The 113,854-nt window shown below is 59.1% G+C and carries 102 protein-coding genes and 1 pseudogene (1 of these 103 cut by a window edge); 61 read left to right on the top strand and 42 right to left on the bottom strand.

The window, feature by feature from the left end; all coding sequences use genetic code 11:
* The 3 genes in view from addB to trxA are tightly spaced (at most 36 nt apart) and all read left to right on the top strand, a layout consistent with a single transcriptional unit that may run on beyond the window.
* Positions 1-2,497, top strand: partial view of a double-strand break repair protein AddB gene (gene addB, locus K3759_RS00515; protein ID WP_259983600.1) — the 3' portion only. It extends 461 nt beyond the left edge of the window; 2,497 of the gene's 2,958 nt are visible here — the last part of the coding sequence; its start codon lies beyond the left edge, outside the window; its stop codon occupies positions 2,495-2,497.
* On the top strand, positions 2,494-5,865 hold the full coding sequence (gene addA / locus K3759_RS00510; RefSeq protein WP_259983598.1) for a double-strand break repair helicase AddA: 3,372 nt from the start codon (positions 2,494-2,496) through the stop codon (positions 5,863-5,865). The genes addB and addA overlap by 4 nt, the downstream gene beginning before the upstream one ends.
* Before the next feature lie 36 nt (positions 5,866-5,901).
* Complete coding sequence (gene trxA, locus K3759_RS00505) at positions 5,902-6,222, top strand: thioredoxin (protein ID WP_259983597.1); 321 nt, start codon at positions 5,902-5,904, stop codon at positions 6,220-6,222.
* Positions 6,223-6,287: 65 nt separating this feature from the next.
* On the opposite strand, the gene K3759_RS00500 is transcribed toward trxA, so the two are convergent.
* Positions 6,288-7,190, bottom strand: coding sequence for a hypothetical protein (locus K3759_RS00500; RefSeq protein ID WP_259983596.1), 903 nt, complete (start codon positions 7,188-7,190; stop codon positions 6,288-6,290).
* Positions 7,191-7,290: 100 nt separating this feature from the next.
* Here K3759_RS00500 and hslV point away from each other — a divergent pair, with 100 nt between their 5' ends.
* Genes hslV through K3759_RS00485 form a run of 3 tightly spaced genes read left to right on the top strand, consistent with a single transcriptional unit; the run spans position 7,291 to position 10,411 of the window.
* Positions 7,291-7,851 (top strand): ATP-dependent protease subunit HslV, encoded by a 561-nt coding sequence (gene hslV / locus K3759_RS00495; RefSeq protein ID WP_259983594.1) that lies wholly within the window; start codon positions 7,291-7,293, stop codon positions 7,849-7,851.
* Positions 7,848-9,155 carry an ATP-dependent protease ATPase subunit HslU gene (gene hslU / locus K3759_RS00490; protein ID WP_259983592.1) on the top strand — a complete coding sequence of 436 codons (1,308 nt, stop codon included), beginning with the start codon at positions 7,848-7,850 and terminating at the stop codon, positions 9,153-9,155. The genes hslV and hslU overlap by 4 nt, the downstream gene beginning before the upstream one ends.
* Before the next feature lie 38 nt (positions 9,156-9,193).
* Positions 9,194-10,411, top strand: coding sequence for a nitrate/nitrite transporter (locus K3759_RS00485; RefSeq protein ID WP_259983591.1), 1,218 nt, complete (start codon positions 9,194-9,196; stop codon positions 10,409-10,411).
* Here K3759_RS00485 and K3759_RS00480 read toward each other — a convergent pair.
* From K3759_RS00480 to K3759_RS00470, 3 genes are all read right to left on the bottom strand, one after another.
* The gene (locus K3759_RS00480) at positions 10,408-10,992 is read right to left on the bottom strand and encodes a Smr/MutS family protein (RefSeq protein WP_259983589.1); all 585 of its coding nucleotides are present in this window, start codon (positions 10,990-10,992) and stop codon (positions 10,408-10,410) included. The genes K3759_RS00485 and K3759_RS00480 overlap by 4 nt on opposite strands.
* Entirely contained in the window at positions 10,989-11,942 is a 954-nt protein-coding gene (locus K3759_RS00475) for a murein transglycosylase A (RefSeq protein ID WP_259985682.1), read from the bottom strand. Before K3759_RS00475 ends, K3759_RS00480 begins: the two co-directional genes overlap by 4 nt.
* A gap of 80 nt (positions 11,943-12,022) precedes the next feature.
* On the bottom strand, positions 12,023-12,682 hold the full coding sequence (locus tag K3759_RS00470; RefSeq protein ID WP_259983588.1) for a Tim44/TimA family putative adaptor protein: 660 nt from the start codon (positions 12,680-12,682) through the stop codon (positions 12,023-12,025).
* A 104-nt stretch (positions 12,683-12,786) separates the two neighbouring features.
* Between K3759_RS00470 and K3759_RS00465 the strand changes: the two genes are divergently transcribed.
* Entirely contained in the window at positions 12,787-13,287 is a 501-nt protein-coding gene (locus K3759_RS00465) for an FxsA family protein (protein WP_259983586.1), read from the top strand.
* A gap of 65 nt (positions 13,288-13,352) precedes the next feature.
* Positions 13,353-13,835 (top strand): protein-export chaperone SecB, encoded by a 483-nt coding sequence (secB, locus tag K3759_RS00460; RefSeq protein WP_259983584.1) that lies wholly within the window; start codon positions 13,353-13,355, stop codon positions 13,833-13,835.
* A gap of 3 nt (positions 13,836-13,838) precedes the next feature.
* On the opposite strand, the gene dnaQ is transcribed toward secB, so the two are convergent.
* From dnaQ to K3759_RS00440, 4 genes are read right to left on the bottom strand one after another with little or no spacing between them, the layout of a single operon-like run.
* Positions 13,839-14,528 (bottom strand): DNA polymerase III subunit epsilon, encoded by a 690-nt coding sequence (dnaQ, locus tag K3759_RS00455; protein ID WP_259983583.1) that lies wholly within the window; start codon positions 14,526-14,528, stop codon positions 13,839-13,841.
* Entirely contained in the window at positions 14,521-15,114 is a 594-nt protein-coding gene (coaE, locus tag K3759_RS00450) for a dephospho-CoA kinase (RefSeq protein WP_259985681.1), read from the bottom strand. The genes dnaQ and coaE overlap by 8 nt, the downstream gene beginning before the upstream one ends.
* A complete protein-coding gene (locus tag K3759_RS00445; RefSeq protein WP_259983582.1) occupies positions 15,111-15,944 on the bottom strand; it encodes a shikimate dehydrogenase in 834 nt (277 codons plus the stop codon). Before K3759_RS00445 ends, coaE begins: the two co-directional genes overlap by 4 nt.
* Positions 15,941-16,540, bottom strand: coding sequence for a nucleoside triphosphate pyrophosphatase (locus K3759_RS00440; RefSeq protein ID WP_259983580.1), 600 nt, complete (start codon positions 16,538-16,540; stop codon positions 15,941-15,943). The genes K3759_RS00445 and K3759_RS00440 overlap by 4 nt, the downstream gene beginning before the upstream one ends.
* Positions 16,541-16,946: 406 nt before the next feature.
* On the opposite strand from K3759_RS00440, the gene K3759_RS00435 reads away from it, so the two are divergent.
* The 7 genes from K3759_RS00435 (at position 16,947) to K3759_RS00405 (ending at position 24,291) form a co-directional block, all read left to right on the top strand.
* Positions 16,947-17,396 (top strand): CopD family protein, encoded by a 450-nt coding sequence (locus tag K3759_RS00435; RefSeq protein WP_259983578.1) that lies wholly within the window; start codon positions 16,947-16,949, stop codon positions 17,394-17,396.
* Positions 17,397-17,520: 124 nt separating this feature from the next.
* Positions 17,521-18,792: a transcription termination factor Rho gene (gene rho / locus K3759_RS00430; protein WP_093927598.1), complete on the top strand. Its 1,272-nt coding sequence runs from the start codon at positions 17,521-17,523 to the stop codon at positions 18,790-18,792.
* 32 nt (positions 18,793-18,824) lie between these two features.
* The gene (mnmE, locus tag K3759_RS00425) at positions 18,825-20,111 is read left to right on the top strand and encodes a tRNA uridine-5-carboxymethylaminomethyl(34) synthesis GTPase MnmE (RefSeq protein WP_259983576.1); all 1,287 of its coding nucleotides are present in this window, start codon (positions 18,825-18,827) and stop codon (positions 20,109-20,111) included.
* A 13-nt stretch (positions 20,112-20,124) separates the two neighbouring features.
* A complete protein-coding gene (gene mnmG / locus K3759_RS00420; protein WP_259983574.1) occupies positions 20,125-21,987 on the top strand; it encodes a tRNA uridine-5-carboxymethylaminomethyl(34) synthesis enzyme MnmG in 1,863 nt (620 codons plus the stop codon).
* On the top strand, positions 21,984-22,589 hold the full coding sequence (rsmG, locus tag K3759_RS00415; RefSeq protein WP_259983572.1) for a 16S rRNA (guanine(527)-N(7))-methyltransferase RsmG: 606 nt from the start codon (positions 21,984-21,986) through the stop codon (positions 22,587-22,589). Before mnmG ends, rsmG begins: the two co-directional genes overlap by 4 nt.
* Entirely contained in the window at positions 22,582-23,379 is a 798-nt protein-coding gene (locus tag K3759_RS00410; RefSeq protein ID WP_259983570.1) for a ParA family protein, read from the top strand. Before rsmG ends, K3759_RS00410 begins: the two co-directional genes overlap by 8 nt.
* Before the next feature lie 12 nt (positions 23,380-23,391).
* On the top strand, positions 23,392-24,291 hold the full coding sequence (locus K3759_RS00405) for a ParB/RepB/Spo0J family partition protein (protein ID WP_259983568.1): 900 nt from the start codon (positions 23,392-23,394) through the stop codon (positions 24,289-24,291).
* Here K3759_RS00405 and hemW read toward each other — a convergent pair.
* Genes hemW through rph form a run of 3 tightly spaced genes read right to left on the bottom strand, consistent with a single transcriptional unit; the run spans position 24,288 to position 26,756 of the window.
* On the bottom strand, positions 24,288-25,442 hold the full coding sequence (hemW, locus tag K3759_RS00400; RefSeq protein ID WP_259983566.1) for a radical SAM family heme chaperone HemW: 1,155 nt from the start codon (positions 25,440-25,442) through the stop codon (positions 24,288-24,290). The two genes, K3759_RS00405 and hemW, sit on opposite strands and share 4 nt — an antisense overlap.
* The gene (gene rdgB / locus K3759_RS00395) at positions 25,435-26,046 is read right to left on the bottom strand and encodes an RdgB/HAM1 family non-canonical purine NTP pyrophosphatase (RefSeq protein WP_259983565.1); all 612 of its coding nucleotides are present in this window, start codon (positions 26,044-26,046) and stop codon (positions 25,435-25,437) included. The genes hemW and rdgB overlap by 8 nt, the downstream gene beginning before the upstream one ends.
* A complete protein-coding gene (gene rph, locus K3759_RS00390; RefSeq protein WP_259983563.1) occupies positions 26,043-26,756 on the bottom strand; it encodes a ribonuclease PH in 714 nt (237 codons plus the stop codon). The genes rdgB and rph overlap by 4 nt, the downstream gene beginning before the upstream one ends.
* Before the next feature lie 110 nt (positions 26,757-26,866).
* On the opposite strand from rph, the gene hrcA reads away from it, so the two are divergent.
* Positions 26,867-27,931, top strand: coding sequence for a heat-inducible transcriptional repressor HrcA (gene hrcA, locus K3759_RS00385; protein ID WP_243261832.1), 1,065 nt, complete (start codon positions 26,867-26,869; stop codon positions 27,929-27,931).
* A gap of 9 nt (positions 27,932-27,940) precedes the next feature.
* Complete coding sequence (locus K3759_RS00380) at positions 27,941-28,504, top strand: nucleotide exchange factor GrpE (RefSeq protein WP_259983561.1); 564 nt, start codon at positions 27,941-27,943, stop codon at positions 28,502-28,504.
* A 30-nt stretch (positions 28,505-28,534) separates the two neighbouring features.
* On the opposite strand, the gene mutS is transcribed toward K3759_RS00380, so the two are convergent.
* Positions 28,535-31,156 (bottom strand): DNA mismatch repair protein MutS, encoded by a 2,622-nt coding sequence (gene mutS, locus K3759_RS00375; RefSeq protein WP_259985680.1) that lies wholly within the window; start codon positions 31,154-31,156, stop codon positions 28,535-28,537.
* A gap of 193 nt (positions 31,157-31,349) precedes the next feature.
* On the opposite strand from mutS, the gene K3759_RS00370 reads away from it, so the two are divergent.
* Positions 31,350-33,608, top strand: coding sequence for an NADP-dependent malic enzyme (locus K3759_RS00370; RefSeq protein ID WP_259983558.1), 2,259 nt, complete (start codon positions 31,350-31,352; stop codon positions 33,606-33,608).
* The gene (locus K3759_RS00365; RefSeq protein WP_259983556.1) at positions 33,608-34,483 is read left to right on the top strand and encodes a ribokinase; all 876 of its coding nucleotides are present in this window, start codon (positions 33,608-33,610) and stop codon (positions 34,481-34,483) included. Before K3759_RS00370 ends, K3759_RS00365 begins: the two co-directional genes overlap by 1 nt.
* Positions 34,484-34,499: 16 nt before the next feature.
* Here the strand turns inward: K3759_RS00365 and msrA are convergent, their stop codons facing one another.
* Positions 34,500-35,165: a peptide-methionine (S)-S-oxide reductase MsrA gene (gene msrA / locus K3759_RS00360; RefSeq protein ID WP_259983554.1), complete on the bottom strand. Its 666-nt coding sequence runs from the start codon at positions 35,163-35,165 to the stop codon at positions 34,500-34,502.
* A gap of 155 nt (positions 35,166-35,320) precedes the next feature.
* Here msrA and K3759_RS00355 point away from each other — a divergent pair, with 155 nt between their 5' ends.
* Together K3759_RS00355 and K3759_RS00350 are read left to right on the top strand one after the other, a co-directional pair.
* Positions 35,321-36,019, top strand: coding sequence for a sulfotransferase (locus K3759_RS00355; RefSeq protein ID WP_259983553.1), 699 nt, complete (start codon positions 35,321-35,323; stop codon positions 36,017-36,019).
* Positions 36,020-36,085: 66 nt separating this feature from the next.
* A complete protein-coding gene (locus tag K3759_RS00350) occupies positions 36,086-36,499 on the top strand; it encodes a hypothetical protein (RefSeq protein WP_259983551.1) in 414 nt (137 codons plus the stop codon).
* A 148-nt stretch (positions 36,500-36,647) separates the two neighbouring features.
* Here the strand turns inward: K3759_RS00350 and K3759_RS00345 are convergent, their stop codons facing one another.
* Positions 36,648-37,874 (bottom strand): argininosuccinate synthase, encoded by a 1,227-nt coding sequence (locus K3759_RS00345; RefSeq protein ID WP_259983549.1) that lies wholly within the window; start codon positions 37,872-37,874, stop codon positions 36,648-36,650.
* A gap of 123 nt (positions 37,875-37,997) precedes the next feature.
* On the opposite strand from K3759_RS00345, the gene ilvA reads away from it, so the two are divergent.
* Positions 37,998-39,230, top strand: coding sequence for a threonine ammonia-lyase IlvA (gene ilvA / locus K3759_RS00340; RefSeq protein ID WP_259983547.1), 1,233 nt, complete (start codon positions 37,998-38,000; stop codon positions 39,228-39,230).
* A 162-nt stretch (positions 39,231-39,392) separates the two neighbouring features.
* Entirely contained in the window at positions 39,393-40,661 is a 1,269-nt protein-coding gene (locus tag K3759_RS00335; protein WP_259983545.1) for a PP2C family protein-serine/threonine phosphatase, read from the top strand.
* Here the strand turns inward: K3759_RS00335 and K3759_RS00330 are convergent.
* The gene (locus tag K3759_RS00330; protein ID WP_259983544.1) at positions 40,658-41,095 is read right to left on the bottom strand and encodes an NUDIX hydrolase; all 438 of its coding nucleotides are present in this window, start codon (positions 41,093-41,095) and stop codon (positions 40,658-40,660) included. The genes K3759_RS00335 and K3759_RS00330 overlap by 4 nt on opposite strands.
* 76 nt (positions 41,096-41,171) lie before the next feature.
* Between K3759_RS00330 and K3759_RS00325 the strand changes: the two genes are divergently transcribed.
* The 7 genes from K3759_RS00325 (at position 41,172) to K3759_RS00295 (ending at position 49,608) form a co-directional block, all read left to right on the top strand.
* Positions 41,172-42,146 carry an Hsp33 family molecular chaperone HslO gene (locus K3759_RS00325; RefSeq protein WP_259983543.1) on the top strand — a complete coding sequence of 325 codons (975 nt, stop codon included), beginning with the start codon at positions 41,172-41,174 and terminating at the stop codon, positions 42,144-42,146.
* 1 nt (position 42,147) lies between these two features.
* On the top strand, positions 42,148-42,744 hold the full coding sequence (locus K3759_RS00320; protein ID WP_259983541.1) for a CoA pyrophosphatase: 597 nt from the start codon (positions 42,148-42,150) through the stop codon (positions 42,742-42,744).
* Complete coding sequence (locus tag K3759_RS00315; RefSeq protein ID WP_259983539.1) at positions 42,720-43,901, top strand: CCA tRNA nucleotidyltransferase; 1,182 nt, start codon at positions 42,720-42,722, stop codon at positions 43,899-43,901. Before K3759_RS00320 ends, K3759_RS00315 begins: the two co-directional genes overlap by 25 nt.
* A 166-nt stretch (positions 43,902-44,067) precedes the next feature.
* Positions 44,068-45,906 carry an ABC transporter ATP-binding protein gene (locus K3759_RS00310; protein WP_259983538.1) on the top strand — a complete coding sequence of 613 codons (1,839 nt, stop codon included), beginning with the start codon at positions 44,068-44,070 and terminating at the stop codon, positions 45,904-45,906.
* A complete protein-coding gene (locus K3759_RS00305; protein ID WP_259983537.1) occupies positions 45,903-47,735 on the top strand; it encodes an ABC transporter ATP-binding protein in 1,833 nt (610 codons plus the stop codon). The genes K3759_RS00310 and K3759_RS00305 overlap by 4 nt, the downstream gene beginning before the upstream one ends.
* 37 nt (positions 47,736-47,772) lie before the next feature.
* Positions 47,773-48,996: a class I SAM-dependent RNA methyltransferase gene (locus K3759_RS00300; RefSeq protein ID WP_259983534.1), complete on the top strand. Its 1,224-nt coding sequence runs from the start codon at positions 47,773-47,775 to the stop codon at positions 48,994-48,996.
* 114 nt (positions 48,997-49,110) lie between these two features.
* On the top strand, positions 49,111-49,608 hold the full coding sequence (locus K3759_RS00295; protein WP_259983532.1) for a murein L,D-transpeptidase family protein: 498 nt from the start codon (positions 49,111-49,113) through the stop codon (positions 49,606-49,608).
* 67 nt (positions 49,609-49,675) lie between these two features.
* Here K3759_RS00295 and K3759_RS00290 read toward each other — a convergent pair whose 3' ends face one another.
* A complete protein-coding gene (locus K3759_RS00290; RefSeq protein WP_259983530.1) occupies positions 49,676-50,173 on the bottom strand; it encodes a CAP domain-containing protein in 498 nt (165 codons plus the stop codon).
* 167 nt (positions 50,174-50,340) lie between these two features.
* Here K3759_RS00290 and K3759_RS00285 point away from each other — a divergent pair, with 167 nt between their 5' ends.
* Positions 50,341-50,952, top strand: coding sequence for a L,D-transpeptidase (locus K3759_RS00285; protein WP_259983529.1), 612 nt, complete (start codon positions 50,341-50,343; stop codon positions 50,950-50,952).
* A gap of 141 nt (positions 50,953-51,093) precedes the next feature.
* Positions 51,094-51,276, top strand: a complete 183-nt coding sequence (locus tag K3759_RS00280; RefSeq protein ID WP_067261136.1) for a hypothetical protein — start codon at positions 51,094-51,096, stop codon at positions 51,274-51,276.
* A 104-nt stretch (positions 51,277-51,380) separates the two neighbouring features.
* Here the strand turns inward: K3759_RS00280 and hemH are convergent, their stop codons facing one another.
* Together hemH and K3759_RS00270 are read right to left on the bottom strand one after the other, a co-directional pair.
* Positions 51,381-52,439: a ferrochelatase gene (hemH, locus tag K3759_RS00275; protein WP_259983527.1), complete on the bottom strand. Its 1,059-nt coding sequence runs from the start codon at positions 52,437-52,439 to the stop codon at positions 51,381-51,383.
* Positions 52,440-52,492: 53 nt separating this feature from the next.
* Complete coding sequence (locus K3759_RS00270) at positions 52,493-53,359, bottom strand: SAM-dependent methyltransferase (protein ID WP_259983525.1); 867 nt, start codon at positions 53,357-53,359, stop codon at positions 52,493-52,495.
* Here K3759_RS00270 and K3759_RS00265 point away from each other — a divergent pair.
* Genes K3759_RS00265 through K3759_RS00250 form a run of 4 tightly spaced genes read left to right on the top strand, consistent with a single transcriptional unit; the run spans position 53,326 to position 55,634 of the window.
* Entirely contained in the window at positions 53,326-54,057 is a 732-nt protein-coding gene (locus K3759_RS00265; protein WP_259983523.1) for a ComF family protein, read from the top strand. The two genes, K3759_RS00270 and K3759_RS00265, sit on opposite strands and share 34 nt — an antisense overlap.
* 37 nt (positions 54,058-54,094) lie before the next feature.
* Positions 54,095-54,355, top strand: coding sequence for a glutaredoxin 3 (gene grxC / locus K3759_RS00260; protein ID WP_067627897.1), 261 nt, complete (start codon positions 54,095-54,097; stop codon positions 54,353-54,355).
* A complete protein-coding gene (locus K3759_RS00255; RefSeq protein WP_259983521.1) occupies positions 54,352-55,182 on the top strand; it encodes a carbon-nitrogen hydrolase family protein in 831 nt (276 codons plus the stop codon). Before grxC ends, K3759_RS00255 begins: the two co-directional genes overlap by 4 nt.
* Before the next feature lie 11 nt (positions 55,183-55,193).
* Complete coding sequence (locus tag K3759_RS00250) at positions 55,194-55,634, top strand: MarR family winged helix-turn-helix transcriptional regulator (protein WP_067627893.1); 441 nt, start codon at positions 55,194-55,196, stop codon at positions 55,632-55,634.
* Here K3759_RS00250 and ubiG read toward each other — a convergent pair.
* Positions 55,609-56,367 carry a bifunctional 2-polyprenyl-6-hydroxyphenol methylase/3-demethylubiquinol 3-O-methyltransferase UbiG gene (ubiG, locus tag K3759_RS00245; protein WP_259983519.1) on the bottom strand — a complete coding sequence of 253 codons (759 nt, stop codon included), beginning with the start codon at positions 56,365-56,367 and terminating at the stop codon, positions 55,609-55,611. The genes K3759_RS00250 and ubiG overlap by 26 nt on opposite strands.
* 48 nt (positions 56,368-56,415) lie before the next feature.
* Here ubiG and pip point away from each other — a divergent pair, with 48 nt between their 5' ends.
* From pip to infB, 6 genes are all read left to right on the top strand, one after another.
* The gene (gene pip, locus K3759_RS00240) at positions 56,416-57,387 is read left to right on the top strand and encodes a prolyl aminopeptidase (protein WP_259983517.1); all 972 of its coding nucleotides are present in this window, start codon (positions 56,416-56,418) and stop codon (positions 57,385-57,387) included.
* Positions 57,384-58,247, top strand: coding sequence for an ABC transporter substrate-binding protein (locus K3759_RS00235; protein WP_259983515.1), 864 nt, complete (start codon positions 57,384-57,386; stop codon positions 58,245-58,247). Before pip ends, K3759_RS00235 begins: the two co-directional genes overlap by 4 nt.
* Before the next feature lie 152 nt (positions 58,248-58,399).
* A complete protein-coding gene (rimP, locus tag K3759_RS00230) occupies positions 58,400-58,978 on the top strand; it encodes a ribosome maturation factor RimP (RefSeq protein WP_243261793.1) in 579 nt (192 codons plus the stop codon).
* On the top strand, positions 58,978-60,606 hold the full coding sequence (nusA, locus tag K3759_RS00225) for a transcription termination factor NusA (RefSeq protein WP_259983513.1): 1,629 nt from the start codon (positions 58,978-58,980) through the stop codon (positions 60,604-60,606). Before rimP ends, nusA begins: the two co-directional genes overlap by 1 nt.
* A 21-nt stretch (positions 60,607-60,627) precedes the next feature.
* Complete coding sequence (locus K3759_RS00220) at positions 60,628-61,248, top strand: RNA-binding protein (protein WP_259983512.1); 621 nt, start codon at positions 60,628-60,630, stop codon at positions 61,246-61,248.
* A gap of 9 nt (positions 61,249-61,257) precedes the next feature.
* Complete coding sequence (gene infB, locus K3759_RS00215; protein WP_259983510.1) at positions 61,258-63,726, top strand: translation initiation factor IF-2; 2,469 nt, start codon at positions 61,258-61,260, stop codon at positions 63,724-63,726.
* 9 nt (positions 63,727-63,735) lie between these two features.
* Here infB and K3759_RS00210 read toward each other — a convergent pair whose 3' ends face one another.
* The 5 genes from K3759_RS00210 to K3759_RS00190 all read right to left on the bottom strand — a co-directional run bounded on the left by K3759_RS00210 (position 63,736) and on the right by K3759_RS00190 (position 68,258).
* A complete protein-coding gene (locus K3759_RS00210; protein ID WP_259983509.1) occupies positions 63,736-64,542 on the bottom strand; it encodes a metallophosphoesterase in 807 nt (268 codons plus the stop codon).
* Positions 64,539-65,456, bottom strand: a complete 918-nt coding sequence (locus tag K3759_RS00205) for a diacylglycerol kinase family protein (protein ID WP_259983508.1) — start codon at positions 65,454-65,456, stop codon at positions 64,539-64,541. Before K3759_RS00205 ends, K3759_RS00210 begins: the two co-directional genes overlap by 4 nt.
* A gap of 320 nt (positions 65,457-65,776) precedes the next feature.
* A complete protein-coding gene (gene mutT, locus K3759_RS00200) occupies positions 65,777-66,175 on the bottom strand; it encodes an 8-oxo-dGTP diphosphatase MutT (RefSeq protein ID WP_259983506.1) in 399 nt (132 codons plus the stop codon).
* A 4-nt stretch (positions 66,176-66,179) separates the two neighbouring features.
* Positions 66,180-67,406: a bifunctional glutamate N-acetyltransferase/amino-acid acetyltransferase ArgJ gene (gene argJ / locus K3759_RS00195; RefSeq protein WP_259983505.1), complete on the bottom strand. Its 1,227-nt coding sequence runs from the start codon at positions 67,404-67,406 to the stop codon at positions 66,180-66,182.
* A gap of 3 nt (positions 67,407-67,409) precedes the next feature.
* Positions 67,410-68,258 (bottom strand): peptidylprolyl isomerase, encoded by an 849-nt coding sequence (locus tag K3759_RS00190; RefSeq protein ID WP_259983504.1) that lies wholly within the window; start codon positions 68,256-68,258, stop codon positions 67,410-67,412.
* Positions 68,259-68,431: 173 nt separating this feature from the next.
* On the opposite strand from K3759_RS00190, the gene secA reads away from it, so the two are divergent.
* From secA to K3759_RS00175, 3 genes are all read left to right on the top strand, one after another.
* Entirely contained in the window at positions 68,432-71,134 is a 2,703-nt protein-coding gene (secA, locus tag K3759_RS00185) for a preprotein translocase subunit SecA (RefSeq protein ID WP_259983503.1), read from the top strand.
* A gap of 101 nt (positions 71,135-71,235) precedes the next feature.
* Positions 71,236-72,207, top strand: coding sequence for a hypothetical protein (locus K3759_RS00180; protein WP_259983502.1), 972 nt, complete (start codon positions 71,236-71,238; stop codon positions 72,205-72,207).
* A 19-nt stretch (positions 72,208-72,226) separates the two neighbouring features.
* Positions 72,227-73,786: a phosphate ABC transporter substrate-binding/OmpA family protein gene (locus tag K3759_RS00175; RefSeq protein WP_259983500.1), complete on the top strand. Its 1,560-nt coding sequence runs from the start codon at positions 72,227-72,229 to the stop codon at positions 73,784-73,786.
* Between the two features lie 50 nt (positions 73,787-73,836).
* Here the strand turns inward: K3759_RS00175 and radC are convergent, their stop codons facing one another.
* From radC to dnaK, 3 genes are all read right to left on the bottom strand, one after another.
* Positions 73,837-74,559: a RadC family protein gene (gene radC / locus K3759_RS00170; protein ID WP_409202496.1), complete on the bottom strand. Its 723-nt coding sequence runs from the start codon at positions 74,557-74,559 to the stop codon at positions 73,837-73,839.
* Between the two features lie 115 nt (positions 74,560-74,674).
* Complete coding sequence (gene dnaJ, locus K3759_RS00165) at positions 74,675-75,826, bottom strand: molecular chaperone DnaJ (protein WP_259983498.1); 1,152 nt, start codon at positions 75,824-75,826, stop codon at positions 74,675-74,677.
* An 80-nt stretch (positions 75,827-75,906) separates the two neighbouring features.
* Positions 75,907-77,829, bottom strand: a complete 1,923-nt coding sequence (gene dnaK, locus K3759_RS00160; protein WP_259983496.1) for a molecular chaperone DnaK — start codon at positions 77,827-77,829, stop codon at positions 75,907-75,909.
* A gap of 206 nt (positions 77,830-78,035) precedes the next feature.
* Here dnaK and K3759_RS00155 point away from each other — a divergent pair, with 206 nt between their 5' ends.
* Complete coding sequence (locus K3759_RS00155; protein WP_259983495.1) at positions 78,036-78,638, top strand: alpha-ketoglutarate-dependent dioxygenase AlkB; 603 nt, start codon at positions 78,036-78,038, stop codon at positions 78,636-78,638.
* Positions 78,639-78,689: 51 nt separating this feature from the next.
* Here K3759_RS00155 and K3759_RS00150 read toward each other — a convergent pair whose 3' ends face one another.
* Entirely contained in the window at positions 78,690-79,298 is a 609-nt protein-coding gene (locus tag K3759_RS00150; RefSeq protein ID WP_259983494.1) for a COG3650 family protein, read from the bottom strand.
* Positions 79,295-80,119, bottom strand: a complete 825-nt coding sequence (locus tag K3759_RS00145) for an ABC transporter permease (protein WP_259983492.1) — start codon at positions 80,117-80,119, stop codon at positions 79,295-79,297. Before K3759_RS00145 ends, K3759_RS00150 begins: the two co-directional genes overlap by 4 nt.
* A 116-nt stretch (positions 80,120-80,235) precedes the next feature.
* Between K3759_RS00145 and cysQ the strand changes: the two genes are divergently transcribed.
* The 11 genes from cysQ to K3759_RS00090 all read left to right on the top strand — a co-directional run bounded on the left by cysQ (position 80,236) and on the right by K3759_RS00090 (position 93,521).
* A complete protein-coding gene (cysQ, locus tag K3759_RS00140) occupies positions 80,236-81,033 on the top strand; it encodes a 3'(2'),5'-bisphosphate nucleotidase CysQ (protein WP_259983490.1) in 798 nt (265 codons plus the stop codon).
* Positions 81,033-81,833: a 3-deoxy-manno-octulosonate cytidylyltransferase gene (locus K3759_RS00135; RefSeq protein ID WP_259983489.1), complete on the top strand. Its 801-nt coding sequence runs from the start codon at positions 81,033-81,035 to the stop codon at positions 81,831-81,833. Before cysQ ends, K3759_RS00135 begins: the two co-directional genes overlap by 1 nt.
* Positions 81,830-83,101 (top strand): glycosyltransferase family 2 protein, encoded by a 1,272-nt coding sequence (locus K3759_RS00130; protein ID WP_259983487.1) that lies wholly within the window; start codon positions 81,830-81,832, stop codon positions 83,099-83,101. Before K3759_RS00135 ends, K3759_RS00130 begins: the two co-directional genes overlap by 4 nt.
* Positions 83,102-83,168: 67 nt before the next feature.
* A complete protein-coding gene (galU, locus tag K3759_RS00125; protein WP_259983485.1) occupies positions 83,169-84,062 on the top strand; it encodes a UTP--glucose-1-phosphate uridylyltransferase GalU in 894 nt (297 codons plus the stop codon).
* Between the two features lie 17 nt (positions 84,063-84,079).
* Positions 84,080-85,063 carry a UDP-glucose 4-epimerase GalE gene (gene galE / locus K3759_RS00120; RefSeq protein WP_259983483.1) on the top strand — a complete coding sequence of 328 codons (984 nt, stop codon included), beginning with the start codon at positions 84,080-84,082 and terminating at the stop codon, positions 85,061-85,063.
* Entirely contained in the window at positions 85,056-86,252 is a 1,197-nt protein-coding gene (locus K3759_RS00115; protein ID WP_259983481.1) for a glycosyltransferase family 1 protein, read from the top strand. The genes galE and K3759_RS00115 overlap by 8 nt, the downstream gene beginning before the upstream one ends.
* Positions 86,253-86,320: 68 nt before the next feature.
* Entirely contained in the window at positions 86,321-87,307 is a 987-nt protein-coding gene (locus tag K3759_RS00110) for a glycosyltransferase family 2 protein (RefSeq protein WP_259983479.1), read from the top strand.
* Positions 87,304-89,001 (top strand): beta-1,6-N-acetylglucosaminyltransferase, encoded by a 1,698-nt coding sequence (locus K3759_RS00105; RefSeq protein WP_259983478.1) that lies wholly within the window; start codon positions 87,304-87,306, stop codon positions 88,999-89,001. Before K3759_RS00110 ends, K3759_RS00105 begins: the two co-directional genes overlap by 4 nt.
* Positions 89,002-89,005: 4 nt before the next feature.
* Positions 89,006-90,433 (top strand): sulfotransferase domain-containing protein, encoded by a 1,428-nt coding sequence (locus K3759_RS00100; RefSeq protein WP_259983476.1) that lies wholly within the window; start codon positions 89,006-89,008, stop codon positions 90,431-90,433.
* Between the two features lie 82 nt (positions 90,434-90,515).
* Positions 90,516-91,172: a YitT family protein gene (locus K3759_RS00095; RefSeq protein WP_259983474.1), complete on the top strand. Its 657-nt coding sequence runs from the start codon at positions 90,516-90,518 to the stop codon at positions 91,170-91,172.
* A gap of 150 nt (positions 91,173-91,322) precedes the next feature.
* Entirely contained in the window at positions 91,323-93,521 is a 2,199-nt protein-coding gene (locus K3759_RS00090) for an NADP-dependent isocitrate dehydrogenase (RefSeq protein ID WP_259983473.1), read from the top strand.
* A 366-nt stretch (positions 93,522-93,887) separates the two neighbouring features.
* Here the strand turns inward: K3759_RS00090 and K3759_RS00085 are convergent, their stop codons facing one another.
* The 4 genes from K3759_RS00085 to K3759_RS00070 are packed head-to-tail and all read right to left on the bottom strand — an operon-like array spanning position 93,888 to position 99,299.
* A complete protein-coding gene (locus tag K3759_RS00085) occupies positions 93,888-95,669 on the bottom strand; it encodes a TniQ family protein (protein ID WP_259983471.1) in 1,782 nt (593 codons plus the stop codon).
* Positions 95,666-96,652 carry a TniB family NTP-binding protein gene (locus K3759_RS00080; RefSeq protein WP_259983469.1) on the bottom strand — a complete coding sequence of 329 codons (987 nt, stop codon included), beginning with the start codon at positions 96,650-96,652 and terminating at the stop codon, positions 95,666-95,668. The genes K3759_RS00085 and K3759_RS00080 overlap by 4 nt, the downstream gene beginning before the upstream one ends.
* A complete protein-coding gene (locus K3759_RS00075) occupies positions 96,649-98,592 on the bottom strand; it encodes a Mu transposase C-terminal domain-containing protein (protein WP_259983466.1) in 1,944 nt (647 codons plus the stop codon). The genes K3759_RS00080 and K3759_RS00075 overlap by 4 nt, the downstream gene beginning before the upstream one ends.
* Positions 98,589-99,299, bottom strand: a complete 711-nt coding sequence (locus K3759_RS00070) for a hypothetical protein (protein ID WP_259983464.1) — start codon at positions 99,297-99,299, stop codon at positions 98,589-98,591. The genes K3759_RS00075 and K3759_RS00070 overlap by 4 nt, the downstream gene beginning before the upstream one ends.
* 454 nt (positions 99,300-99,753) lie before the next feature.
* Between K3759_RS00070 and K3759_RS00065 the strand changes: the two genes are divergently transcribed.
* The 4 genes from K3759_RS00065 to K3759_RS00050 all read left to right on the top strand — a co-directional run bounded on the left by K3759_RS00065 (position 99,754) and on the right by K3759_RS00050 (position 102,484).
* Positions 99,754-100,161, top strand: a complete 408-nt coding sequence (locus tag K3759_RS00065) for a helix-turn-helix domain-containing protein (RefSeq protein ID WP_259983463.1) — start codon at positions 99,754-99,756, stop codon at positions 100,159-100,161.
* Between the two features lie 304 nt (positions 100,162-100,465).
* Entirely contained in the window at positions 100,466-101,320 is an 855-nt protein-coding gene (locus K3759_RS00060; RefSeq protein ID WP_311199012.1) for a ParA family protein, read from the top strand.
* A gap of 1 nt (position 101,321) precedes the next feature.
* A complete protein-coding gene (locus tag K3759_RS00055; protein WP_259983462.1) occupies positions 101,322-101,798 on the top strand; it encodes a hypothetical protein in 477 nt (158 codons plus the stop codon).
* Positions 101,795-102,484 (top strand): hypothetical protein, encoded by a 690-nt coding sequence (locus K3759_RS00050; RefSeq protein ID WP_259983461.1) that lies wholly within the window; start codon positions 101,795-101,797, stop codon positions 102,482-102,484. Before K3759_RS00055 ends, K3759_RS00050 begins: the two co-directional genes overlap by 4 nt.
* A gap of 379 nt (positions 102,485-102,863) precedes the next feature.
* Here the strand turns inward: K3759_RS00050 and K3759_RS00045 are convergent, their stop codons facing one another.
* The 9 genes and pseudogenes from K3759_RS00045 to dnaA all read right to left on the bottom strand — a co-directional run bounded on the left by K3759_RS00045 (position 102,864) and on the right by dnaA (position 113,854).
* Positions 102,864-104,624 (bottom strand): ABC-three component system protein, encoded by a 1,761-nt coding sequence (locus K3759_RS00045; protein WP_259983460.1) that lies wholly within the window; start codon positions 104,622-104,624, stop codon positions 102,864-102,866.
* A complete protein-coding gene (locus K3759_RS00040; RefSeq protein WP_259983459.1) occupies positions 104,621-104,866 on the bottom strand; it encodes an ABC-three component system middle component 6 in 246 nt (81 codons plus the stop codon). Before K3759_RS00040 ends, K3759_RS00045 begins: the two co-directional genes overlap by 4 nt.
* On the bottom strand, positions 104,863-105,774 hold the full coding sequence (locus tag K3759_RS00035) for an ABC-three component system protein (RefSeq protein ID WP_259983458.1): 912 nt from the start codon (positions 105,772-105,774) through the stop codon (positions 104,863-104,865). Before K3759_RS00035 ends, K3759_RS00040 begins: the two co-directional genes overlap by 4 nt.
* 409 nt (positions 105,775-106,183) lie before the next feature.
* Positions 106,184-106,573, bottom strand: a pseudogene (locus tag K3759_RS00030) (transposase); the annotation flags it as partial.
* Between the two features lie 369 nt (positions 106,574-106,942).
* The gene (gene gyrB / locus K3759_RS00025) at positions 106,943-109,357 is read right to left on the bottom strand and encodes a DNA topoisomerase (ATP-hydrolyzing) subunit B (RefSeq protein ID WP_259983457.1); all 2,415 of its coding nucleotides are present in this window, start codon (positions 109,355-109,357) and stop codon (positions 106,943-106,945) included.
* 79 nt (positions 109,358-109,436) lie between these two features.
* Entirely contained in the window at positions 109,437-110,057 is a 621-nt protein-coding gene (locus tag K3759_RS00020; RefSeq protein WP_259983456.1) for a LysE family translocator, read from the bottom strand.
* Entirely contained in the window at positions 110,054-111,151 is a 1,098-nt protein-coding gene (recF, locus tag K3759_RS00015) for a DNA replication/repair protein RecF (protein WP_259983455.1), read from the bottom strand. The genes K3759_RS00020 and recF overlap by 4 nt, the downstream gene beginning before the upstream one ends.
* 58 nt (positions 111,152-111,209) lie before the next feature.
* Positions 111,210-112,328, bottom strand: coding sequence for a DNA polymerase III subunit beta (gene dnaN / locus K3759_RS00010; protein WP_259983454.1), 1,119 nt, complete (start codon positions 112,326-112,328; stop codon positions 111,210-111,212).
* 164 nt (positions 112,329-112,492) lie between these two features.
* On the bottom strand, positions 112,493-113,854 hold the full coding sequence (dnaA, locus tag K3759_RS00005; protein ID WP_259983453.1) for a chromosomal replication initiator protein DnaA: 1,362 nt from the start codon (positions 113,852-113,854) through the stop codon (positions 112,493-112,495).

Raw genomic sequence — 113,854 nt, 5'->3', positions numbered from 1 at the left:
GGAGCGCGCGCAGCGGTTCCTTGCCATCGCCCATGATTATCTAGGCCAGACCACAACCCGCCCGGATGCCGAGGCGCGGCGGCGGCAACTGGTTGCCCGGATCATCGCCCGTTGGCAGGACGCGCCGCCGCAGCATCCGGTCATCCTCGCTGGCTCCACCGGGTCGCGCGGGACCACCGCGCTGCTGATGGAGGCCGTGGCCCGCCTGACCCAAGGCGCGGTTATCCTGCCGGGTTTTGATTTCGAGATGCCGACCGCCGTTTGGAATGAACTGGATCAAGCGCTTTTGGCCGAGGATCACCCGCAATACCGTTTCCGCAAGCTGATGAATATGCTTGGCGTTTCACGGGGGGCGATTGAGCCTTGGTGCGAGATGCCCGCCGTTTCTGATGCACGCAACAAGCTCCTGTCGCTGTCGCTCCGGCCTGCGCCGGTCACCCATGCTTGGCTGAACGAGGGGCCAAAGCTGGAAGACCTGCATGGTGCCACGGCCGACATCACCCTGATCGAAGCGCCCACGCCGCGGGTCGAGGCATTGGCCATCGCCCTGCGTCTGCGCCAGGCTGCCGAAGACGGGGTGAAAGCCGCGTTGATCACGCCTGACCGGATGCTCACCCGGCAGGTCACGGCGGCGCTGGACCGCTGGAACATCCTGCCCGACGACAGCGCCGGGATGCCGCTGCAACTCTCCCCGCCGGGGCGGTTCTTGCGCCATGTGGCGGCGCTGTTTGTCCGAAAACTCGATGCCGAAGCGCTGCTGACCCTGTTAAAACACCCGCTGACCCACAGCGGCGCGGGGCGGAACTTTCACCAGCTTTACACCCAGCGGCTCGAGGCCGAGATCCGCCGTCACGGGCTGCCCTATCCCGATGCCGAAGGGTTGACCGAAATCGCGGAACGCGCGGCAAAGCGGATGGAAGACCCCAGCGGCTTCCGCGATTGGGTTGCTTGGCTGGGCGAGACCTTTCCCGGCCATGACGCCCCCGGAGAGCGGCCCCTGCCAGATTGCGTCGCCACCCATTTAGCGCTGGCCGAAAGGATCGCTGCCGGTCAACCCGCTGACCCCGATCATCTGCTTTGGCAACATGGCGCAGGCATTGCGGCGGAAGCTGTGATGGCGAACCTTACCGAACATGCCGTGCATGGCGGCGCGATGAATGCCGCCGATTATGCCGATCTGCTCGGCGCGCTCTTGTCCCAAGAGGAGGTGCGTGAGGCCGATACCCCGCATCCCGACATCATGATCTGGGGCACGATGGAGGCGCGGGTACAGGGGGCCGATCTGGTCATCCTCGGCGGACTGAACGAAGGCACCTGGCCCGAAGCGCCGCCGCCCGATCCTTGGCTTAACCGTCAGATGCGCGAGAAGGCCGGGCTGCTGCTGCCCGAACGGCGCATCGGCCTGTCGGCGCATGATTATCAACAGGCCATCGCCAGCCCCGAGGTTTGGATCACCCGCGCGATCCGCTCGGATGAGGCTGAAATGGTGCCTTCGCGCTGGTTGAACCGCTTGGGCAACCTGCTGGGCGGCTTGGGCGAAACTGGCGGACCAGAGGCGTGGAAGGCGATGCAACAACGGGGCAACCGCTGGCTGGATCAAGTGCGCGCCTTGGAGGCAGTGGAGCGTACGCACCCCGCGCCGCGCCCCTCGCCCCGCCCGCCCCGTGTCGCGCGGCCCCGCAAGCTATCGGTGACCGAGATCAAGACACTGATCCGCGACCCCTATGCCGTCTACGCCAAACACAGCCTGAAATTGCGGCCGATCAATCCCCTCGTGCAATCACCGGATGCGCCGGTGCGCGGCATCGTTTTGCACCGCATTATGGAGGATTTCGTGAAGCTGGTGGCCCGCGACCCTGCGCGGCTGAACCGTGACACCTTGATGCAAGTCGCCGCCGAGGTGTTGGAGGAGGAAGCCCCTTGGCCCGCCGCCCGCGCCATGTGGCTGGCGCGGATCGACCGGATCGCCGATTGGTTCATCGCCCGTGAAAGCCAGCGGGCGGGTTTTTCCAGCCCCGTGGCCTTTGAGCAAGGCGCGCGCGGCAGCTATACCTTTGCTGACCTCGGCTTTACCCTCAGCGGGTTTGCGGATCGGATCGACCAGACCGATGATGGCGATGTGCTGATCTATGACTACAAGACCGGAACCCCGCCGGGCAAAAAGGAACAGCGCCTTTTTGACAAGCAACTCTTGATTGAAGCAGCGATGGTCGAGCGTGGCGGCTTTCCTGAGGTGGGCGTGGCCCATGTGGCCCATGCTGCCTTTATCGGGTTGGGATCGAAACCCGTCGAAGTACCCGCGCCGCTTGAAGAGGAGAACCCTCAGGAAGTGCTGGCTGGCCTTCACGCGCTGCTCTCACGTTACCTTGATGAGGGGCAAGGCTTCACGGCGCGGCGCATGGTGCAGACCGATGCCTTTGCCGGAAACTTTGACCAACTCGCCCGTTTCGGCGAATGGGACGGCACCAGCCCCGCCAAACCGGAGGATCTGGAATGATGCGCGATTTTGACGATGCCACCCGCGCCCAGATCGAAGCGGCGCGGCCCGATGCCTCCACTTGGCTGACCGCGAATGCGGGCTCTGGCAAGACCCGCGTGCTGACCGACCGCGTGGCGCGGCTGTTGCTGGATGATGTCGAACCGCAACATATTCTTTGCCTGACCTACACCAAGGCTGCCGCCTCTGAGATGCAGAACCGTCTGTTCAAACGCTTGGGCGAATGGGCGATGCTGAAGGACAAGGCACTGCGCGATGCCTTGGCCGATCTTGGCGTGCAGGGCGAATTAGCGCCTGAGCAATTGCGCAATGCCCGCACCCTTTTCGCCCGCGCGATTGAGACACCGGGCGGGCTGAAAATCCAAACCATCCACTCCTTCTGCGCCGCCCTTCTGCGCCGCTTCCCGCTGGAGGCGCAGGTCAGCCCGCAATTCACCGAGATCGAAGACCGCGCCGCCGATCTGCTGCGCGCCGAGATCGTTGATGAGATGGCCGAAGGCGAAGATGCCCCTCTCGTGGCCGACATCGCGCGGCACTACACAGGCGAGGATTTCGCGAGCCTGACCCGTAGCATCGTCGGCCAGCGCGACGCTTTTACCGAAGCGCGGTCATGGGCCGATATCCTAGCGCTTTTTGACCAACCCGAAAATCTGACCGAAGACAGCATCGCCGGTTCCGTCTTCCTCGGCAGCGAAGCGGCGATGATGGCCGAGATCATTCCCCATCTGCTCGCCAAAGGCGGCAATGACGGCAAAGCGGGGGCGGCCCTGCAAGAGATTGACCGCTATGACCTCTCCGCCCTGCCCCAGTTGGAAAATATCCTTCTGACCGGCAGCGGTGCCAAAGCACCTTTTACCGCCAAGATCGGCAGCTTTCCGACCAAGCCGACGCAGAAGGTCATCGCCGAGCAGATGCCGCAGCTTGAGCAGTTGATGCAGCGCGTTGAAGATGCCCGCGAAGCGCGGCTGGCCCTGAAAGCGGCGCGCAAGTCCTATGTGCTGCACCGGTTCGCGGCCCGTTTCCTTGACCGTTACGCGAATGAAAAGCAAAAGCGCGGCTGGCTCGACTTTGACGATTTGATCCTCAAAGCCCGCGCTTTGTTGACCGACAACGCGGTGGCGGCATGGGTGCTGTTCCGCATCGACGGCGGCATCGACCATATCCTCGTCGACGAAGCGCAAGACACCTCGCCGCGCCAGTGGGACGTGATCGAACGGCTGACGGATGAGTTCTACTCAGGCGCCGGGGCGCGTAGCGAGGTGGACCGCACACTGTTTGTCGTGGGTGATAAGAAACAGTCGATCTACTCTTTCCAAGGGGCGGACCCCGAAGAGCTGGACCGCAAAGGCACGACATTCGAGCAGAAGATCGGTGAAGCGGGACAGTTTTTCCAACGCCGCAGCCTCGCCTATTCTTTCCGGTCCTCTTCGGCGATCTTGCAGGCAGTCGATGGGGTTTTCGATCCGGAGATCCAAACCGGGTTCACCAATGACGGGCATCTGGCCTTTAAGGACCGCCTGCCCGGCCGCGTCGATCTTTGGCCCTTTATCGAAAAGGCTGGCCCCGATGAGGAGGGCGATTGGACCGACCCCGTGGACCGCCGCAGCGCGCGGCATCACACGGTGCAACTGGCCGAACGCATCGCGCGGCGGATCAAGGAGCTAACCACCGAAGCGCATTACCTGCCCGACGACAGCAAGGGCGGCTTGGCGCGGCGGCGTATCCAACCGGGGGATTTCCTGATCCTCGTGCAGCGCCGCTCGGCTTTGTTTTCCGAAATTATTCGCGCCTGCAAAGCGGCGGAACTGCCTATCGCAGGGGCGGATCGGCTGAAGGTCGGAGCCGAGCTCGCGGTGCGCGATCTGGCGGCGATCCTGTCCTTCCTTGCCACGCCTGATGACGACTTATCGCTCGCAACCGCGTTGAAATCACCACTGTTCGGCTGGTCAGAACAACAGCTTTTTACCCTCGCCCACTACCGCAAGGAGGATCACCTCTGGCAGGCGCTGCGCGGCCAGACCGAGACCCACGCCGCCACCCTCGCCGTACTGCGGGACCTGCGCGGGCAGGTTGATTACCTGCGCCCTTACGACCTGATCGAACGCATTCTCACCCGCCACGATGGCCGCCGCAAACTGTTGGCGCGGCTGGGACCAGAAGCCGAGGATGGGATCAATGCGATGCTAAGCCAAGCGCTCTCTTACGAGCGCGGCACGGTGCCCAGCCTGACCGGGTTCCTACAATGGATGCAGACCGATGATCTGGAAATCAAACGCCAGATCGACAGTGCTTCGAACCAGATCCGCGTGATGACGGTGCATGGGGCGAAAGGGCTGGAAGCGCCGATCGTGATCCTGCCCGACACCGGGCGGCGCGATGTGACGATCAAGGATGAGATCATCACGGTGAACGGCACGCCCGTATGGAAAGCCTCTGCCGATGATATGCCGCAGTCCATGCGCGCGCGGCTGGACGAGATGAAAGAGGCCGCGTTGCAAGAGCGGCTTCGCCTGTTCTATGTCGCCATGACGCGGGCCGAAAAATGGCTGATCGTAGCGGCGGCGGGGGAATTGTCGAAAGATGAATCCTCTTGGTATCAGATTACTGCTGCCGCTTTGGCCCGGCTGCACGCCGAACCTTTGGGCGATGATGGTACTCTGCGCTATCAACAGGGCGATTGGGATGCGCTCGACATCATTGAGACGCCTGAGAAAATTGTCACAACGCCTGCGTTAGACCCTATATTCGCCGGCTCAGCCCCCTCTCCTCATGGGGAGGATAAAACGCTCTCCCCCTCTGATCTTGGCGGTGCCAAGGCGCTGGCGGGCGAGGCGGGCTTTGATATGGATACCGCGCTAAGCTATGGTACTTTAGTCCATGAATTGCTGGAGCACCTCCCGCTTATGACACCGGAAGCGCGGCAGGTATTCTTGGACCGTTTGGCCCGAAATCTCCCCACCGAAATGATCGCACGCGCGCAGGACGAAGCGGAAGCGGTGTTGCGCACCCCTGCCCTCGCCCCGCTGTTTGCCGACACGACGCTTGCCGAAGTGCCAGTAACCGGAAGCCTCGGAGAACAGCGTCTACACGGCACGATCGACCGTTTGGTGATCGCCGAAGATCACATCCTTGCCGTCGATTTCAAAACCAACCGCGTGGTTCCCGGCACGGCTGAGGCTTGCCCGGACGGTCTGTTGCGTCAGATGGGAGCCTATGCCCATATGTTGCGTCAGATTTACCCTGATCGGCAGATTGAGACGGCCATTCTGTGGACGGCAACCCCCGCGCTTATGGTGTTACCCAACGATATCGTGACAAATGCGCTGCGTGCCCTGCCATATCTTGACGCCACTGCCATGCGTTCATAGGTTCAGGCCTTAACCCATTCCTGTCAGGAGAGCATCATGGCAACCGTCGCAGTCACCGACGACACTTTCGACGCCGAAGTCAAAAATTCGGACATTCCGGTTCTGGTCGATTTCTGGGCCGAATGGTGCGGCCCGTGCAAACAGATTGGCCCTTCGCTCGAAGAGCTGTCGGATGAATTGAACGGTCGCGTGAAGATCGTCAAAGTCAACGTCGACGAAAACCCGAACTCGCCCGCTCAGGTCGGCGTGCGTGGTATTCCGGCGCTGTTCATCTTTAAAGACGGGCAGGTCGTATCGAACCTTGCTGGCGCGCGCCCAAAGGCCGCTCTGCAAAGCTGGATCGAAGAATCGATCTAATTTCAGTATTTTGCTGAATTACAGTTACGAAAACGGGCGCCTTTCGGGGCGCCCTTTTCATTGGGTCAGACCGGCCATCCGAAGCGTCGGAACCGGGCGGCGATTTTCCCATTGGCCTCTGAGCGGCCCGCGTTGATGCAGTTCTCTTGCCAAAACCACCATAGATAGGCCGCGAAATCCGGCGTAGCCTCTTGAGCAGCGGCAAAGCTGTAGCTGAGATCTGCCAGATCTGCCCTGACACCAATATGATGGAAGTCGATTTTTCCAAAGAACAGGGCCGGTTTACCAAAGAAATACCCTGAAAATGCGGCGGCTGAATTCTGGGTCACGACAAATGCGCACCCCCGCAAATGCCGCTCCATATTACCCAATGTAAGGGTTAAACGCGGGTGCCGCGCTGCAAGGTTTTCCAGCGCCGATAACTCCTTTGAACTATAGGCCTCTTTTGGGTGCAAGGCCGCCACAACAGCGCCCGGGCAGTGCACTAGCGTATGCTCTAACATCGCTAAGGGGCTGCACGATTGGAACGACCGCCGCTGTAACAGGCGGCCCTGTAGCGGCACATAGATCGGTCCATCCCGGCGAGCTTGTTGTGGAGCTTCGCCAAACAGGCGGTTTTGCCAGAATTTGTAAAACCGACTTGCTGCCTCGGGGTCAATATTCGCCGGATCAAACTTGGATTGAGCCACATCGTAAAGCCAACGCTCTTGTCGCGCTTCAATCTGCCAGAACGGGTAGTAATAGCAGCGGCGAAACACCAAACCGTGCGCGGTTGGGGCAGGGGCCATATGGGTCAGTGATAGGCCATTTGGGTCACCTAAAGGGTCGTCAATATTGCGGTATGTGACCCTAAGTTGGGCATTCTCCAGTACATGCGCCACTTTACCAATGAAGTTATGTGCACCAGCTTCTGCGCTCTCCCGCAGTGGGGGTTCCAGATAGATGTCAACGTGGGCGCGATCCTGCATAGCGCAGAGGTTAGCCCGCAGCCCATCCGCTCACAAGCGGCGCTGCCCTTGTCCTGCCTTGCCACGGGGGCCATATAGACGCCAAGCGACAGGAGGCCCCATGGCACAGAAAGACGATTTTCCCGGATGGCACGGGACCACGATCATTGGCGTCAAAAAAGGCGGCGAAGTGGTGATTGCCGGTGACGGACAGGTCAGCCTTGGCCAGACCGTGATCAAAGGCACCGCGCGCAAAGTGCGCAGGCTCAGCCCCGGCGGCTATGACGTAGTGGCGGGGTTTGCGGGCTCTACTGCTGATGCGTTTACACTGCTGGAGCGGCTGGAGGCCAAGCTGGAAGCGACACCGGGTCAACTGGCCCGTGCGAGCGTCGAGCTGGCCAAGGATTGGCGCACCGACAAATACCTGCAAAAGCTTGAAGCGATGTTGATTGTGACCGATGGCAAAGATCTGCTGGTCATCACCGGTGCGGGCGATGTGCTGGAGCCGGAGCACGAAGTCGCCGCGATTGGGTCGGGCGGGAACTACGCCCTCGCTGCGGCCCGTGGCATGATGGAAAGCGACCGCGACGCCGAAACCATCGCCCGTGATGCCATGGCGATTGCCGCCGACATCTGCGTCTATACCAACGGCAACCTGACCGTGGAGAAAATCACCGCATGACTGACCTGACCCCCCGCGAGATCGTATCCGAACTGGACCGCTACATCATCGGCCAGAACGACGCCAAACGCGCCGTGGCCGTGGCCCTGCGCAACCGTTGGCGGCGCAAGCAACTTGCCGATGATCTGCGTGACGAAGTCTACCCCAAAAACATCCTGATGATCGGCCCCACGGGTGTCGGTAAAACCGAGATCAGCCGCCGCTTGGCGAAACTCGCCCGCGCGCCCTTTATCAAGATAGAAGCGACAAAGTTCACCGAAGTCGGCTATGTCGGGCGGGATGTTGAGCAAATCATCCGCGATCTGCTGGATAGCTCTATTGCCATGACCCGCGATTTCATGCGCGAAGATGTGAAAACCAAGGCCGAAAAAGCCGCCGAAGAGCGTGTGATCGACGCCATTGCCGGCACCGACGCACGTGACGGTACGCGTGAGATGTTTCGCAAGAAACTGCGCAGCGGTGAGCTTGACGACACAATGATTGAGCTTGAGGTCGCTGACACCTCCAGCCCCTTCCCGATGATGGACATTCCCGGCCAGCCGGGCGGTGGCGCGGGGATGATGAATCTCGGTGATCTTTTTGGCAAAGCCATGGGCGGACGTACCACAAAGAAACGTTTGGCCGTTGCCGACAGCTATGAGGTGCTGGTGGGCGAAGAGGCCGACAAACTCCTCGACGATGAGGCTGTAAACCGCGCCGCGATTGAAGCGGTGGAACAGAACGGCATCGTTTTCCTTGATGAGATCGACAAGGTCTGCGCCCGATCGGATGCGCGGGGCGGAGATGTTTCACGTGAAGGTGTGCAACGTGACCTGCTTCCGTTGATCGAAGGAACCATCGTTTCCACGAAATATGGCCCGGTGAAAACCGACCATATCCTCTTTATTGCCTCCGGCGCCTTCCACATTGCCAAACCGTCGGATCTGCTGCCCGAACTTCAGGGTCGTCTGCCGATCCGCGTGGAACTGCGGGCGCTGACGGAAGAGGATTTCGTCCGCATCCTGACCGAAACCGACAATGCGCTGACCCGTCAGTATACTGCGCTGATGGGGACAGAAGACCTGACCGTGTCCTTTACCGAAGAAGGCATCGCGGCGCTGGCCAAGATCGCGGCGGATGTGAACACTTCGGTCGAGAATATCGGCGCGCGGCGGCTCTATACCGTGATGGAGCGGGTGTTCGAGGAGGTCTCTTTCGACGCGCCCGATTGGTCGGGCCGAGAGATCACCGTCGATGCTGACTTTGTCGAGAAGAACTTGGGCGAATTGACCCGTTCGACCGATCTAAGCCGCTACGTTCTTTAGGGCTTTTCTTTCCTCCATGCCCCGGCGATGAAAGGGGCATGGAGTATCTTCGCTTTTTGCAGCGCAATTGGTTGTTTCTGCTGGCCGGTTTCCTGCTGACCTTCACCTCGTCCTATGGGCAAACCTACTTTATCTCGCTCTTCGCTGGGGCGATAAAAGGCGACTTTGGCCTGAGCGATGGGCAATGGGGCGGCATCTATACCGTCGGCACGGCGCTCTCGGCGATCACCATGGTCTGGGCCGGGGTGCTGACGGATCGCTTTCGTGTGCGTGTGCTGGCTTTTGGCGTGATGGTGGCGCTCGCCGGAGCCTGCCTGGCGATGGCCGCGGTGCCGAATTGGATCGCGCTAATCTTTGTTATCTACGCATTGCGGCTAACCGGGCAGGGCATGATGTCTCAGCTTGGTCAGGTCGCCATGGTCCGCTGGTTTGAAGCATCGCGCGGCAAGGCGCTCTCGCTGTCGTCGATGGGGTTCGCCGCTGGTCAGGCGTTCTTGCCGGTGATGTTCGTGGCCCTGTTCGCCAGCTTTCATTGGCGCAGCCTTTGGGTGCTGGCCGCTGTGCTGGTGCTGCTGACGATCCCGGTGATCCTGATGCTGCTGCGGCAAGAGCGCACCCCGCAAAGCATGGCGGATCAGGCGCAACGTGCGGGCATGAAAGGACGGCATTGGACGCGAGCAGAGATGTTCCGCTCGGGCTTGTTCTGGATGATCATCCCGCTGGCTATCGGCCCCGCTGCATGGGGCACCGCGCTGTTTTTCCAGCAGGTGCATCTGACCCAAGTGAAGGGCTGGGCCTTGGTCGAATTCGTGGCCTTGATGCCGGTCTACACCCTCTCGGCGGTGGCCTCGACCTTCCTGTCGGGCTGGGCGATTGACCGCTTCGGCGTCAGCCGCGTGGTGCCTGTGATGATGCTGCCCTTTGCCCTGTCATTCGTGGTGCTGGCCTATGCCGATACGCTGTGGATGGCGGGGATCGGTTTGGTGATTTTCGGCATGGGGCAGGGCATGCAATCCACCGCCCCGGCGGCCTTTTGGGCCGAGTATTTCGGCACCCGCCATGTGGGGTCGATTAAAGCAGTCGCCGCGGCGCTGATGGTCTTTGGCTCGGCCATCGGGCCGGGGGTGACGGGTCTGTTCATCGACTTGGGCGTCGATTTCCCGGAGCAGATGTTGCCGATCGCAGTTTACTATCTGGTGGCGGCTGGTTTGGCCGCATGGGCGATCAGACGCTACAAACCCCTGCTGCGCGCCTAACGGTTGCGCCGGAGATAGACGTAATAGGCACCGCCGCCGCCGTGGCTGACATGAGCTTGCGCAATCTGAAGCACAAGGCTGCTGAGCGGTGGCATCGACAGCCATTGCGGCACCTGATGGCGCAGCACGCCGTCGCGCACCGGGATCGGCCCGCCTTCGTCACGGCGCTTGCCCTTGCCGGTGATGACCAGGACCAGCCGCTTACCCCGCGCATGGGCGTCCATGATGAAGCCATTCAGCGCCGGATGCGCGCGGTCGAGCGTCATGCCGTGAAGATCAATCCGGCCTTCGGGGCGCAGCTTGCCCCGTTTAAGCTTGCCAAATGCCTTGTGATCCATCTGTACCGGAGCGGTCTTCATCTGCTCTGACAATGTCGGGCGCAGATCATTGCTGCGCTTCTTCATATTCGGGTGGGGCTTGTTGTCTTGCAGCGCGATCTTCGCCCGTCTGATCTGGGGTGGGGCAGGGGCAGGCGCGTCGATCTCGGGCGTAAAAAGCTTGCTCGGCTCAAGCTTATCGGTCCGTTCCGTCACCCGTCGCCAAAGCGCGAGGTCGTCTTCGTTTAAGCGCCGACGTTTCATATCGCGCTCTCCGGTAGAAAAGCATAGGCGCGCTGGATCGGCATCAGAACCATCATCCGCCCCGGATCTCGCAGGCGGCCCGCTGCACGGCCTGCCTTGTCTCCGGTGCCAAAGAAAACATCAGCCCGCTGCGCCCCCTTGATGGCCGAGCCGGTATCCTGAGCCACCATCAAGCGCCGCATGGGTTTCTTGCCGTCTTTCTCGATCCAAACTGGCGCACCGAGCGGCACATGGGACGGGTCCACCGCAATGCTGCGCAGTGTGGTGATAGAACGGTTCATCGCCCCGAGCGGCCCTTTGTCGGCAGGCACGCGACTGACTTCCCGGAAAAAGACGTAAGAGGGATTGTGGTAAAGCAGTTCGCGGCCATCTTCAGGGTTTTGACGCACCCAATTCTTGATGACATCGGCGCTCACTTGATGCGCCTCGTACACTCCGCGCCGCACCAATTCGACCCCGATAGAGCGGTAATCATGGCCATTGGCCCCACGGTAACCCACGCGCAGGTAGCTGCCATCGGGAAGGCGAATGCGGCCAGAGCCTTGAATTTGCAGGAAGAACAGTTCGACCGGATCATCGACCCAAGCAATCTCAAGCCCCCGGTCGCGCATCACGTCGCCGTCCAAAATCTCGCGCCGCGTGAGCCAGGGCCGGATCTCCTCCGCCTCAGGGGGCATGGCATAGATCGGGTATTGGAACCTGGCCGAGGGGTAGAGGTCACCGTCCAACTCAGGCTCGAAATATCCGGTGAACAGCCCGTCTTGGCCGTCTTCCATCAGCACCGGGCGAAAGAACAGCTCGAAAAACTGGCGCGGGTCGGGGCCGTCTTTGGCTAGTTTGCACAGGGCGCGCCAGTCGATGTCTTTCATGTCGCCGCAGGTGCTGGTGAAAACCTCAAAAGCGGCGGCGTGGTCATCTTCGGCCCAGCCGTCAAGCTGGTCGAAATCCATCACCGTATAATGCACTTCTGCTAAGGCCGGCGTGTTCACCGACACACCGCCCAACAGCGCAAGTGCGCCGAGGGCACGCGCTACCCGTCTGTAGAAACCAGCAGCCAATTCGGATCATCCGAGCCCATGACACGGGCGAAGACCCATGTATCTTTTTGGCGTTTGATTTCATTGAGGCTGCCTTCGACGATCTCCCCTTCACGGTTGCGCACCGCCGAGGTCAATTCGCCTACAAAGCGGATGGTAAGTTCCGCCTCTCTCGTGGCTTCGTCCATCTTGGCATCGATCAGTTCCAGTTCACGCACACCAATGAAATTGGCCTCAATCGTCAGGCCTTGATCTTCGCGGGCGGCGACACCGTCAACAAAGCTTTCATAGACATCATCGGCCAAGAAAGGCTGAATTTCCGCAAGATCGCCACGCTCATAGCCCATGACGATCATCTCATAGGCGCCACGCGCCCCTTGCAAGAAATCGCTGACGCCAAAAGAAGGCTCAACACGTTTCATTTCGGCAAGCGCTTTGCCGGAGGGGCTGTCTTCGGGGACATGGTCGGTAATATCGAGATCCGGTCCACCTTCGATCACCTCAAACGCGGGGCCACTGCGGGCGCTTGGCGTTTGATCGCTTACGGGGGGCTTCTCAAAACCTTCGCGCGTGCCGAGCACGTTTTTCAGGCGCAGGATCAGGAATACGGCGATACCGGCAAGCACCAGAAGCTGTATCAGGGGAGAATTCATCGAAACCTCATTCAGGGGTGGCATGGAAACATGCGAGTTAAGCTCTTATGTAGGTGTTCGACCGGGGCAAGTCCACTCTGCCCCCAGCGAAAGGACCCCGCCACATGTGGCTATTGATCGCATTTATCGCCGTGCCTCTGATAGAGATCACGCTTTTCATCCAAGTCGGTGGCGCTATCGGCCTTGGCTGGACACTGGCCGTAGTGGTGTTCACTGCGATTTTGGGCACATGGCTGGTGCGCTCTCAAGGGGCGCTGGCGCTTGGCCAATTGCGCAGTTCCTTCAATGACCTGCGCGACCCGACGGAACCTTTGGTGCATGGCGCGATGATCCTATTTTCCGGCGCGCTGCTGCTGACACCAGGGTTTTTCACCGACGCGGTTGGCTTTGCTTTCCTGATCCCGCGCTTTCGGCAGGCGGCCTATCGCGCAATACGGGACCGTGTGAACGTTCAAAGTTTTGGCACGCCCGGCGGCGGCATGGGTCCGGGCCCCGGCCCACAGGGCAGGCGTAACCCGAGTGGCGACGTGATTGATGGCGATTTTCATGAGATCCCCGAACAGCCGCGTCAGACCAAGGGCCCCTCAGGCTGGACTAAGGATTGAGCGGCCCTTGCCGACCTGCTAAGTCCGGATGGATTTAGAAAATTAACTACAACAGGACACAGAAAATGGCAGAAAACGAGACAGCGCAACCGAAACAGCCGCAGATGCGCGTGCTGGGCCAGTTTATCCGCGACATGTCGTTTGAGAACATCATGGCGCAAAAGGGTGCACCGGCGGATGTGCAGCCCGATGTGCAGGTTCAGGTTAATCTCGACGCAAAGAAACGCGCGGGAGACAGCCAGTATGAGACCGCGATTAAGCTGAACATCACTTCCAAGGCGAAAGACGGCGACGCGACGCTTTTCGTGCTGGAGATCGACTATGTCGGCATCTTCCAAGTCGAAAACGTGCCGGAAGAACAGATGCACCCTTATCTGCTGATCGAATGCCCGCGCATGATCTTCCCGTTCCTGCGCCGCATCGTCAGCGACGTGACCCGCGACGGTGGCTTCCCGCCGTTGAACCTCGAAAACATCGACTTCCTGTCTCTGTACCGCAACGAAGTTGCCCGTCGTCAGGCCGAAAACCCGCCGAAAGCCGACGCCTAAGCGTCAGCCAAGCTGTTTCCACAGCGCGTCGTCGCCCAGCTTGCCGATAAATTCGGCATGGGCGGCGGCTTCGGCCTCTGTCAGACGCGAGGGCAGGGGATTGGGCCGCGGTTTCGGGGTCCAGCGCGTGTCAGGCTCACCGGATTTCCGTTCGGGCGCCGATGACAGCGCAAAGTCGGGCTGCCGCCCCCCGATCAATTCGAGATAGACTTCGGCCAGAATCTCACTGTCGAGCAACGCGCCGTGCAGTGTCCGCGAGGTATTGTCGATCCCAAAGCGACGGCAGAGCGCGTCGAGCGAGGCAGGCGATCCGGGGAAGCGTTTGCGCGCGATTTCGAGCGTATCAAGTGCTTGCTCCCATGGAATCTGCGGCAAGCCCATCCAGCGAAGCTCAGCATTCAGGAATTTTATGTCGAAGGCGGCGTTGTGGATAATCAGCTTGGACGTGCCGATAAAGTCGAGAAACTGCCGCCCAATCTGTGCGAACTTGGGCTTATCGCGCAGAAAATCGTCCCCCAACCCGTGCACCTGAAAGGCCTCCTCGGGCATGGAGCGTTCGGGGTTGATATATTGATGATAGGTCTCGCCCGTGGCCATATGGTTCATCAGCTCGACCGCCCCGATCTCAACGATACGGTCGCCGCTTTCGGGGTCAAAGCCGGTGGTTTCGGTATCGAGCACGATTTCACGCATGGCGCAGCTTTTCCCTAATGTCTTGGACTACATCCCGCACCTGCGCGCGGGCATGGTCAGGCGTGTCGGTCACTATCACATAGTCGGACCGGGCGCACTTCTCTTTGGCGGGCATCTGCTTGGCGCGGATGGCGTCGAATTGCGCTTCGGTCATGGTGCCACGGGCGAGCACGCGGTCGCGTTGGACGGCGTCGGGGATCGCTACGCAGACCACCGCGTCCATCGCGCCGTCGTCGCCAGTCTCAAACAGCAGCGGAATGTCGAGCACGGCGATGTCATTGGTTGCACTGGCAAGGAACGCGGCGCGATCTTGCGCGACAAGCGGATGGACGATGGCCTCAATCCGGGGCAGGGCGGTGGGATCGGCGGCGATGATCTCTTTTAGCGCAGCGCGAGAGACCGCGCCATCTTCCATCGCCGTCGGAAACGCCGCCTGCATCGGCGCGACCGCCGCGCCATCGGCGGCATAGAGCCGGTGTACCGCTGCATCGGCATCCCAGACGGCGCAGCCCTCTTCAGCAAACATCTTTGCCGTGGTCGACTTTCCCATGCCAATCGACCCGGTCAGCCCGAGCAGAAACATCAGCGCAGCACCGCCGTCCGCGTGGCGCGGTTGACCTCTGGCCGCTGGCCGAACCAACGCTCAAACGCGGGGACCGCCTGATGCAGCAACATGCCAAGCCCGTCGACCGTGACGCAGCCCATTTCCTTAGCAGTCTCAAGCAGATGCGTGCGCAGCGGCGCATAAACAAGGTCGGTCACAACTGTGCCCGGGCGCAGACCATCCAGCGGTACACGCAAGGCACCCTTGCCGATCATGCCAAGAGATGTGGTGTTCACCACCAAGGCGGCATGGTCAATCATATTGCCCGCCTGCACCCAATCGATGACCTTCACCCTGCTGCCGAAATCGCGCTGCAACTGCTCTGCCCGCACGCGGGTGCGGTTGGACAGGCAGATCTCAGGCACGCCCGCATCCAAAAGGGACGACACCACAGCCCGCGCTGCACCGCCGGCACCCAAGATCGCGGCTGGTCCAGATTTGGGATCCCAATCGGGCGCTCCGGCTTTCAGGTTTTCGATGAACCCGTAACCATCCGTATTGTCGGCGTGGATTTTCCCGTCTGCGCGGAAGATCAATGTATTCGCCGCCCCGATCAATGTGGCGCGGTCGGTTATGAGATCCGCGATCTTCATCACCGCTTCTTTATGGGGGATCGTGAGATTGACCCCCACAAAACCCATCTTGGGCAGCGTTCTGAGCACCTCCGCAAGGTCGCCCGGTGCCACATCGAGCGGGACATAGTGCCCCGCAATGCCGTAGGTCTCTAGCCAATGGCGGTGCAGTTGCGGGGATTTGGAATGCGCGATGGGCGATCCGATCACACCGGCAAGGGGGATTTTGGACAGGCTCATGTCGTGAGGTCTCCGCGCAGCGTCAGGTAATTCAGCAGTTCAAGAAATGGCATACCGAGGACGTGAAAGTAATCCCCCTCGATTTGGCTGAACAGCCGCACGCCTTCTTCTTCCAGCTTATAACAGCCCACGGCGTGGCGGATGCTGTCCCAGTTCCGATCAACGTAATCGGCGATATAGGTGTCGCTCGCCTCGCGCATCCGCAGCCGAACTTGGCCGACATGCCGCCAGAGCGGTTTCGCGTCTTCATAAAGAACGGCAGCAGAGAGCAGCGAATGACGATCCCCGCGCAGCCGCTGCAATTGTGCGATGGCCTCCTCCCGGTTGGCCGGTTTGTGCAACATCTCTCCGCGATGCTCCAAAACCTGATCACATCCCAGAACCAGTGCGCCGGGGTGCTTCTCACTCACCTTTCGCGCCTTCATTTCAGCTAATGTATCGGCAATATCGCGCGGTTTGGCCGCTTCGCCTTTAAGGGCGGCGGTGATCATCTCTTCGTCGATCCGCGCCGGGATCACCTCATGCGGGATCTGCGCCTGTGCCATGAGTTTCGCACGTATCTCCGAGCCGGAGGCGAGGATGAATTTTTGCGGCATGTGGATAACCCTGTGATGATCTGGCGCAAATCTTGAGGATTTGTTCTGCGAGATAAACGTTGACAGCACAAGTCCGCAGATCTCGCCCCGAGTCGTGGTTTTTGTCGCCGATTCCCACCCCGAGGGATAGGGATAAGCCGCTTGTGCGTATAACCACTCCAGTTCACTGGTTATCCCCGGTTCGATACATTTTGTCCCCCGGAAAATACGCTGGCAAGTCATTGATGACTTTCGATTTTCGAGAATCGAAGAGATTTTTTCCACAGGGGTCCGTTACGTTTGTTCACCTGTTGATAAGCGGCGGTATAAATCATTAATCCACAGGAATCCGTTTCCCTACAATCAACTACATCTTTTCTCTTTTCTTATTTATTAAGAAAGAAGCACACACACCGGAGCTTTCCCCATGTTTGATTTTCTCAGTCTGGCTTATCCATGGATCAAAGCGCTCCATATCGTGTCCGTCATCAGTTGGATGGCCGCGCTGTTCTATCTGCCCCGCCTCTTTGTGCATCATGTCGAACAGGCGGGCGCGACTGGGCAGATGCATGCGACTTTCTCGATGATGGAGTACAAGCTCGCTCAGTTCATCATGCGGCCCGCGATGATGGCGACCTGGGTCTTCGGTCTCGCCCTCGTTCTAACGCCCGGAATCGTGGACTGGACGATGATCTGGCCTTGGACCAAGGGTGCCAGCGTCATTGCCATGACGGTTTTTCATATTTGGCTAACGAAACAGGTTAGATCCGTCGAAAAGGGGCAGAGCACGGTCACAGGCCGTCAGTTCCGACTTTTGAACGAGGTGCCGACGCTTTTGATGATTGTGATCGTCTTCTCCGTCGTGGTGAAATTCTAGGCCGATTGACTCAAGCGATCCCGTTGCCTATATCTGCGCCACTGTCCCGTCCGGGGCGGTTTCTGCTTGCCACATTCAAATGATCGACCAGCCCGCATTCTGCTGCGGCTGAACAGGATGCCCCATGACAACCGAAACGCTGAACCTCGCTGATCTCAAGGCGCAGACGCCGAAGAACCTGCTCGCCATGGCCGAAGAGCTGGAAATCGAAAATGCCTCGACCATGCGCAAAGGCGAGATGATGTTCCAAATTCTCCGCGAACGCGCGGATGAGGGTTGGGAGATCTCAGGTGACGGGGTGCTGGAGGTCCTGCAAGACGGATTCGGCTTCCTGCGCTCGCCTGAAGCGAACTACCTGCCGGGCCCCGATGACATCTACGTCTCGCCCGACATGATCCGAAAGTGGTCGCTGCGCACCGGGGATACCATCGAAGGGTTGATCAAGGCGCCTGACGATACAGAACGCTATTTCGCGCTGACCGAAGTGACCAAGATCAACTTCGAGGCACCTGAGAAGGCCCGCCATAAGGTTGCTTTTGAAAACCTGACGCCGCTCTACCCTGACGAGCGCCTGACGATGGAGGTCGACGACCCCACGATCAAGGACCGTTCAGCGCGGATCATCGACCTCGTGTCGCCAATCGGTAAGGGTCAACGTTCGCTGATCGTCGCCCCGCCGCGCACCGGTAAAACCGTGCTGCTGCAAAACATCGCCAACAGCATCGAAAAGAACCACCCAGAATGCTATCTCATTGTTCTGCTGATCGATGAACGCCCCGAAGAGGTGACGGACATGCAGCGTTCGGTGAAGGGTGAGGTCGTCTCCTCCACCTTCGACGAGCCGGCGACGCGTCACGTGGCTGTTTCTGAGATGGTGATCGAGAAGGCGAAGCGTCTCGTCGAACACAAGCGCGACGTGGTGATCCTGCTCGATTCGATCACCCGTCTGGGCCGCGCCTTCAACACCGTGGTCCCGTCCTCGGGCAAGGTTTTGACCGGTGGTGTCGACGCCAACGCTCTACAGCGCCCCAAGCGATTCTTCGGTGCGGCGCGGAACATCGAAGAGGGCGGCTCGCTCACCATCATCGCCACCGCGCTGATCGACACCGGCAGCCGTATGGACGAAGTGATTTTCGAAGAGTTTAAAGGCACCGGCAACTCCGAGATCGTGCTGGACCGCAAGATCGCCGACAAGCGCGTCTTCCCGGCGATCGACATCCTCAAATCTGGCACCCGGAAAGAGGACCTGCTGGTCGACAAGGTGGACCTACAGAAAACCTTTGTCCTGCGCCGCATCCTCAATCCGATGGGTACCACCGATGCCATTGAGTTCCTGCTCGGCAAACTCAAGCAAACCAAGTCGAATTCTGACTTCTTCGACTCCATGAACACCTGAGTTATTTATTAATAACAATAGGTTAGTGAATTATGGATACGATATTCGCCCAAGCGTCAGCGCCGGGCCGTGCCGGGGTTGCGGTGATCCGCATCTCCGGGCCACGCGCCTTCGCAATCGCGCAGGAGATCTCTGGTAAACGCCCTGAGGGGCGCGACAGTGTGCTACGTAAGCTGCGGGGCATTGACGGAGAGGTCATAGATCAGGCTCTGGTGTTGAGCTTTCCAGGGCCGAATTCCTTCACCGGCGAAGATGTTATCGAACTTCAATTGCACGGGTCTATCGCCGTCGTCCGCGCGATACTTTCACTGCTTTCGACATTTACAGACACCCGAATGGCCGAAGCCGGGGAATTTACCCGTCGTGCGTTGGAAAACGAAAAGCTCGACCTTGCGCAGGTCGAAGGGCTGGCGGATCTCATTGAGGCGGAAACTGAGGCTCAGCGCAAACAGGCGCTCCGCGTGCTTTCCGGGCACCTCGGTGCCCGCGTGGAAGAGTGGCGTAAAGATCTGATCCGTGCCGCTGCCTTGCTGGAAGCGACCATCGACTTCGCGGACGAAGAGGTTCCGGTTGATGTCACCCCAGAGGTCGACGCGCTTCTTACAAAGGTCAGTGCTGAATTAATGGCAGAGGCCCGCGGCACCCATGTCGCCGAACGCGTGCGATCCGGGTTCGAGGTTGCGATCATTGGTGCGCCAAACGCTGGGAAGTCTACACTGTTAAATGCCTTGGCAGGCAGGGACGCTGCGATCACCTCCGAATTTGCAGGTACGACCCGAGATGTTATTGAAGTAAGGATGGACCTCGGCGGTATTCCCGTCACACTTTTGGACACGGCGGGTCTCAGGGACAGCGGGGACCAGATCGAAACCATCGGTATAGAACGCGCCATTGAACGCGCCAAAGCGGCTGACCTTAGGGTTTTTCTCGCCGCACCGGATGAATTACTGATGCTCACACCGGAGTCGGAGGACATCGTTCTGCTTCCGAAGGCGGATCTCATTTCAGTCACAGAGAATGGGATTTCCGGAAAAACCGGGCAGGGCGTTTCTGAACTCATTGCCCGGATACAGGCAACTCTTTCAGATCGCAGTACAAATATTGGCCTTGCGACCCATGAGCGGCATCGTGTCGCTTTGGAGCAAGCCGTCTCGTGTTTGGCTGAAGTTGATGTTATTCTGAGTCGCGGTCCGGATAGCTACGATCTGGCAGCGGAAGAACTTCGTTTTGCAATTCGGGCGTTGGAATCCCTCGTAGGCCGCATAGATGTTGAAAACCTGCTGGATGAAATCTTCTCCAGCTTTTGCGTTGGTAAATGATGGAGTGTTTCACGTGAAACATTTTGATGTGATCGTGATTGGCGGTGGCCACGCTGGGGCCGAGGCGGCTCACGCGTCTGCTCGGATCGGCGCGCGCACGGCTCTCGTGACCATGAGCCGCGATGGTATCGGTGTGATGTCCTGTAATCCGGCCATCGGGGGGCTCGGAAAAGGGCACCTCGTTCGCGAGATCGACGCAATGGATGGCGTGATGGGTCGCGTCGCTGATAAGGCCGGTATCCAGTTCCGCCTTTTGAACCGACGGAAGGGCCCTGCGGTACAGGGTCCCCGCGCGCAGGCCGACCGAAAAATCTACCGCAGGGAAATGCTGGAGGAGATCGAGGCTCAAGAGAACCTTGAGATCATTGAGGGTGAAGTGGTTGACTTCGTTATGGTGGACGAGGCGGTTGCAGGGGTTCTGCTCGCCGATGGAGATACCGTGTCCGCCGCTTCGGTCGTTTTGACAACCGGCACCTTCTTACGTGGCGTGATACACATCGGTGACAAATCGCACGAAGGCGGTCGCATGGGCGACAGAGCATCGGTGAAATTAGCAGAGCGAATTGATTCTTTCAATCTTCCGATGGGCCGGCTTAAGACGGGTACACCCCCACGGTTGGATGGTCGGACCATCAACTGGGAGCTCTTGGAAGAGCAGCCGGGGGATGATGAACCTGTTCTGTTCTCCTTCCTGTCGAAATCGATTTCAGCGCCTCAAGTCGCCTGCGGGATCACCCATACAAACGCAGAAACCCATCAAATCATCCGTGATAACCTTGAGCGCTCTGCCATGTACGGCGGTCATATTGATGGTGTAGGACCTCGATATTGTCCGTCAATCGAAGATAAAGTTGTGCGCTTTGCCGATAAGGACTCGCATCAGGTTTTTCTGGAGCCTGAGGGGGCCGATGATTATACGATCTATCCTAACGGAATTTCGACCTCACTTCCTGCGGAGGTGCAGGAGGCCTATGTGCGGAGCATGGTCGGTTTAGAGAATGCCGTTATTCTTCAACCTGGCTACGCGATCGAGTATGACTACGTTGACCCGCGGGCGCTGTCTTCGACGTTGTCGGTTCGAACCATTCCAGGCCTGTACTTCGCCGGTCAGATTAACGGTACAACTGGATACGAGGAGGCCGCGGCACAGGGTCTCGTAGCCGGGCTAAACGCTGCCCTTTCCGCGCAGGGTAAAGCGAATGTCACCTTCGGGCGCTCTGATAGCTATATCGGGGTAATGATCGACGACCTTACGACGAGGGGGGTTACCGAACCCTATCGCATGTTCACCTCTCGGGCCGAATTCCGACTGTCGCTCCGCGCGGACAACGCTGACCAGCGTCTGACACCATTGGCTATTAAACTAGGCTGCGCATCTCGCAGTCGCGAAGATACCTTTGTGCAGAAGCAGGCGTCGTTGGATTCCGTCAAAGAACTTCTCACATCCAAGGAATATACCCCGAAGGAGCTTTCCTCCGTGGGCATCGCTGTTAATCAGGATGGATCTAAGCGGAACGGCATCCAAGTTCTAGCGTTTCCGGATGTCAAGTTTGAAGACCTGCTTCTACTTGACGAGCGCTTGGCCAGTACGCCTGCCGAGGTACGGCGGCAGGTTGAGCGTGATGCTCTCTACGCAACATACATCGCGCGACAGCAGAAAGAAATCGATCTGCTAAAGAAAGACGAGGACCTTCGGATACCTTTAGACTTCGATTTTACCTCACTTTCGGGCCTTTCAAATGAGTTGAAGACTAAAATATTCGCAGCCAGACCTGAAACAATGGCGCAGGCGGCTAGAATTGATGGAATGACTCCGGCCGCATTAACTTTGATCCTCGCCAGATTGAAGCGTGGGTCTGGGAAAAGATCCGCATGAACTCATTCGACGCAGAGAATGTTTCACGTGAAACATTTGAAAAGCTGAAGTGCTTCGCAGAACTGGTTGGTAAATGGAATCCCAAGATTAATTTGGTTTCCAAAGCTAGCGTGGACCAAATTTGGGAACGTCACATCCTCGATTCCGTACAGGTATTCCAACTTGCCACCGGAGGAGGCCACTGGGTTGATCTCGGCAGTGGCGGCGGGTTTCCAGGTATCGTAATTGGAATACTTAATCAGGAAAAGCAGAAATTTCGGGTAACATTAGTGGAAAGCGATCAACGCAAATGCGCATTCTTACGCACCGCGGTGCGCGAGTTGGCTTTGAGCACCGACGTATTAAATGAACGAATAGAGAAACTAGATAGCCAGCAGGCCGACGTTCTCTCGGCGCGGGCCTTAAGTGATCTTAACCAGCTTCTCGACTTTAGTAGTATGCATTTGAAACCCTATGGTACAGCGCTCTTTCCGAAGGGCCAGAATTGGCGCCAGGAAGACCAAGCCGCTCGGGAGCAATGGTCTTACCAATGCGAGGCGGTTATAAGTAAGACTAACCCCGCCGCAGCTATTCTGAAGATTAAGGATATTACACGTGTCTGACCTTTCTCGTCCGGCTGGACCGAAGATTATCGCTATTGCAAACCAAAAGGGCGGCGTGGGCAAGACCACAACAACGATCAACCTTGCTGCAGCTCTAGCTGAAGCGGGTAAACGGATCCTTGTCGTCGATCTAGACCCCCAAGGAAACGCGTCAACGGGTCTTGGGATCGAAGTTGAGGACCGGGAGTTCACAACCTATGACCTTTTGTTAGACGATATTGAGCCCCAAGATGTCATTCAACAAACCGAAACCAAAGGTTTGTTAATTGTCCCCGCGACCGTTGATCTAAGCTCCGCAGATATTGAACTCTTCTCAAACGAGAAGAGAAGCTTTCTCTTGCATGATGCGCTGCGGCAAACCCAAATGGATCAGTTTGAGCTCGACTATATCCTCATCGACTGCCCGCCTTCACTCAACCTACTTACGGTGAACGCGATGATCGCGGCGCATTCTATTCTTGTGCCGCTTCAGAGCGAATTTTTCGCTCTAGAAGGGCTGTCTCAGCTGATGCTGACAATCCGAGAGGTCCGGCAGAGTGGGAATAAAGACCTGAGGATAGAAGGCGTTTTGCTGACGATGTATGACAAGCGTAACAATCTGTCGCAACAGGTAGAGAATGATGCACGTGCAAATCTCGGGGAATTGGTTTTCCAGACGGTTATTCCGAGGAATGTCCGGGTGAGTGAGGCGCCGAGCTTCGCTATGCCTGTCTTAAGTTACGATCCAACGTCGAAAGGGGCAGTGGCTTACCGGGATTTGGCGGCTGAGCTTACGAGAAACAATGGTTAATAAGGTGGCAGTATGGCAGAGAAACAAGAGCGCAAACGGGGTCTTGGCCGGGGGCTTTCGGCGCTGATGGCTGATGTAGCAGAGACAGAGAGTGTGGCCGCCAAAGGGGCCGCGGCGGCGGAGCAATTCGTTCCGATCGAGCGGATTAAGCCGAATCCAGACCAGCCGCGGAAGCGTTTTGAACAGGAAAACCTTGACGATCTTGCGGCTTCGATCCGCGAGAAGGGGGTTATTCAGCCCCTGATCGTCCGGGCGATGAATGACGGGAACTTTGAAATTGTGGCGGGTGAGCGGCGCTGGCGCGCGTCGCAGATCGCCAAGGTGCACAGCCTCCCGGTTATCGTGCGTGAGTTTACCGATGTTGAAGTGCTCGAAGTCGCGATCATTGAGAACATCCAGCGCGCCGATCTCAACTCAGTCGAGGAAGCCGCCGGGTATCGGCAGCTGATGGATAAGTTCGGCCACACGCAAGAGAAGATGGCTGAAGCGCTTGGCAAAAGTCGGAGCCATATTGCAAACCTCTTGCGCCTTTTGAACCTACCTGAGCCAGTTCAGGAGATGGTGCGTCAGAATGAGTTGAGCGCAGGCCATGCGCGGGCGTTGATCCCTGCGAGAGACCCGATGAAACTGGCACAGCAAATCATCAAGGGTGGACTTTCCGTGCGAGCGACTGAGGCTTTGGTCAAGAGAGATCAGGCTGGAGAGCGCGGTAATATGGTAAATAAAGAGCGTCTCTCGCAGCGCTCAGAGAAGGATGCTGATACTCAGGCACTTGAGGGCGATCTATCGGCGAACCTTGGATTGAAGGTAGTTTTGGACCATAAACCCGGGCAAGAAGCAGGTAAGGTGACGCTACATTACACCTCCCTCGATCAGTTGGATGAGATCTGCCGCTTGCTTGGTGGGTCCTAAGGTAGAAGCGTTTCGATCACAGCGTTTAATACGATAACGCCCTGATCTGAAACGATTAATCTGCTGCCTTCGCGTGTCGCCATGCCGATATCCTGCAGATGATTGACAGCACCTTCGTCAATCTCATGCCCGGCAATGGCGGCGTAGCGGGCCAGATCAACGCCTTCTTTGAGGCGCAGGCCCATAAGAAGAAACTCCGTCGCCTGTTCGCTTCGGCTAATGGCCATGCGGGGCTTCTCTGCTTCGCCTTTGGCAACACCGTCAAGCCAACGCTGTGGATTGCTATAGGCGACGGTGGCCAGTTTTTGCCCCTCTAGCGTCAACCGACCATGTGCACCGGGGCCAATGCCAATGTAATCGCCATAGCGCCAATAGATCAGGTTGTGGCGAGATTGGGCACCATCGCGGGCGTGGTTTGACACCTCATAGGCGGGCATGCCCATGTCATTGCAAATGTCTTGTGTTAGCGTGAACATATCCGCGCCGAGGTCTTCGTCTGGTAAGCCGCGAAGTTTACCCAAGGCATAACGGTCCCCGAAGGCTGTGCCTTGCTCAATGGTAAGTTGATAGAGTGATATATGGTCTATCGCGAGGGACAGAGCCTGTTTTAGCTCGGCTTCCCATTGCGCAGCGGTCTGGTTTTGCCGCCCATAGATAAGGTCGAAACTAACCCTCTCGAAGGTATTGCGGGCGATATCAAAGGCCGTCATCGCCTCTTGGGCGGAGTGGAGGCGACCTAAGCGTTTGAGATCCGGATCGTTCAGCGCCTGAATTCCCATAGAGACACGTGAAACGCCAGCCTGACGATAGGCGGCGAAACGACCCGCTTCGACCGAACCGGGGTTGGCCTCTAGCGTGATTTCCAGATCATTCGCGGTGGGCCAGTGGCGACGGATGGCGGCGATGATGTCGGCCACGACATCGGGGTCCATCAAACTGGGCGTACCGCCGCCAAAAAAGACCGCGTTGAGGACGCGGCCCGGTGTTTCATCCGCAGCCCGTTGAAGTTCGGAAAGATAGGCATCACGCCAAGCTGCTTGGTCAATCTGGCGACTGACATGGCTGTTAAAATCGCAATAGGGGCACTTTGCCTCGCAAAATGGCCAGTGGATATAGAGGCCAAAGCCGCCCTGTTGCCAATCTTCAGCCAAAACAACCCGCAATCAACTTTGCAAAAGCATCGGCACGGTGGCTGATGCCGTTTTTCTGTTCTGAGTCCATCTCGGCGAATGTGATTTCATGTCCGTCAGGTTGGAACATCGGGTCATAGCCATGACCTTGTTCGCCACGCATGGGCCAAACCAAAGTGCCGTTGACCTTACCCGCAAAAACTTCGTCATGGCCATCGGGCCATGCCAGCACAAGCGTTGCGCAAAAGCGGGCGCGGCGCGGGTGGGGGGCGTTCTTTTCTTCGAGCAGGTTCCGCGTTTTGGTCATGGCCATGATGAAATCACGGCCATTCTCAGTCTCGGCCCAATCGGCGGTATATACGCCGGGGGCGTTGTCGAGCGCCTCGACCTCAATCCCGGAATCGTCGGCCAAGGCAGGCAAGCCCGTAGCCTTCGCGGCAGAGTGGGCTTTGATCCGTGCGTTGCCGACAAAGGTCGTTTCCGTTTCTTCCGGTTCGGGCAGGGACATCTCTGCCGCGCCGATGACCTCCACCCCATAAGGCGCGAAAAGCTGGCGCATTTCCTCCAGCTTGCCTGCGTTATGCGTGGCAATCAGAATGCGTTTTTCGGTAAACTGGCGCGTCATGCGGTGACCGATTTTTGGATCGTAGCCAGTTCGCCAACGCCTTTTTCGGCGAGATCCATCAGTTGGTTCATCTGGTCGCGGGTGTAGGTAGAGCCTTCGGCGCTCATTTGTACTTCGATCAGCTTGCCGGAGCCTGTCATGATAAAGTTGCCGTCGACGCCTGCTTCAGAATCCTCGGGGTAGTCAAGATCAAGAACCGGCTGGCCTGCGTAGATACCGCAGCTAACCGCGGCGACCGGGTCTACCAGTGGATCAGAGATCACATCGCCTGCTTTCATCAATTTATTCACGGCTAGGCGCAGGGCAATCCAACCACCGGTGATCGACGCGCAGCGGGTGCCGCCGTCGGCTTGCAATACGTCACAATCGACGGTGATCTGACGCTCGCCCAAGGCAGAGCGGTCCACACCGGCGCGCAAAGCGCGGCCAATCAGGCGCTGGATTTCGACCGTGCGGCCCCCTTGCTTGCCGGAGGCCGCCTCACGACGCATCCGCGTGTTGGTGGCACGGGGCAGCATGCCGTACTCTGCAGTGACCCAACCCAGACCGGAGCCTTTGATAAAGGGCGGCACACGGTCCTCGATGGTTGCGGTGCAGAGCACATGGGTATCGCCCATTTTGATCAGGGCCGACCCTTCCGCATGTTTGGTGAAACCTGTCTCGATCGAGACGGCGCGCATTTCATCGAGTTTCCGGCCAGAGGGACGCATGACATATCCTTTTTGATGTTGCCCGGGGATACCGCCCCACGAGGCTTTGATGCAACCCCGATTGACGTTTGCCCAGCTTGTACCTTTATTGGGTAAGAGAGCGAGCACCGATGAAAAACACGCCAGAATTGCTGAAAGACATGAATGACCGATCCCGCGAAGTGTTTCGCCGGGTGGTCGAAGGCTATCTGGAAAGCGGCGACCCGGTGGGATCGCGCACGCTGACCCGCGACTTTAGCGAAAAGGTCTCTGCCGCGACGATCCGGAATGTGATGCAGGATCTCGAATATCTGGGACTGTTGGATAGCCCGCATGTCTCTGCCGGGCGGATACCGACGCAGCTGGGTTTGCGGATGTTTGTCGATGGCATGATCGAGATCGGCGATCCGACAGAGTTGGACCGCGAGAAGATTGACGCCACGTTGGGGAACAACTCCTCCGATGTGGGCGGGCTGCTGGACCGGATTGGCTCGGCCTTGTCTGGTGTGACCCATGGGGCTTCGCTTGTGCTGACGCCCAAGCATGAGGCGCCGATCAAACATATTGAGTTTGTCTCTCTGTCGCCCGATAGGGCATTGGTCGTGCTGGTTTTCTCTGACGGTCACGTGGAAAACCGGTTGTTTACCCCGCCACCGGGCCAAACCCCAAGTTCGATGCGCGAAGCTGCGAATTTCCTGAACGCTTTTGTTGAGGGAAAAACGATCAGTGAACTGCATCAAAGCATCAAGCAAGAGATCGCCAAACGGCGTCAGGAGATCGACGTGCTGGCGCAGCAGTTGGTCGAAAGCGGCGCTGTGCTTTGGCAGGGCGAGGGGGAGCATGCAGAGCGTCTGATCGTGCGCGGGCGGTCAAATTTGCTGAACAAGGAAGGCGAAGCCGAAGACCTTGAACGTATCCGCAGCCTCTTTGATGACCTTGAGCGCAAGCGGGACATCGCCGAATTCCTTGAACTGGCCGAGGATGGGGACGGTGTGCGCATTTTTATCGGCTCCGAAAACAAACTTTTCTCACTTTCGGGTTCCTCTCTGGTCGTTTCCCCTTATATGAACGCTGATCGTAAGGTGATCGGCGCCGTGGGTGTCATTGGCCCGACACGCTTAAATTATGGACGTATCGTGCCGATTGTGAATTACACGGCACAACTGGTGGGAAAGCTGATTTCCGACCGGAACTAGAGGTGGAACATGGCAGAGCCGAAAGAAAACGACTTTTTGGACGAGATCGACAGCGCCGAAGCTGAAGAATACGCCGAAGACATGGCCGAGATTGACGAAGAAGCCCTCGCGGTGGAGGAGTTGCGCGCCGAGCGTGACCAGTACCGCGACCGTTTCATGCGCGCATTAGCCGATGCCGAGAACGCGCGCAAACGCTCGGATAAAGACCGCCGTGAGGCTGAGAACTATGGCGGCTCCAAGCTCGCCCGGGACATGCTGCCGGTTTACGACAACATGAAACGCGCCTTGGATACCACAACCGACGAACAGCGCGAGGCTTTTGGCCCCTTGCTTGAGGGTATCCAGTTGACGATGCGCGAACTGCTCAGCGTCTTCAAAAAGCACGGCATCGAAGTGATCGCACCTGAGGTGGGTGACAAATTTGATCCCAAGCACCACGAAGCGATGTTCGAAGCCCCGGTGCCGGGCACCGTTGCGGGCGAGATCATTCAGGTCGCCGCCGAAGGTTTCATGCTGCACGACCGTTTGCTGCGTCCCGCGCAGGTCGGGGTGTCTTCGACCCCCGCGAGCTAAGTGCCAATCAGATATCTTTGAAAGAGGCGGTCAGGATTTGGCCGCCTCTTTTAGTTTGTAGATCAGTTCAAGCGCTTCACGAGGGGAGATTTCATCAGGGATGATCTCTTTCAGCTTTTCCTCGACCGCCGAGGTTTTTGCAGGCTTTGGCTGTGGGGTCGGGCTGACAGCGAAAAGCGGTAGATCGTCGATCAGGGTCTTTTGCGTCGCGCCGCCCTCGCGTTCGCCTTTTTCCAAGGCTTCCAGAACCACGCGGGCGCGGGCGATTACCGATGCGGGCAAGCCCGCCAGTTGCGCGACCTGCACCCCGTAAGACCGATCCGCCGCCCCTTTGCGCACCTCGTGGAGGAAGACGACCTCGCCCTCCCATTCCTTAACCGCCACCGTGGCGTTATCGACGCCGGGCAGCTTGCCTGCCAGCGCCGTCATTTCGTGGTAATGGGTGGCAAAAAGCGCGCGAGCGCGGTTCACGTCATGCAGATGTTCCAGCGTGGCCCATGCAATTGACAAGCCGTCATAGGTGGCTGTGCCGCGCCCAATCTCATCAAGGATCACCAGCGCGCGGTCGTCGGCCTGGTTCAAGATCGCCGCGGTTTCGACCATTTCAACCATAAAGGTCGAGCGGCCCCGCGCCAGATCGTCCGAAGCGCCGACGCGGCTGAAAAGCTGGCTTACGATGCCGATATGGGCCGAGCTTGCGGGCACAAAGCTGCCCATCTGCGCCATCAGCGCGATAAGTGCATTCTGTCGCAGGAAGGTCGATTTACCTGCCATGTTAGGGCCGGTCAGAAGCCAGATGTTCGCCGCCTCGCCATCAGCGCTAAGGTCGCAGTCATTGGCGATGAAAGGCTCGCCGGATTGTTGCGCTAATGCGCGTTCCACGACCGGATGCCGCCCGCCTTCGATCTCGAAGGCGCGGCTCATGTCGACGCGAGGGCGGGCCCAGTTTTCGCTGCGGGCAAGATCGGCCAAGCCTGCGGCCAGATCTACCTCGGCCAGACCGGCGGAGGCTTGGCCAATCTCTGCCGCATGGTCCAAAATCGCACTCCGTAAGTTCTCGTAGAGACGTTTCTCGATCTCCTGCGCATGATTGCCGGCGTTGAGGATTTTGGTCTCCAACTCAGACAGTTCGACGGTGGTAAAGCGCACCTGGTTCGCCGTTGTCTGACGGTGGATGAATGTTTCCGACAGGGGCGGCGAAAGCATCCTTTCCGCATGGGTGGCGGTGCATTCGATGAAATAGCCCAGGACGTTGTTATGCTTGATCTTCAGCGACGAAATCCCCGTGTCAGAGACGAATTGCTGCTGCATGCCCGCGATCACGCCGCGCCCTTCGTGTCGCAGTTCTCGCGCGGCGTCGAGGTCAGCGTCATAGCCGGGTGCGATAAAGCCGCCGTCGCGTACCATCAGGGGTGGTTCGGCAACCAAGGCGTGATCCAACAGGTCAATGAGGTCGCCATGACCCTGTAGCCCTTCGGCGGCCTCACTTAGTAATTCCGGCAGATCCTGTTGGGTTAGGGTCTGATGCAAGGCCTCCGCTTCGATCAACCCGTTGCGGATTGCGGCAAGGTCGCGCGGGCCGCCCCGGTCCAACGACAGGCGCGAGAGCGCCCGGTCGAGATCTGGCACATTGCGCAGCCGTTGCCGGATGTCCTGTGCCATGCGGGCATTGTCATAGGCAAAGCTCACCGCATCGGCGCGGGCGGTGACCACATCGACCACCCGAGAGGGGCTTGAGATCCGCCGCTCCAACAGCCGCGCGCCCCCGGCCGTCGCGGTATTGTCCATGATCGACAGCAATGACCCGGCGCGACCGCCGTTAAGCGAATGTGTCAATTCCAGATTGCGTCGGGTCGCCGCATCGATCTGAACGGTACGGGCTTCGGCCTCTTTCTGTGGGGGGCGCAGAAGGGGTAGATTGCCACGTTGTGTAATAGTGAGGTATTCTATTACCGCTCCCATCGCGGAGACCTCGGCGCGGGTGAAGGTGCCGAATGCTTCCAATGTCGCGATATCGAAAAGGTCACAGACCCGCTTTTCCGCACTGGTGCTGTCAAAGGCTGAGCGGGCCAAGCCGGTCAGCGCGATCCCGAAATCAGAGACGACCTCGTGCAATTCGCTCTCTTTCGCTTCGGATACGATCAACTCAGACGGCGACAGCCGCGCGAGTTCTGGCCCAAGACGCACCTGCGCCAGTGGCATCACGTGAAACGCACCGGTAGAGATATCGACCCAGGCCATCGCGCAAGCATCCCGCACCTCGGCAAAGGCGGCGAGGTAGTTATGGCGGCGCGCTTCCAACAGGCTCTCTTCGGTCAGCGTACCGGGTGTGACCAGCCGCACCACATCGCGTTTCACGACCGATTTATAACCGCGCTTCTTGGCCTCCGCCGGGCTTTCCATCTGTTCGCAGACAGCCACCCGAAACCCTTTGCGGATCAGGGTCAGCAGATAGCCCTCGGCAGCATGGACCGGCACGCCGCACATGGCGATGTCTTTGCCCTGATGCTTGCCGCGTTTGGTCAGCGCAATGTCGAGCGCTTCGGCGGCGGCAACGGCATCGTCAAAGAACATCTCATAAAAGTCGCCCATGCGGTAGAACAGCAGCGCATCCGCGTGGTCCGCTTTAAGCTCGAGATATTGCGCCATCATTGGCGTTACTTTTTCTGTCTGCACGGCTGCCCCCTGTTGCAGCGCGGACCCTACAAAACCCCCCGGCGCAGCGAAAGGGGGGTGCAGCGCCTTGGGCGGTCTTTATCGAGCGATTTGGCCTGACGTGGGGCACGCGTTGTGCTGAACTCTGATCGTGGCTAAGAAGTTCTTAAAGCAGAAAAAGGGTAATGTCGTGACGAGAAAGAACCGTATCACCTCTGAAGAGGCGCTTGCCTTTCACCTCGAACCGACGCCCGGCAAGTTCGAGATCTCGGCCACCGTGCCAATGACCACCCAGCGGGACCTCAGCCTTGCCTATTCCCCCGGTGTGGCAGTCCCCTGTGAGGCGATCGCGGCGAACCCCGAAACGGCTTATGACTATACCAACAAGGGCAATCTGGTCGCCGTGATCTCCAACGGGACGGCGGTGCTGGGGCTGGGGAACTTGGGCGCACTGGCCTCCAAGCCGGTGATGGAGGGCAAGGCGGTGCTGTTCAAACGCTTTGCCGATGTGAACTCTATCGATATTGAGCTTGATACCGAAGACACCGAAGCCTTTATCAATGCCTGCAAATTGATGGGTCCGACCTTTGGCGGGATCAACCTCGAGGATATCAAGGCGCCTGAGTGTTTCATCATTGAGCAGCGGCTCAAGGAAGAGATGGATATTCCCGTCTTTCATGACGATCAACACGGCACGGCGGTGATCTGCGCAGCGGGTCTGATCAACGCGCTGCACCTGTCGGGCAAAAAGATCGAGGACGTGCGGATCGTGCTGAATGGCGCGGGTGCTGCTGGGATCGCCTGTCTGGAACTGCTTAAGGCCATGGGCGCGAAACACGACAACTGCATCATGTGCGACACCAAGGGCGTGATCTATCAAGGCCGTTCCGAGGGTATGAACCAGTGGAAATCGGCCCACGCTGCCAATACCGAGCTGCGCAGCCTCGCAGAGGCGATGAAGGGTGCGGATGTCTTCCTTGGCGTTTCGGTCAAGGGGGCTGTGACGCCGGACATGGTGGCCTCTATGGCCGATAACCCGGTGATCTTTGCCATGGCGAACCCCGACCCCGAGATCACGCCCGAAGAGGCGCATGAGGTTCGGATGGATGCCATCGTCGCCACTGGGCGTTCGGACTACCCGAACCAAGTCAACAACGTGCTGGGCTTCCCCTATCTCTTCCGCGGGGCGCTGGATATTCACGCCCGCGCCATCAACGACGAGATGAAGATCGCCTGTGCGCACGCCTTGGCCCAATTGGCACGTGAGGATGTGCCGGACGAGGTTGCACTGGCCTATGGCAAGACCCTGACCTTCGGTCGCGATTACATCATCCCGACGCCTTTCGACCCGCGCTTGATCCACCGGATCCCACCTGCCGTGGCAAAAGCGGGAATGGACACCGGGGCCGCGCGCCGTCCGATCATCGACATGGACGCCTATGAATTGGGTCTGAAATCGCGGATGGACCCGACTGCCAGCATTCTGCGCGGCATCAATGCGCGGGCTCGGGCGAACCAAGCACGGATGATCTTCGCCGAAGGCGATGATCCAAAGGTGCTGCGCGCGGCGGTCATGTACCAGCGCGCCGGACTGGGGAAAGCCTTGGTCGTGGGGCGCGAGGACGACGTGCGCGCCAAGCTGGAAGCCAGCGGCATGGAAGATGCAGTGCGCGAGTTGGAGGTGGTGAACGCTGCCAATACGCAGCATTTGGAAACATACAAAGATTTCCTTTATGGCCGTCTGCAGCGCAAAGGGTTTGACCGCAAAGACATCCACCGCCTCGCCTCGCGTGATCGCCACGTCTTCGCGGCGCTGATGCTGGCGCATGGGCATGGCGACGGTCTGGTCACCGGGGCCACGCGCAAATCGGCGCATGTTTTGGAACGGTTGAACCATGTCTTTGAGGCCAATGCCGAAGCCGGTGCAGCGGGCATCACGGCGCTGCTGCATAAGGGGCGGATCGTCTTTATTGCCGATACGCTGGTGCACGAATGGCCTGACGAAAACGATCTGGCTAATATTGCTGAAAGCGGTGCCCGCGTAGCGCGACATCTGGGGCTAGAGCCGCGGGTGGCCTTTGTCAGTTTCTCGACCTTTGGCTACCCCGTCTCGGAGCGCGCCGAAAAGATGCACCTCGCGCCTGAAGTGCTTGACCAGCGCGGCGTCGATTTCGAATACGAGGGCGAGATGACCGTCGACGTGGCGCTGAACGCGGCGAGCCAAGCGAACTACCCGTTCTCACGGCTGACGGGGCCTGCCAACATCCTCGTGGTGCCGGCGCGACATTCGGCCAGTATCTCGGTCAAGCTGATGCAGGAAATGGCGGGGGCGACGGTGATCGGGCCGATTTTGACCGGTCTCGATAAGTCGATCCAGATTTGTTCCTCGAACTCCACCGCGAATGACATCCTCAACATGGCCATTCTCGCGGCCTGCAAGGTGGGCTGATGATCTGGAATCTCGGCTCTATCAACGCGGACAACTTCTATCTGCTGCCCCATCTGCCGGGGCCGGGAGAGACCGTTTCGGCCCGGGATTTTCGGCAAGGGCTGGGCGGTAAGGGGGCCAATATGTCGGTTGCCGCCGCCCGCGCCGGGACGCGGGTGATGCATGTCGGCGCGCTGGGGGCCGATGGCGGTTGGGCGCTGGAAAGGCTTTTGGAATACGGGGTCGAGACGGCGCATATCACCTTGATGGAGGGGGTCACCGGTCACGCCAATATCGCCGTTGATCTTGAGGGCGAGAACAACATCGTCATCTTCCCCGGCACCAATCACGAAATCACCGATGAGATGATCGGCGCGGCGCTGAGCGAGGCCTCCTCCGGCGACTGGCTGTTGATGCAGAACGAAACCAACGGCCAGCGGTTCGCGGCGCAAACGGCCAAGACCTTGGGCCTGCGGCTGGCCTATGCAGCCGCCCCCTTTGACGCAGAGGCGGTAAAAGCGATCCTCGACAGGATTGACCTGTTGGTGCTGAACGAGGTTGAAGCAGCACAGCTTCGCGCCGCGACGGGGGGTGAACTCCGCCAACTGCCCGTCGATGACATCGTGGTCACATTGGGCGCGGGGGGCTGTGAATGGGTCTCTAACAAAGCGCATCGGGTTGAAAGCTATCCGGCCTATCAGGTCGATGTGGTAGATACGACCGGGGCGGGGGATACTTTTACCGGCTATCTGGTCGCCGGTCTGGACCGGGGCATGACCATGCCGCATGCGATCGATCTGGCCATGCGGGCCGGTGCGCTGATGGTCACGCGCCATGGTACAGCAGATGTGATCCCCGACCTGAAAGAGATCAGGGACCACGATTTTCGCATCTAAGCCATAGGTGTCGCGGTTATTTCACAAAGGGTGCCGCGCTGCCCCAAAGCTGTTTAACACGTGCATCACGGCCACAGCCACTGCGGTAGCGTTTATAGGCGACTGATTTTTTCACGCCCACGCCCACACTGCTAAAAGCCAGCCGCTCGCTGCTTTTGTAATAGTCTTGGTGGTAGTCTTCGGCGGGATAGAAGGTCGCATTGCCAAGGATTGGCGTCACAATCCGGGTGCCCAATGCGGCCTGTGCCTTGGCCTTGGCCGCTTCTGCCGCGTTTTTCTGAGCTGGGCTGCCTGCAAAGATCGCGGTGCGATAGCTTTCGCCCCGGTCACAGAATTGACCGCCCGCATCCGTGGGATCGATGGAGCGGAAAAAGAGGTCAAACAGCGTGTCCCGGCTGACAACGTCTGGGTCGAATTGAATTTGCACGGCCTCATAATGACCGGTGTTGCCGCCGGTGACCTGTTTGTAGGTGGGGTTCTTGGTGCGGCCTCCGGCAAAGCCCGAGACGGCCTCTTTCACGCCTTTGACGGATTCAAAATCCGCCTCCACACACCAGAAGCAGCCGCCCGCCACGGTCAGCACTTCGGTTCCCGCCGCCGCGGCAGGGCGGTTTTGCGCCGCGAGGCCCAAGGTGATGGCAAGGGTCAAGATCGCAGGTTTGAACATTGATTTTCGGAACATGGTTGTCCTCCTCAGGCATAGGGTTGCCGCTGCGGCGAAGGTAGCGCAAGGCCGGGGCAGGCGAAGTCACGCTCTGGTGAAGGCAATTTACCACTTGGCGAGATGCCGTGATCTTCCTAGCGTTCCGGGTTCAATGAGAATGGGGGAAACCTTTCATGCGTATTGCGATGTGGTCTGGGCCACGAAATCTGAGCACGGCGATGATGTATAGTTTCGGGGCGCGCCAGGACTTTACCGCGATGGATGAGCCTTTCTATGCGGCCTATCTGAAAGCAACAGGGCTGGATCATCCGATGCGCGATGCGGTTTTGGCGGGGCAAGAACAAGACCCTGCGCGGGTGCCCCTTGGCTTTGTTCAGGACGGTGTGCAGCACCTGTATATGAAACATATGGCGCAGCATATGATCGAAGAGTTTCCGCTGGATTGGGCGGAGGACTGCGTGAACATTCACCTGATCCGCCATCCGGCGCGGGTGATCGCGAGCTACACGGAGAAGCGCGAGGCACCTAACCTGGCAGATATCGGATTTGACCGACAACTGATGCTCTATCAGCGTTTGGGCGGATTGGTCATCGACAGCGGCGATATTCGTGCGGACCCCGAAGGCATGCTGCGCAAACTTTGTGCCGCAATTGACCTGCCTTTTGATCCCGCCATGCTGCACTGGCCCGCAGGGCCGCGTCCGGAAGATGGGGTATGGGCCTCGCATTGGTATGGCGCGATCCATCAAAGCACCGGATTCGCCGGTCCAGAGGGGGATTTGCCCGTGCTGGAGGGGGCGGATGCGCAGGTTCTGGAAGCGGCCTTGCCCTACTATGAGCAGCTTTTTGCAAGACGCCTTAAAAATCTCTGAAGGGTATGAAACTTATCTCTCGACCCCTTCGTGACTCCGGCACATTTCAAACGGAGGGAAAACCAGATGAAAAAATTTGCAAGCACTGTAGTTGCGCTGTCCATGGTAGCCGGTGGCGCTTGGGCTGATGCCCATGCCATGGCAATGGTCGAAGCGTCGGGCCAAGATGTCTCGAATGGCGTTGTCAGCGCTGACAAAGTCATGGCGGGCGAGAATGGCTGGTTGGTCGTGCACCGCACCGACGCCGACATGAAACCCGGCCCCGTCGTGGGTTATGCGCCGCTGCGCGCGGGCGAGAACACCGACGTTGTCGCGATCCTGCAAGAGGAAGTGGCATCGGGCGATATGCTGATGCTGATGGTGCATTCCGAAGATGGCGGCATGAAAACCGGCGTTTTTGAATACACGCTGGGCGCCAAGGAAGACGGCCCTATTAAGCCGGACGGTGAGCTGGTTATGACGGTCGTCACCGCCGATTGATCTGGCTTTAGCCAGATTTAAAAAGGCCCGGGCGGGAACGTCCGGGCCTTTTGCGTTTGTGCGTGGGACAGACCGCCGGGGGCGCTGCCCCCGGACCCCCGCGGGTATTTAAGAAAGGATGAAGAGGGGAATTAGGTCCCCTCTTAGTTCAGCCTTTGGTGCGCTTATCGCGGGCGGCGAGGAGTTTGAGGCGCAGGGCGTTCAGTTGGATGAAGCCTGCGGCGTCTTTTTGGTCATAGGCGCCGGCGTCGTCCTCAAAGGTGACATGGGCCTCGGAATAGAGACTGTGATCGGACCAGCGGCCAACGGTGCGTACGTGTCCCTTGTAGAGTTTCAAGCGCACGGTGCCGGTGACATGGGTTTGGCTCGCGTCGATGGCGGCTTGCAGCATAGTGCGTTCGGGGCTGTACCAGAAGCCGTTGTAGATCAGTTCGGCGTATTTTGGCATCAGCTCGTCTTTGAGGTGCATCGCGCCGCGGTCGAGCGTGATGGATTCGATGGCGCGGTGCGCTTCCAGCAGGAGGGTGCCGCCGGGGGTCTCGTAGATGCCGCGGGACTTCATGCCGACGAAGCGGCCCTCGACCAGATCGAGGCGGCCGCAGCCGTGTTTGCCGCCAAGCTCGTTGAGTTTGGTGAGGATCGTGGCGGGCGACATCGCTTCGCCGTTGATGCTAACCGCATCACCGCGTTCGAAGCCGATCTCGACGTATTCGGGCGTATCGGGCGCATCCTCGGGGTTCACGGTCCGTTGGTAGACGTAGTCGGGCGCGTCGACGGCGGGGTCTTCGAGCACTTTGCCTTCGGAGGAGGTGTGCAGCAGGTTGGCGTCGACCGAGAAGGGGGCTTCGCCGCGTTTGTCCTTCGCGATCGGGATCTGGTTCTGCTCGGCGAAGGCCAGAAGCTTGGTGCGGCTCGACAGGTCCCATTCGCGCCAAGGGGCGATGACCTTGATGTCGGGGTTGAGCGCGTAGGCGGCGAGCTCGAACCGGACCTGGTCATTGCCCTTGCCGGTGGCGCCATGGGCCACGGCGTCAGCGCCGGTTTCCTCGGCGATCTCCACGAGGCGCTTGGAGATGAGCGGGCGGGCGATAGAGGTGCCCAAGAGGTAGAGACCCTCATAGACCGCGTTGGCGCGGAACATCGGGAAGACGAAATCGCGGACAAATTCCTCGCGCACGTCCTCGATGTAGATATTCTCGGGCGCGATGCCCATCATCTCGGCTTTCTTGCGGGCCGGTTCCAGCTCTTCGCCTTGGCCGAGGTCGGCGGTGAAGGTCACCACCTCGCAGCCGTATTCGGTTTGCAGCCATTTCAGGATGATCGAGGTATCGAGGCCGCCGGAATAGGCAAGCACGACTTTCTTGGGCGCGGACATGACGGGTTCCTTTCAGGTTCGCCCTGCGAGGTAGCGGTTTTCGCGGGCGCGGGCAAGATTGAAGCCTGCGTTGACCTCTGCGGGCCGCGCGCCTATCGACGAATGGCAGCAAGGAGAGCACAGATGGCGGATGATTTTGCACAGAAAGCACAGGCGGCGGCAGAGGCGTTGCGGGTGTTGTTTCCGGCCACGCCGCTGCTGCGCAATGAGCATCTGTCGGAACGCTTTGGCGCGGACATCTGGTTGAAGCGCGAGGATTTAAGCCCGGTGCGCTCTTACAAGCTGCGCGGAGCCTTCAATGCGATGCGCAAGGTGATCCCGGGGCAGGGGGTGTTTGTCTGTGCCTCGGCAGGAAATCATGCGCAGGGGGTGGCTTTTGCATGCAGCCATTTCGGCGTGCGGGGGGTGATTTTCATGCCGGTGACGACACCGCAGCAGAAGGTGCAGAAGACCCGTATCTTTGGCGGCGATAACGTCGAGATCCGGTTGGTGGGGGATTATTTTGATGCCACGCTTGCCGCTGCGCAGAATTTTTGCCGGGATGAGGGCGCGCATTTCCTGTCGCCCTTTGACGACGAGGATGTGATTGAAGGGCAGGCATCTGTTGCCGTTGAGATTGCCGAACAATTGGGGCGGGTTCCGGACCGGGTGATCTTGCCGGTGGGCGGCGGCGGCCTGTCTTCAGGGGTGGTCAGTTATTTTGGCGATACCTGTGATTATACATTCGTTGAACCTGCCGGTGCGCCGAGCCTTGCCCGGGCGTTGGAGGCAGGGGCCCCGGTTGATGTCTCTCCGATTGATAACTTCGTCGATGGGGCGGCGGTGGCAAAGATTGGGGCCCGGCCCTTTGAGCGTTTGCGGGGGATGAACCCGGCGGATGTGGTGCATCTGCCGGAGGATCGGATTTGCGTGACGATCAACGAGATGTTGAACGTTGAGGGCATCGTGTTGGAGCCTGCGGGCGCGCTGTCGATTGATGCGCTGGGCGAGGTGGCGGACCAGATCGCGGGTAAGACGGTGGTCTGTGTGGCGTCGGGAGGCAATTTCGATTTCGAGCGTCTGCCCGAGGTCAAGGAGCGTGCGCAGCGCTATTCTGGGGTAAAGAAGTACTTTATTCTGCGCTTGCCGCAACGGCCCGGAGCGCTGAAAGAGTTTCTGATGCTGCTTGGCCCAGAGGATGACATCTGTCGGTTCGAGTACCTCAAAAAGTCCGCGCGGAATTTCGGCTCGGTCCTCATTGGGATTGAGACGCGTCGGCCTGAGAACTTTAAACCGTTCTTAGAGCAATTGGGCCAGTCGGGTTTCACATATACGGATATTACCAACGACGAAACGCTGGCGCAGTTCGTTCTGTAAGCAGGACGTTTGAGCGCTTTTGCGATGCCGGTTGCTAGCATTTCTGCGAACCTCCTTTTCATGAGCCTGCAGCGAAAGATCTAACAAAAGGTTGCTTAACGCGATTCACCTTCTGTTAGGCCATTGAAGGTTAGATCGAAGGGCCTGTCAGGATCGTGTCGCATGAAATTGGATATTCCCAGCCTATCACCGGCGGCAGCGACGCGTGCTGTGGCACCGCTGGTACTGGTGGTGGATGACGATGAAGTGCAGTTGGGTCTGTTGTCTGCCTCCCTACAGCGCTGGGGATATGAGGTGATGTCTGCCCCGTCGGGCGAAGTGGCTTTAACGCTTTGCGAGACCCGATTGCCGGACCTTGTGCTTTGCAGCTGGATTATGCCGGGGATGTCCGGGATCGACTTTTGCCGCGCTTTTCGGGCGCTTTCAGAGGAGCAATACGGCTATTTTATTCTGCTGACCGCCAAACACGAGAAGGAAGAGGTGGCGCGGGGGCTGGACGCGGGCGCGGATGATTTCCTGATCCAGCCGGTGAGTGAGCCGGAGCTGCGCGCCCGGATCATGGCGGGGGAGCGTATTTTGGCCATGCAGCGCGAATTGACGCAGAAGAACCGGCTGATCACTGAGACGCTGGATGTATTGCAACAGGTGCATGCGCTGATCGATAAGGACTTAATTGAGGCCAAGAAATTGCAGCAATCGCTGCTGCGCGAGCGCTATCGTGCCATGCCGGGTGGCAACCTGTCGATGATGTTGCGCTCTGCCGGGCATGTAGGTGGTGATCTGGTCGGATATTTTCCCGTACGGCCGGGGGTAGTGGGGCTTTTTGGGCTGGATGTTTCAGGCCATGGCATCAGCTCGGCCCTGATGACGGCGCGGTTGGCGGGATATCTTTCAGCCACGACACCGGATCAGAACCTTGCGCTTACGCTTTTGCCCGGGGGCAGCTATGCGGCCCGCCCTCCGGGAGAGGTGATTGAAGAACTGAACGATCTTGTCCTTAATGAGATGGATACTGAGCATTATTTTACCCTGATGCTGGCAATCGCCGATCTCACGACGGGCGAGGTGACTGTCGCGCAGGCCGGGCACCCTCATCCGGCCTTGCTGCGCAGCGATGGCGTGGTGGAACAGGCGGGGACCGGGGGCTTTCCCGTCGGGTTGCTCGCTGGGGTGGAGTTTGAGCAGTATAAGCTGCAGATGGCGCCGGGGGACCGGTTGTTGATCCTGTCGGACGGCGTGACAGAATGCCCCGACCCTGGTGGCGATATGTTAGGCGAAGACGGGCTGGCGCGGATGCTGGGCGAATTGCGCCGTTTTAGCGGCCCGGCGTTGCTAAGCGCGCTTGTCTGGAAGCTGTCTGAATTTGCTGGCAGACGCGATTTCCCCGATGATGTGTCGGGGATATTACTGGAGTATCTGGGCGATGCCTAGCGAAGGTAGCGTTGCAGAAACAGCCGATCGCCCTCATTCGCGAGGGTCGCCAATGCTTCATCGGCCGATAGCACCAGCGTGGCATGGTGTTGTTCTGTCGGTTCGGCAATCTGGCACACGGGGTGGGCGACGTAGATATGGCAGATTTTCTGCGCCCAGAGGTTGTAGTCCTTCATATAGGTAAAGCGGCGGAATGCGCCGAGCCGACGCGGACGGGCGATGCGCCAGCCGGTTTCCTCCAACACCTCGCGGTGAAGCGCTTGAAGTGGGGATTCACCAGTCTCAATGCCGCCCCCGGGCAGTTGCACTTCGGTGTCTTCGGCCATTTCAAGCGTCATCAGGAAGCGGCGTTGCAGCGGCAGAATGGCATAGACGCCGGGGCGTGGAATGTAGGTTTGGCCGGGCTGTGGTGTCTGGCCTGTACGTCGGATCATCTGCTGCCCCTTTTTCCATGGGTTGCTGCGCCTATATAGACGCGGTATGCCAAGCGGCCCCCGATAAGGAAACCCGATGACCCAAGGAACTAAAATCGCGTGGGACGATACCGTTCTGCCCTTTCAGCTAGATGATGTCGACATGCGCGGCCGCGTGGCGCGGCTTGATGGCGTGTTGGAAGGCATCTTGAAGCAGCACGACTACCCGCCGCAGGTTGAAGCTCTGGTGGCCGAAATGGCTTTGCTGACCGCGTTGATCGGTCAAACGATCAAGCTGCGCTGGAAATTGTCGCTGCAGGTGCAGTCTAAAGGCGCCGTTCGGATGATCGCCACCGATTACTACGGCCCCGAAAAGGAAGGCGAGCCTGCACGTATTCGCGCCTATGCGAGCTATGACGCGGACAGGCTGACGGATGAGGCTCCTTTCGAGCAGGTTGGCGAAGGGTATTTTGCGATCATGATCGACCAAGGCAAAGGTATGACCCCCTATCAGGGCATCACGCCGCTGGCCGGTGGGTCATTGGCCGCCTGTGCCGAGGCCTATTTTGCCCAGTCCGAACAGTTGCCGACGCGTTTCTCGCTAAGCTTTGGCAAATCGTCCGGTCCGGATGAGCCGGAGCACTGGCGCGCTGGCGGAATCATGTTGCAACATATGCCCAAAGCCTCCTCACTGGCGGCATCGGGCGAGGGGACTGGCGATGTTCTCAAGGCTGACGACTTGGTCGAAGGCGATGAGGCCGAGAACTGGAACCGCGTGAACATCCTGCTCGGCACGGTTGAAGAGTTGGAGTTGATCGGCCCCAGCGTGCCCCCGACCGACCTGCTGCTGCGATTGTTTCACGAGGAACAACCACGGGTCTACGATGCACAGCCGGTGCGTTTTGGCTGTACTTGCTCCGAAGACCGCGTGCGCCAAAGCCTTTCGATCTACTCGGCCCGCGACATTGAGAAAATGACGACGAACGAGGGCCGGGTGACCGCCGATTGCCAATTCTGCGGCGCACATTATGACCTCGACCCGGTGACGGTCGGTTTCGACGCCAAGGCCTAAGGTGAGCGATCGGTTCCAGTCTTTCCGCGAGGCGCTCGCGCAGACGGGGGTGGAATCCTCTGATTTTGACCTGAACCCGGAGGTCACCTTGCCCGAGGGGCGTAGCCTGCGGCCTGCAGGCGTGCTCGCGCCGGTGATTGATACGGGCGCGCGATTGGAACTGATCCTGACCAAACGCTCTTCGGCGTTGAAACATCACCCCGGACAGATAGCCTTTCCGGGGGGCAAACAAGACGGCGGCGATGCGGATGTTATCGCCGCCGCCCTGCGCGAAGCCCGCGAAGAAATTGGCCTGCCGAGCGAGATCGTAGATGTCTTGGGCGTGTTGCCCGCTCATGAGACGGTGACTGGTTTCAGCGTGACGCCTGTGATCGGCTATGTGACAAGTGAATTCACCGTGGTGCCAGAGCCCGGAGAGGTTGAGGAGGTGTTTCGCGTCCCTCTCGACCATGTGCTGAACCCCAGCAACTACCTTGTCCATTCCCGGCGTTGGCGCGGCCAGCGGCGGTATTATTACGCCGTGCCCTACGGCCCCTATTACATCTGGGGCGCGACCGCGCGTATGTTGCGGGCATGGGCGACGCGAATGAACAGATGATTCCAGCTTCGACGCGCTGGTTACAGGACGAAGACGCACAGCGGGTCTGCCGCGTGGTGCAGGACGGCGGGCACCGTATCTATTTTGTCGGCGGTTGCGTGCGCGACGCGCTGCTGGGCCTGCCGGATAGTGATGTGGACCTCTCCACCGATGCGACACCTGAAACGGTAATGGCGCTGGCCAAGGCCGCCGGGGTCAAGGCCGTGCCGACAGGGATCGACCATGGCACGGTAACGCTTGTGTCGGGCGGCAAACCGTTTGAGATCACCACCTTTCGCCGCGATGTCGAAACCGATGGCCGCCGGGCGGTTGTGGCTTTCTCGACCGATATCACCGAGGACGCGCGGCGCCGCGATTTTACGATGAATGCGCTTTACGCCACGCCGGACGGCCAAGTGCTTGACCCGCTGGGTGGGCTGCCTGACCTTCGCGCAAAACGCCTGCGTTTCATCGAAGACGCGGGGCAGCGCATTCGCGAAGATTATCTGCGTACCCTGCGCTATTTTCGTTTCATGGCGTGGTATGGCGACCCAGAGACAGGGCCGGAACCTGATGCGCTGGACGCGATCTCATCAAATTTGGACGGGCTAAAGACTCTTTCGGCAGAGCGCGTGGGCCAAGAATTTAAAAAGCTGCTCCGCGCTCCTGATCCCGCGCCTGCATTGGCGTTGATGCGCCAGACCGGAGTTTTGCCGGTGCTCTTGCCCGGGAGCGATAACCGCTGGATATCCATGCTGGTCCATTTCGAGCAGGCGCTGGAGCTGGCTCCGGATTGGCTGGTGCGTCTGGCTGCGCTGGGCGGAGAGGGATTGGCTGGCCGTCTGCGGCTAAGCAGGGTCGAAGCCAAACGTCTTGCGCTATTTCAAGAACAGGGGTTTGCGGGGCCACCCCTCCCAGAACTGGCTTATCGTCATGGAGTTGAAGTGGCGCGCGGCGCTGCATTGCTGCGGGCCTGTTTGGCCGAAAAATCTCCCGAAAGCGCTGTATTAGAGACTATAGATCGTGCCGCTTCCGCGCGGTTTCCCGTGACGGCCAAGGATCTGATGCCGAAGCTTAAAGGCCCGGAGTTGGGGTGTGAGATTGCTCGGTTAGAGCAAATTTGGATCGCTTCCGATTTCTCTCTGTCCCGCACGGAACTCCTGTCGGGGGCAAGCTAGTCGACATTGAGGCCGATTTCAGCTATTCAAGCTGTATTACAAGGGAGATGTGCAAAATGTACCGCGGGATCTGGTTCAGCTAAGCTGGCATAACCTTTAGCCCCCTCTGCGGCTTTGCCATTGGGCATCGCCGATCATTTTGCACGTTTATTTCCAAGGCCTCCCCATGTTCCGATTTTTCGAAAACCTCGTAGATCCCTATGTTGCCTATCGCGAAAAGGATCACCCGCCGCAGGGGCTTTGGCCCTTTTTGCGGGATTATGCACAGCCCTTTAAAAAGGTCTTCGTCCTCGCCGGGATGATGGCGATCCTTGTGGCTGCGATTGAAATTGGGCTGATCTACTACATGGGCCGTATCGTCGACCTGTTGGGCAGCGACCCTGCGCAGATGTGGGAGGACTACGGGACCGAATTGATCCTTGTCGCCCTCGCGGTGCTGTTCCTACGACCCTTGGTGCAAGCCCTCGACGTGATGCTGCTGAATAACGCCATCCTGCCGAACTTTGGCACCCTGATCCGTTGGCGGGCGCATCGACATGTCTTGCGGCAGTCGGTCGGTTGGTTCGAGAATGATTTCGCCGGGCGTATTGCCAATCGCATCATGCAAACACCCCCTGCGGCGGGGGAGGTGGTGTTTCAGGTCTTCGATGCGATCTCTTACTCGCTGGCCTATATGATCGGCGCGGCGATCCTGCTTTCTACCTCCGATATACGTTTGTTAGTGCCGCTTTTGGGCTGGTTTGTGCTCTACGGCGGCTTGGTGGCCTGGACGATCAAACGGGTCGGCCCAGCCTCAAAAGCGGCGTCGGATGCGCGCTCGCAAGTGACCGGGCGTGTCGTGGATGCTTATACGAATATCCACTCGGTCAAGATGTTCGCGCATCATGACCTTGAGGTCGATTTTGCCGGAGAGGCGATTGAAGAGGCACGGCGTACTTTCCAAGGCGAGATGCGCATTTTCACCATCATGGATGTGATGCTGACCCTGTTGAACGGCATGTTGATCGTCGGTGTCGTAGGCTGGGCGTTGGTGCTCTGGATGGGCGGAGAGGCGAGTGTCGGCGTTGTTGCCGCTGCCGCAGCGCTGGCGTTGCGGCTGAACTCCATGACCGGCTGGATCATGTGGGCACTATCGAGCTTTTTCCGCGAGTTGGGTGTCGTGGCCGAGGGGATGGAAACCATTGCCCAGCCCCTTGCCTTGACCGACCGACGCGATGCGCCGTCGCTGAAGTTGACGGACGGGCAGATCGAGATGGCAGATCTAAGCCACCACTACGGGCGCGAGAGCGGCGGGATCCAAGGCATCAATATCACTGTACAACCGGGCGAGAAGATTGGCCTTGTTGGCCGTTCCGGAGCCGGGAAATCGACCCTCGTGAAGCTGATGCTGCGGTTCTATGATGCCGAAGCGGGGCAGATCCGGATCGACGGGCAGGACATTTCACAAGTCCGGCAAGACAGTCTGCGGCGGCACATCGGCGTAGTGCAGCAGGATTCCTCGCTGCTTCATCGTTCGGTGCGCGAGAATATCCTCTACGGCCGCCCCGATGCCAGCGAGGCCGAGATGATTGCGGCGGCGAAACAGGCTCAGGCGCATGAGTTCATTCTTGATCTGACAGATCCGGAGGGACGCTCGGGCTATGATGCCCGTGTCGGCGAACGGGGTGTAAAACTCTCCGGCGGGCAGCGTCAGCGGATTACGCTCGCCCGAGTGATCCTGAAGGATGCGCCGATCTTGTTGCTGGATGAGGCGACCAGCGCGCTTGACAGTGAGGTGGAGGCGGTGATTCAAGAAACGCTCTATGGCATGATGGCTGGCAAGACCGTCATCGCCATCGCACACCGGCTGTCCACAATTGCCGAGATGGACCGAATTCTGGTTCTGGATCAGGGACGTATCGTCGAAGAAGGCACCCATGACGCGCTTTTGCAGAAAGCTGGCCTATATGCAGCCTTCTGGCACCGTCAGTCGGGCGGTTTTCTCGCATTGGATGACAAGACGTGAGCATTTCGAACTGGATCAACCCGTTTCACCCCGCCGATGGCCCGCCGCCGCAAACGCTGGGGGCTTTCATGCGCTGGTGCCTGTCGGGCGCTTGGCCGGTGCTTTGGCTTGCCGCGCTCCTTTCCGCCGCCGCTGGCGCGATGGAAGCGGGCACGGCGTGGATATTGGGCAAGGTCATCGACGCTACGGTCAGCGCGGGGCCAGAGCGGTTCTTCGAAGGCAGCAGTCTGGTGCTGGTGCTGGGCGCAGTCGCGTTCTTTCTTGTGGCACGGCCCGTGCTGTTCGGCCTGTCCTCGGCGTCGAACGCGATCATGGTGCAGCCCAATGTGAACCCGCTGGTGCTGTCCCGTCTGCACCGTTGGACGCTGGGACAGAACGTCAATTTCTTTGACGATGATTTTGCCGGACGCATCGCGCAAAAGCAGATGCAGGCCGCGCGGGCAGTGACAGATGTGGCGGCCGAGGTGATCAACGTGGTGGCTTTTGCGCTGGCCTCTCTCGTCGGGTCGGTTGCGCTGCTCTTGGCGATTGACTGGCGCGTGGCACTTGGATTTTCGGTCTGGCTGGTGATGTATCTGGCGCTGATCAACTGGTTCTTGCCGCGCGTGCGCAAGCGGGCGGCGGGCCGTGCCGGGGCGCGGGCGTTGGTGTCGGGGCAGGTGGTGGATACGATCACCAATATTAAAACGGTGAAACTCTTTGCCCATGCCGATCACGAAGACCGCGCGGCGCTTTCCGCGATGCAAAGCTTTCGTGCCCGGGCGCTGGAGTTTGGCTATCTCGCCGCCGGGTTCCGTTTGGCGCTGATGAGCCTTGCGGGGCTTTTGCCGGTCTTGCTAATGGGCGGGACAATCCTGCTGTGGCAGCGCGGTATGGCGAGCGAGGGGGATATCGTGGCCTCCGGTGCCATCGCGATCCGTATTGCGCAGATGACGGGCTGGGTGTCTTTCACTCTGATGGCGATCTATTCCAATATTGGAGAGGTCGAGGACGGCATGCGCACCCTAACGCCGCGCGTGCGGTTGGACGATGGGCCTGATGCGCGGGAGTTGGTGGTGAAGGCAGGGCAGATCGAATTGCGTGACCTCGGTTTTGCCTATGGCCGCCAGACGGGTGGGATCGACCAAATTTCACTGACCATCAAACCGGGTGAGAAACTGGGGATCGTTGGTGCCTCGGGGGCAGGGAAATCGACCCTCGTGGCGCTGCTATTGCGGCTCTATGAACCGGAGCAGGGCAAGATATTGATCGACGGGGTGGATACCACGACAGTCACGCAAGAGAGCCTGCGCCGTAATATCGGCATGGTTACGCAAGAAACCGCGATGTTCAACCGCTCCGCGCGGGACAACATCCTTTACGGGCGGCCCGATGCGACCGAGGCCGAGGTCATCGCCGCTGCGGAACGTGCCGAAGCGCATGAATTCATTCAGGAACTCGAGGATCACAAAGGCCGTCGCGGCTATGACGCGCATCTGGGGGAGCGTGGGGTGAAGCTTTCGGGTGGGCAGCGGCAGCGCATTGCCTTGGCCCGCGCGATCCTGAAAGACGCGCCCATTCTGGTGCTGGATGAGGCGACAAGCGCGCTTGATAGCGAGGTGGAGGCCGCCATTCAGCAGACCCTAGACCGGGTTATGGAGGGCAAAACCGTGCTCGCCATCGCGCACCGCCTGTCGACCTTGACAGAGATGGACCGCATCATGGTGATGGACGCGGGCCGCATTGCCGAGATCGGCAGCCATGCTGATCTGCTTGCCCAAGACGGGCTTTATGCGCGCTATTGGCAGCGGCAGTCGGGCGGGTTTCTGGATGTGAAGGCGGCGGAATAGGCTTTCGCTGTGGCCTTTGCCACGCTATGGGCAGGCTATGACAGAACATCACATCTTGCGCCTTGGCCACCACGGTGACGGCATTGCCGAAGGTCCGATCTTTGTCCCGATGACCCTGCCGGGGGAAACCGTCAGCGGTGAGGTCGAGGGCCAGCAATTGCGCGACGTGCGGATCGTTACGCCCTCCGAACAGCGGGTCGCGCCGCCGTGCCGGCACTTCAAATCCTGCGGAGGCTGCCAATTGCAGCATGCGGCGGATGATTTCGTGGCGGCGTGGAAGGTTGATGTGGTGCGTACCGCATTGTCGGCCCATCGGCTGGAGACTAAGTTTCGCCCCATCCAAACTTCACCCGCGCAATCGCGCCGCCGGGCCACCTTTGCCGCGCGGCGCACGAAAAAGGGCGCGATGGCCGGGTTCCATGGCCGCGCCTCTGATGTATTGATTGAGGTGCCGGGCTGTCAGTTGGTCGACCCCGCGCTGTTGCCCGGTCTGAAAGTGGCCGAGGAATTGGCGCTGATCGGCACCAGCCGCAAGGCCGAATTAGCCGTGACCGTGACGCTGTCGGAAGAGGGGCTTGATGTATCTGTCGCCAATGGCAAACCGCTCGACGGGCCGCTGCGGCAGCAGTTGGCGCAGACCTGTGAAGCTTTGGCGCTGGCACGGCTGACTTGGGATGGCGAGGTGATCGCGATGCGTGCGCCGCCCGCGCAGCACTTTGGCAGCGCAGCGGTCACGCCCCCGCCGGGCGCGTTCTTGCAAGCCACCCGCCATGGCGAAGCGGCCCTGCGCGACGCCGTCCTGGATGCCGTGGGACAGGCCGAGACCGTGGCGGACCTGTTCGCAGGCTGCGGCACCTTCGCTTTGCCGCTGGCGCAAAAGGCGCGGGTTCATGCAGTTGAGGGCGATGCCGAGATGATCGCCGCGCTTGAGGGCGGCTGGCGTCGGGCCAAGGGGGCCAAACCGCTCACCGTTGAGACCCGCGATCTGTTCCGCCGTCCGCTCTTGCCGGATGAACTGGCCAAGATCGATGCTGTCGTGCTAGACCCGCCGCGCGCCGGGGCCGAGGCGCAGGTGGCCGAGATCATCCGCGCCAAGGTGCCGCACGTGGCCTATGTCTCCTGCAATCCAATCAGCTTTGCCCGCGATGTGCAAAACATGGTGGCAGCAGGGTATCGACTGGATTGGGTGCAGGTCGTGGATCAATTCCGCTGGTCGTCCCATGTGGAGCTTGCCGCCTGTCTGACACTGCCAGAAGGGTAAGCAAACCGGCTGCATTTGCCTCGACTCATCACCTCTTTTTGAATGAAATTAATCCCTCCACGTGGTACCGCGGATGAAAAGGGCCGGAATGGCCGGGACTTTGAGGGCACAGTGATGAAACGCAGGACAATGATACTTGGCGGCACCGCTATGGTGGCGCTCGGCGCGTGCAGCAGCAGTAAATTCAAGCGCTACAATGGTCCCGAAGTGACCTATGTGGTTGTGAACAAAAGCCAACGTCGCATGATGTTGTTGCATCATAACCGCGTCTTGGAAGATTACCGGATCAAGCTGGGCTTTGCCCCTGTGGGCCATAAGACCATCGAAGGTGACGGACGCACGCCCGAAGGGCTCTACCGAATCGACCGTCGCAATCCGAACAGCCGGTTCCATCTTTCCGTCGGCATCGATTATCCGAATGAGCGGGATATTGAGATCGCCCGCGCCATGGGCAAAAGCCCCGGTGGCGACATCTTTATCCATGGGCAGAAAGACCCGCGGAAGAAAGAAAAGGACGATTGGACCTGGGGCTGTATCGCCGTCACCAACAAAGAGATCGAAGATGTCTATGCGATGGTCCGTGATGGCACGCCGATCCTGATCACACCCTGAACAAAGGCTAGGTAGAAACGACACCGGCCCCCGCAGGGGCCGGATAAACCGCTTAGGCGATGAACGATCAGTTGCCGACGACCAGCGTCCACCAGATCTTGCCACCGTTTTCCTGATACCAAGAGAAACCCATCTGGCGTCCATCGGGTGCCATCAAGATGCGGCGGGTGTCTGGCTGCTCCATCCAAGCAGCGAGGGTTTCAAGCTCGGTCTCATAGGTTTCCGAAATCACTTCGCCGACGAGGCCACCGGCATAGCCAACGCGCTGGATACGATCGATTGGCGAAGACCCGTCAGAGCCGAAGTGCCAGGGGCGGTTCTGCACCGACATATCGCGAGAATGGGTAGCGGCGGCGGCATTCAGCTTGGCATCAAGTGCCAAGGGCGTGACCCCGGCAGAGCTGCGCAGCGCATTCACCGAGTCGAGCATGCGGAATTGGATTGTACCCGCGTCGGAACGGCTGATGCGGTAGGAACCGCCAGCTTTGCCGCCGGTCGTGCTGGCAGGGACACAAGCAGATAGCGCAACCGTCAGCGCCAGCAGGATGGACAGGATACGGATCATATGAGCGCTCCACGCAATGAAATTTTTTCTGCCTTACATCGCGGCGCGTTGCAGTTCAAACGCACATAGGCGTGACTCTGCCGGGAGACCGTGGTTTCAATTGAAACTGCGACTTTCAAGCCATATATGTGGCCTTAATTAGCATAATTTCAGTTTGGAGACGCTCCATGACCGCTCACCGTTTTTCGATTAAGAGCCGCCGTGGCTTTCTGGCTGGCAGCGCTGCGATGCTCGCCACACCAGCGTTGGCGCAAAGCACTTCTACTTTTAACGCTGATGGCACCACAGAAACTGAGCGCGATCTGAATGAATCGGTGAAGCGCAATGTCTCCAGCTTCCGTATGCTGGATTGGCGCCCTTATTTCAGCAACACGCGCAATGGGGCGGTGCTGGTCGATATCGACAGCCGGGCGGTGCATTACTGGTCCGAAGATCAGAGCGTCTATAAGCTCTACCCCTCTTCCGTGCCTTTGACCGAAGACCTGACGCGCCGTGGCCGTACCCGGATTATCAAGAAGGTTGAGGGGCCAAGCTGGCGTCCGACGCCCTCGATGCTCAAGCGCAATCCGGATTGGCCACCCTATGTCGGCCCCGGCCCGGACAACCCCTTGGGCTCCCATGCACTCTACCTCAGCTGGACCTATTACCGCATCCACGGAACCCACGACACAAGAAAAATTGGTCGTAAGTCTTCCAATGGTTGCATCGGGCTCTATAACGAACATATTGCCGAACTTTTCGCCTTCACGAAGGTCGGTACTCAAGTGTTGCTTATTTGACGACATCCCCCTGATTCCTTGATGCAATAGCTGATTCCGGGTTTGCAAACTTTTGCCGATACTGTTTAGAACGGAGTCACGAGGTAAGTCTTGGGCGCGTGTATGTATATGATACAGCACGCCTATTCTGGAGGTTATGTTATGAAGAAACTCGTTCTCGCCGCTGCTCTGTCCGCTGCTGCATCGACTGCTTTTGCTGGTTCGCTGGCTGAGCCGATCGTCGAAGCACCGGTCATCGTGGAAGAAACAACAGGTTCGTCCTCGGGCATCCTGGTTCCCCTGATCCTGCTGGCACTGGTTGCCGCAGCTGTTGCTTCCGATTAATCGGAACTGACGATCAAACGGAAAAGGCGGTGCAATGCACCGCCTTTTTTGTATTCTGCGTATGGCTTTGAAAAAGGGGCCGCCACAGCGACCCCAAGGCGGGCTTAGACCCAGCCAGCCAGATTTTCACTGATGATCGTGGTTAGTGCCTCGATATGCGCGTCATCATCGTTAAGGCAGGGGATATAGGTGAAATCCCCGCCGCCTGCCTCTTCAAAGCTCTCTTTGATCTCTTCGTTGATCTCTTCCAGCGTTTCGATGCAATCCGCCGAAAAGGCAGGCGCACAGACGGCGATACTTTTCTTGCCCGCTTTGGCCTGACGGGCGACTTCTTCGACCGTGTAGGGTTGCAGCCATTCCTCGGGGCCGAACTGCGACTGGAAGGTCGTCATGATCTCGCTGTCTTGCCAGCCCAGACGCTCCTTCAGCAGGCGCGTCGTTTTCTGGCATTGGCAATGATAGGGGTCGCCCTCCATCAGATAGCGCTGCGGCAGGCCGTGGTAGGAACAGACCAGCAGGTCGGGCTTTTTGTCCTTCGCGGCATAGGCACGCTCAACCGATTGGGCCAGCGCTTCGATATAGTCGGGCCGGTCGAAATAGGGGGCAACGGTGCGCGACGCGGGCTGCCATTTCTCTTTGGCCAGCGCGGCAAAGAAAGCGTCATTCGCCGTCGCGGTCGTGGCCCCGGCGTATTGCGGATAAAGCGGGAAAAACAGGATCTTCTGGCATCCTGCGGCAACCATCGCTTCGACCTTGGACCGGGTCGATGGGTTGCCGTAGCGCATCGCGTAATCGACCATCACATCCGTGCCGTAACGCGCCTGCAGCGCCGCCTTGATCTCGGCAGTCTGCGACTTGGTGATCGTTGCCAGCGGGCTTTCGTTTTCGGCCTCGTTCCAGATGGATTTATAGGCCGCGCCGCTGGTGAAGGGGCGTTTGGTCAGGATCACCGTCTGCAACAGCGGCTGCCATTTCCATGGGCTGTAGTCGATCACTCGGCGGTCCGAGAGGAACTCGCTTAGGTAGCGGCGCATCGACCAATAGTCATAGCCGTCCGGCGTGCCAAGGTTAGCGAGCAAGACACCAACCTTGGGACGCGGGACTTTGGGGTGATCGCTGGGGCCGTGTTGGGGTCGGGCCGTCTCGGGCTGGGGTGCCTGCATGGGGTTTCCTCGCACATATGGTTCGCGCAGAGATAGCCGCTTTGCAGATTGGGTCAATCGGGGAGAGGCTCTTCGCGACTATTCAGCGCATCTGCCAGCCGTTGCTGCGCCGAACCGGGGCGGAGGGGTTTTTGTTGGCTTTCATCCGGTGCCCACCCGGCGAGGAAGATCATATCGAATGTCGCGGTGATCCGGCCCGAGGCGGCGGTGAAATGCGTGGCGTAAAGCTCTGCCGCGCGGGTGAGTACTGCACGGCCCGTGGGGCGGCGCAGGCGGGCTTGCAAAGCGTTGGTTTCCCCCATCTCGCGCAGATCGCGCATCAGCGCCCATGCATCTTCGTACTCCACAGTCAGTGGCTGGCTATCAGCCACCGGAAGTGCCAGACCCGCGCGTTGCAACAGCGCGCCAAGATCCCGCAACTCTCCCATCGGTGCGATCCGCGGGGAGAGGCCGCCGGTTACTTCAGCCTCTGCCTGACCCAAACAGGCGCGCAATTCATGCAGGGTTTGCCCGCCCAGTGCCACGGCTTGCAACAGCCCATCAGGGCGCAGCGCGCGGCGGCATTGGATCAGCTGGCCGATCGGATCATTCGTCCAGTGCAACCCCATAGCGTGAATCACCAGATCATGCGCCTGCGGTTCTAGCGCCAAGACTTCGCCCTCGGGCACAATCTTTGCCTTGGGAAAGGCGGCCTCCCAGACCTGCGGGAAAGCTGTCACGATAGCCGGTGCGGTAAACGCTTTTTTAACCAATCTCACCCGATCCTGAACCTCTTCGGCTGCCGCCTGTTGCAGGAACATTCCCCGCGCCGTCGCGCGGGCGCGGCGATGGGTGAGGGCCTTAAGGTCGGTCAGTGTGGGCTGTGCTGTCATGAGGAACACATAGAATGCCGCCACGGAGACTTCAAACAGCGCTCTCATTAATTTACCCGCCGCGCTGTCTGGGCTGTGGCGGGGTGGTGGACGCAGACTTTGGCCTTTGTGGTGGGTGCTGGCGTGACACATCCTTTATCGGCGGCACGGTATGCGATGCTTGCGGGGTGCCGCTGCCGGGGGGCGGAGATGTGGCTTCACCGCATTGTGATGCCTGTCTCGTCACGCCGCGCCCTTGGGCGCAGGGCCGCACGGCGCTGCTTTATCGCGATATGGGGCGCAGGTTGGTGCTGGCGCTGAAACACGGCGACCGCCAAGAGATCGCTCGCCCGGCGGCACGCTGGATGGCACAGGCGGCGCAAGGCATCTTACCCGATGCCGCACTGATCGCGCCGGTGCCCCTGCATTGGCTGCGTTTGCTAAAGCGTCGGTACAATCAATCAGGGCTATTGGCCAAAGCACTCTCGGTCGAAACCGGGCATAGCTGGTGCCCGGACCTGTTGCAGCGGGTCCGGCGCACGCCCTCACTTGATGGGTTGGGCCGGGCGGAACGGTTCAACGTTTTGCAAGAGGCGATCCGCGTGCATCCGCGACGGCGGCACCGTATCATCACGCGACCGGTGATTTTGGTGGATGATGTCTTTACCTCCGGTGCCACACTTACCGCTTGTACGGAGGCTTGCCTTGCCGCCGGTTCCGGGCCAGTTTTCGTGCTGGCACTGGCGCGCGTGGCCAAAGAGACCTAGATCACTGAGCAACGTTAACTGTTCAAAGGGTGATTTCATGCAACCTGTCGAAATCTATACGTCGCCGCTCTGCGGCTTTTGTCATTCCGCTAAACGTCTGCTGACTCAAAAGGGCGCGGCCTTTGATGAGGTCGACGTGCTGTCAGAGCCCGAGCGCAAGCAAGAGATGATCCAGCGTGCAGGCGGGGCCCGCACCGTGCCGCAGATTTTCATCGGGGATGTCCATGTGGGCGGCTGTGATGAGCTTTATGCGCTGGACCGTGCGGGCAAGCTCGACGCGCTGCTGCAAGACAGATGAAAATCGCGCTGCTGCAACTCAACGTCTCGGACGATCCGGTCGCCAATCTGAGCGAAACCCGCGCCTTATTGCGCGAGGCGGTGGCGGGCGGGGCGGAGTTTGTCCTGACGCCTGAGGTGACGAATTGCGTCAGCACCAGCCGTAGCCACCAACAAGCCGTGCTGGCCCATGAGGAAGATGACGCCACCCTCGCCGCGTTGCGCGAAGAGGCGGCGAAGGCGGGCATTTGGCTGCTGATCGGCTCACTCGCGCTCAAGACGCGGGGCGGCGACGGGCGCTTTGCCAACCGGTCCTTCCTGATCTCTCCGCAGGGAGAGATCGTGGCCCGCTACGACAAGATCCACATGTTCGACGTGGATATCAGCGCGACCGAGACTTACCGCGAGTCCGCAGGTTATTGCCCCGGCGACAAGGCCGTGGTGGCTGAGACTCCATTTGCTAAGATCGGCATGTCGGTTTGCTATGACATGCGCTTTCCTTCGCTTTATCAATCGCTTGCAGAGGCGGGCGCGCGTATCCTCACGATGCCTGCGGCCTTCTCTCCGGTCACTGGGGCCGCGCATTGGCACAGCCTGTTGCGGGCGCGAGCGATTGAGAATGGCTGCTATGTGTTGGCCCCGGCGCAGACCGGCACGCACGCCAGTGCCGAACACAAAACCCGCGATACCTATGGGCATTCGCTGGTCGTGGCCCCTTGGGGGGAAGTGGTGTTGGATGCCGGAACGGCCCCCGGCGTTTACTTTTGTGACATGGACATGGAAGAATGTGACAAGGCCCGCGCCAAGGTGCCCAGCCTTGCCAACCGCCGCCCCTTTGCCGCGCCCTGACCGGACCTAAGATGACCGACGATAAAAACACACTTGCGATCATGCTGTTCGGTGAATTGCTGGCCGCCGATCAACAGGTGCGCAGTCGCCTCACGCGGGTTCTTCCGCGCGGGATGGAGATCTCGCACTTTTCGGTGCTGAACTCCCTGTCGTGGCACGGCGGAGAACGCTCGCCCGCGCAACTGGCAGAGACCTTCAACGTCACGCGCGGGGCGATGACCAACACGCTGAGCAAGCTGGAATGGGCCGGTTATGTCCATATCCGCCCCGATTGGGATGACGCGCGGCGCAAGATGGTCGCGATCAGCCCTGCCGGGCGACAAGCGCGGGATGCAGCGGTGAACGCGATCACGCCGATGATTTCCAACGTGGTGGATGATCTGGGCGAAGAGCAGGTCCGCGCCACGCTGCCGATCCTGCGCGCGCTCAGGCGTCAGTTGAGCCAGGGTTGAGGCTGGCCGTAACGTAGTTCACGCTCAGATCCCGATCCGACAGACGCCAAGACCATGCGACGGGATTAAAGACGAAACCCTTGCGGTCAACAGGCTCCAATCCGGCGCGGTTCAGCAGGTCAAAAAGTTCATCCGGTGTGATGAACTTGTTCCAGTCATGCGTGCCCTTGGGCAGCCAGCGCATCACATGCTCTGCCCCGACAATCGCCATCATAAAGGACTTCGGATTGCGGTTCAGCGTTGAGCAGATGTGCAGCCCGCCGGGTTTCAGCAAACGGCGACAAGCCGTCAGATAGTCGATGGGCGAGGCGACATGCTCAACGACCTCCATGTTCAGAACGACATTAAATTTTTCACCCGCTTCCGCCAAGGCTTCGGCTGTGGTGTGGCGATAATCGATGTCCAACCCCGACTGATGGGCATGCACCTGCGCAACCGGGATATTACCCGCAGCCGCATCAGCGCCCACGACGTCGGCTCCAAGCCGCGCCATGGGTTCAGATAGCAGCCCGCCACCGCAGCCGATGTCGAGGATGCGCAGACCTTCAAAGGGGGTGGGAGAAGTCAAATCGCGGTCAAACTCCCCGGCGATCTGATTGGTGATATAGTCCAACCGGCAAGGGTTCAGCATGTGCAGCGGCTTGAACTTGCCGTTCAGATCCCACCATTCAGCGGCCATCGCCTCGAATTTGGCGATCTCGGCGGGGTCGATGGTTGATTGATCCGCTTGCATTCTGATCTCCCTGTGCTCTTTTGGGTTCAATGACTATATAGGGCGGCAATGGACAAGTATCCCGACCAAAAACGCGACGCAGCGCATCTTTATCCGCCGGTTGAGCCTTTCGACCAGCGGATGTTGTCTGTGGGGCAGGGACATCAGGTCTATGTCGAACAATGCGGCAACCCCGATGGTATCCCCGTTGTCGTGCTCCATGGCGGCCCCGGCGGCGGCTGTAGCCCGGCGATGCGGCGGTATTTCGACCCAAAGGTGTACCGGGTGGTGCTGTTCGACCAGCGCGGCTGCGGGCGCTCCACCCCGCATGCGTCGGTTACGGACAACACGACATGGCATTTGGTCGCGGATATCGAGCTGATTCGCAGCACACTGGGTATCGACAAATGGATGGTTTTTGGCGGTTCTTGGGGGGCGACGCTGGCGCTGATTTATGCGCAAGCGCATCCAGAAGCGGTGCGTCATCTGATCCTGCGCGGCGTGTTCCTGATGACGCAGGCCGAGCTTGATTGGTTCTACGGCGGCGGGGCCGGGCGGTTCTGGCCCGAGCTTTGGGCGCGCTTTGTGAACCTGATCCCCGAAGACGAGCGCGACGATCTCATTGCGGCCTATCACCGGCGGCTGTTCTCGGGCGATCTGCGGGTCGAGCAGGACTATGGCCGCGCATGGGCCGCTTGGGAAAACGCGCTGGCGTCGGTGCATTCCGATGGCGTTTCGCATGGCGGTCCTTCGGCCTATGCGCGGGCGTTCTCGCGGTTGGAGAACCATTACTTCACCAACAATGGTTTTCTGGAATTCGACGGTCAGATCCTCGAACATATGGGGCGCATCGCGCATATTCCGGGCGTCATCGTACAGGGACGTTACGACATGATCTGCCCGCCTGCCGGTGCCTATGCGCTGGCTGAACGCTGGCCCAATGCCGATCTGCGGATGATCCGCAACGCAGGCCACGCGCTGTCAGAGCCGGGGATCAGCGCGGAACTTGTGCGCACGATGGATAGGATTGGTCAGCGATGAGTGGGCGTAACTCTCTGCTGGATCGCCGGGCGCTTTTTACCACCGGTGCGGCGGCCGCTCTGTTGGCCGCGACGGGGGCAAGTGCAGGCGAGCCGCCGCGCCGAGGTGGGCGGCTGCGGCTGGCGCTTTCAGGAGCGACGCGTCAGGACGATTGGCTGAAGGGTGACGGGCTTTTCATGCAGGTCGCGCGGCAAGGGCTGATCTTCGACACGCTGACCGAAGTGGCGGGCAACGGCATCCTGAAAGGGGAGTTGGCGACCGGCTGGCAAGCGAGCGAGGGTGCGCGACAGTGGCGGTTTGATCTCCGGCCCGATGTGCGGTTTCACGACGGCAGCCCGCTAACCGCAAACGATGTGGTAGCCACTCTGCAAAGGGTACTGCCTCAAACTGAGATTTCCGCGCGGGGTGCCCTGCATGTGCAGATCACCCTGCCCCAAGCGAATCCCGGTCTGCCGCTGTTGCTGTCCGAACCGCGCTATGTGATCCGCCCCGCCCATGCCCCTGAGGCGGGGATCGGCACCGGGCTTTACCGTCTGCGGCGCTTTTCCGCCGGGCGTCAGGTTTTGGCCGAGCGGGTAGAGACGCATTACAAAGACGGCATCGCCGGATGGTTCGATACGGTCGAGCTTGTCTCGATCCCGGCGCGGGAGGTGCGCGCGCAGGCATTGAGCGAAAGGCTTGTTGATGCAGCGGATTTGCCCGCCCGCCCGCGCTATCGCGAACGGGGCGATGTGACGCTTCAGACCGACAGTGCCGGTGGGGTCAGCGCCCTGTCGGGCGATCTGCGCCAGCCCCCCAACCCCGGACGCCAAGCGCCGATGGATAACCTGCGTGCGCCCGAGCGCTGGTGGTTCGGCTGACGGGGGTTGCAGTTTCGCGGCATTCGGCCTATATCCCCTCTCAACAGCGGCGCTTTCGGGTCCAAACCGAAGGCTCCACCGATCTTGAACACGGGCCGCGCGCCCGTTTTTTTATGCCTGAACGAAACTGCCTGATTTAAATTGGATGTCTCATGTCGAACGACCTGATTGCCAAAGCCGCCATTGACCGCCGTCTGGCCGAGATCATCACCCCTGTGATCGAGGACATGGGTTTTGAATTGGTGCGCGTCCGCCTGATGTCGGGCAAGTCCACGATCCTGCAAGTCATGGCCGACCGGCCTGATGGCGGGATCGAAGTGGATGAATGCGCCAAGATTTCTCAGGCAATCGGCGCGGTTCTGGATGTCGAAGATCCGATCCTTGACGAATACGCGCTTGAGGTTTCAAGCCCCGGCATCGATCGTCCGCTGACGCGGCTCAAAGATTTTGATGCGTTCGAGGGCTATGAGGCCAAGATCGAAACAACCGAGCTGATCGACGGCCGCCGCCGCTTTAAGGGCGAGTTGGCAGGCGTCGAAGGTGGAGAAGTGCTGATCAACGTCGAAGAAGGCACCATTGGCCTGCAGTTCGACTGGCTGAGTGACGCGAAGCTGGTCCTGACCGACGACCTGATCAAAGAAATGCTCCGCCAGCGCAAGGCGTCTGGTGCGATCGACGAAACCGATTTTGATGATATCGAGACTGAAGAGTCTGCTGAGGGAGACACCTAATGGCCATTACATCTGCAAACCAGCTTGAGCTGTTGCAAACCGCCGAGGCGGTGGCGCGCGAAAAGATGATCGACCCCGGTCTGGTCGTCGAAGCGATGGAGGAATCCCTCGCCCGTGCCGCCAAGTCCCGCTACGGCGCCGAGATGGACATCCGGGTCGACATCGACCGCAAGACCGGCAAGGCCACCTTCACCCGCGTTCGCACCGTGGTCGAGGACGAAGAGCTTGAGAACTATCAGGCTGAGTTCACCGTCGATCAGGCCAAGCAATACATGGCCGACCCCAAGGTGGGCGACACCTACGTCGAAGAAGTCCCCCCGGTTGAGATGGGCCGGATCGCGGCGCAATCGGCCAAGCAGGTGATTTTGCAGAAGGTCCGCGAAGCTGAGCGTGACCGTCAGTACGAAGAATTCAAAGACCGCGCAGGCACGATCATCAACGGTCTGGTCAAGCGCGAAGAGTATGGCAACGTCATCGTCGATGTGGGTGCTGGCGAAGCGATCCTGCGCCGCAACGAGAAGATTGGCCGCGAAAGCTATCGCCCGAACGACCGTATCCGCGTCTACATCAAAGACGTGCGCCGCGAGCAGCGCGGCCCGCAGATTTTCCTGAGCCGCACCGCGCCTGAATTCATGGCCGAGCTGTTCAAAATGGAAGTGCCGGAAATCTATGACGGTATCATCGAGATCAAGGCCGTGGCCCGTGATCCGGGTTCGCGCGCCAAGATTGCCGTGATCTCCTATGACGGCTCCATCGACCCCGTCGGTGCCTGCGTTGGTATGCGCGGCTCCCGCGTGCAGGCCGTCGTGAACGAGCTTCAGGGTGAGAAGATCGACATCATTCCATGGAATGAAGACCAGCCCACGTTCCTTGTAAACGCGCTGCAGCCCGCGGAAGTGTCGAAAGTGGTTCTCGACGAAGAAGCCGGCAAGATCGAAGTGGTCGTGCCCGAAGAGCAGCTGTCGCTCGCCATTGGCCGCCGTGGTCAGAACGTGCGTCTGGCCAGCCAGCTGACCGGTCTCGATATCGACATCATGACCGAAGAGCAGGAAAGCCAGCGCCGTCAGGCCGAGTTTGAACTGCGTACCAAGCTGTTCATGGACAACCTCGATCTGGACGAATTCTTCGCCCAGCTTCTGGTTTCCGAAGGCTTCACCAACCTCGAAGAAGTGGCCTACGTCGAAGTCGACGAGCTGCTGGTCATCGATGGTGTCGACGAAGACACCGCAGGCGAATTGCAGGCCCGCGCCCGTGATGTGCTGGAAGCGCAGAACAAAGCGGCGCTTGATAATGCCCGTGCGCTTGGTGTCGAAGATAGTCTGGTTGAATTTGAGGGTCTGACCTCCCAAATGTTAGAAGCGCTGGCCAAGGACGACGTGAAGACCTTGGAAGATTTCGCCACCTGTGCCGATTGGGAACTGGCTGGCGGCTGGACCACGGTCAACGGCGAACGCGTTAAGGACGACGGTGCGCTTGAGCCCTTCGAGGTGAGCCTCGAAGATGCGCAGGCCATGATCATGACCGCCCGTGTTATGCTGGGCTGGGTCGACCCGACCGAGCTTGAGAGTGATGCGGACGAAGGCGACGCAGAAACAGACGGCGATAACGCCGAGGAGGCCGAGGCCTAAGTCGGGCCTCGGGGGTTGCACATGGGACGCGGTGGCGCCTCGAAAGACCGCTCTGACGGTGCAGAACGCAAGTGCATTGCCACGGGCGAAGTGCAACCAAAACACGGGCTGATCCGTTTTGTGATCGGCCCGGACAATCAGGTTTACCCGGATATTCTGGGTAAACTGCCGGGCCGGGGCATCTATGTCGCGGCGGATCGTGCCGCGCTGGAACTTGCGGTCAAGAAAAAGGCCTTCTCCCGGTCGGCGAAACAGCCGGTCACGCTGCCTGAAGGGTTGATCGACGAAGTCGAACAGCAGTTGGCGCGCCGGGTGGTGGACTTGATCTCGCTCCAGCGGAAAGCGGGCAAGGCGGTCGCCGGCTATGAAAAGGTCAAGGGTTGGCTGCAATCCGAAGAGGCCGAAGTATTGATACAGGCCGTAGATGGGTCAGGGCGCGGAAAGTCCAAGCTGAGCACCCCACACTATGGTCATTACATCGGCTGGTTGACAGCGGATGAATTGGGTTTGGCATTCGGTCGCCAAACTGTGATACATGGGGCGCTCGCCTCTGGTGGACTCACGCAACGTGTTGTAGAGGAAGCCGGTAGACTTAAAGGCGTGCGCGTAAACGAGGGTGGCAACGGCCATCCGAAAGGATAGACGAGCTTCATGAGCGATAGTGACGGCAAAAAAACATTGGGTCTGCGCGGCGGCGCGCGTCCGGGGAATGTAAAGCAAAGCTTTAGCCACGGGCGTACCAAAAACGTTGTGGTCGAAACCAAGCGCAAGCGTGTTGTGGTGCCCAAGCCGGGTGGCCAGAAACCAACCGGGCCGGGTGCCGGGCCGATTGGGGATCCCAAGAAACGTCCCGCAGGCATCACCGATGCCGAGATGGAGCGTCGTCTGAAGGCTGTTCAGGCTGCCAAAGCCCGTGAGGTCGAGGAAGCAGCAGCACGTGAGGCCGAAGAAAAGGCCCGCGCCGAAGAGCGCGAGCGCCGCCGGGCCGAGATCGAAGCCAAGGAACGCGAAGAGCGTGAGCGCGAAGAAAGCCTCAAGGCGAAAGCCGAGGAGGACGCGCGCCGCAAAGCAGAGGCTGAAGCCGCCGCTGCCGCTCCTGCCCCAGAACCTGCCGCCGCGCGCGAGCCGGGCAACAAGCCTATGCCCGCCGCAACGCCGCGCAAGACGACAGAGCGCGACCGCGACGAGACCAAGAAGCGCAGCAAAGGTGGCGACAGCCGCCGTTCTGGCAAGCTGACCGTGAACCAGGCTCTCACCGGTGGTGAGGGTGGCCGTCAGCGTTCGATGGCGCAGATGAAGCGTAAGCAAGAGCGGGCGCGCCAGAAAGCCATGGGTGGTCAGGTTGAGCGCGAAAAGATCGTGCGCAACGTCAATCTGCCCCCGGCGATTGTTGTGTCCGAGCTTGCCAACCGTATGGCCGAGAAAACCGGCGCCGTTGTGAAGGCGCTGATGCAGAACGGCATGATGGTCACGCAGAACGAATCCATTGATGCGGACACTGCGGAACTCATCATCGAAGAGTTCGGCCACAAGGTTGTGCGCGTCAGCGACTCTGATGTTGAAGACGTCATCAAAGAGATCGAAGACAAGCCCGAGGACCTGCAAGGTCGTCCGCCTGTCATCACGATCATGGGCCACGTTGACCACGGCAAGACGTCGTTGCTTGATGCGATCCGGAATGCAAAAGTGGTTGCTGGCGAAGCCGGTGGGATTACCCAGCACATCGGTGCCTATCAGGTCACGACCGACACTGGCGCGGTCTTGTCCTTCCTCGACACGCCCGGCCACGCGGCCTTTACCTCCATGCGTTCGCGCGGGGCTCAGGTAACGGATATTGTGGTTCTGGTGGTCGCGGCGGATGACGCCGTGATGCCGCAGACGATCGAAGCGATTGCCCATGCGAAAGCGGCCAAGGTGCCGATGATCGTGGCGATCAACAAGATCGATAAACCTGCCGCGAACCCCGATAAGGTCCGTACCGATCTGCTTCAGCATGAGGTTATCGTTGAGAAGATGTCCGGTGATGTGCAGGACGTCGAAGTGTCGGCGGCAACGGGCCAAGGTCTGGACGATCTGCTTGAAGCCATCGCGCTGCAGTCGGAAATCCTCGAACTCAAGGCGAACCCGAACCGGGCCGCTGTGGGTGCGGTGATCGAAGCGCAGCTTGACGTGGGCCGCGGCCCCGTGGCGACCGTGCTGGTACAAAACGGCACGTTGCGTCAGGGCGATATCTTTGTTGTGGGTGAGCAGTACGGTAAGGTCCGTGCGCTGATCAACGACCAAGGTGAGCGCGTCAAAGAAGCCGGGCCATCGGTCCCGGTCGAGGTGCTTGGCATCAACGGCACGCCAGAGGCCGGTGACGTATTGAACGTGACCGAAACCGAAGCGCAGGCCCGCGAGATTGCTGAATACCGCGCCAATGCTGCCAAGGACAAACGTGCCGCTGCCGGTGCTGCCACGACGCTGGAACAGCTCATGGCCAACGCCAAGGCGAACGAAGACGTCAGCGAGCTGCCGATTTTGGTCAAAGCCGACGTGCAGGGTTCTGCCGAAGCGATCGTTCAGGCGATGGAGAAAATCGGCAACGACGAAGTCCGTGTTCGGGTTCTGCACTCCGGTGTGGGCGCGATCACCGAGACGGATGTCGGCCTTGCCGAAGCCTCCGGCGCACCGATCATGGGCTTTAATGTCCGTGCCAATGCCTCGGCGCGGAACACGGCAAACCAGAAAGGTGTCGAAATCCGCTACTACTCGGTCATCTATGACCTTGTGGATGACGTCAAAGCGGCTGCAAGCGGCCTGCTCAGCGCCGAGATCAAAGAAAACTTCATTGGCTATGCCAACATTAAAGAAGTCTTCAAGGTCACCGGTGTGGGCAAAGTTGCGGGCTGTCTGGTCACCGAAGGCGTCGCCCGCCGCAGCGCCGGCGTGCGTCTGCTGCGCGACAACGTCGTGATCCACGAAGGTACGCTGAAAACACTCAAGCGCTTCAAGGACGAAGTGCCGGAGGTTCAGTCCGGGCAGGAATGCGGCATGGCATTCGAGAATTACGACGACATCCGCCCCGGCGATGTGATCGAGATTTTCGAGCGCGAAGAAGTGACACGCACCTTGACTTAAGCCGCGCGCTTACAAAACAAATTCTCCAGAGGCCCGGTCAAATTGCCGGGCCTCTGCTTTTGTAAAGGCCTTTTTACGGTCGTCAAAACTGATACGCGCAAGGTTAACGTGCAGCGGTGAGATATCGATCAGGTTGAAGTCATTCGGCTCCCCCCGCTGGCGCGAGGAGAGGCTGGTGCCTGCGTGCAGTTGGATTGCCAGGTGCCCGTCATGTTCCGGGGCTGGGTGGGCAAATGTGCCTGCGTGCCAGATGTGCAGGTGGCCCGATAGGATCAGGTCTGCACCGCAGTCCAGCAGGCGGCGCAGGGCGCGTCTGGCACCGGGAATGGGGCGCTTGTGCGTTTCCGTGGGGTGATCCAACGGGTGATGGCACACAGCGATGCGCAGGGTGTTATCTCCGCCGCCCGACAGGGCACGACAGGCGCGCCGCAGACGGCGAAGACCGAGCTTGCCGGTCTGCCATTTAAAGCGGTCCACCGTATTGATCCCAACCGCAATAAAATCCGCACCCTCATGAACCGGAGTCAGGTCACGATCAATCCAGCGGCGGTAATAGCGCCATGGCGTAAGGAAACGGGTGAAGGGACGGTGAAGCGGAATGTCATGATTGCCCGGCACGCTCAACACCGGCGCGTTGATCCGGTCGATAAATGCCCGCGCTGCGCGGTATTCCTTTTCGCGCGCGCGTTGGGTCAAATCACCCGAGATGATTACCAGATCGGGGTCAAAGGCGTTTACTGACTCAAGCAGCGGAGTCAGAAGATCGGGTCGGTCCTTGCCGAAATGCAGGTCGGATAGATGGATCAAACGGCTCATCTCACGGCCTCCTTTCCGGTTTCGGGCACGAATATACGCAGGGGCGGCGTGGCCCGGGTGAGGCGGTAGGGGCCTTCCATAACCGCGATCTCTCCGTCCCGCGCAACATAGCGCTTTCGCTGTTTCATGCGGATTTCGATCTCGGAACCGCAGAGCATTTCATAATCGGTATGGGGCTTGGCCATCCCTGTCGCTAAAGCCACAGCATGGCGCAGCAGGCCAAAGCGGTAGGTGTCTGGGGCGACCAGCAGCACCATGTCACCTCGGGCAATGCAGTCTTGCCCGTCGAGGCCCATCTGATCCAATTGGAATGCGTTGTTGACGGCAAAAACGAGCGGAGTGCGAAGTTTGGTCTCCTTCCCGTCGACCGCGATGGTCAGCTTGAGCGTCGTTCGAAAGCCCATTAACGCCTTGATCACCGACCAATAGGCGGCGACCCGGCTACGGCCCCAACGGCGGTAGATCCCCTCGCGTGTTTTGAGGATTGCTGGATAGGCGCCGATGCTCGCATTGTTGAGGAAGGTCTCGCCATTGATCGTCGCCACATGGACAGGACTGCTTTGACCCGAAGCGATAACGTCCACCGCGCCGTCAAGGTCTTCGGGGATGCCCATCGAGCGTGCGAAGTAGTTGAACGTGCCTTGCGGGATGATCCCGAGCGGCTGCTCTTGACCGACCATGGCTGAGGTCACCCCAGAGATCGTCCCATCTCCCCCGGCCACAGCGATAATCCCATCGCCCATAGACAGTGCCTGCCGCGCCGCAGTCGCCGGGTCGCCGCGTTTGTCGATGTGAATGAATTCTGCCGTGATCCCGTGCCGCGCAAAGGCGTTTCGGATCGTGCTTTCGGCTTGGTCACCGTCTTGACGGCCTGAACCGCGGTTCAGAATGACGATTGCGCGCTTCGGTGACATAAATTCCCCTGCCAAATGCTCGGGGAAAACGCGCCGGAACGCCTATTTGTTCATCTAAATAGGCGTTCCACGAAGATTTTTCAGACTGGCTTGCCCTCGAAAATCTTTCCGTCAACCTGAACGGCCATACGGCCGCCAGCCAACATCTTTACAAAAATACCCTGAACGTAAATGGAACTTCCGATTGTGATGGTTCTCAGCATGTCGGCACCCTTTCATACAGATATTACAACTGTGCCTCAGTATGCTGCGGCTGCGGTTAAATAATACGCAACATGCTGAGCGATTGTGGATAACTAGTGCTGTTTTGCCACTATATGCTAGAGCCAATCACGCAGGATTGATATGAGCGGCACGTCTGCCTCGGGCATCGGATAGGCGCGCATTTCGTTGGGACGGACCCATTTCAGGGTCTGCCCCTCGCGCGAAACCGGGGTGCCGCCCCATTTGCGACAGGCGAAAAGCGGCATCAGCAGGTGAAAATCACTGTAACTGTGGCTGGCGAAGGTCAGCGGGGCAAGACATGTTTCCCACGTCTCGATCCCCAACTCTTCGTGCAACTCCCGGATCAGCGCCGTTTCGGGCGTCTCACCGGGTTCAATCTTACCACCGGGAAATTCCCAGAGCCCCGCCATCGCCTTGCCTTCTGGCCGCTGCGCCAGAAGTACACGGCCATCTACGTCGATCAAAGCGGCGGCAGACACGAGCACTGTCTTCATCGGATCAGGACCGATAGTCGGCGTTAATGTCAATGTAGCCGTGGGTGAGGTCACAGGTCCAAACGGTGCAGCGGCCTTCGCCGAGACCTAGATCAACGCCGATGACGATGTTCTGGCCCTTCATATGGGCGGCCGCATCCTCTTCGGAATAGTCGGGGCTGCGCCAGCCGTCGCGGGCGACCTCCACATCGCCGAAGCGGATCGAGAGGCGGTCACGATCTGCCGCAGCGCCAGATTTCCCAATGGCCATCACAACGCGGCCCCAGTTCGGGTCTTGCCCGGCAATGGCGGTTTTGATCAGCGGAGAGTTCGCGATGGCCATGGCATGGACCTTGGCTTCGGTATCGTTCGAGGCACCGGTGACGGCCACTTCGACGAACTTCTGCGCGCCTTCGCCGTCTTTGACCACTTGATGCGCCAGATCAATCATCAGATCGCGCAGCGCCGCGTCGAAGTCTTCGTTCCCCGACACATCGACACCTGAGGCGCCTGTCGCGGCCATGATCAGCGCGTCAGAGGTGGAAGTGTCGCTGTCGACGGTGATGCAATTGAACGTCGTCTCTGTATGGGTCGAGAGACGCTGCTGCAACTCGTCCGTCGGGATGACCGCGTCGGTAAAGATATAAACCAGCATGGTCGCCATATCGGGGGCGATCATGCCCGACCCTTTGGCGATCCCTGCGATAGAGACGGTTTTGCCGTCGATCTCGACCGTCGCGCTGGCGCCTTTGGGGAAGGTGTCTGTCGTCATGATGGCCCGCGCGGCGTCTTCGATGCCCGCAGGGTCAAGTTTCGCGTGAAGGTCTCCCAATACGGCAGTGATGCGCTCATGTGGGAGGGGTTCGCCGATGACGCCGGTGGAGGAGGTGAAGACCCGCGATTGCGGCACACCGCAGGCTTCGGCAGCGGCGGCGGTGATCGCCTCAACCGCGTCGGTGCCGCCGCGCCCGGTAAAGGCGTTGGCATTGCCGGAGTTCACGACGATGGCGGCGCCCTCATCCGAGGCGCCGCCGATTTTTGCCTGGCAGTCCAGCACCGGGGCCGCGCGGGTGGCAGAGCGCGTAAACGCCCCCGCCACAGCGCTGCCCGGTGCCAGCTTCGCCAACATCACGTCGGTGCGGCCCTGATAGCGCACGCCAGCGGCGATGGTGGCAAAAGTCACGCCGTCGATGACCGGCAGTTCGGGAAAACGGGCCGGGGCGAGCGGCGAGACAGCCAGTGATTTAGCCATGAGTTAGTTCAGCCATTCGGTGTTTTTGAGGACAGTAGGGTCGATCCCCTCGGCGGCGCTGCGGTCGACCTCGGCGGCCTCGGTTATGCTTTCGATGGCTGTCTGTACTTTGGTCTGACGCACTTGGGTCTCAAGCTCTTCACGCACGTCTTCCAGCGCGGGCGCTTCGGCGGTGCGGGTCTCGTTCAGCTTGATCACATGCCAGCCAAACTGGGTTTCCACGGGATCAGACACGCTGCCGGCTTCCATGCCAGCCACGGCCTCTTCAAAGGCGGGCACCATCATTCCGGGGCCGAACCACCCCAAGGAACCGCCGCCGGGGCCGGAGGGGCCGGTCGATTTCTCTTTCGCTACTTCGGCGAAGTCCGCGCCGCCGTCGAGTTCAGACTTGATCGCGTCGGCTTCTTCCTTGGTTTCGACAAGGATATGCGAGGCGTTGAATTCCTGCTCAGGCTCGGCGTCTTTGTACTGCGCGTCATAGGCGGCTTGCAGTTCTTCGTCGCTGACATCTTCGGCCATTACGCCTTCAATCGCCTCACCAGCGGTGAGCGAACGGGTCTCGTTTTCGATCGACAGGGTCACGCGTGGCGGCAATTCGCCGGTAAAGCTGTCGGCAAGGGCTGTCTGCTGCACAAGCTGGTCAAGGATGCCTTTGAACAGCACGTCATCGGGCAATTGCTGGTACTGCTGGGGCAGGGTGGCACGCGCCACAAGCATATGCCCAAGCGTGATTTCGGTGTCGTTGACTGTGGCAACAACCGTGTCGACACCCGGTTCGTCTTGGGCGGCTACAGGCAGCGCCACAGCGGCGGCAAGCGCCAAAGACGACAGAAAAGTGAGGGGTTTTTGCATGGTTGGGTCCAATCGCTTCGTTCGTAGCAAGGCTGCTACATTGACAGTGTATGGCACGCCCCTTACATCGCCTTATGGCGCTGAGAGGCGCGAGCTCATCCACTATCTATGGGCTGCTATGGCGCTCGGCAAGCGGGTCGGCGCAAGACACCATAACTTCGGCGGGAGATTACATGCTGGGTATCGGAACAATCGCCAAAAAGGTCTTTGGCACGCCAAACGACCGGAAAATTAAGGCGACCCGTCCGCTTGTGGCACAGATTAACGCGCTGGAGCCTGAGTTTGAAAAGCTGAGCGATGATGAGATCAAGGTGCGCACCGCCGAGCTGGGCAAGCGCGCCGAAGCGGGCGAAAGCCTTGACGATCTGTTGCCCGAAGCCTTTGCAAACTGCCGCGAGGCTGCGCGCCGCACATTGGGTCTGCGCGCCTTTGACACGCAGCTTCTGGGCGGGATCTTCCTGCATCAGGGCAATATCGCGGAGCAAAAAACAGGTGAAGGCAAGACCCTGACCGCGACCTTTGCCGCCTATCTGAACGGGCTGACGCATAAGGGCGTGCATATCGTCACCGTCAACGAATACCTCGCCCAGCGTGACGCGGAGTGGATGGGCAAAGTCTTTGGCGCTTTGGGTTTGACCACTGGTGTTGCCTATTCCGGCATGCCCGAGGACCAGAAGCGCGCAGCCTATGCTTGCGATATCACCTACGCCACAAACAACGAGTTGGGCTTCGACTACCTGCGCGACAATATGAAGTCGAACCTGTCGGACATGCTGCAACGTGGGCATAACTTTGCCGTTGTGGATGAGGTCGACAGCATCCTGATCGACGAGGCGCGTACGCCGTTGATCATCTCCGGTCCCTCGCAGGACCGTTCTGAGATGTATCAGATCATCGACACGCTGATCCCCTCGTTGACCGAAGAGCATTACGAGCTCGACGAGAAGACCCGCAACGTCACTTTCACCGACGAGGGCAATGAGTTCCTCGAAGAGCAGTTGCGCGCCCGTGATCTGATCGAAGAGGGGATGACCCTTTATGATCCCGAAAGCACGACCATCGTGCACCACGTCAACCAAGGTCTGCGTGCGCATAAACTGTTCCAGCGCGACAAAGATTACATCGTCCGCGATGGCGCTGTGACGTTGATCGACGAATTCACCGGTCGCATGATGCCGGGCCGCCGCCTCTCGGACGGTCTGCACCAAGCAATTGAGGCCAAAGAGGGCGTCGATATCCAACCTGAGAACGTGACCCTCGCGTCGGTCACCTTCCAAAACTACTTCCGTCTTTACGACAAGCTGGGCGGTATGACCGGAACGGCCCTGACCGAAGCCGAGGAGTTTGCCGAGATCTACGGCCTTGGCGTGGTCGAAGTGCCAACCAACGTGCCGATTGCCCGTGTCGACGAAGACGATGCCGTCTACCGCACCGCGCGCGAGAAATACGAGGCGATGATCGAAAAGGTGAAAGAGGCCCATGCAAAGGGTCAGCCCTGCCTCGTCGGCACCACCTCGATCGAAAAGTCCGAACAGCTCAGCGCCATGCTGACCGCTGCCGGGATCGAGCATAACGTGCTCAACGCCCGCCAGCACGAGCAAGAGGCGCAGATCATTGCTGAGGCAGGCAAGCTCGGCGCCGTGACCATTGCCACCAACATGGCGGGCCGCGGCACCGACATTCAGTTGGGCGGTAACGTCGAGCTGAAAGTGTTGGATGCGCTGGACGCTGATCCCGAAGCGGATCCTGCCAACATCCGTGCCCAGATCGAGGCGCAGCACGCCGAGGAAAAACAGAAGGTGCTAGAGGCCGGTGGCCTTTATGTGCTGGCGTCTGAGCGTCACGAGAGCCGTCGGATCGACAATCAATTGAGGGGCCGTTCGGGCCGTCAGGGTGATCCGGGCCGCACTTCCTTCTTCCTGTCGCTTGAAGATGATTTGATGCGCATCTTCGGCTCTGAGCGGTTGGAGAAGGTGCTGACGACGCTAGGGCTGAAAGAAGGCGAGGCGATTGTGCACCCTTGGGTCAACAAGTCGCTGGAGCGTGCGCAGGCGAAGGTCGAGGGCCGTAACTTCGACATCCGCAAGCAGCTGCTGAAGTTCGACGACGTGATGAACGAGCAGCGCAAGGTGATCTTTGGCCAGCGCCGCGACATCATGGAGGCGCAAGATCTGAATGAGATCGTCACCGACATGCGCGAACAGGTGATCGACGATCTGATCGACACCTACATGCCGCCCAAGACCTATGCCGATCAGTGGGACACTCAAGGTTTCTATGCCGCGGTGATCGAACAGCTGAACGTCGACGTGCCGATCATTGCTTGGTGTGAAGAGGACGGCGTGGATGATGAAGTCATTCGTGAACGTCTGATGAAAGCCACGGATGAGCTGATGGCCAAAAAGGCCGAGGCCTTTGGCGAAGAGAACATGCGCAACATCGAAAAGCAACTGTTGTTGCAGGCCATCGACACCAAATGGCGCGACCATCTGCTGACGCTGGAACATCTGCGCTCGGTCGTGGGTTTCCGCAGCTACGCGCAACGTGATCCGTTGAACGAATATAAGAACGAAGCCTTCCAGCTTTTCGAGACGATGCTCGACAGTCTGCGGCAGGACGTGACCCAGAAACTGGGCCAAATCCAACCGATGAGCGAAGAGCAGCGCCGCGAGATGATGCAAGAAATGGCTGCCCGTCAGGCCGCCATGCAGGCCGCTGCGACAGAGGCTGCAGATGAGGCTTCAGAACAGGCAGAGGCCGCCGCACCCGGCTTTGATGAGAACGACCCCGCCACATGGGGCAACCCTGGCCGGAACGATCTCTGCCCCTGTGGCTCTGGCAAAAAGTTCAAACATTGCCACGGCGAAATCAAATAGGCCCGCCACCTTTTCGCCCATAACTTGGCTTTTCAGGGCCATACCCCGGCCCTGATCCCCGCTCATAAAGTCTCTAACGAATCCGTTGAAGGAGACTTGTCATGCGGCGCACTAAAGAAATTCTGACGGCTGTCGGCACTTTGGCCTGTGCCGTGGGTATTGGCTTTGTGATGCAAAGCTCTGACACGGCGCAGCAGCGCTATGGGGCGGCAGAAGCCGCGCGCCCCGTGGCCGACAACGGCGCATTGTTGGACGTTGAGGGCATCATCCTGACCTCCGCCGCACTCGACAGTCCCATCGCACTGCCGACACCGGACAATCAAGTGATCAAAGCCGCAGCCCCTCAAAGTCTGCCGCCCGCGCCAGACAGCCATAGTGCCACAATCCCCGCCGCCTGCGATATCGTCGCAGAGGCACAGGCCGTGGCCGCTGCAATGGTGAAAGTGACGCTGAATGCCGCTTGCCTGCCCAATGAGCGGCTGACCGTGCACCACAACGGGATGATCTTCACTGAAGTGACGGACGACAAGGGGCGGTTGAATGTCACCGTGCCCGCCTTGGCCGAAGAGGCTGTTTTCATTCTTGCCTTTGGCAATGGCGATGGTGCCGTGGCGCAAACCTCGGTTCCCGAATTGTCAGGGTTCAACCGTGTCGTGCTGCAATGGAAAGGCGCTGCGGGTTTTGAACTTCACGCCCGTGAGTTCGGCGCCGATTACGGGGACGCGGGCCATGTCTGGTCCGGCGCGCCGCGCGATATGACCGCGGCTGTGCTTGGCGAGGGTGGCTTCATGACGCGCAATGGCGACACCGACACTTCGGACCCTCTGATGGCAGAGGTCTATAGCTTCCCCGTGGCAGCAGCGGCGCAGGAGGGCGATGTCGCGCTCAGTGTTGAGGCAGAGGTCAGCGAGGCCAATTGCGGGCTTGAGATCGAAGCACAGGCGCTGGAATTGCGTGGCAGCGATCAGGTGAAAACCCAGAACCTGACCCTCGCCGTGCCGGACTGTGATGCGGTCGGCAACTTTCTGGTGTTGAATAATCTGCTCCAAGACCTGAAAGTCGCGCAGAACTGACGCAACCGGGTAGGTCTAGATGAACGGGTTGAAACGTGCGGCGATCAGCGCCGCACTTTTGCTTTTTACGGCGGTTACGGGCGCGGCGCAGGATATCGCGCTGACCTCGCGCGATGGCAGCGTTGAACTCAGCGGCACATTGCTGGGTTTTGACGGCGAATTCTACCGGGTCGAGACCGACTATGGCGAGTTGACCGTCGACAGCAGCGGTGTGTCCTGTACCGGGCCGGGCTGCCCCAACCTTGAGGATTTCGTGGCCGAGGTGCGCTTCTCGGGCTCCGCCACCATGGGGGCGGTGCTGATGCCCGCGCTGATCGAGGCCTTTGCCGAACGGCAGGGCTATACCGTCAGCCGCGAAGAAGGCGAGGGCGGGCGTTTCGCGCTGCTGCTTAACCGGAAGGACGACGGCAAGCTGGCCGCGCGTTTTGATTTCCGGGCGACCAACACCAATGAGGGTTTCGCTGATTTGCTGGCGGACGAGGCCGATGTCGTCATGGCCCTGCGCGAAGTGCGTCGTGAAGAGCGGATCAATGCCCGCGAGGCGGGGTTGGGCGATCTGACCGGCGCCAATCGCAGCCGGGTTCTGGCTCTCGACGCGGTGGTCCCTGTGGTGGCCCCGTCCAATCCGGTAAAACAAATTTCGCCGCTGACCTTGGCGCGGGTCTTTGCCGGGGAGATCAAGAATTGGCAGCGCCTTGGCGGGCCGGATGCGCCCATTGAATTGCATCTGCCGACCGCTGACAGCGGGTTGAGCCAAGCCATCGTCGATCAGGTCCTGACCCCTGCCGGGCTGGAACTAAGCGGTGATGTCACCCGTCATACAATGCCTGATGCCCTTGCGGAGGCTGTTGCGCGGGATGTCTTTGCGCTTGGCATCACCAGCTATGCCGAACAGGGCGGGACCGAAGTGCTGACCCTTGGTGGCAACTGCGGCTTTGCGCTGGATGCCGCACGCCGCACGATCAAGACCGAAGATTACCCGCTGACTGCGCCGATGTTCCTGTATTTCCCGGCACGTCGGCTGCCGCTTATTACGCGTGAGTTTCTCGCCTTCACCCGCGGCCCCTCGGCACAGATCGTGATCCGTCGCGCTGGCTTCGTGGATCAAACACCCGAAGAAATCCCGGTGGAGGAACAGGGCAACCGATTTGCAAATGCGATCATCACCGCCGGGATCGAGACCCCGCTAGAAGAGCTGCAGCGCATGACGGCGACGCTTGTTCCGATGGCGCGGCTGACGACCTCGTTCCGGTTTGAGGCAGGCTCGATCCGGCTGGATGCGCAGTCGCGGTCCAACGTCCAGCAATTGGCCCGCGCGTTGGAGCAGGGCCAGTATGACGCGCGGCGGTTGATGTTCGTGGGCTTCAGCGATGGAGAGGGGGCCGCAAGAGCCAACCGTGAAATCGCGCTGCGCCGTGCCGAGGCGGTACAGCGTGCGGTTAGTGCTGCTGCGGTTACCGCCAATCTGTCGCGTATTGATCTGCGGGTGGATGCCTTTGGCGAAGCAATGCCGATTGCCTGCGATGACAGCGAATGGGGCCGTCAGGCCAATCGTCGGGTTGAGGTTTGGGTGCGCTGAGGGGCGCGTGCCTAAAGGTACCCCTCACTCCGGAAACTTAGCTCGCGTGATTAGCCGATGATCAGGTGATCATGCAGGGTTAACCCCAAAGCGTCACAGGCGGCGGCCACCTGCCGCGTCATGTCAATATCCGATCTTGAGGGGCTGGGATCGCCCGACGGGTGGTTGTGCACGAGGATGATCGCACTGGCATTCAGTTCTAACGCGCGTTTGGCAACTTCGCGCGGGTAGACCGGCACATGATCAACGGTTCCCTTGGCCTGTGCTTCGTCCGCGATAAGAACGTTCTTGCGGTCCAGATAGAGCACCCGGAACTGCTCCATCTCCAGATGGGCCATGGTGGTGTGACAGTAGTCCAGCAAAGCGTCCCAAGAGGACACGATATGCCGCTGCAGCACCTTTGCACGGGCCAGTCGCTGGGCAGCAGCCTCGACGATCTTAAGTTCGACGATCACCGCCTCGCCGATGCCTTTGATATCGCGCAAACGGGCGGCGGGTGCTGTGATGACGCGGTTGAAATCACCAAAATGGTCCAGCAGTTCGCGGGCCAGCGGTTTCACATCGCGGCGGGGGATGGCGCGGAAGAGGACAAGTTCCAGCATTTCATAATCTGGCATCGCCGCCGCGCCCCCCTCTATAAAGCGGCAGCGCAGGCGTTGACGGTGATCTGCGATATAGGATGGTTGTTTCCCGGTGTTGGACGGCGGTCTGCGCGCTTCGTCCATCAAAAAGGGCAGGGGCTGATCAGCCAAGGTTCTGGGGGCTCGGGTCATGGCCAGAGCTTTGCGCCAAAGTGGTTAGGATTCGGTTAACAGGCTGTTTAAACCTCATTCACCTTGATGGCGCGGAGTTGGGGAAGGCAGGCCGACCGCGCCTTCCCCGCAATGTTTAACCCTTCATCGAATCCCAGAAGGATTTAACAGAAGAGAAGAAATTGCTGCTTTCGGGGTTGTTGTTATGGGCTTCGCCCTCAAACTCCCGCAGCAGTTCTTTCTGACGGCTGGTCAGGTTCACTGGGGTTTCCACCGCCAGTTCGATGATCATGTCACCCACACCACCGCCACGTAGCGGCGGCATGCCCTTGCCGCGCAGACGCATCTGACGGCCTGATTGGCTGCCTGCGGGAATCTGCACGCGGCCACGGCCACCGTCGATGGTGGGCACTTCGATATTACCACCCAAAGCGGCGGTGCTCATCGATACCGGTACGCGGCAGAATAGGTTCGGCCCGTCACGTTCAAAGAGTTCATGATCGGCCACCTCGATAAAGATATAGAGGTCACCCGACGGCCCGCCGCGCATGCCCGCTTCGCCCTCACCGGCAAGCCGGATGCGGGTGCCGGTTTCGACGCCTGCGGGAATGTTGACCGAAAGCGTGCGCTCTTTCTCAACACGGCCCGCGCCGCGGCATTTCTTGCAGGGATTCTTGACGATCTGGCCCATGCCGGAACAGGTTGGACAGGTGCGTTCAACAGTGAAGAAACCCTGCTGTGCGCGGACCTTCCCCATGCCAGAACAGGTGGGGCAGGTTGTCGGCTCTGCGCCGCCCTCGGCACCGCTGCCGTCACAAGAATCGCACTGGACAGAGGCCGGAACGGTGATCGACTTTTGCATGCCCGAGAAGGCGTCTTCGAGGGAAATGCGCAGGTTATAGCGCAAATCGGCGCCGCGCGCGGCGCGACGGCCACCGCCGCCGCCTCCGCGTTGGCCCATGAAATCACCGAAGAGATCGTCAAAGACATCGGAAAATGCCGAAGAGAAATCGCCCTGACCGCCGCCCATGCCGCCGCCCGGACGCCCGCCGCCCATGCCGTTCTCAAAGGCGGCGTGGCCGTAGCGGTCATATGCCGCTTTCTTATCGTCACTTTTCAGGACGTCATAGGCTTCGCCCACTTCTTTGAACTGGGCTTCGGCCTTGGGGTTGTCTTTGTTGCGGTCGGGGTGGAGGTCTTTGACCTTGCTGCGGTAGGCCTTCTTGATCTCGTCGGCAGAGGCCCCTTTGGCAACGCCAAGCACCTCGTAGTAGTCACGTTTTGCCATGGGTTATCATGCTCCTGCGCTGGAACGTGATGGGCCGGCCCGTCTGACGGACCGGCCCTTTCACAGGTTCCGTTTCACGCTTACGCGCGCTTGTCGTCGTCCAGATCTTCGAACTCGGCGTCGAGAATGTCGTCATCGCTACCCTGCGATTGCTGAGCGTCCGAAGGCTGCGCCGTGTCGTCGTTGCCACCCTCATCCTGAGCAGCCTTATAGATGGCTTCACCCAGTTTCATGGCAGCTTCGGTGACGTTCTGGATGCCGGATTTGATCTTGTCGGCGTTGTCTGTTTCCAGTTCGTCTTTCAGCGCGGCAATGGCCAGTTCGATCGCTTCGACGGTGGTCGGGTCAACCTTGTCGGCATGCTCTTCCATCGACTTTTCGGTCGAGTGGATCAGCGATTCCGCTTGGTTCTTCGCTTCAATCAGCTCGCGACGGGACTTGTCCGCCTCGGCGTTCTCTTCCGCGTCCTTGACCATCTTTTCGATATCCGCATCCGACAGACCGCCCGACGCTTGGATCGTGATCTTCTGCTCTTTGCCGGTGCCTTTATCGAGCGCGCCGACCGACACGATGCCGTTGGCGTCGATGTCGAAGGTCACTTCGATCTGCGGCATGCCGCGTGGGGCAGGCGGGATGTTCTCAAGGTTGAAGGCACCGAGCATCTTGTTGTCGGCAGCCATCTCACGCTCACCCTGGAAGACCCGGATGGTCACCGCGTTCTGGTTGTCTTCGGCGGTCGAGAAAACCTGAGACTTCTTCGTCGGGATCGTGGTGTTGCGGTCGATCAGACGGGTGAAGACGCCACCGAGAGTTTCGATGCCCAGAGACAGTGGGGTCACGTCGAGCAGAACCACGTCTTTGACGTCGCCTTGCAGAACACCGGCCTGAATGGCGGCACCAAGGGCCACAACCTCGTCAGGGTTCACACCCTTGTGCGGCTCTTTACCAAAGAACTTGGTCACTTCTTCTGCGACTTTCGGCATACGGGTCATACCACCGACCAGCACGACTTCGTCGATGTCGGAGGCCGAGAGACCGGCATCCTTCAGCGCTGCGGCGCAGGGCTTCATCGACGCTTTGATCAGGTCACCCACGAGGCTTTCCAGCTTGGCACGGGTCAGCTTCATCACCATGTGCAGCGGCGAGCCGTCTTTACCCATCGAGATGAAGGGCTGGTTGATCTCGGTCTGGCTGGACGAGGAAAGCTCGATCTTTGCTTTCTCGGCAGCTTCTTTCAGACGCTGTAGCGCCATCTTGTCTTTGGTGAGGTCAACGCCGTTGGCCTTTTTGAACTCATCAGCAAGATAGTTGACAATGCGCATGTCGAAGTCTTCACCACCGAGGAACGTGTCGCCGTTGGTGGATTTCACTTCGAAGAGGCCGTCGTCGATCTCAAGGATGGTCACGTCGAATGTACCGCCGCCAAGGTCATAGACCGCGATGGTTTGCGTGTTCTCTTTGTCGAGGCCGTAGGCCAGCGCAGCGGCTGTCGGCTCGTTGATGATCCGCAGCACTTCGAGACCGGCGATCTTACCGGCGTCTTTGGTGGCCTGACGTTGGGCGTCGTTGAAGTATGCAGGCACGGTGATAACCGCCTGAGAGACTTCCTCACCCAGATAGCTTTCTGCGGTTTCTTTCATCTTACCGAGGATGAAGGCCGAGATTTGGCTAGGGGAGTATTTCTCACCTTTGGCTTCGACCCATGCGTCGCCGTTGCCGCCGTCGATGACGTTGAACGGCATATTCTTTTTGTCTTTGGCCAGATCCGCATCGTCATTGCGGCGGCCGATCAGGCGCTTGACGCCGAAGACAGTGTTTTCTGGGTTGGTGACCGCCTGGCGTTTCGCCGGCTGGCCGACAAGGCGCTCATCGTCGGTGAAAGCAACGATCGACGGCGTTGTGCGCGCGCCTTCAGCGTTCTCAATCACACGCGGCTGGCTGCCATCCATGATGGCGATACAGCTGTTGGTGGTGCCAAGGTCAATACCGATTACTTTGGACATGTTCGATCCCTCTTTGAATCTAAGGCGATGACACGAGACGCGGACCCTTTTTGGCATCCTGCCCCGATCTGTTGACATCGAAGACCACGTGCCTTCGACGGTTCGGAGCGTATATAGGGAGGGTATTTGCACCCTGCAACCATTGGCTTGTCAGGATGGTCGCGATTCCGTGATGTTTTTGCCAAACGAGTGAGGAAGAACGAAAAATGACTGCTTTGCGCCTGCGGGGCTTCGATATTCACAAGGAATTTCTGGGCAGGGTCGCTCAGCAAGAAGTGTTGGACGCGGTGCGGGGCGTGGTGCGGCAGGCGCCGTTCTTTCGCCCTGAGGTGCCGCGCGGCGGGCGCATGTCGGTTCGCATGACGGCGGCGGGGCGCTATGGCTGGTTCTCGGATCGGCGCGGGTATCGTTACGTCACCGAACACCCCGACGGGCAGCCGTGGCCCGAAATCCCCGCGCCGATTTTGGCGATCTGGGATCAGCTGACCGGGTTGGAGCGGCGTCCTGAATGCTGTCTGATCAATTATTATGATGCGGACGCGCGCATGGGCCTGCATCAGGATCGGGATGAGGCAGACTTTCAATGGCCCGTGGTGTCGGTCTCATTGGGGGATGACGGGTTGTTTCGGATCGGCAACCTGACACGCGGCGGCAAGACGGAATCGATCTGGCTGCAATCGGGGGATGTGGTGGTGATGGGCGGTGACGCGCGGTTGACCTATCACGGGGTGGATCGGATTAAACCCGGCACCTCGACACTGCTGCCTAAAGGGGGGCGGATCAATCTGACGCTTCGGGTGGTGGAGTGACGTTTTCTTTTAAAGAAAACGGAGACGGACTTTTTTGAAAAGTCCGTCGTTTCAGCGGCTGAGTGAACAGCAACCTGTTTGATGTTGCCAACCGTCATTTCCTTGTAAAAGGAGGTCGACAGCAAGCCCATAGGCGCGGTCCGACATGCCGTCACTACAGGCGCGGGTTGACAGCGTGGCGATAGCCGCGCCCTGCGGCCCTTTAGCGATCAGATGAAAGCTGTCACGCCGTCCCTGCGCCGCCCCGAACTGAGTGATGCGAAAATCGCGCGGGCTATCGGTCACGGCATCATAGCTCAGCGTTTCGCCGGTCACGTCGAAGGACCAGAACGGCTCTGTCCCCCCACAGCGCGCCACGGGTGGCATCGCACCAGCCCATTGCCCCGGTTGTCGTGTGAGGTAGCGAAGGGAGACCCAGCCGCGCCCTACGCCGCTGTTTACCAAGCCCCAGCCGTGGTGGTCATCGGGGCGGATCACTTCGATCCCTTCCGCGTCGGGGGTAAGGCTGCCGATTATCGGCGCGGCAGCATCAGGCGCTTGTCGGATGTTCAGCGCGTCATTTTCTGCCACGCCGCTCACGTCATACAAGGCGGGCCATGCGTCCTGTGTTGCGGCGGCAGGAAGCGCCCAGAGACACAAGACGACGGCCAACACCCTCATCGCCGGGCGTTCCAACTGAGCGACGCATGACGGCGTGTATAGAATTCGCCCATCAACCCGATCATCAGCAGGACAAGGCCCACCCAGAGCGGATACTCCCAATTGCTGTAACGCGGGTTGTAATTGATAAAGGCAAATCCGCGCGCTTGATCAATGCTGTGGAATAGTGGGTTCCAGTCAAACATTGCCAGCATGTAGCCGGGGAGCGAGTTGGCGAGGAACATCTTGCCCGAAGCGATCATATTGGCGCGCTGATAGACGGTTGAAAAAATCGTCACGAAAGAGGGAAACCACGGTTTAATTGCCAGCATCACCAGCCCCAAGGCGCAGCCGGTGAACCATGCGGTGAGCACCATCCCAAAAGCGGCGAGGGGCTGATCAATGGTGATCGGGGTCATTGCGACATGGTAGATAAACAGGATCACGAAGAGCGACAGCACCTGAATGTAAAGCGATCCAACCGCCGCCGAAGCGATGGCGATGATCGTATTCATCGGGGCATGCTGCATCATCGGGCTTGCAGGCCCCTCTGACCCGGCGACCGCGCCCAGAGCCTTCACATGGGTGAGATAAAGGAAGATGCCCGACATCAGATAAACAAGAAAATCACCGCGCACCGCAGATCCGCGCATCCCGAGGATCGAGAACATCACATAGAAGGCCAGTACGAACATCACCGTTTGCAACATGTTCATCGCGATGGCGATGAAGGCGTTGTTATGCTGCTTGCGCACGTTGCGCACCACGGAGTGATAAACCAGCTCCGCAATGGCGAGGGCGGATCCGATACCCGATTTCGGTTTTCTGGAAGATTGGAACATGCACGCGTCCTTGACGAAGCCCTAGCTTGGCACGGAATTCTTGCTGTTCCGTTAGCTGCACAGCATAAGGGAAACGATGAATTGAAGCAACGACAGCCCGCAGGGCCGGAGGCAGAATGGATTACGAGAAACTGGTCGCGGAAATGCGGCGTCTGGCATTGGAAGCCGGGGACAAGATCATGGAGATCTACGGTCAGGATGACTTCGAGGTAAAATCGAAATCTGACGACAGCCCCGTCACCGCCGCCGATGAAGCCGCCGATGCGATCATTTCCGACGGGCTCCGCGCGGCGTTTCCCGAAGTCATGCTGGTGACCGAGGAGCAGGCGGCGACCCATTCTGCCAAGGGCGATACTTTTCTCATCGTTGATCCGCTGGATGGCACCAAAGAGTTCGTCCACCGCCGGGGGGATTTCACGGTGAATATCGCACTGGTCGAAGGCGGCGTTCCGACGCGTGGCGTGGTCTATGCACCCGCCAAGTCCCGGATGTTCTTTACCCAAGCTGGCGGTCAATCGGTGGAAGAAGTAGGCGAATTTGCCAAAGATCAGGTTGGAGAAACCAAGGTGATTTCAGTCTCTAACCCTGACAATACAGCCCTGATGGTCGTCGCCTCCAAATCGCACCGCGATCAAGCGACCGATGACTACATCGGCAAATACGGCGTGCGCGACATGACCTCGGCGGGGTCGTCGCTGAAATTCTGTCTGGTTGCGACAGGGGAGGCCGATCTCTACCCGCGTCTGGGCCGCACGATGGAATGGGATACTGCTGCTGGCCATGCGGTATTGAACGGTGCCGGAGGCGCGGTAGTGCGCTTTGACGACCTTATGCCCCTGACCTACGGCAAGGAAGACTTCGCCAACCCCTTTTTCATCGCCCATGCGCCGGGTGTTGAGTTGAAAGCGGGCTGATGTCTGTCCTGATTGTCATCCCCGCCCGCTATGCCTCGACCCGCTACCCCGGCAAACCGCTTGTCGCGCTGACCGGGGCCACGGGCAAAAAACAGTCGCTTATTGAGCGCAGCTGGCGTGCCGCCTGCGCGGTGTCGGGCGTCGACCGCGTTGTGGTGGCCACCGATGACGACCGCATCCGCGAAGCTGCCGAAGGTTTTGGCGCTGAGGTGGTGATGACCTCGGAAACCTGCGGCAACGGGACTGAACGCTGTGCCGAAGCGCACGCCGCGCTGGGCGGGAGCTTTGACATCGTGGTAAACCTGCAAGGCGACGCGCCGCTGACGCCACATTGGTTTGTCGAAGGGCTGGTGCAAGGTCTTAAAGATCAACCCAACGCCGAAATCGCCACCCCCGTACTGCGCTGCGATGGCGCCACGCTCAACAGTCTTCTGGCCGACCGCAAAGCGGGTCGCGTCGGGGGTACGACGGCGGTTTTCGGGGCTGACAATCAGGCGCTCTACTTCTCGAAAGAGGTCGTCCCCTACACTGGGAAGCCCTACTCTGAGACGGATATGACCCCGGTGTTCCACCATGTCGGCGTCTATGCCTACCGCCCTGATGCCTTGGCTCAATATCCTAGCTGGCCCGTGGGGCCCTTGGAATTGTTGGAGGGGCTGGAACAGCTCCGCTTCCTCGAAAATGGCCGCGCCGTGCTCTGTGCAGAGGTCGAGGCCAAGGGCCGTGAATTCTGGGAGTTAAACAACCCCGAAGACGTGCCGAAGCTCGAAGCCATGATGGCCAAAATGGGACTGGAATGACCACCACCCCCGTCAGTGCCACGCTGGAAAGCGGCGTGCCTGTCAGCATCGTGATCGTCAGCCGGGAGCGGCCCGAGGCATTGCGGCGCTGTCTGACGGGGGTGAAGCAGCTTCAATACGACCCCTTTGAGGTCATCATTGTGGCAGACCCTGCGGGGATCGACGTGGCCCGCGAGATGCCCTTCGCCGGGGCGCTAAAACTGGTAGAGTTCGACAGGCCGAACATCTCCGCCGCACGCAACCTCGGGATTGCCGAGGCCGCGGGGGAGGTGGTCGCCTTTATCGACGATGATGCCGTGCCAGAGCCGCAATGGCTGCGTCATCTGCTCGAACCTGCGAAACGGCCCGAAGTCGCGGCGATGACTGGTTTCGTCCGGGGGCGAAACGGCATCTCCTTCCAGTATCGCGCGCGCCAACTGACTGCGCGGGGAGAGCCGGAAAACCTCAATGTAGATACTGAAACCCCCAGCATTCTGCTGCCCCCGACCGATGGGGCAATCAAAACCGAAGGCACGAATATGGCTTTTCGGCGCGGTGTTTTAGTAAAGTTGGGCGGCTTTGACCCGGCCTTTCACTACTATCTCGACGAGACTGACCTGAACATGCGGCTGGCGCGGGCGGGCCATGCCACTGCGATCGTGCCATTGGCCGAGGTCCATCACGGTTTCGCCGCCAACCGTATGCGCAACGCCAACCGCGTGCCGCGCGATCTTTTCGACATCGGTGCCAGCTGGGCTGTGTTCCATCGCAAGCATTTGCCCACGCCAGACCATGCCGCCCACTGGGCGCTTTTGCGCGCAGCGGAGCGTCGACGGTTGCTGCGTCATCTGATAAGCGGCGGGTTAGAGCCGCGCGATATACCCCGGCTCATGCGCAGTTTGGATGAGGGGTACTCCGAGGGCATGGAGCGTCCGCTTAACAACAGCGTGGTGCCGCCCGACGCCCGCAGCGCATTCCGCCCCTTTCCCGCCCGCCCGCGCCGAAGCGTGGCGTTGTTTACCCGGCCTATAAAACTGGCAAGTGACCGGGCAAAGGCCGCAAAACGCGTCGAATCTGGGGAGATCGTCACCCTTATCAATCTTTCGCCGACAGCCCTTTATCATCACGTTGCCTTTGATCCGACCCATGCTATTTGGCTGCAAACTGGTGGAATATATGGTAAATCTGCACGGAATGAGGCGGTTTTTCGCTTAAGTCGGCGATTGGATCGGCTGAAAAGGGAAGTCAGGCGAGTTGCCAGACAGCGTGGTTTCAGCGATGATCATTGAGGATAGATGGACGCAGCTGAATGGGCCGTGGCGCACTGTATATTTCGAATGAGTTGTAAGGATTGAAATGCGTAAGAAGGTAACAAAAGCGATTTTCCCCGTAGCAGGAATGGGGACACGCTTTCTGCCCGCCACCAAGTCGGTGCCGAAGGAAATTATGACCCTCGTTGACCGACCTTTGGTTCAATATGCGATCGACGAAGCGCGAGCCGCTGGCATCAAAGAGTTCATCTTTGTGACTTCGCGCGGCAAAGGCGCTTTGGAAGACTACTTTGACCACGCGCCGCAGCTTGAGCAGGAACTGCGCAAGAAGGGCAAGACGGAACTTCTTCAGATTCTGCAAGACACCAATATGGACAGCGGCGCGATTGCTTATATCCGCCAGCACAAGGCGCTTGGCCTAGGTCATGCGGTCTGGTGCGCGCGTCGTTTGATCGGCAATGAACCCTTCGCTGTAATGCTCCCCGATGACGTCATCGCGGCTGAGAAACCCTGCTTGCAGCAGATGGTTGAAGCCTATGAAGAGACCGGTGGCAGCATGGTCGCCGCGATGGAGGTTGAGCCATCCCGCGCCTCCTCCTACGGCATTCTCGATACAAGCGAAGAGCGCGGCGATCTGGTGAAGGTCAAAGGCATGGTTGAGAAGCCCGCCGCTGATGAAGCACCTTCGAACCTCGCGGTGATTGGGCGCTACATTTTGTCGCCGAACGTTCTGAAGAACCTCAATAAGCTTAAATCCGGCTCCGGCGGCGAGATACAGCTAACAGATGCTATTGCCCAAGAGATTGAGCAAGACCGTGAGGTTTATGGCTTCCGTTTCCGTGGTCAACGCTTTGATTGCGGCTCTAAAGCGGGTTTCCTACAGGCCACTGTGGCCTTTGGCCTTGCTCGGGAGGAACTGCGTGACGACCTTTCGGCCTATCTGCAAAGCATTGCCCAAATCGATCGTGCGGCGCAGTAGGGCCGGGGCGAAGCGACATGGAAAAGGTACTGGTAACCGGGGGCGCGGGCTATATCGGCTCGCATGCCTGTAAGGCATTAAAGTCGGCTGGTTTTACGCCCGTAACTTTCGACAATCTCGTGACCGGATGGCGCGATGCGGTGAAGTTTGGCCCCCTCGAGGAGGGTGATTTGCTGGACCGCGCGCGGCTGGATGAGGTTTTTGCGAAACATCAGCCCGTCGCGGTAATGCACTTCGCCGCCCTCAGCCAGGTTGGGGAAAGCATGGCGGAGCCTGGTCTTTATTGGCGCAACAACGTGAACGGCTCCCTCACATTGATTGAGGCGGCGGTCGCTGCGGGCTGCAAGCAGTTCGTTTTTTCGTCGACCTGTGCGACCTATGGCGATCAGGATAACGTCGTGCTGGATGAAAACAGTGACCAATATCCGATCAATGCCTATGGGGCGTCAAAACGGGCGATCGAGGACATCCTGCGCGACTTTGAGGCCGCCCATGGTCTGCAGCATGTCATCTTCCGCTATTTCAACGTGGCCGGTGCGGATCCCGAAGGCGAAGTGGGCGAGTTCCATCAGCCAGAGACGCATCTGATCCCGCTGATGCTTGACGCGATTGCCGGGAAGCGCGCGGCGCTGACTGTCTTTGGCGATGACTACGACACGCCCGACGGCACCTGCATTCGTGACTATGTGCATGTCTGCGATCTGGTCGATGCCCATGTTTTAGGTCTGAAATGGCTTCAGGATGGGAAGGGCAGCCGGGTGTTTAACCTTGGTACCGGCAGTGGTTTTTCGGTGCGCGAAGTGCTCGATCATAGCCGCGCTGTGACCAATCAAACGGTGCCCCATGAGATCGGCGCGCGCCGTCCGGGGGATTGTACCAAACTTGTGTCAGGCTCTTCCCGCGCGATGGAGGAATTGGGCTGGGCGCCCAAACGCTCGACCTTGGACAAGATGATTTCTGACGCTTGGAAATGGCACCAAACCGGCCACTACGATGGCTGAACCCACCGCACGGCTTCTTGATCTGACGCGCAGTCTGCGACGGGTCGGGCGGGTCGCGACGGGGGTTGATCGGGTCGAACTGGCCTATCTCGCACATCTTCTGACTGGTGACGCGCCGCTCTATGGAGTGGCGCGTACGGCTTTGGGCTATGTTTTGCTGGACCGTGCCGGGATGCAGGGCTTTCGAGATCGCCTTGAAGGCCGCGTTCCTTGGGGGCGGGCCGACCTTGTGTCGCGCTTGCCGCGGGGGCGCACTGCGGCTCTAACGCGGGCAGAAAGCGATTTACGGCGTATGGCGCGGGGGCGGTGCCTTCCCTCAGGTTTGCCCTCACTGCTCGCTCGGCATCTACCGCCGGGGTTTGCCTATCTTAATGTTGGTCACAGCAATCTGACGGACCGGGTTCTGGGCGCGGTGAAGAAAGCGCGGGGGCGGATTACCGTCCTGATCCATGACGTGATCCCGCTGGAATATCCCGCTTACCAACGCCCCGGCACGGTCGCGCCGTTTCGGGCCAAAATCGACCGGGTGGCTGCGCAGGCCGATCTGATAATCTACAACTCGCAAGACACGCGGCGGCGTAGCGAAGCGCAAATGCGAGGGCGGATACCGCCCGCCGTTGTCGCGCATCTGGGTCTCGACCTGCCATTGCCCGATGACGGTGAACTGCCCCCGGGCCTGACGCCAAAATCTCCCTATTTCGTCGTCGTCGGAACGATCGAGCCCCGCAAGAATCATGACTTCTTGCTGGATCTATGGCAGCAGATGGGGGCTGATGCGCCGCTGCTGCTGATTTGCGGCGCGCGGGGGTGGAACAACAGGGCGGTCTTTGATCGGCTTGATCAGCTGCCCCCTGACGGACCCGTGCGGGAGTTTTCGGGCCTCAGTGACCCCGGCTTGGCCGCTTTGGTGCAAGGGGCGGCGGGGATGCTCTTTCCCAGCCATGCAGAGGGGTTCGGCCTGCCCCCGGCCGAAGCGCTGAGCCTTGGATCGCGTGTTTTATGCAACGATTTACCGGTCTTGCGCGAGGTCTTGGGCGACAAAGCCGTTTACGCCGCCACAACCGAGCCCTATTCATGGATCAGAACAATCGAAGAATGGACTGCATCTCCGCCAGACCCGCGCCCTGCGAAGACTTTTAACGCGCCGACATGGGCCGAACACTTCAAGACCGTGTTAAAGTCGACGTGATAGCGCGGTAGAGGAGCGGTCACATTCGATAGGTAAGGGGCGGTTTGGGCTTAATTCAGTCATATCGGTTGCGACTGCAACGCAAGCGCTGGCGCATTCGCGCCTTCCGCAAGCGGCGGGAGCTTACCCGCGTGGCGAACCGAACCGCACAAATCAAACGCGACGATATCCTCGTGTTCTGCACGCAGCGCAACGAACGCATTCGGCTGCCCTATTTCCTGAAATATTACCGCGAGATGGGTGTCGGGCATTTTTTCTTCGTTGATAATGACAGCACGGATGGCTCGCTGGAATACCTTGCAGAGCAACCCGATGTGTCGGTCTGGAGCGCCAAGGCCAGCTATAAGCGCTCACGGTTCGGGGTCGATTGGCTGAACTGGCTACAGATGAAATACGCCCATGGCCATTGGGCGCTGACGGTCGATCCGGATGAGTTTCTGGTCTACCCCTTCTGCGACACGCGGCCCTTGCGGGCGTTGACCGACTGGCTGGATGCCTCTTCGATCAAGAGCTTTTCGGCGATGCTTTTGGACATGTATCCCAAAGGGCGGCTGGATGAAGAACCTTACCAAGCGGGGCAGAACCCTATCGAAATCGCTGCATGGTTCGACAGTGGCAACTACACGATTTCGCGTAATCGGCGGTTCGGGAACCTTTGGATTCAGGGCGGGCCACGGGCGCGGGTGTTCTTCCCCGACGCGCCCGCAAAGGCCCCGGCGCTGAATAAGGTGCCGCTGGTCAAATGGGACCGGCGCTATGCCTATGTCAGTTCGACCCATATGCTGCTGCCGCGCGGGCTTAATCAGGTCTATGACGAATGGGGCGGAGAGAAAGCCTCGGGCGTGTTGCTGCATGCCAAGTTCCTCGACACTTTCGGTGCCAAAGCGGCGGAGGAGTTGGAACGCAACGAGCATTACGCCGCTTCGGTCGAATACAAAGCCTATGCCGCGCAGCTAAAGGACGATCCGCAGCTTTGGTGCAAGTGGTCAGAGCGGTACATCAACTGGCGTCAGCTTGAGATTCTCGGCCTCATGTCAAAAGGGAACTGGGCATGAGCGTCGGGATCATCATGTTGGTGCACAACGCCTTTGACCGGGCCGAGCAGGTCGCGCGGCATTGGGCCGCTGCGGGCTGCCCGGTAGTGATCCACATCGACAAGGCCGTGCCCCGGCGGGCGCATGATGCTTTCGTGGGGGCGCTGTCAGACCTCAAGGATGTATGCTTTAGCCCGCGCAAACGCTGCGAATGGGGCACTTGGGGGATCGTTGCTGCCTCGCAGGGGGCGGCGGAATTGATGCTCTCGCGCTTTCCGAAGGTGGCCCATGTCTATCTCGCCTCCGGTTCTTGCCTGCCGCTGCGTCCAGTGCAGGAGTTGATCGACTATCTTGAGGATCGCCCGCAGACCGACTTTATCGAAAGTGCCACCACGGCGGATGTGCCATGGACCGTGGGCGGTCTGGATGCGGAGCGGTTCACCCTGCGGTTCCCCTTTTCGTGGCGGCGCAATCGCTATCTGTTTGACCGCGCGGTCGAGGTGCAGCGCCTATTGCGGCTGAAACGCCGGATGCCGCACGGGGTTGTGCCGCATATGGGCTCGCAATGGTGGTGCCTGACCCGGCGCACCCTGTCGGCGATCCTGCAAGACCCCGACAGGACGACCTACGACAAGTTCTTTCGCCTCGTCTGGATCCCCGATGAAAGCTATTTCCAGACCCTTGCAAGGCTCTATTCCAGCAAGATCGAAAGCCGGTCGCTAACGCTGTCGAAGTTCGATTTTCAGGGCAAGCCGCATATTTTTTACGACGACCACCTCCAGCTTCTGCGCCGCTCGGACTGCTTTGTCGCGCGCAAGATTTGGCCCCATGCGGACAGGCTCTATGATGCCTTCCTGACTGACCCCGCAGGGGCGATGAAAAAGACCGAGCCGAACCCCGGCAAGATCGACCGCATCTTTGCCAAGGCCGTGGAACGGCGGACGCGGGGCCGTGCGGGGCTCTATATGCAAAGCCGGTTTCCCAATGAGGATTGGGAGAATGGTGTCACCGCCGCGCCTTACTCGGTATTTCAGGGTTTCACCGAGATCTTTGAGGATTTCGAACATTGGCTGAGCCGTGCCAGCAGGGCCCGCGTGCATGGGCATCTCTTTGCCCCTGACCGTGTGCATTTTGCTGAAGGCCAGACCACGCTGAACGGTGCCTTGTCGGACAACCCGGTGCTGCGCGATCACAATGCCAGTGCCTTTTTGACCAATCTGATCTGGAATACCCGTGGCGAACGCCAGTGTTTCCAGTTCGGCCCGATGGATACCCAAGACATCAATTGGCGCGTGGCCAGAGACCCTAACGCACAGATTTCGGTCATCACAGGTGCTTGGGCAGTGCCGCTGTTCCGCTCAAACCTTGATTTTGCTGATATTCGACGTCTTGCAGCAAAGCTGCAAAAAACGGAAAGCACGCATATGGATGTGCTGCGTTCACCCCATGCCAAAGCGCGCGTGCGGATCTGGACGATGTCTGAATTCATCGAAGCGCCGATGGAGCCTTTACAGGGCATATTGGACGAGATTGGCCGTACCCGTCTGCGCCGCCTGTCAGAGGCGCCGCGCATGGTTGATCTGAATGGCTTTGACCAATTCCTTCAGAACCTCAAGAATCAAGGCATGCATCCCTATCTGGTGGGGGATTTTCCGGTCTCCCGCGGGGTGACTGGCGATGCCAAACCCGCTCCCAAACCCTATCTGGTGAAATAACCCCATGAACGACAAATTCGACAGTTTCGTGGTCTTCGCCGAGATGCGGACCGGGTCTAACTTTCTGGAAGCGAACCTAAACGCTTTCGCGGGGATCGCTTGTCATGGAGAGGCCTTTAACCCTTTCTTCATGGGCTATCCCAAAAGCGAGCCGATCCTAGGCGTCGATCAGGCCACGCGGGACGAAAACCCCAAAAAGCTGCTCTCCGCCATCCGGGGTCAACAGGATGCCTTGGGCGGTTTTCGGTATTTCCACGATCATGACCCGCGCGTCTTTGATACCATTATCAAAGACCAGCGTTGCGCGAAAATCGTGCTGACCCGCAATCCGGTCGACAGCTACGTCAGTTGGAAGATCGCGCAGGCGACGGGGCAGTGGAAGCTGACCGATATGAAGGCGCAGAAGGTGGCACAGGCGGTCTTTGACGCTGATGAGTTCAGCACCCATCTGGACGCCTTGCAGCGCTTTCAGATCACCCTGCTGAACCGTTTGCAGACCTCGGGGCAAACGGCGTTTTATGTAGCCTACGAAGACCTGCAAAGCGTCGAGGTGATGAATGGCCTCGCGCGCTATCTCGGTGTGGATGAGCAGTTGGAGGCGCTGGACAAGAACCTCAAGAAACAGAACCCCAGCCCGATCTCGGCCAAGGTCAGCAACTATGACGAGATGCTAGAGGCGCTGGCGCGGTTGGATCGTTTCGACCTGACCCGAACCCCCAATTTCGAGCCGCGGCGCGGGCCGAATGTGCCTTCTTACGTGGCGGCGGCGACCAGCGGGTTGATCTATCTGCCGATCAAATCCGGGCCGCAGGATCAGGTGCTGGATTGGCTCGCCGCCCTTGATGGTGTCCCGCGCGAGGCGCTGCGCGATAAGATGTCGCAAAAAGAACTGCGCCAGTGGAAACGCAAAACACCGGGGCATCGTGGCTTCACCGTGCTGCGCCATCCCGCCCGACGGGCGCATGATGCTTTTTGCCGCCACATCCTGACCACGGGCGAGGGCAGCTATCGCCAATTGCGCAACACGCTGATGCGCCGCTACAAGATGCCGCTGCCCAAGGACGGCCCCGATGCAGCGTATGACCGAGATGCACATCGCACCGCCTTTGTCGCCTTTCTGAAATTTCTTAAAGGCAATCTGGCCGGTCAGACGTCGATCCGGGTGGATGCGGCATGGTGCTCTCAGGCCCAAGCCATCGCGGGGTTCGGAGAGTTCTGCCTGCCGGATCGCATCATCCGCGAAGAGGAACTGGCCAGTGAACTGCCCGCTTTGGCCGCGGGCCAAGGCCATGTGACCACCCCCGCCATGCCTGCGGCGGCGGAACCCGGTCCCTTCACGCTTGCCGATATCTATGACGATGAGATCGAGGCGCTGACGGCGGATGCCTATCAAAAAGATTACATGACTTTCGGCTTCACCCGCTGGCGGTGAACTGGCGGTGGATTGACCTTGCCGGGTTTGGCGTAAACTGGAACAAGTGCGCATCTAGAATGCATCGCCAGAGGTCGCGCCCGTGAGTTTCCTGTCTGTCACCTCTGTCCCCACGCTGCGGTGGAGTTCGCCCAAGGCGTTCACCCTCAAGCCGCCCTTTGCCTCGATGGTGTTTCTGATCCTCGGGCTGGTCATGTTCGGCTTGGGCGAAGCGCTTTTGGTCAGGGCGGGCGTCGGTGTCAGCCCTTGGACCGTCTTTGCCGAAGGGGTGACCAATATCACGGGTTGGAGCCTTGGGCTTGCCACGTTCCTTATCAGCGCCACGGTGCTGCTGCTTTGGATTCCGCTGCGCCAGACGCCGGGCATCGGCACCATTCTGAACGCGGTGATCGTGGCGCTGGTGCTGGAATATGCGTTGCCGATCCTGCCCCGCTTTGACAGCTATCTCGCCAATGTCGTGCTGGCGCTGACCGGCGTCTTCGTGACCGGCTTTGGTGGCGCGATTTATCTTGTGGCAAACCTCGGCCCCGGCCCGCGCGATGGGCTGATGACAGGGCTACAGCGGGTCACGGGCAAGCCCATCGCGCTGGTCCGGATGAGTATTGAGTTGACCGTGGTCGCGATCGGCTGGGCGTTGGGAGGCACTTTGGGCCTTGGCACGCTGCTGTTTGCGGTGGGCATTGGCCCGGCCATGGCGATTGGGATGCAGATTCTACAGCTGCGCAGCGTGTCCCGCTAAGGTAATCGCCACGCTTTCTAGCCGCTTGGCCCGCGCGATGGCTGGAATCCGCTTTTTCCTGAAACGACCCTACCGCATACTGCGGTATACCGTCGACCTTCGCCGCCTCTTCCGCTATCAGGGCAGCAAATGCAGCAATTTGGAGCAATCATGTCCGATATCATCTACACCAAAGTTGACGAAGCGCCGGAGCTGGCCTCTGCGTCGCTGTTGCCGATCATCAAGAAATTCGCCGAAGCCGCCGGTGTGAGCGTCGGCACGAAAGACATCAGCCTTGCAGGCCGCATCCTTGCGACCTTCCCCGAGCATCTGACCGAGGAACAGCGTCAGTCCGACGATCTGGCCGAACTGGGCCGTTTGGTAAAAACTGCCGAGGCCAATGTCATCAAGCTGCCCAACATCTCAGCCTCCGTGCCGCAGCTTGTTGCCGCAATCAAAGAGCTTCAGGCCCAAGGCTACGCGCTGCCCGACTACCCCGAAGAGCCGAGCACAGACGAAGAAAAAGCCGTGCGCGCGAAATATGACGGCATTAAAGGGTCCGCCGTGAACCCGGTCCTGCGCGAAGGCAACTCTGACCGCCGCGCCGCCAAAGCGGTGAAAAGCTTTGCCCAATCCAACCCGCACCGCATGGGAGACTGGGCGTCGGACAGCAAGACGCATGTTTCCTCCATGTCCGGCAATGATTTCTTCTCCAACGAAGTCTCCGCCACGCTCGACAAAGCCTCCGGCGCGAAGATCGTTCTGGAAACCGCGAATGGCGAGACGGTTCTGAAGGACGGTCTCGATTACCCCGCTGGCACCGTGGTTGACGCGACCTTCATGAGCGCTGCGGCGCTGAAGGATTTCCTCAACACCCAGATCGAAAAGACCAAGGAAGAGGGCATTCTCTTCTCGCTGCACCTCAAGGCGACGATGATGAAGGTCTCTGACCCGATCCTCTTTGGCCACGCGGTTAAAGCCTACCTTGCGCCGGTGTTTGAAAAGCATGGCGCAAAGCTGAAGGAACTGGGCGTGAACCCCAACTCCGGCCTCGGTGATCTGCTGGAGCGCGTGAAGGGCGAGAGCGAGATCATGGCCGATATCGACGCCTGCATGGAAGACCGCCCGCCGATGTATATGGTCGATTCCGACAAGGGCATCACCAACTTGCATGTCTCCTCTGATGTGATCATCGACGCCTCTATGCCCGCGCTGATCCGCGCTGGCGGCAAGGGTTGGGGTCCGGACGGCAAAGAGCATGACGCGAACTGCGTGATCCCCGATAATTCCTATGCCCCGGTCTATGACGAAGCGATCAATTTCTTCAAAGAAAATGGCAAGCTGAACCCGGCGACCGCAGGCACCGTGCAGAACATCGGTCTGATGGCCCAAAAGGCCGAGGAATATGGCTCGCACCCGACCACCTTTGAACTGGCTGAGGCCGGCACCGTGAAAATGATCCTCGACGACGGCACCGTGCTGCACCAGCACAAGGTCGAGGCCGGTGACATCTGGCGCTCTTCCTCCGCGCGCAAGGCGCCGATTGAGGATTGGGTGAACCTTGCCATCTCGCGTCAAAAGGCCGAAGGCTGCCGGGCGATCTTCTGGCTGGACGAAAGCCGCGCCCATGATGCCGAACTGATCTCCTACGTGAAGCCGATCCTTGAGGCCCAAGGTGTCGCCGACAAGTTCGAGATCATGGCCCCCCGCGAAGCCACCCGTGCCTCGCTTGAGACGATCACCAAAGGCGAGAACACGATTGCCATCACCGGCAACGTGCTGCGCGATTACCTGACCGACCTCTTCCCGATCTTGGAATTGGCGACCTCTGCCAAGATGCTATCGATCGTGAAGCTGATGAACGGCGGCGGTCTGTTTGAGACGGGCGCGGGTGGTTCGGCCCCGAAACACGTGCAGCAGTTGGTCGAAGAAAATCACCTGCGGTGGGACAGCCTTGGCGAGTTCTGCGCGCTTGGCGAGAGCCTGATGTTCCTCGCCGATGCGCGTGGCAACGAAAAGGCCCGCGTGTTGGGCAAAGCGGTCGAGACCGCAACGCAGGGCATCCTCGACCACGGCCGTTCTCCTTCGCGCAAGGTGGGTGAGCCCGACAACCGCGACAGCCACTACTGGTTCGCGCGGTACTGGGCCGAAGCGGTGGCTGCGCAGGGTGACGACGCGGAGCTTGCCGCAGAGTTCGCGCCTCTCGCTAAAGACTTGGCCGCCAAGGAAGCCGACATCCTGTCCGAGCTTGCTGCGGCCCAAGGTTCGGCTGTCGATCTCGGTGGCTACTATCACACAGACGCAGAGAAAACCGCCCGTGTGATGCGCCCCTCCGAGACACTGAACGGCATCATCGGGCAGTCGGCCTGATATAAAAAAATCCGCCGCGTAGCTGTTTGAGCGACGCGGCGGATATCTGTTTCGAGCTTTGGTGTGGGGGAAAGCGGTTCTTTGCGCTCACCTACAATTCCCTGTAGGACACCGCGTAACCGTGCGCACTCTGCCTTAGATCATTGAAGAAAATCGTCGGTTCAAGCCCATTAGTTTGCGCACAATCCGCCCAAAGCCTTGCGCGTTTTGCCCACAATATTGCGCTTCACTCAGGCCGTTCAACGTCAGCGACCGACTGACATTTTGATACGACGAATCCGGACGGCAGTCCAGCATCCAGAAACGCCGAAAGCCGCCAAGGCATTCCTTGACGGCATACACATAGTGCGCGAGGAGGCGTGTCGGTTAGGAGGGGTGAAACGCGATCATTCGGGCAATGTCACGGGTTCGGATCAGATGTCCACGAGATGATGTCCCTGCCCGCTGCGACCCAACCGAGGAGATCCCGCGATCTGCGAGGGATGTGAGCAGCTTTCGCGAGGTAGTCTTGCCTTCCTTCGCCAGATCCGAGACCACATGGAATTCACGACGGAACCGCGAAAGCGCTTCCTCAGTAATCTGCCAGACGTGGAACGAGCCTCGCTTCCCTTTGGTCGCCTGAAGCAAGCCCTGCTCGCACCATCCGGTTACACATTCAGGTTTCCACCCCGAGAACTCGGCAACGTCTCCAGCGGTCCACGATCGGGCGCCGCCATGATCTTGAAGAAGGCGGTCGATCTCCGCCGCGTCAAAGAGCACATCTCCGAGGCTATCACCCTCAGCGAACTTGACCGCTCGAAGCTTTTTGTCCGCTATGAGGCGATACATCTTCAGAATCGCGGTCCGATCCGTCGTCCTGCGCAGGTTGATCTTGCGAAAGGCCAGCATCCCATCGGCTTCGGCACTTTTAACCCGAGCCACTTGCCGGATTCCATCTACCGCAGTGCAGATGTTCTTGAGGTCGAAATTCCCATCTACGCAGGGGTGAGACGACACCCTGCACTCAGCACCGAAGAACCTTGCTTCTTCCATGAGCTCAAACTGTTTCTTTGAAACACCAAGGGTGTCCCGGACCTTTTGCTTGGTCGCGGATCGTGCCCGTAGCTTGCGGACCGCTTCAACGTCTTGGGTTCTGACGATCGTATGGAGGTGGCCCGTCCCCGATCGGCCCTGTGAGCCCATCATCGCACCAGTTCGGACTGCCTCGACGATCCTCTCACTGCGTATGCCCAGAATTTCTCCAGCGTGGGCCGCGCTTACCCATTCTGCGCCATCCTGGCGTCGGCGAGTTTTGTATGCGTCACCACACACGGTGCCGGCGACAGTGAGGCACCTGGACAGCAGCGCCTCAGCCAGTGCGCCTTTCTGACTGAGCAGACCGCGATACCAAACGCCCAGGCGTGAAGCTGCGGTCAGTCCTTCTGCATCTGGAGCATACCAACGTTGCACGACATGATTGTCGAACGCAGTCGGCCAATCAAGTAGGAGCGGTTCGATGCGCGCAAGTCGAGCGCGGGCCTCTTCGACGGTCTTAGGATAAGTCGCCTTGCCTTCTTTTCCGGTCCGCGCTCGAACCATGTTCGCACAGAGAAACCAAACGGTGCGAGCCGTTTGCAGGCCTTCCTCGGAACCGAGGTCGATGCCGCCCATGTGTGCCGAGTGTCCCGCGATTAACTTTGCGAACTCAGCCTCGAAAACGCTGGCAGGCACGGCATTCGCATCGACGTAGGAACTGCCGCAAAGGCAGCCCGCATACCCGTCACCGAGCAGGGTGAGATCGTCACCGCAACCGGGACACTGATCGATTAGCTGACATTCATGCTCGGCACATGCCGTGACCAAGGCGTGTCGCCATTCTTTCCGTCGGGGCTGGCGCGCGGCAATACATGCAGGGCAAACCGGGTCGCGGTGCATCCGATGGAACGACCAGTCGAGGGCGGCGTCCGATGGCTGCTTGCCAGGTAGGATCTGCTCTATCGTGGCCAAGTCGAGATCGAGTTCCAAAGCCAGCCGCTCTGGCTCCTCGACTGTAGCGCGCCCGTAGGTCTGCCCGAGCGTCGTCAGGAAGCCCCTGGCCTCGGGAAAACCTTCCGCATCAGAGCGCCGCTTGATGTAACCGAGGAGGCTTTCATTCATGCCGGGGATCATGCTGCCAATGCCTTATCGTTCGGAGTCCGGAAAGCCTCGAGTTCAAGCGAAGAATTCGGATCGGGGAGCTGTAATCCTGCGTCCCTCATGACCTTCGCGTAGGACCGCAGAAGAACGTCATCCTGTGGTGGTTCGGGGTCGAAGATCGGAGCAATGCGAGAAAGCCCTTGAAGCCTTATTTGAGCGGCCTTCCCCATATCCGACAAGGCCAGGGCTTTGGTATGCGCAGACTTTCGGACAGCGACCTCGAGAAGCTCGATCACCATGCCGATGCGACCGCCAGAAGCAGCGAAGAGGCGCCGGGTCATGTCTATCCAATCGAATTCAAGCGAGAAACCGCGCTCCTCCAAGTATTCGAAGATACTGTAGATTACTGTTGTGAATTCGTTCCGGTCGTCCGGGTTCGTCCAGCGATAAGGTTGGAGCTCGATCGTGGCCATGGATCGCGCCGCGAATTGCTCGTTCTCGTCAATCAAGCGTTGGAACTTCGGCAACCCCATAAGGATGAGTATGACACCCGATCGATCGACGAAGGTCTTGAAATGGTCCGCAGCTGCACGGCGAGTGAGGTTCGCGCCGGGTTCGGCGCAATGGCTGCACTCATCGAGAGCCACAATCCGAACATCGCGTTGTTCCAGCAGATCAAACATCCGATCTTTCAGCAGTGCGAGCTTGGGATTTGCCCCAACCCGCCCCATCGTTCGTATGATTGATGCGTAAATCTCTGAATCGTTCGGCTTGGGAGAGATTTCCCCGGATAGAAAGTCCGGCGATGGGATCATGTATCCTGGACCGGACCGAATCTTGGCTACCTTGCTTTCGACCGCTAACATGAGGTCGGATTTACCGACGCGGGACGGGCCAAGAAAGGGAATGCATACCCCATCCGAGCCAGCCAACTCGATTGCCTCAAGCATCTGGTTCAGCGCAATGTCGTAACGGGAATGCGAAATCCGCAAGCCCTTTAGGGAAAGCTCGTTCACGTTGATTTTCCTCGTGCGGAGATCCGGTTACGCCGTTTCGGGGCGAGGACCGGCATCGTGGGGTAGGAGGGATTGCCAGTAGGCGCTGGACCATTGGATGCATTGCTGCGGTTCATGATTTCGTCATCGCGCCGCTTGCGCCGGGCAGCATGTTGTTCCTTGCGCCCCTTGGTCGTTGCCTTGGAGGGCTTGTGGTGCTTGCCTGCCACTAAGGCCGCGAGAACCTCAGTAGCAGAGAGGTAGTCGTCGGGATCACGCCGATTGAGGGCGATGATGCGATCCCGTTCCGCGACAGAAATCGCCGGCATGTCGGGATCTTTGCAGGACGCGTAGAATGCTTTACCAGATTTCGGGTGAGAAACGATTATCTCCCGGATGTCGGCCGGGTTAATGCGGACCTCAACCACCAGTTTACTTTTCGCGTCTTTTTCCAGCATCCGAAGCTCTTCAGAAGAATACTGAACGTATCCCACCTCGATTCCATATTTGTGGACGGTTCTTTTCTCCGCATGATGAAAGAACATCTGGGTGAGCTGTTGTTTGCGGGGCGGCTCCGGCACGTAGTATTCCGTGGTTAGGCGACGCCAGCTCTCAATAGGGCTCTCGCGGCGCTTTAGCGGCGACTGCACACGCCGACGCGGAATGACGCCATACACGTCGTAGCGCCACACCTGCACCTTTTGAACGAACTCATCAAAAGTCCAGCATGCCTCTGCTTTTGCCCGCTCATAACGTTCTTTAGGGGACAACTCGCGGGTCTGCGTCGCGCCGTCGAGCCTCGTTACGAAGTTTTTGAAGGTCGACATGGCGCGCTCGACAAACGGTTTCTTCTCTGGATGCCCGGGGATGTTCTTTTGCAGCTCGATGGCGGTCATTGATAGCAGGCGATTAAGTATGCTGCCGGAGTTCTCAGAGCCTTGATCTGCAACTACTGTCAGTGGATGGCCGGCCACACTCACCCGGTTTACAATGCCGAAGCGATCGAAGAATTCTTCGTCGTTGCCTGTCATGGCCTCGTAGAGCGCGGTTGCGGTGGTCAGCCCGGTGGGGTTCTCCAAAGAAACCACAAGCCCTACGATGAAGCCGGTTGCAGCATCTATCACGATCGTGACCCAAGGCCTGATCAGTTTGCCATCATAGATAACGTAGATGTCCGCCTGCGTGGAATCGGTTTCAAGCCGATCGTAAGCATGTTCGATCATCTGAAAGCTGCCAGCTTGGAGCAGCGCTTTTCGCGCGGCCTTCTTTCCCTGCCGCCGCTTGATGACGTCAGAATGAGGGATGTAGCTATCGATTATCGACTTCACAGCTTTTTCGCCGTGATTTCCCGGTTTTCCTTTCGATCGCTGTTCGGAAAAACGCTTCAGATATTGGCGCCTCGACTCGCGAACCAGTTCTGTCATGTTCATGCGGTCTGAGGTGAGGTAAGAGCTTTCAAGAAGATCGAGGACAACCTCGCGGAAGATTTCATCGTAGCGAACAGTGTAATTTCCAGATTGGTTTCGCTTGTCAACCAAGCCAAGCTGACCCATTGTGCAGTAGTCTTTCCGATACTTTTGGATTGTGCGGACAGCAGGGAGCTTGGACGCGCGTGAAGCAAAATGCGGATCATTTTGCAATTTGATACGGATCGCGTCCATTACCTCGTCCCACTTGAGCCCCAACTCCTGGTAGCGGTCAGCGAGCTCAAGAATGCGCTTCCGGAAAGCTGCCTCCGACAACTCGTCGTCGCTCATGATACGGTCGCAGAATACCGGTGCTTGGCCCTCGGAGACATTTCCAAGCGCAATTTGCCGATGAAATTCCTCGAGGGTGATCTCGGTCTTCATCCCATTGAGATCGAGAACTACGGATGGCTTTCCTTGAACTCGTCCGATCACACGGTAAAGGGTCTCTCCGTTTCGAAGATGGCGACCATCATATGCCTGTAGCTGGTTCATAGCGGCAGAACCTCGAGGTGCGATACATTCCCGTGGACGCGCACGAGCTTCGTCCGGTCGCTGAAAGGGGCAACTGAGAGGTCGGTAGCGAGGAGCCCGTCGAAAAGGGCCGCATAGGCTTCCGCCCGCGTAAGGCCGAACGACCATTGAGCCTGGCCAAATGATACGCTGCGCGAGAACTGCGTCTCGATCAATTCACGTTTCGTAGGCTCAAGACAGCGGTCCGGGAGGGCTCGGAGAATACGGAGATTCCGATGGTGCGCACGAGTGAACATTGTTTCCGTGACCAGAGTAAGCCGATGACCGAGTTGCTCCATGGCCACGGCCACGCGGCTGAACTCTGGGTTGCCACGGAGCCAGCGGCTATGCTTTCCCTCGACAAAGACGGTCTGTCCATTCACAAGCTCGAACAGAAAATCAGGCGTGTAGACCCAAGGCTTGTATCGCGTCCCGTGCACCGCCTCGGTCAGAGCGGTCTTCGTCGGGTAGGCTTCGCCAGTGTGCAAGTCAAAGGTCATGGGCTGGGGAAAGATCCGGCGAACCCTCGGGTCGACCTCCGCTGCCACGACTATGATGGACTCACCAAGGCTCTCTGTGACGACGATGCCCGTCGCCTTGCGAGAGGCCTGACGGTTCTCCTTCTTCTGCAATCCCCGCTTGTAGATCGTGCGAGCGGGGTCATTATCAATGATGTCTTCAAACTGCATCGTTTGGACCTTTTCTGGGGCCATTATTTCCTGCGAGAATAGTGGGGCGACCTCGTGGCATCGAAAAATCTGCCAGCCGGATACCATCTGAAAAAATCACAAGTAGCTGTTTTGAATTGAATCTTTTCTCTGTCCGGCGAAGCTGATGCAGCGATCTCAGGAGGTTTCCGTTCCGAGGCTGCCCAAATTTGAACACAGAAATTAGCCCTATAGGTCTATTCGAGAAAAAGCGCGTTGATAGAAGAAACGGGTATGATTCGGTTCAGAGGTAAATTATTCGACAGAATCTTCCGGAGATTATGCGCGCAGAGACACCGTAAAAGAGGACTCCTTCCAGATTGGCTGTCCCAGTTTAGGCGGCACTGGTCAAAACTATTGAGCGGACCACTGCGAAACCTCTGTGATGAATATAGCAAATGTGCTATAATAAGCGTCCATTGTGGAGGTGTTGATCATGGCCGGAAATTACAGGTCTCTTCAAACCGAGCTCCGCCGCGCGCACCCAGATCTCGCGGGGCACCAAGCCAAGAACGCCCTCAAGCGCGGGATCGCTGTCAGGCTACGCGCGCTGCGAGATGCAAGAGGACTAACACAGGACGAAGTGGCTGCGGCCGCTGGAATGACGCAGTCGATGATTGCAAGGCTGGAAGCTTTGTCTGGGTCAGTGCCGAGCCTTCAGTCGATCGAGCGCTACATTGATGCATGCGGGGGTCATCTGGCACTGCTTATCTCTGACAAGGAGATCGATAGCGAAGATGCATTCAGAGATGCATTTGCGAAGGCGAGGGGACGCATCCCAAGGGATCTCGATCTCGGTATCGAAGACCGCCAGCCGCCTCGCAATTCCTCGACCGACGCATGAGAGATCGGGGGCAAGTCCCACTCGGCTTAATGCAGTCGTTCGCAATCGGCCATCTCGTCAGGCACTCGCCCAAATGAAAATTTTCCGAGCAGACCTTCTGCCCGCCAACTCGCGAACCGGTGTGCGCATGGTCTTCGCTGCGCCAGCAAGCCGTTGCAGCGGTAGCTCTGCGCACTTCCAGTCAACTAACTCGGGTGCCGCAGAGCACCAAAGGCAAGGTCTCGGGCCGCGCCCGTGAGTTTCTGGTGTTCAATCGATCTGGGATGGATGTATGTTGATAACAAGGTAATAAAGGTTCTTGCTGATGTCGGCTCCGGTAATATCAATTTTGAACATGAAGGGTGGTGTTGGTAAGACTACCACGTCTGCACATGTAATGCGCGTTCTGTATCAGAGACTACAGAAGAAGGTTCTTCTGATTGATTTGGACGCTCAATACAACCTAACACAGACAGTAATTACACAGTCAAAGTATGACATGGTAATCGAAGAGGGCAAAACTGTTATGTCGTGCTTCGAGCCTTTGCCGTCGCAAGACTTCTTTAAGGTAAAAAAGTCTGATCAGCCGCCTCCGAAGGCCGAAGATGTTGCTACCCTGCTGCGAAAAATTGGGAATGGGAAGAAGGCACGAATCGATTTGCTGGCTGGCTCATTCGAGCTGGTAAAATACTCAATGATCGATAGCGCCAGCCAGCTGAAGAGTGCAGGAAATTACTTTAAGCGATTCATTTCCCAAGCTCGGACGGACTACGACCTGATAGTTCTCGATTGCAACCCGAGCAGCTCGTTCGTAACGAAATGCGCACTTGAAAACTCAACAAGTGTCCTGTCCCCAGTAAGGTTGGACAAATTCTCGGTTCTTGGGGTTGGCTTGGTGGATCAGCTATTTAATCACCTTGGATTGTCGCCAGATCACATGATCCTGATAAATGGCGTGCAGCGTTACGATCCAGCATGCCCAGTCGAAGTTGAGCTAAGAGCACACGCGAAATTTGGTCCCAAGGTTCTCGTGAACCGCCTGGTTCAAAGCAAACACCTCTTAGCTGACCCGAGCTACACTGGCTTTGCTACGGATCGAGGTGGTCCCTATTCGGGGGTCCTAAAAACGGAAATCGGAAAGATTGTATCGGAAATCTCAGGCAGAGTTTGGGGAATTTAGAATGACACAAAGGGGTGTCGATAGAGCGCTTTCAGCCATTGCGCTGGCTCGTCTCAGCGAGAAAGACTTAAAGTCATTCCACGACTTAGTAAGGGATACCGATCCGACTACGTTCTTAGAGATAGTCCGAGATATCGAGGATGAGGTGGTAAACTCCATTTCATTGATAATGGAGAATTCGCGTGAGCGGTCCAGTTATGACATTAGTTCCGAGGATTTCTATATGGAACTTGATCGCATCAGGAAAGGAGAACTTCGGCTGTCTGTCCAGCAGTTTGCGGACGCGCTCGCAGCAAGTATTTCCAGGAACAGCCCGCGAGAACTATCTGATGTGCCGAGCTTTGATTCTCGGAGGGGTCTGCGGGTCTGGCTAAAAAGAATGGTAAAGCGCTTTTCTGAAGCCGAAATTTACCATGCCACTATGAAGATCCGCCATGAGCGTTACGAGGGAAAAGGCTCCGATTGGAAACTGCGATGACACAAAAGCAATATGAGTCTTTTGCTGCAATGGTTTCCGGACAAGTTAAAGCGAATACCCCTTCGGCTAACAAATGCAAGCATCATATGACTTTGTCCCTTACATGGGCTGCATTGCATCTTGCGGACAGTGATAGTCAGCACTGCGATCTATTGCTGAAAGGTGCATATGGCACGGCTGTTGAAGCGGTGTCCCTTTTAGCGATTGGCTTGGTTCGGCCAGCAATTTTATCTCTTCGTGCACATTATGAATTAAGCCTACAATTTCTTTATTACAAAGATCATCCTGTGGAATGGCGCGGAGTGACTGATTTTAGAAATCAGCCAAATCTTCCTGGGGTTAATAAGAAATACCTCAAAGATTTCTATCCTGAGTTCGAAAAAAGATTCAAAACTCTGGTTGCCCACAGAAATCGTAGGAATGAAGACTGCTACGCCGTTCTGTCTGGCGTTGCCCATGGGACCGCAATTCACTCAATCACATCCGCCACTGCCCCCGAGGAACTGGTTGAAGATATAACTACCGTTCGGGCAGCCGTGAATGTGTTCCAAGATGCAGCTGAACACATTAGTGACATCAACCTCAGCTGCTTTCAAGGAAACTGGATTTCCCTGCCTGAGGCAATTAAGGATGACTTGACAAAAAGATTCAAGGACAAGCAACCAGCAGCCGAGCTTGACCTATGAGTTTACGTTCATTTAAGACTTTGGCATAAGTGAACCATGTTTTTCCCAGACTTTGCCGTCGGTAAAATCGTGCATTAGGCCCCCTCAACAAGAGCTGTAGATCTTGGCTGTGTGATGACCAAGCTGACCACGATCCGGATTTCCGGTTGAGTGCACGCTTCTTCGAGGCGGTGGGGGGCTTCTGCGCATCAGCGGCGAACAACCGCGTTTCGCTCAATCTCGCGGCGTCACGGACGGTTAAAACTGTCGTTCGTGCTGCGTGCGGTAGCGGCCGTCTCGAGTGCAGGTTACCAGATAAAAAGAGGTTCAAAAAAGTGGATAATTATGACCTTTGCCGTAGTTCCCAGCTCATCGTCTTCTCCCATCCAAATGCGATTGGCTACTCGAAATGAACCCCAAACAGCCCGCCAGTTCTCAGCTCGTCGGTTAGGACAGTCGGGTTTACGAACGCATGAATGTCAAACCCTTCGCGGAATCCTTCTTTAGGCAAGGCGTCGGAGTTCATAGTCACGAGATACTGGAACCCTTGCGCCTCAGCTTGGTCGGCTCCGAGCTGTAACGCTTTCGCAACCTGGCGTGTATCTACGCCATCAAAAAGGTGACTATCATGAATCAGGAACCCCGGCCCAAGGCCGCGGCGAGTGGCGAGCGTGGCGAGCATCATGTCGAAGCAGAAAATCTGCATGTTGCTGATGCCTTTGCTTCGCTGGGAGTCGATCTTCACGTCAAAGGTTGGTCCATTCGCAGTAGGCGCAATCGTCAGGCTTCCCGCTTGCTCGTAGAGCGCGTTCGACAACTCTTCGAACAGCACGATCGCCTCCTCGACTACCGAATCCCGCTCATGAAAGTCGTTCTGTAGCGCCTGAAGTAGTCGGGCGCGCTCGATCTCTAACTGCACTTTTGTGCTCTCGATTCGCTCGGCTATGTCGAGTTGCTGGCGAAGGGTTTCGACGTTTGCCTCCGCTCGCCCGACTTCCTCCTGGAGCCTGTTGTAATGCTCGAGAGCGCCGCCGGACTGCAAGATGCCCATCAGTTGTCCGCGGCGGCGGTCCAGTTCGGCGCGCTCGCCGTCGCGCACGATTATCCGTGCCTCGGCAGCATCGATCTCGCTCGATAAATGCGCTCGCCTGTTGCGGACGATCGCTGCGTGGAACTGTGCGACCTCCTCGAAACGACGTCCTACAGTGCCAGGCAGCACAACCCCGGCCTCTGCATAGAGTCGCCCGACGTCGTCCGTTGCGGGCGGCCGCTCGTCATCGAGCGCCGCCGTAAGTTGGTCGATTAGCTCCCGGTCGATCAAGTTGTCATTGTTCAGAGCAGTTATCGCCAGCGTGATCTCGGTCGCCTCCCGCTCCATCTCCGCGAACTCTGGAACCACGTTGAAGGCTTCTATCTGTCCCCGGAGTCGCCGGGCCCGTGTCTGCGCCACAGCGAGACGGGTGCGGAAGTCGGCGGCATTGCCGTAGAACCGCCCCAGATCGCCCTGCTTAGCAGCCTTCCGTAATTCGCCCATTGCCTTCTCCTGGGCTCGGGTCTCCTGAAATTCCTGCGCGATGCCGGCTTCAAGCCCGAGAAGGTAGGACACCGCCACCTGCTGATCCCAAGTCTGCTGCTGCCCCGAATGCTGTGTATGCCGCGCGAAACCGCCGCTGCCCTGCCTCCTTGCAAAGTAAGAGAACAGGGACCGAAACGCCGGGGCAAACCGCCGTTGCGGATCGGGATCAAGGGGCAGCCCGAACAAGAGTGCGCCGAGGTTCGTCTTCCAGTTCTCGTTTGACAAAACGAGATAACCGGTTTTGTCGTCGATGACGGGCGGGATAGGCCATTGCTCCGCCGCCCCCAGCACCCGGATGCGGCTCGGCTTCGATCCCGACCGGGCAACCGAGACGGTATGCCCTCCGAGGTCGATTTGCGCCTCGAACGTGGCCGCGGACAGCGTGTCCGACCGGAAGATGCTTTCGGGTTTAGCCCTACCTCCGAAGAGGAAGTGTATCAGCTCCACGAAGCTCGTCTTGCCCGCGCCGTTGCGGGACTGACGGTCATTGGCACCGGCGCTTTTCTCGGCGATGAGCACATTCAGCCCCGGCCGGAATGTGAGCGACTTAAAGCTCGGTAAGTCGCTTGTGACAGCGTGGATCATTCAGTGCCTTTCCGGAGTAGTCCGCCCTCGAATTCCACAGCCTTCATCGCGAAGAGCAGGTCAAGCGCAAGGACGAACCAATCGTAAGCGATCGGCGCGTGCTCCACCGACCCACCCCGTCTACGGCGCACTTCGTCCCAGACCCGTGACACCGTCATCGGACCGCGCAAAGCTGCGAGAATTTCTGCGCCGATGGTCAGCAACGCTCGCTCTGGACGGATATGCTTCGTGGGCAGGATCATGCACCTTTAGTCCCTTTTGGGTGATCTTCGAAGATATCGCACCTCTCGAAGAAATAGGACAGCACTGCCAAAACCGCTGCTTGTCGTGCAGCTGTGCCGAACATGCCGCCCGCGAAGTCCTGCAACGCGACGAAGATTGCCTCTGAGCTGCGACCTTCATTTTTCAGGACACGATAGCGCTCGCGGAATCCTTGGGCGATCTCCTCGCCGAAGCTTGGGTCGGGATAGCGGTCAAGGAACGCTTCTACAAGCGGTTCGCGCCGTCGACCCAGGCGAAGCATCCCGGCCGCGTCGTCGGACAGATCGTTTGCCGCGAGTTTGGAGGGTGAGGGGGCGAGAAGTGGAGGGGCGCCGCCCGGGTCCATGCGTTGAATTGAGGTAACGACAGGGCGCAGCGCCTCGAAGTCGAGAGACGCCAGCGTGCGTTGCGAAGGCACGGGGCCAAAAAGGTCTTCCAGCTTCGGCACTGCCAAGCCCATCGCGGTGTCGAACAACTCGGCATAGCCTGTTTCACCGACGTAGAGATCGGGGTGAGATTGTCGGAAGTCCGCGAGAAGTTGGGTCGCCGGCGCCGGAAGGCCGCTATCCGAATTGTGCACAAGGGACCATCTCATCATGCGATCCGCCCAATGCGCGACGGCCCCTTTGAAGTCCCGCCTTATCTTGGCGAGAAGCTTGTCGAGAGTAGGCGTGCTGGGACCGTAGCACTGAAAGACGGTCTTGTCGCTCGCTCGATAGCCGTCGCATTTGAGATCGCCCAGCTTGCCATAGGGCCGAACGGGCTCGAAATCGCCCGGATAAGCGTGTCCCATGATCCGTGAGAACAGATCTTCAAAGGCCGCTCCCTTCCGTTCGAGAAATGCAGTGCGAAAGTGCAGTCGGTAGAAGTGACGCTGGAGGTCATCCATGGTGAATGCCGAGTTGAACCATGGCGCAACGCTGTGGATTTGGCATTGTTCTCTTGCCAGAATTTTGAACTTGGGCGAGTTTCATGAATAAGTTCTGCCTGATGCTGATAGAATTGTCTACGAGCGGTATTTGGCGGCAATATGTCCAGTTTCCAGACCACAGGCCAGTATTCTTGAAGAGGGGTTTGAACTTAATCCGCTTGGATATGAGAGACTGTCCACGTGGACATATGTGCTCGTGAACCTCCAGTCAGCAGGAGCCAATTCGAGTGCGCAGAAGATTGTTCGAGTGCTCGAAGGGACATATCTGACATGAATATGCACCAAGCGTTATTCGAAGCTGCGATCGCCTTTTATTCCGGCACGTCCGTCAAGATGGTGTAATTTCCCGGGTGGCCTGAGTGCATGATCAGGCGGTCTGGGTTGTGATGCTGAGAATGGGGTCGGTCTCCGCTGCGTCGATTTCCGCGAAAGCCTCGACCAACATGTAGCGGCTTACCGTCTGCCACTCGTCGTTGTGCTCGAACAGCACCGCGCCGATCAGGCGGATGATGGAGGCCTCGTTCGGGAAGATCCCCACCACGTCCGCGCGGCGTTTCACCTCCTTGTTCAAAAACTCGATCGGGTTGGTCGAGTGCAGCTTCGTGCGGTGCTGGCGTGGGAATCCCATATAGGCCAGAACATCGTGCTCACTCTCGTCCATCAGGTCGGCCAGCTTGGGCCAACGGGTGCGGAGCTGCTCGGCGATATGCCGCCAGGTTTCGCCGGCCTGCTTGGGGTCGGATTGGTCGAAGGCCTGGATGGTGCCCCCATCTCCGTAAGGCACCTAATGACGAGGAATATTCCCGATAATGAAGTATTGGATTTTCTTGAAGCTGTCGCTCACACCGCACACTTCGTGATTCCCAGTCTCGATAAAAAGCCTGATCAATTGCGCTTTGAACTCGGGAAGCCAATCATTGTAAGCTGAGACAAAAACCAAGAAATTTCGGAGAGCAGCGTTTCCTGCCCATCTAAAAAGACAACCCCTGCCAAATAACATCGCTAATTTCCTCTATGTGCAACGCCCAAGCCGAGATAGAGGTCCCTCTTCCCTGCGCGCAAACCATTGGGCAAACTGCGCAAACTTATGGGGATCGCGCATGATTACACGCGATCCTACATTCCCTTAAAAATCCAGGTTCTCCACGCTCAGGGCGTTCTTCTGGATGAACTCGCGCCGCGGCTCGACCACATCTCCCATCAGTTTGGTAAAGAGATCGTCGGCCTCGGCCATATCCTCCACGCGCACCTGCAGCAGGGTGCGGGCGTCGGGGTCCAGAGTGGTCTCCCATAGCTGATCGGGGTTCATCTCGCCCAGACCTTTGTAGCGCTGCAACGACAAGCCCTTCTCACCCTCAGCGAGGATCGCGTCGAGCAGGTCCATGGGACCGTGGATCAACTGGCTGCGGTCTTTGCGCACAAGCGTGGCAGGCTGGTCGTAGACCTCTTGAAGGTGCTTGGTGAAGCTACCGGATTTCTTCGCCTCGCCGGAACGCATCATGCGGCCATCCAGCGTGCGCACCTCTTCGACGCCGCGCAGAATGCGGGCGAGGCGGATGCCGTGGTCTTGGGTGATGCGGCCCTGCCAGCCGCGCTCATATTCCAGCGCGATCAGGTTCAGACGGTCGGCCACCTTGTCAGCCACACCTTGCAGATCGCTGTCCACCGCGCCATCGACGAAGGCCCCGGCGATGGCGGCCTGTTCGAGAATGTGGCGCGGGTAATGCGTCGGGAAGGCTTCCAGAACGCGGCGCAACTGGCGGGCCATGTCGACCACACGGGTCAGGTCTTGGCCGCTGATCTCTTCACCGTTGCCCTGACGCAGCATTGCGCCGTCGACGCCCTGCTGGATCAGATAATCTTCCATCGCCGCTTGGTCCTTGAGGTAAACTTCGGACTTGCCACGCGACACTTTGTAGAGCGGCGGCTGCGCGATGTAGAGGTGACCGTTTTCGATCAGCTCAGGCATCTGGCGGTAGAAGAAGGTCAGCAAGAGCGTCCGGATGTGCGCGCCGTCGACGTCGGCGTCGGTCATGATGACGATCTTGTGGTAGCGCAGCTTGGATAGGTTGAACTCGTCCCGCCCGATCCCGGTGCCAAGCGCCATGACGAGGTTGCCGATCTCTTGGCTTCCCAGCATCCGGTCGAACCGCGCGCGTTCGACGTTGAGAATCTTACCCTTCAACGGCAGGATCGCTTGCGTCTGCCGGTCGCGGCCGGTCTGGGCGGAGCCACCGGCGCTGTCACCCTCAACGAGGAAGACTTCGGTTTTCGACGGGTCTTTTTCCGAGCAATCTTTGAGCTTCCCGGCAAGGAAGTTCACGTCCATCGCCGATTTGCGGCGCGTTAGTTCGCGTGCCTTGCGGGCTGCCTCGCGGGCCTGTGCAGCTTCGACGATCTTACCAACGATCTGCTTGGCCTCAGTAGGGTTCTCTTCGAACCATTCCGCCAGCTTTTCGTTCACCAGACCTTCGACCGCAGGACGGACTTCGGACGAGACCAGCTTGTCTTTCGTCTGAGAGGAGAACTTCGGGTCCGGCACCTTGACCGAGAGCACACAGGTGAGGCCCTCGCGGGCGTCGTCACCGGTGAAGTTGATCTTCTCGCGCTTGGCGATGCCGCTGGTCTGGGCGTAGCTGTTGATCGTCCGCGTCAGCGCGCCGCGAAAGCCCGCCATATGCGTGCCGCCATCGCGCTGTGGAATGTTGTTGGTGAAGGGCAGCACGTTCTCATGGTAGCTGTCGTTCCACCACATCGCCACTTCGATGCCGATGTCGTCACGCTCACCGGTGATGAAGATTGGCTCGGGCATGACCGAAGACTTGTGCCGGTCGAGGTATTTAACGAATTCCTTCACCCCGCCTTCGTAGAACAGCTCCGTCCGCAGCGGCTCGACAGGGCGTTCATCATTAAGGATGATGCGCACACCGGAGTTCAGGAAGGCCAATTCACGCAGGCGCTTTTCCAGTGTCTCGAAGCTGTATTCGAGGTTCGAGAACGTGTCGGTCGAGGCCATGAAACGGACTTCGGTGCCAGTGCGGTCGGTCTCGCCTACAACTTCGAGGTGCTTGGCAGTGAAGCCGCCTTCAAAGCGGGCGATATGCTCCTTGCCCTCGCGCCAGATGCGCAGTTCCAGCCAGTCAGACAGCGCGTTCACGACCGAGACGCCGACCCCGTGCAGACCGCCCGAGACTTTGTAGGAGTTGCTGTCGAACTTACCGCCTGCGTGTAGCTGGGTCATGATGACCTCGGCGGCGGAAACGCCCTCTTCCTCGTGGATGCCAACCGGAATCCCACGGCCATTATCGCTGACGGAAACGCTGGAATCTTCGTGGATCGTGACCGTCACCGCATCGGCATGACCGGCCAGTGCTTCGTCAATCCCGTTGTCCACGACCTCATAGACCATGTGGTGCAGGCCGGAGCCGTCATCGGTGTCCCCGATATACATGCCGGGGCGTTTGCGGACAGCCTCCAACCCTTTGAGAACCTTGATGGAATCGGCGCCGTATTCCTGTGGTGTCTGCGCGGTATCGGACATGCGGAAATAACCCTTCTCGTTTGCCCGATTTATAGTGTTTTAACCCGGCATTGTCACGCGAATGACACAAGATTTTGTGTCAGGCGAAGGGGATCACAAGGCCTACGAAAACCAGCATGGCGCCGGAGATGAGATTGATCCGCCGCAGGGTGCGCGGCGCGGTCAGAAAACCACGCACATGGCCGACCAAAAGCGCGATGGACAGGTTGCCGATCATGGGGATGAGGACCGACACGGCAAGGATTGCGGCAATGTCCGGGGCGGTGACGCTGCGCAGATCAAAGAACCCCGGCAGCACGCCGATGTAGAACAGCACAGCTTTCGGATTGCCGAGGATCGCGACGATGCCCGCGATGAAGCCGGACCACATGCCGGGGCGGGTGAGGCGGCTGTCGGTGGTGATCTTGTCGCCCGCCTGCCGGATCAGCGCCACGCCCATCAGAATGAACACCCCGCTTGCGATCCAGCGTAGCACCTCCATCATCGTATCAAAGACCGAGAGAACCCACGTGATGCCCAGCACCGCCACAAGCGGCCAAAGAATATCGCCAATCGCCACGCCAAGGGCGAGCGGCCATGCCGCCTGAAACCCACCAGAGAGTGCCCGCGCCATCAGGGCCAGCCAAACCGGGCCGGGGGTCAAGAAAAGGATCAGCAGCGCACCGCAGTAGAGCAGCAGATCGCTCGGGGTGAGGGTCACGGCATGACCTCCACCTTCGATAGACCGTCTTCCTCGGTGACTTCGACATATTGCGCTCGGTCGCCGAGGCTTTCGAACAGTTCAGGCCCTGTGCCGGTCATCCACGCCTGCGCACCCAAGGCGCAAATCTCATCATAAAGCGCTGCGCGGCGGGTGGCGTCGAGATGGGCGGCCACTTCGTCCAGCAGCAGCAGAGGCGGGGCGCCGAAATCGGCAGCGATGGCGCGGGCATTGGCGAGGATGAGTGACACCAGCAGCGCTTTCTGCTCTCCGGTGGAACAATCCCGCGCGGCGATGCCCTTGGCGGCATAGGTGCCCTCAAGATCGGCGCGGTGTGGGCCGATCAGCGTGCGCCCAGCGGCAAGATCGCGCATCCGGTTGTCTGACAGCGCTCGGCGTAGGGCCTCGGCGCTTTCGGGCATGTCGTTCAGCAGCGCGAGCGTTGCGATGGGGAAAGCGGTCTGCGCCTCTTCCTGTGCGGCCTCAAGGGCGGCCAAAGCCTGCAAGCGGTTGGCGTGAATCTGCGCTCCGGTCTCGGCCATGCGGGCCTCAAGTGCGGTGTACCACGCAGGCTCGCGCACCATGTCCTTGAGCAGCCGGTTGCGTTCGCGCATGGCCTTTTCATAACTAAGTGACAGTTCGGCATGATCCGGCAACATCGACAGCGTCACGCGATCTAGAAACCGCCGCCGCCCCTCGGCCCCTTCGATCCAAAGCCTGTCCATTGCCGGGATCAGCCAAAGCACCCGCGCAATGCGCCCCAGCCCGGTCTGCGCCGCAGCCTTGCCATCGATCTTGGTCTGCCGCGCAGCACCTGCTTCGGACCAGATGTCGATCTCATGCAGAACGGTGGGGCCGTGCAACAGCCCGGTCACCTTCCAGCCCAAAGCTTCGGGCCGCCGCGCCATGTCCTGCGCACTGGTCCGCCGCAACCCGCGCCCCGGAGAGAGCAGAGAGATTGCTTCGATGATGTTGGTCTTGCCCGCGCCGTTCGGCCCGTAGAGCGCTACGGGTCGCGCATCCATATCGATCACCGCGCGGCGGTGCGAGCGGAAGTGCGACAGGCTTAGGTTGGACAGATACAACTGCGTCATGGAAATCCGTTTTCTTTAAAAGAAAACGGTCCGGGAATTTCAAAAATTCCCGGCGGCGTCACACGCGCATCGGCATGACGACATAGACCGCCGAGGTGTCATTGCCTTCGCGCATCAGGGTCGGGTCGCCGGACGAGTTGAACAGGAAGACAGCGTTCTCGCGGTCCACCTGGCTGGCAATTTCCAGCAGGTATTTCGCATTGAAGCCGATCTCCAGCCGCTCGTCAGCATAGGCAACGGCAAGCTCTTCTTCCGCTGCACCGCTGTCAGGCGCGTTGACCGACAGCACCAGACGGTCTTCGTCGAGTTGCAGTTTCACGGCGCGCGAACGCTCAGAGGATACCGTTGCCACACGGTCCACCGCACGGGCGAAGTCGGCAGCATCGACCTCCATCTTGCGGGTGTTTCCCTGCGGGATCACGCGGGTGTAATCGGGGAAGGTGCCGTCGATAACCTTGGAGGTCAGGGTGATGCCGGGCGTGGCGAAACGGATCTTGGTCTCTGATACGGAAACCGCGATCTCCATCTCGTCGTCATCCAGCAGTTTGCGCAATTCGCCGACGGTCTTGCGTGGCACGATCACGCCGGGCATTTCAGCCGCGCCCTCAGGCATGGCGGCGTCGATCCGGGCGAGGCGGTGGCCATCGGTCGCCACGCAGCGCAGTGCCTTGCCGCTTTCGGCGTCTGCGATGTGCAGGTAGACGCCGTTGAGGTAATAGCGCGTCTCTTCGGTGGAAATGGCGAATTTCGACTTATCGAACAAGCGGCGCAGCACCGGGGCAGGGGCCGAGAAGTTCGAGGCATATTCCGACGAGGCCATAACCGGGAAATCCTCGCGCGGCAGGGTTGCGAGCGAGAAGTTCGAACGTCCGGCTTCGACGGTCAGGCGACCTGCGGCAGTGTCAGCGGTGAGGTTGATCAGCGCCCCATCGGGCAGCTTGCGCACGATCTCATGCAGCAACGTGGCTGAGACGGTGGTGGCCCCGGCGCGTTCCACCTGCGCGGCGACCTTATCGACCACTTCGATATCCAGATCGGTGGCGCGGAAGGAGACATCGCTGCCTTCGGCTTCGATCAGCACGTTGGCGAGAATCGGGATGGTGTTGCGGCGCTCGACCACGGATTGGGCTTGCGAAACGGCCTTGAGCAGTGCCGCGCGTTCGATGCTGAATTTCATATGCCTTCTCCCAATACCGATTGCCGGGAGAGGCAAACTACCCGGTTCCCACGCTTACACAAGAACTTTTGTGGCTTTGTTGAGGTGAATGCAAGAGGGGCGCAGGCTGCGCCCCTGATCGCTGTTTAACCGTGTCTTGAGGACAACCCCTCAAGCAGCAGTGCTTAGGATTCGAGCGCCCGGCGCAGCAGTTCCAGATCCTCGGCAATCTGACCGTCAGAAACCTTCAGTTCTTCGATCCGGCGCACACCGTGCATGACGGTGGTATGATCGCGCCCGCCAAAGCGACGGCCAATCTCGGGCAGGGAGCGGCTGGTCATTTGCTTGCACAGATACATCGCCACCTGACGCGGGCGGGCATAGCTGCGCAGGCGCTTGGGGCCGATCATATCGCTCAGACGAATGTTGTAGTGATCCGACACTTTCCGCTGGATTTCCTCGACCGAAATTTTGCGCTCTGAGGCGCGCAGCACGTCGGCCAGACAGTCCTGCGTCAGCCCCATGTCGATCTCGCGGCCCACGAGCGAGGCGAAAGCGAACAGACGGGTCAGCGCACCTTCGAGGACGCGGACGTTCGAGGTGATGCGATGAGCGAGGAATTCCAAAACGCCATCGGCGACTTCGAGGTCAGGGTAGGTCTTGCGCTGCACTTCGACCTTGCTTTGCAGAATGCCGAGCCGAAGCTCATAGTCCGTCGGGTGTAGGTCCACGATCAAGCCGCATTGCAGGCGTGATTTCACGCGGTCTTCGAGGTCTTTGATCTCACCCGGTGCGCGGTCGGCAGAGATGATGATCTGCTTGTGCTGGTCTACCAGCGCGTTGAACGTATGGAAGAACTCTTCTTGGGTGGAATCCTTGCCCGCGATGAACTGGACGTCATCAACCATCAGAACGTCGACCGAACGGAAGATCTCTTTGAAATCCATCATCTTGCGGTCGCGCAGAGCTTGCACGAAGCGGTACATGAATTGCTCGGCAGAAAGGTACAGCACATTCATATCCGGGCGGCGCTCGTGCAGTTCGCGCGCAATGGCGTGCATGAGATGCGTTTTACCCAAACCGACGCCGCCATAGAGGAACAGCGGGTTAAAAGTGACCGGGCCACCTTCGGCGACACGGCGCGCGGCGGCATGGGCCAGTTCGTTGGGCTTGCCAACGACGAAATTGTCAAAGCTGAAGCGCGGGTCGAGCGGGGCGGTGCTAAGCTGTGTATTGGCGGAGGGCTTCACGGCAGCCGTGGTTTGTCGCGCAGCCGGGGCGGGCTTGTCGGCGGCGTTGGCGGGCTGCAGGTTCAGCGCGAAGTTCAGCCGCGTGGCATCGGTGCCAGCCGCGTTGATCTCATGCAAAATCAGGTCCGAGAAATTCTGACTGACGTAGTTGCCGAAAAAGTTCGTAGGCACTTTGAGTGTCACGATACCGTCTTCAACATCGCCAGGCACAAGCGGCTCAATCCAGGTGGTGTAGTTGTTTTGCCCCACGGTCTTTAGAAGCCGCTGTTTGATCTCGCCCCATTGATCTTGTGTCAT

Origin of the sequence: Sulfitobacter sp. W027, from assembly GCF_025143985.1 — a bacterium.
Classification (GTDB): domain Bacteria; phylum Pseudomonadota; class Alphaproteobacteria; order Rhodobacterales; family Rhodobacteraceae; genus Sulfitobacter.
The sequence above is the reverse complement of the archived record's forward strand: the minus strand, read 5'-3'. Positions and strand labels throughout refer to the sequence as shown.

What these genes read in the sequence shown, in the direction of transcription:
- K3759_RS00075 (WP_259983466.1), bottom strand. Translation starts at nt 98,592, where the DNA reads ATGAACCAGCTACAGGCATATGATGGTCGCCATCTTCGAAACGGAGAG.
- secB (WP_259983584.1), top strand. Translation starts at nt 13,353, where the DNA reads ATGGCAGAAAACGAGACAGCGCAACCGAAACAGCCGCAGATGCGCGTG.
- rimP (WP_243261793.1), top strand. Translation starts at nt 58,400, where the DNA reads ATGTCGAACGACCTGATTGCCAAAGCCGCCATTGACCGCCGTCTGGCC.
- K3759_RS00345 (WP_259983549.1), bottom strand. Translation starts at nt 37,874, where the DNA reads ATGTCCGCGCCCAAGAAAGTCGTGCTTGCCTATTCCGGCGGCCTCGAT.
- mnmE (WP_259983576.1), top strand. Translation starts at nt 18,825, where the DNA reads ATGGATACGATATTCGCCCAAGCGTCAGCGCCGGGCCGTGCCGGGGTT.
- K3759_RS00355 (WP_259983553.1), top strand. Translation starts at nt 35,321, where the DNA reads ATGCGTATTGCGATGTGGTCTGGGCCACGAAATCTGAGCACGGCGATG.
- K3759_RS00500 (WP_259983596.1), bottom strand. Translation starts at nt 7,190, where the DNA reads ATGCAGGATCGCGCCCACGTTGACATCTATCTGGAACCCCCACTGCGG.
- K3759_RS00250 (WP_067627893.1), top strand. Translation starts at nt 55,194, where the DNA reads ATGACCGACGATAAAAACACACTTGCGATCATGCTGTTCGGTGAATTG.
- mutT (WP_259983506.1), bottom strand. Translation starts at nt 66,175, where the DNA reads ATGAAGACAGTGCTCGTGTCTGCCGCCGCTTTGATCGACGTAGATGGC.
- K3759_RS00145 (WP_259983492.1), bottom strand. Translation starts at nt 80,119, where the DNA reads ATGTTCCAATCTTCCAGAAAACCGAAATCGGGTATCGGATCCGCCCTC.
- K3759_RS00380 (WP_259983561.1), top strand. Translation starts at nt 27,941, where the DNA reads ATGGCAGAGCCGAAAGAAAACGACTTTTTGGACGAGATCGACAGCGCC.
- K3759_RS00285 (WP_259983529.1), top strand. Translation starts at nt 50,341, where the DNA reads ATGACCGCTCACCGTTTTTCGATTAAGAGCCGCCGTGGCTTTCTGGCT.
- ubiG (WP_259983519.1), bottom strand. Translation starts at nt 56,367, where the DNA reads ATGCAAGCGGATCAATCAACCATCGACCCCGCCGAGATCGCCAAATTC.
- K3759_RS00040 (WP_259983459.1), bottom strand. Translation starts at nt 104,866, where the DNA reads ATGATCCTGCCCACGAAGCATATCCGTCCAGAGCGAGCGTTGCTGACC.
- nusA (WP_259983513.1), top strand. Translation starts at nt 58,978, where the DNA reads ATGGCCATTACATCTGCAAACCAGCTTGAGCTGTTGCAAACCGCCGAG.
- K3759_RS00175 (WP_259983500.1), top strand. Translation starts at nt 72,227, where the DNA reads ATGAACGGGTTGAAACGTGCGGCGATCAGCGCCGCACTTTTGCTTTTT.
- argJ (WP_259983505.1), bottom strand. Translation starts at nt 67,406, where the DNA reads ATGGCTAAATCACTGGCTGTCTCGCCGCTCGCCCCGGCCCGTTTTCCC.
- K3759_RS00475 (WP_259985682.1), bottom strand. Translation starts at nt 11,942, where the DNA reads ATGGATTTCGACCAGCTTGACGGCTGGGCCGAAGATGACCACGCCGCC.
- K3759_RS00435 (WP_259983578.1), top strand. Translation starts at nt 16,947, where the DNA reads ATGTTTGATTTTCTCAGTCTGGCTTATCCATGGATCAAAGCGCTCCAT.
- grxC (WP_067627897.1), top strand. Translation starts at nt 54,095, where the DNA reads ATGCAACCTGTCGAAATCTATACGTCGCCGCTCTGCGGCTTTTGTCAT.
- cysQ (WP_259983490.1), top strand. Translation starts at nt 80,236, where the DNA reads ATGGATTACGAGAAACTGGTCGCGGAAATGCGGCGTCTGGCATTGGAA.
- K3759_RS00445 (WP_259983582.1), bottom strand. Translation starts at nt 15,944, where the DNA reads ATGAGCCTGTCCAAAATCCCCCTTGCCGGTGTGATCGGATCGCCCATC.
- K3759_RS00280 (WP_067261136.1), top strand. Translation starts at nt 51,094, where the DNA reads ATGAAGAAACTCGTTCTCGCCGCTGCTCTGTCCGCTGCTGCATCGACT.
- K3759_RS00465 (WP_259983586.1), top strand. Translation starts at nt 12,787, where the DNA reads ATGTGGCTATTGATCGCATTTATCGCCGTGCCTCTGATAGAGATCACG.
- K3759_RS00135 (WP_259983489.1), top strand. Translation starts at nt 81,033, where the DNA reads ATGTCTGTCCTGATTGTCATCCCCGCCCGCTATGCCTCGACCCGCTAC.
- galE (WP_259983483.1), top strand. Translation starts at nt 84,080, where the DNA reads ATGGAAAAGGTACTGGTAACCGGGGGCGCGGGCTATATCGGCTCGCAT.
- K3759_RS00180 (WP_259983502.1), top strand. Translation starts at nt 71,236, where the DNA reads ATGCGGCGCACTAAAGAAATTCTGACGGCTGTCGGCACTTTGGCCTGT.
- K3759_RS00235 (WP_259983515.1), top strand. Translation starts at nt 57,384, where the DNA reads ATGAGTGGGCGTAACTCTCTGCTGGATCGCCGGGCGCTTTTTACCACC.
- K3759_RS00090 (WP_259983473.1), top strand. Translation starts at nt 91,323, where the DNA reads ATGTCCGATATCATCTACACCAAAGTTGACGAAGCGCCGGAGCTGGCC.
- hemH (WP_259983527.1), bottom strand. Translation starts at nt 52,439, where the DNA reads ATGCAGGCACCCCAGCCCGAGACGGCCCGACCCCAACACGGCCCCAGC.
- K3759_RS00350 (WP_259983551.1), top strand. Translation starts at nt 36,086, where the DNA reads ATGAAAAAATTTGCAAGCACTGTAGTTGCGCTGTCCATGGTAGCCGGT.
- K3759_RS00440 (WP_259983580.1), bottom strand. Translation starts at nt 16,540, where the DNA reads ATGCCGCAAAAATTCATCCTCGCCTCCGGCTCGGAGATACGTGCGAAA.
- K3759_RS00405 (WP_259983568.1), top strand. Translation starts at nt 23,392, where the DNA reads ATGGCAGAGAAACAAGAGCGCAAACGGGGTCTTGGCCGGGGGCTTTCG.
- K3759_RS00050 (WP_259983461.1), top strand. Translation starts at nt 101,795, where the DNA reads ATGACACAAAAGCAATATGAGTCTTTTGCTGCAATGGTTTCCGGACAA.
- dnaK (WP_259983496.1), bottom strand. Translation starts at nt 77,829, where the DNA reads ATGTCCAAAGTAATCGGTATTGACCTTGGCACCACCAACAGCTGTATC.
- K3759_RS00485 (WP_259983591.1), top strand. Translation starts at nt 9,194, where the DNA reads ATGGAGTATCTTCGCTTTTTGCAGCGCAATTGGTTGTTTCTGCTGGCC.
- K3759_RS00325 (WP_259983543.1), top strand. Translation starts at nt 41,172, where the DNA reads ATGACCCAAGGAACTAAAATCGCGTGGGACGATACCGTTCTGCCCTTT.
- K3759_RS00220 (WP_259983512.1), top strand. Translation starts at nt 60,628, where the DNA reads ATGGGACGCGGTGGCGCCTCGAAAGACCGCTCTGACGGTGCAGAACGC.
- galU (WP_259983485.1), top strand. Translation starts at nt 83,169, where the DNA reads ATGCGTAAGAAGGTAACAAAAGCGATTTTCCCCGTAGCAGGAATGGGG.
- K3759_RS00480 (WP_259983589.1), bottom strand. Translation starts at nt 10,992, where the DNA reads ATGAAACGTCGGCGCTTAAACGAAGACGACCTCGCGCTTTGGCGACGG.
- dnaN (WP_259983454.1), bottom strand. Translation starts at nt 112,328, where the DNA reads ATGAAATTCAGCATCGAACGCGCGGCACTGCTCAAGGCCGTTTCGCAA.
- K3759_RS00310 (WP_259983538.1), top strand. Translation starts at nt 44,068, where the DNA reads ATGTTCCGATTTTTCGAAAACCTCGTAGATCCCTATGTTGCCTATCGC.
- K3759_RS00045 (WP_259983460.1), bottom strand. Translation starts at nt 104,624, where the DNA reads ATGATCCACGCTGTCACAAGCGACTTACCGAGCTTTAAGTCGCTCACA.
- K3759_RS00105 (WP_259983478.1), top strand. Translation starts at nt 87,304, where the DNA reads ATGAGCGTCGGGATCATCATGTTGGTGCACAACGCCTTTGACCGGGCC.
- rsmG (WP_259983572.1), top strand. Translation starts at nt 21,984, where the DNA reads ATGAACTCATTCGACGCAGAGAATGTTTCACGTGAAACATTTGAAAAG.
- K3759_RS00330 (WP_259983544.1), bottom strand. Translation starts at nt 41,095, where the DNA reads ATGATCCGACGTACAGGCCAGACACCACAGCCCGGCCAAACCTACATT.
- K3759_RS00065 (WP_259983463.1), top strand. Translation starts at nt 99,754, where the DNA reads ATGGCCGGAAATTACAGGTCTCTTCAAACCGAGCTCCGCCGCGCGCAC.
- K3759_RS00100 (WP_259983476.1), top strand. Translation starts at nt 89,006, where the DNA reads ATGAACGACAAATTCGACAGTTTCGTGGTCTTCGCCGAGATGCGGACC.
- K3759_RS00205 (WP_259983508.1), bottom strand. Translation starts at nt 65,456, where the DNA reads ATGTCACCGAAGCGCGCAATCGTCATTCTGAACCGCGGTTCAGGCCGT.
- K3759_RS00315 (WP_259983539.1), top strand. Translation starts at nt 42,720, where the DNA reads ATGGGCGACGCGAATGAACAGATGATTCCAGCTTCGACGCGCTGGTTA.
- dnaQ (WP_259983583.1), bottom strand. Translation starts at nt 14,528, where the DNA reads ATGCGTGAAATCGTGCTCGATACCGAAACCACCGGCTTTGACCCCGAA.
- K3759_RS00055 (WP_259983462.1), top strand. Translation starts at nt 101,322, where the DNA reads ATGACACAAAGGGGTGTCGATAGAGCGCTTTCAGCCATTGCGCTGGCT.
- K3759_RS00265 (WP_259983523.1), top strand. Translation starts at nt 53,326, where the DNA reads ATGCCGCCACGGAGACTTCAAACAGCGCTCTCATTAATTTACCCGCCG.
- rho (WP_093927598.1), top strand. Translation starts at nt 17,521, where the DNA reads ATGACAACCGAAACGCTGAACCTCGCTGATCTCAAGGCGCAGACGCCG.
- gyrB (WP_259983457.1), bottom strand. Translation starts at nt 109,357, where the DNA reads ATGTCCGATACCGCGCAGACACCACAGGAATACGGCGCCGATTCCATC.
- K3759_RS00335 (WP_259983545.1), top strand. Translation starts at nt 39,393, where the DNA reads ATGAAATTGGATATTCCCAGCCTATCACCGGCGGCAGCGACGCGTGCT.
- pip (WP_259983517.1), top strand. Translation starts at nt 56,416, where the DNA reads ATGGACAAGTATCCCGACCAAAAACGCGACGCAGCGCATCTTTATCCG.
- K3759_RS00365 (WP_259983556.1), top strand. Translation starts at nt 33,608, where the DNA reads ATGATCTGGAATCTCGGCTCTATCAACGCGGACAACTTCTATCTGCTG.
- K3759_RS00060 (WP_311199012.1), top strand. Translation starts at nt 100,466, where the DNA reads ATGTCGGCTCCGGTAATATCAATTTTGAACATGAAGGGTGGTGTTGGT.
- K3759_RS00085 (WP_259983471.1), bottom strand. Translation starts at nt 95,669, where the DNA reads ATGATCCCCGGCATGAATGAAAGCCTCCTCGGTTACATCAAGCGGCGC.
- msrA (WP_259983554.1), bottom strand. Translation starts at nt 35,165, where the DNA reads ATGTTCCGAAAATCAATGTTCAAACCTGCGATCTTGACCCTTGCCATC.
- K3759_RS00115 (WP_259983481.1), top strand. Translation starts at nt 85,056, where the DNA reads ATGGCTGAACCCACCGCACGGCTTCTTGATCTGACGCGCAGTCTGCGA.
- addA (WP_259983598.1), top strand. Translation starts at nt 2,494, where the DNA reads ATGATGCGCGATTTTGACGATGCCACCCGCGCCCAGATCGAAGCGGCG.
- K3759_RS00155 (WP_259983495.1), top strand. Translation starts at nt 78,036, where the DNA reads ATGACTGCTTTGCGCCTGCGGGGCTTCGATATTCACAAGGAATTTCTG.
- K3759_RS00255 (WP_259983521.1), top strand. Translation starts at nt 54,352, where the DNA reads ATGAAAATCGCGCTGCTGCAACTCAACGTCTCGGACGATCCGGTCGCC.
- secA (WP_259983503.1), top strand. Translation starts at nt 68,432, where the DNA reads ATGCTGGGTATCGGAACAATCGCCAAAAAGGTCTTTGGCACGCCAAAC.
- K3759_RS00300 (WP_259983534.1), top strand. Translation starts at nt 47,773, where the DNA reads ATGACAGAACATCACATCTTGCGCCTTGGCCACCACGGTGACGGCATT.
- K3759_RS00035 (WP_259983458.1), bottom strand. Translation starts at nt 105,774, where the DNA reads ATGGATGACCTCCAGCGTCACTTCTACCGACTGCACTTTCGCACTGCA.
- rdgB (WP_259983565.1), bottom strand. Translation starts at nt 26,046, where the DNA reads ATGACGCGCCAGTTTACCGAAAAACGCATTCTGATTGCCACGCATAAC.
- hrcA (WP_243261832.1), top strand. Translation starts at nt 26,867, where the DNA reads ATGAAAAACACGCCAGAATTGCTGAAAGACATGAATGACCGATCCCGC.
- K3759_RS00130 (WP_259983487.1), top strand. Translation starts at nt 81,830, where the DNA reads ATGACCACCACCCCCGTCAGTGCCACGCTGGAAAGCGGCGTGCCTGTC.
- mutS (WP_259985680.1), bottom strand. Translation starts at nt 31,156, where the DNA reads ATGATGGCGCAATATCTCGAGCTTAAAGCGGACCACGCGGATGCGCTG.
- K3759_RS00470 (WP_259983588.1), bottom strand. Translation starts at nt 12,682, where the DNA reads ATGAATTCTCCCCTGATACAGCTTCTGGTGCTTGCCGGTATCGCCGTA.
- rph (WP_259983563.1), bottom strand. Translation starts at nt 26,756, where the DNA reads ATGCGTCCCTCTGGCCGGAAACTCGATGAAATGCGCGCCGTCTCGATC.
- hslV (WP_259983594.1), top strand. Translation starts at nt 7,291, where the DNA reads ATGGCACAGAAAGACGATTTTCCCGGATGGCACGGGACCACGATCATT.
- K3759_RS00210 (WP_259983509.1), bottom strand. Translation starts at nt 64,542, where the DNA reads ATGAGCCGTTTGATCCATCTATCCGACCTGCATTTCGGCAAGGACCGA.
- K3759_RS00070 (WP_259983464.1), bottom strand. Translation starts at nt 99,299, where the DNA reads ATGCAGTTTGAAGACATCATTGATAATGACCCCGCTCGCACGATCTAC.
- recF (WP_259983455.1), bottom strand. Translation starts at nt 111,151, where the DNA reads ATGACGCAGTTGTATCTGTCCAACCTAAGCCTGTCGCACTTCCGCTCG.
- dnaA (WP_259983453.1), bottom strand. Translation starts at nt 113,854, where the DNA reads ATGACACAAGATCAATGGGGCGAGATCAAACAGCGGCTTCTAAAGACC.
- K3759_RS00270 (WP_259983525.1), bottom strand. Translation starts at nt 53,359, where the DNA reads ATGAGAGCGCTGTTTGAAGTCTCCGTGGCGGCATTCTATGTGTTCCTC.
- K3759_RS00295 (WP_259983532.1), top strand. Translation starts at nt 49,111, where the DNA reads ATGAAACGCAGGACAATGATACTTGGCGGCACCGCTATGGTGGCGCTC.
- hslU (WP_259983592.1), top strand. Translation starts at nt 7,848, where the DNA reads ATGACTGACCTGACCCCCCGCGAGATCGTATCCGAACTGGACCGCTAC.
- K3759_RS00190 (WP_259983504.1), bottom strand. Translation starts at nt 68,258, where the DNA reads ATGCAAAAACCCCTCACTTTTCTGTCGTCTTTGGCGCTTGCCGCCGCT.
- infB (WP_259983510.1), top strand. Translation starts at nt 61,258, where the DNA reads ATGAGCGATAGTGACGGCAAAAAAACATTGGGTCTGCGCGGCGGCGCG.
- ilvA (WP_259983547.1), top strand. Translation starts at nt 37,998, where the DNA reads ATGGCGGATGATTTTGCACAGAAAGCACAGGCGGCGGCAGAGGCGTTG.
- K3759_RS00290 (WP_259983530.1), bottom strand. Translation starts at nt 50,173, where the DNA reads ATGATCCGTATCCTGTCCATCCTGCTGGCGCTGACGGTTGCGCTATCT.
- trxA (WP_259983597.1), top strand. Translation starts at nt 5,902, where the DNA reads ATGGCAACCGTCGCAGTCACCGACGACACTTTCGACGCCGAAGTCAAA.
- K3759_RS00150 (WP_259983494.1), bottom strand. Translation starts at nt 79,298, where the DNA reads ATGAGGGTGTTGGCCGTCGTCTTGTGTCTCTGGGCGCTTCCTGCCGCC.
- dnaJ (WP_259983498.1), bottom strand. Translation starts at nt 75,826, where the DNA reads ATGGCAAAACGTGACTACTACGAGGTGCTTGGCGTTGCCAAAGGGGCC.
- radC (WP_409202496.1), bottom strand. Translation starts at nt 74,559, where the DNA reads ATGACCCGAGCCCCCAGAACCTTGGCTGATCAGCCCCTGCCCTTTTTG.